The organism is Kitasatospora sp. SC0581, from assembly GCF_048159585.1.
Lineage (GTDB): Bacteria > Actinomycetota > Actinomycetes > Streptomycetales > Streptomycetaceae > Kitasatospora.
Genome location: NZ_JBLRWA010000001.1, coordinates 57,135 through 172,477 on the forward strand (window position 1 = coordinate 57,135; position 115,343 = coordinate 172,477).

The window sequence follows — 115,343 nt, forward strand, 5'->3', positions numbered from 1 at the left end:
GTCGCCCACCTTGCGGGCGTTCTCCACCACCTGCTCGTCGCCCATCACCTCCAGGGTCGCCAGCCCGGCCGCCATGGCCTGGGCGTTGGACCCGAAGCTGGCCGAGTGCACCAGCACCCGGTCCATCGAGGAGTACACCTTCTCGAAGATCCAGCCCTTGCCGAGCGTCGCCCCGACCGGCACGTACCCGCCGGACAGCGCCTTGGCGGCGCAGACCAGGTCCGGCAGCACGCCGTCCTCGTGCTGGTAGGCGAAGAACTCGCCGGTGCGGCCGATGCCGGTCTGCACCTCGTCGCAGATCAGCAGCGCCCGGTGCTCGTGGAGCAGCGCCTGGGCGGCCCGCAGCCAGCCGGGCGGCGGCGCCTGGACGCCCTTGCCCTGGATCGGCTCGACGATCAGCCCCGCGACGTCGCCGCGCTTCAACTCCTTGGCCAGCGCGCCGAGATCGCCGAGCGGGACGGCGGTGTCCGGCAGCAGCGGGTCGAAGCCCTTGCGGAAGCCGCTCTCCCCGTTGACGGAGAGCGAGCCGGTGGTCAGCCCGTGGAAGGCGTGGTCGGCGTACAGGATCCGCTTCCGTCCGGTGGCGTACCGGGCGAACTTGAGCGCCGTCTCCACCGCTTCGGTGCCGCTGTTGCCGAAGAACACCCGGTCCAGTCCGGGCGCGTACGACAGCAGCCGCTCGGCCAGCAGCCCGGGCAGCGGTGAGCAGTCGAAGCGGACCAGGTCCGGCAGGTCGAGGTCCATCACCTGCTGGACCGCCGAGCGCACCACCGGGTGGTGGCGGCCGAGCGCGAAGATGCCGAAGCCGGCCAGCATGTCGAGGTACTCGTTGCCCTCGGCGTCGTAGAAGTACTGGCCCCGGGCGCGCTCGTAGTACCTGTCGAAGCCGATGGTGCGCAGCATCCGCGGCAGCTGCGGGTTGAGGTAGCGGCCGTGCAACTCGTAGCGCTCGCCGCCGCGTTCGGCGATCAGCGCGGCGAGGTCGAAGGCGGGGCGGTCTGGTTCAGCCGGCATGGCGCGGGTTCGCTCCTCGGGTCGTTAGCAGGTTCTTGGCGAAGACGGCGGTCTGGGCGGCGACCCCGGTCCCGGTCAGCCCCGCCTCCTCCAGGATCTCCCCGCGCGAGGCGTGGCCGAGGAACTCCTGGGGCAGGCCGAGCACCCGCACCGGCACGTCCACGTCGGCGTCGCGCAGCGCCTGGGCGACGGCCGAACCGACGCCTCCGGTACGGCCGTTGTCCTCGACGGTGACCACCAGCCGGTGGGCTGCGGCGAGTTCGGGCAGCACCGGGTCGACCGGCTTGACCCAGCGCGGGTCGACCACGGTCGCGGTGAAGCCCTCGGCGAGCAGCAGCCGGGCCGCGTCCAGGCAGGCGGAGGCGGTGGTGCCGACGGCGACCAGCAGGATCTCGGGCGCCCGCCCGGTGCGCAGCAGCACGTCCACCCCGCCGGTCCGCTCGACGGCCGGCACCGCGGGCCCGACGTTCCCCTTCGGGAAGCGGACGACGGTCGGGACGTCGCCGACCTCGACGGCCTCGCGCAGCTGGGCGCGCAGCTGTTCCGCGTCGCGCGGCGCGGCGAGCCGCAGGCCGGGGACGACCTGGAGGATCGACATGTCCCACATGCCGTTGTGCGAGGCGCCGTCCGGCCCGGTCACCCCGGAGCGGTCGAGCACGAAGGTGACGCCCAGCCGGTGCAGGGCGACGTCCATCAGCACCTGGTCGAAGGCCCGGTTGAGGAAGGTCGCGTAGACCGCGACCACCGGGTGCAGTCCGCCGGTGGCCAGCCCCGCCGCGCTGGTGACGGCGTGCTGCTCGGCGATCCCGACGTCGAAGGTCCGCTCCGGGTAGGCCTTGGCGAACGGGGCCAGGCCCACCGGCTGGAGCATGGCCGCGGTGATCGCCACGAGGTCCGGCCGCTCGGCTCCGAGGGTGAGCAGCTCGTCCCCGAACACCGAGGTCCAGGAGACGCCGCCGCTGGGCGAGATCGGCAGGCAGGTGTACGGGTCGATCGGGTTGACGGCGTGGAAGCGGTCGGCCTCGTCCTGCTCGGCCGGCCGGTAGCCGCGGCCCTTGACGGTCAGGCAGTGCACGATGACCGGTCCGCCGAAGTTGCGGGCCTGGCGCAGCGCCTGTTCGACCGCGCCCAGGTCGTGGCCGTCGATCGGCCCGAGGTACTTGAGGCCGAGGTCCTCGAACATGCCCTGCGGGGCGAAGGCGTCCTTGAACCCCTTCTTGGCGCCGTGCAGCGCGTCGAAGATCGGCTGGCCGACCAGCGGGGTGCGCTGGAGGGCCTCCTTGCCCAGGGCGAGGAAGCGCTCGTAGCCCTGGGTGGTGCGCAGGGTGGCCAGGTGGTTGGCGAGGCCGCCGATGGTCCTGGCGTAGGAGCGCTCGTTGTCGTTGACGACGATGACCAGCGGCCGGTCGCGCGCCTCGGCGATGTTGTTGAGCGCCTCCCAGGCGAGGCCGCCGGTGAGGGCGCCGTCGCCGATCACCGCGACGGTGTGCCGGTCGTGCTGGCCGAGCAGCCGGGCCGCCTTGGCCAGGCCGTCGGCGTAGGAGAGCGCCGTGGAGGCGTGCGAGTTCTCGACCAGGTCGTGCTCGGACTCGCCCCGCGCGGGGTACCCGGAGAGTCCGCCGCGCATCCGCAGCCGGCTGAAGTCCTGGCGGCCGGTGAGCAGTTTGTGGACGTAGCTCTGGTGGCCGGTGTCGAAGACGATCCGGTCGTACGGCGAGTCGAAGACCCGGTGCAGCGCGATGGTCAGCTCCACCACGCCGAGGTTGGGCCCGAGGTGGCCGCCGGTGCGGGTGACGGCCTCGATCAGGAAGTCGCGGATCTCGTCGGCGAGCAGGGGCAGTTCGACGGCCGGGAGCTTGCGCAGCTCGGCCGGGGACGTGACGCGGGAGAGCAGTGACATGGGTTCACCTCACGACTCGGAGCGGTGCGGTGGTGCCTCCACCCGGCCCGGGCGCGGGCCGGCCTGGCTGCGGGGGCGGAGCCGGCCCCGGGCGCGGGGCCCGGGGCCGGGGCGCCGACCCGGAGGTCGGCTCCTGGCTCAGCGGCCCTTGTTGCCGTTGACGGTCTCGGTGATGGCGCGCAGCGACTGCTGCAGCGAGCCCATCGTCGCGAGGACGGCGGTCGGCTCGTAGCCGCAGTGGGCCATGCAGTTCTCGCAGCGCGGGTCCTTGCCGCGGCCGTACTTGCTCCAGTCGGTCTTCTCGACCAGCTCGCGGTAGGTCGGCACGTAGCCGTCGGCCATCAGGTAACAGGGCCGCTGCCAGCCGAACAGCGAGTAGTTGGGGATGCCCCAGGGGGTGCACTCGAAGTCGGCCTTGCCCTCCAGGAAGTCCAGGAAGAGCGGGCTGTGGTTGAGGCGCCAGCGCTTGCGGTTGCCGTCGGCGAAGGCCGCGCGGAAGAGCGCCCTGGTCTGCTCGACGCCGAGGAAGTGCTCCTGGTCGGGGGCCTTCTCGTAGGCGTAGGCGGGCGAGATCATCATCTCGTCCACCTTGAGCTCGTCGTTGAGGTAGTCCAGCACCTCGATGACGGTCTGCGGGGTGTCGGTGTTGAAGAAGGTGCTGTTGGTGGTGACCCGGAAGCCGCGCCGCTTGGCCTCCTTGATCGCGGCCACGGCCTCGTCGAAGGTGCCCTCCTTGGCCACCGACTCGTCGTGCCGCTCGCGCATGCCGTCGATGTGCACCGCGAAGGTGAAGTACGGCGAGGGCGTGAACTTGTCCATCTTCTTGCGCATCAGCAGCGCGTTGGTGCAGAGGAACACGTACTTGCGGCGCTCGACGAGCTGCCGGACGATCTCGTCGATCTGCGGGTGCATCAGCGGCTCGCCGCCGGCGATCGAGACCATCGGGGCACCCGACTCCAGGACCGCGCCGACCGCCTGGGCGACGGGCATCCGCTGCTTCAGGACGCCCGCCGGGTGCTGGATCTTGCCGCAGCCCTCACAGGCGAGGTTGCAGGCGAAGAGCGGTTCCAGCTCCACGATCAGCGGGAACTTGTCCCGGCGCTTGAGCAGCTTCTGCTGCATGAGGTAGGTGCCGACCCGCACGGTCTGGCGCAACGGCATGGCCATGGCTAGCTCGCCTCCTGGGGGAGCGTCGAGGATGTGGGGTGGTTCAGGTCTACGGAGCCGGGCGCGCGCTCCTGCCGGTACCAGTCGACGAGGGCGGGTACCGTCGCCCGCAGGGTCCGCCAGGCGCGCACCCCGGCCGGGAGGGTGCCGGGCCGCAGCAGCTCGTGCTCGGGCGTGTCCACCACCACCCGCAGGACGGCCGCCGGCAGCACGGGCCGGACCTCGCGCAGCGCGGCCAGGACGGCGGCGGCCTCCATGTCGACGGCGAGCGCGCCCTGGAGGTGCAGCGCCCGCCGTTCGATGCCGCGCACCACGTGGTCGGCGGTGTGGTGCACGCCGGTGTGCACGGTCAGGCCGCGCTCCTTCAGCGCCCGGGTCAGCTCCGCGCCGGAGTCGAGCGGGTACAGGTGGCCCTCGGCGTCGCGCACGCCGTCGGCGGCGACCACGTCGCCGGGCAGGACGCCCGGGCCGAGCGCGGCGCCGAAGCCGGCCACCACCACGGCGCCGTAGCCGCTGGGGGCGGAGCCGAGCAGGCGCCGGACGGCCAGCCCGGCGCGGCGCCGGCCGACCCCGGTGCGCACCAGCACCGGGGACCCTCCGGTCGCACCGCGCCAGTCGCCGCCGCGCAGGGCCCAGACCTCGGGGCCCAGGGCGCAGAGCACCAGCAGGGGCGCGGTGGTCACCGCGCCGTCCCGATCGCCGGGGTTCCGTCGGCCCGGATCGTGCCCGGGGCGCCGTTGAGGTAGCGGCCGAGCGCGGTGACCGGGAAGACCAGCCGGTACAGGTGGTAGTTGATGGAGAAGTCCCACGGGAAGCCGGTGCCGGTGAACTGCGGCTCGTCCCAGGTGCCCTCGGGCAGCTGGGTGCGCACCAGCCACTCCGCGCCGCGCTCCACCGCCGGGTTGGCCCGGTCCTTGGGCCCCTCACCGGCCGCGAGCAGCGCCATCAGCGCCCACGCGGTCTGCGAGGCGGTGGAGTCGCCGCGCCCGGCCCAGCGCGCCGGGTCGTCGTAGGAGCGCATGTCCTCGCCCCAGCCGCCGTCGGCGTTCTGCCGGTCCTCCAGCCAGCGCACCGCCCGGCGGATCGCCGGGTGCTCGTCGGGAACGCCGGCCGCCACCAGGGCGGGCAGCACCGAGCCGGTGCCGTAGATGTAGTTGGTGCCCCAGCGGCCGAACCAGGAGCCGTCCGCCTCCTGGTTGCGCAGCAGCCACTCGATGCCGCGCCTGGTCCGGGGGTCGCGGGAGCGGCCGGTCTCGGCGAGCATCTCCACCACGTGCGCGGTGACGTCGGCGGACGGCGGGTCGACCACCTCGCCGAAGTCGCAGAACGGCAGCTTGTTGGGCAGCGTGCTGGTGTTGTCCACGTCGAAGGCGCCCCAGGCGCCGTTCTTGGACTGCATGCCGAGGTTCCAGAGCACGCCCCGGTCCACCGCGCCGTCGACCTTGGCCGGGTCGGGGTGGGCGACCCGGCGCAGCGCGAGCACCACCTCGGCGGTGTCGTCGATGTCGGGGTAGGTGTCGTTCTCGAACTCGAAGGCCCAGCCGCCGGGGGCGAGCCCGGGCCGCTTCACGGTCCAGTCGCCGGGCTTGCGGATCTCCTCGCCGAGCATCCAGTCGACGGCGGAGACCAGCGCCGGGTGGTCGGCCGGCACCCCGGCGTCGACCAGGGCGATGGTGGCCAGGCAGGTGTCCCAGACCGGGGACTGGCAGGCCTCCAGCCAGCGCTTGCCGTCCTCGGTGTGCACGGTGAAGCGGTCGAAGGAGGAGAGTCCGGCCTTCATCACCGGGTGCTCCAGCTCGTAGCCCTCCAGGTGCAGGGCGATCAGCGAGTAGACGGCGGGGGGCTGGATGCCGCCCCAGCAGCCGTCGGCCTCCTGGCGTTCGACGATCCAGCGGCAGGCCTGCGAGAGGGCCAGTCGGCGCAGCGGGCGGAAGGCCCGGCGGTGGTAGGCGTGCAGCGCCTTGTCGAGGCGTTCGAACAGGCCGTCCCAGGTGGTGGCGGGGGCGAGCGGCCGGTGGGGGTACGGGTCGTTCGGGTCGGTGTGCAGCTCGGTGAGCGGGAAGGGCGCCGGACGGACCGGGCGGTGGGAGGAGACGACCGTCAGCGGGACGATGGTCTGGCGGGCCCAGCAGCCGAAGGCGTAGATGTTCAGCGGCAGCCACCTGGGCAGGAAGATGATCTCGGGCGGCATCTCGGGCAGCCGTTCCCAGGGCCACCAGCCGAACAGGGCGAGCCAGATCCGGGTGAACACCCGGGCGGCCGCGATGCCCCCGGCGGAGCGGACGTAGCGGGCGGCGGCCAGCATGTGCGGGGCTTCCGGGTCGTCCCCGGCAAGTTTGAGGGCGACGTACGCCTCGACGGTGGTGGACAGCTCGGGCGGCCCGCCGTGGAAGGTGGACCAGGTGCCGTCCTCGCGCTGCTGGGAGCGGATCCATTCGGCGGTGGCGCGGGTCTGCTCCTCGGTGCGGATTCCCAGGAACTGGCGGAGCAGTAAGTCCTCGGCGTCCATGGTGACGTTGGTCTCCAGGTCGCCCTTCCACCAGCCCTCGGACGACTGCAGGGAGAGCAGGTGGGTGGTGGCGCGGGCCAGGGCCTCCCGCGCGTCGGCCGGTCCGTGGTCCGTCTCACCGGCCGGCCGCGGCTGGTCGGTGTCCTCGGGCTGCCACCGCCCCGTGCCCAGCAGGGCCGGGGGGCGGTCGCCCACCGCGACCGGCTCGGAATCGTACTCAGGGTCGAGCCGGCCGTCCGCGGTTGCTGTCAACGTAACGTCACCTCTCTCGTACCACCACGAATTCGGCGAGTGCGACGAAGTGCTCCCGCACCTCGTCGGTCATGGGCACCTCGTCCAGGGCGGCGAGGGCAGTCGTGTGCTGGCGGCGGGCCTCCTCCCGGGTCCAGGCGCGGCCGCCGGCCTCCTCGATCAGCGCGGCGCGGGCGGCGAGCTCGGGCTCGCTCTCCTCCCCGCGTCCCTTCGGGTCGGCCAGCTCTTCGGCGAGCCGGCGCGAGGCCGCTCCGCCCTCGGCCAGGGCGGCGGCGACCGGAAGGGACTTCTTGCGCTGGCGCAGGTCCCCCCAGTGCGGCTTGCCGGTGACCTCGGTGGCGCCCCAGATGCCGAGCAGGTCGTCCACCGCCTGGAAGGCGAGGCCCAGGTGGTGGCCGTAGCGCTGGAGCGAGTCGGAGACCTTGTCGTCGGCGCCGGCCAGGACGGCACCGATCGCCGAGGCGGCGGCCAGCAGTGCCGCCGTCTTGCCGCCCTCCATCTCCAGGCACTCGGCGACCGTGACGCTGTCGCGCTGTTCGAAGGCGACGTCCATGGCCTGGCCGTCGATCAGCCGGCGGGTCGCCGTGGTGAGCAGCCGGACGGCGCGCGCGGCGTCGGTGGCGCTCGCCCCGCCGGTCACGGCGGCGTCGAGCAGCACCTCGGTGCCGAGCGTCGCCAGGGCGTCGCCGACCAGGATCGCCTGGGCCGGCCCGAAGACCGTCCAGGCGGTGGCCCGGTGCCGTCGGGTCTCGTCACCGTCCATCAGATCATCATGGAGGAGGGAGAAGTTGTGCACCAGTTCAACCGCGACCCCACCGGGCACGCCGACCTCGGCCGCCGCGCCGGTGGCCCGGGCGGACAGCAGCGCCAGCGCCGGGCGCACGGCCTTGCCGCCGTCCCCCGTCACCGGGGTGCCGTCCCGGTCGATCCAGCCGAAGTGGTAGGCGGCGACGGTGTCCATGGGTGCGGCCAGTCGGGCGACGGCGGCCCGTAGCGGCGGGGTGCAGAGCGTACGGCTGCGGGCGAGCAGCTCCGGCACCGAGACCGGTTCGGCGTGCGCCGTGCCTCCGACGGCGTAGCCGGTGCGTGACTCCACGTGCGTTCCCTCTTCCTCGTGGTGCCGGGCCGCACGGGGCGGCCGGGCGCTGTCGGTGCGGCTGGTGTCGAATCGAGTGCCGGTGCCGATGGTTCCAGCAGCGCCGGTGGTGCCGGTACGGCCGGCCGGGCCGCTCCCGGTGGATGCGCCGGTGCGCTCGACGGTACGCCCGTCGGCTCTGGCGGGCTCTCCGGCGGCGGGGCCCGCCGTCACCTGGGCCACCTCCCGTCGCCGCGGTCCACCGGCGTCCGGGTGCCGGCCGCGGCGAGCGCGGCGTCGGCCGCGGCGTGGCCGCTGCGCACGGCGCCCTCCATGGTCGCGGGCCAGCCGGTGGCCGTCCACGAGCCGGCCAGCAGCAGGCCGGGGACCTCGGTGCGGGCCGAGGGGCGCAGTGCCCCGTTGCCCGGCGCCGGGTCGAAGGTCGCGGTGCGCTCCCGGGTGACGAAGAAGTCCAGCACCTCGGCCTGGGCCGCGGCCGGCAGCAGCCGGCCCAGCTCGGGCAGGTAGCGGCCGCGCAGCTCGGCCACCGGCAGGTCGATCTCGTCCTGCGCGGCGGACTGCGACAGTGCCAGGTACTGGGCGCCCGGGTGGGCCCGGCCCGTCGGGGTGGCGGCCAGGCCGGAGTGCGCGGTGCGGTCGAAGACCCACTGGACCGGGGAGCCGAGCGCGGCGAAGAACGGCCGGCGCAGCACCTTGCGGTCGTAGACCACGTGCACGTTGAGGATCGGCGCGGTGCCGAAGCCGGCCAGCCGCTCCTGCCCGGGGACCGCGTTCGGCGGCAGCAGCGCGGCCGCGCTGTCCTGGGCGCCGGCCAGCACCACGGTGTCGGCGGTGAGCAGTTCCCCGCCCTCCAGCCGGACGGCGTGCTGCGGCGCGGCCGGCTTCAGCTCGGCCACCCGGGACCGCAGCAGCACCCGGACGCCGGCCCGCTCCAGTTCGGTGAGCGCCCGGTCGTGGTGGATCACGCCGAGCGGGACGGCGGCGGTGCCGATGTCCGAGGCGCCCGGGTCGGAGAGCAGGCCGGTCTTGAACACCATCCCGGCGAGCGCCAGCGAGACCTGGTCGGCCCGGGCGTTCAGGGTGGCGACGCCGACCAGGTCCCACAGGGCGGCCTGGGTGGCGGCGTTCTGCCCGTTGCGGCGCAGCCAGTCGCCGAAGGAGACCTCGTCCAGGGCCGGGTCCGCGAGGTCCAGGCCCCGCAGGGCGAGCGCGCCGCGGACCACCCGGGCGCGGTCGGCCGGGGACAGGTGCGGGTAGCGGGCCAGGCTGCCGGCCAGGTGCAGCGGGACGGGCAGGCCGGCCCGGCGCAGTCGGCCCAGGGTGCGCACCGGGGCCTCCGGCGGCCCGGTGACGGAGAGCACCGGGATGTCGAGGCGGTCCTGGAGGTGGACCAGCCGGGAGGCGCCGAGGCGCTCCAGCAGGCCGCGGTAGGCGGTGCAGCAGCGCAGGTAGACGTGCTGGCCGTTGTCGACGGTGAGCTCGCCGCGCTGGAAGGAGAAGGCCAGGCCCCCGAGCCGGGGCCGCCCCTCCGCGAGGGTGACCCGGTGGCCCGCCTCGGCGAGGCGCAGCGCGGCGGTGATCCCGGCGAGGCCGCCGCCGACCACCACGGCGGCCGGGCGCGCGGCATCGGCTCGCCCGGTCATCGGCCCTCCCCCTCGCAGTCGGTGGACCGCCCGCGGGCGGTCCCTGAAGAAGATCCTCGTTTGTTCAACACGGAACTACCCGCACGTGATTCCCAGCTGACACAGCGTGACAGAACTGTTGCGAGAATCAAGAACGCCCCCCGGCGAGCCCGGAAAGCGCCACGTACGCCTTCTCCCAGCCCGGCAGCGAGACCCGGCCGCGCAGGACCGACTCCGGTTCGGCGGCGATCCGGCCGAGCAGCCGGTGGTAGATCCCGGCCATCGCGGCGGTGCAGGCGCGGCTGCGGCGGTCGAGCATCGGCAGCAGCCGCAGGCCCTCCTCGAAGGCGGCCTGGGCACGGGCGGCCTCGAAGGCCACCAGGCCGGTGAAGTCCGCGCCGACCGGCGGCTCGGGCAGGGCGAAGCCCTGCTCGCAGCCGAACCGGACCAGGTCCTCGGCGGGCAGGTAGGTGCGGCCGGTCAGGGCGTCCTCGCGCAGGTCGCGCAGGATGTTGGTGAGCTGCAGCGCCAGGCCCAGGGTGTCCGCGTAGCGCGCCCCGAGCTCCGGGTCGTCGCAGCCGTAGACGCCCAACGAGAGCCGGCCGATCGCGCCGGCCACGCAGCGGCAGTAGACCTTCAGCTCGTCGTACGTCTGGTACTCGGCGCCCTTGAGGTCCATCTCGACGCCGTCGATCAGCTCGTCGAAACCGCCGAGCGGGATCGGGAAGCGCCGGGCCGCGTCGGCCAGGGCGACCTTGATCGGGTCGGTGTCGTCGTCGGCGACCACCCCGGAGCGGACCTCGTCCACCAGCTCCCGGGTGCGCACCAGCGCCTCGGCCTTGCGGTCGTCCGGGAGGTCGCCGTCGCCGATGTCGTCCACCCGGCGGGCCAGGGCGTACAGGGCCGACATGGCCAACCGCTTGGGTTCTGGCAGCAACCGGATGCCGTAGCTGAAGTTGCGCGCCTGCAGTCCGGTGACTGCCTCGCAGTACCGGTACGCCGCCATGACCTGGGCCGACGCCAGTGGTGATGCCGCCACGCGGGCGTTCACCTTCCCTTCGCGAAGATGGCCGCCGCCTTCGCTGCGAGGCGGCGCTTGTCCGGCTTCGCCTGCTGGGCGAGCACGTCGTACCCGGCGTCCTCGACGGCCGCCAGGGCCGCATAGCCGCCTGCGGTGAATCCCGCCAGGAGCAGTCGAAGCCTCCCCCGAACCGTACCTACCAATGGTGCGCCGCGGTCGAGCAGGGTGCGGGCCCGCTCGACCTCGAAGGCGATCAGCTCGCGCACCGCGCCGTCGGCGGAGGGCGCGGCCAGGTCGGCCTCGGTAACGCCGAAGCGGGCCAGGTCCTCCGCGGGCAGGTAGATCCGGCCGTGGGCCAGGTCCTCGGCCACGTCCTGGATGTGCTCGACCACCTGGAGTCCGCTGCAGACGGCGTCGGAGAGTTCGGTCCGCTCGGGGGTGGAGACGCCCGCGATGGCCAGCACGAGGCGGCCGACCGGGTCGGCGGAGAGGGTGCAGTAGCCGATCAGGTCGTCGAAGGTGGCGTAGCGGGAGGTGGTCTGGTCCACCCGGTTGGCCTCGATCAGACGGCGGAACGGTTCGGGGGTGAGGCCGTGCCGGTCGACCAGCGGGACGAGCGCGCTCATCAGCGGGTGGCGGGGGCGGTCCGCGCCGGCCGCTCCGGAGCCGCCGGCGGTGCGCAGGGCCGTCTCGAAGACCCGGTCGAGGTCCTGCTCCAGTCCGTCGAGCAGGGCGAGCCGGAAGGCGGTCTCCTGCGGAGCCGGCGGGCCGGACTGGTCCGAAGGGGTGGCGGGGGGCGTCTGCTCGACCCCGAGCAGCCGGGCGGTGGCGGCCGGGTCGGCCAGGTCGCCGTCGCCGGCGTCGTCGACCAGGCGGGCGAAGCCGTACACCGCCATCAGGTCGTCGCGCCAGGCCGCGGGCAGGAAGAACGGGGCGACGGGGAAGTTCTCCGCGCCCGCCTTGTCCAGGGTCTGTCCTGCGGAACCGTTCACCGGCGTATCTCTGGGCTGGGCCGAAGCCGACACTGCTGTCACTCCCCCGTTCTACACCGCTTGGCACGACCGGTCCGACTCGGACACGCGTCCGAGCGCGGGCGTCACGCACGGCACACCGCCCCCGCGACCACCAGGCTGACACGCCCGGGCGCGCCGGAGAAGAGCGCCCCGCCGGGGCACCGGGCGCTCGCCTCCGCGCCGGGCGGCGGGAAAGGCGCGGGGCCGGCTCCGGAAGCTCCGGAACCGGCCCCGCGGGAGTGTGACGGGGACTACGGTCGCTCGCCGCGCTCGTAGCGGCTCACGACCTCCTCGGTGGGTCCGTCCATGACCAGCTCGCCGGCCTCGATCCATATGGTCCGCTCGCAGACCTCGCGGATCGAGTTGTTGTCGTGGCTGACCAGGAAGACCGTACCGGCGGACTTGCGCAGCTCGTCGATCCGCCGCTTGCTGCGCTGCTGGAAGGCCTGGTCGCCGGTTGCGAGGGCCTCGTCGATCAGCAGCACGTCGTGGGTCTTCGCGGCCGCGATCGAGAAGCGCAGCCGGGCGCCCATGCCGGAGGAGTAGGTGCGCATCGGCAGGGAGATGAAGTCGCCCTTGTCGTTGATGCCGGAGAACTCGACGATGTCCTGGTAGCGGGCCCTCACCTGGGCCGGGGTCATGCCCATGGCCAGGCAGCCGAGGACGACGTTGCGCTCACCGGTGAGCTCGTTCATCAGCGCGGCGTTGACGCCCAGCAGCGAGGGCTGGCCGTTGGTGTAGATGCCGCCCTTCTCGGTCGGCAGCAGGCCGGCGATGGCGGCCAGCATGGTCGACTTGCCGGAGCCGTTGGAGCCGATCAGGCCGATCGCCTCGCCCTTGTACGCGGTGAAGCTGATGCCCTTGACCGCGTGCACCTCGCGCACGCCGGAGGCGCGCTTGCGGCTGATGATGCGGCTCAGCGCCGAGGTGGCGCTGCCCTTGCCGGAGCCGGCGCCGTGCACCTTGTAGACGATGTGCACGTCGTCGACGACGACGGTGGGCTCGCGGGCGACGTCCGCGTCCGTGACGGTGTCGTTGTTGCTCAGGTCGATGTCAGCCACGGCCGTACTCCTCCTCGGCCTTCCAGAAGAAGACGTATCCGACGACGAACATGCCCACGCCCCAGGCCAGGCCGTACGCCCACTGGTGCGGCGGGAGGGTCTGGTGCACCGGCTGGTGCGGGTTGTAGATGACCGGCGCGAAGGCGTGCCGCAGCAGGTCCATGTAGATCGACGCCGGGTTGAGCGACATCAGCGTCTGGATGTAGTGCGGCCAGTGCGTGATCTTGTCCTGGATGCTGAACATCACACCGGACAGGAACATCCAGGCGCGCATCACGAACGGGATCAGCTGGGAGATGTCGCTGGTCCGGGAGCCGAGCCGGGCCATCACCAGGGAGATGCCGGTGTTGAAGAGCGTCTGCAGGAGCAGCGCCGGGATGATCAGCAGCCAGGTCCGGCCCGGGGTGATGCCGGCGGCGAGCACGGTGACGACCAGGACGACCATCGAGATCAGCAGCTGCTGGAGCTGGATCACGGTGAAGGCGATCGGGAGGCTGGCCCGGGGGAAGTGCAGCGCCCGGATCAGCCCGAGGTTGTCGGAGATCGCCCGGGTGCCGGCCTGCACCGCGTTCTGGGTGAACTGGAAGACGAAGACGCCGATGCACAGCCAGGCGATGTAGGTGTTGTCCGGGAAGCCCTGCTTGCTCGCCAGGATCACGCCGAAGACCAGGTAGAACACCGCGCAGTTGAGCAGCGGGGTCACCACCTGCCACAGCTGGCCGAGCTTGGCGTTGGTGTACTGGGCCACCAGGCGGGCGGTGGCGAAGGCCCAGATGAAGTGGCGCCGGGCCCAGAGCTGCTTGGAGTAGGCGAACAGGCCGGGACGGGCGCCGCTCACCGCCAGACCGTACTTGTCCGCAAGCTGCTTGGGGGTCAGGCCCGCGTCCGCCCCCCTGGGGGCCGAGAGGCTGACGGGTTCACTCACTGTCGACACATTCGTCCTTCACGCGGGATCGGTCGGGGCGGCCGGTCGGCGGGGTCCGCCGGTCGTGCGCCGATGGGGATCCACTGGGATCTCGGGGGAGCCGGCCGGTGTGTGGGCACCGGCCGCAGCGATCGATCATCCGATGCGGATGCCATCAGATGTGATCAGATGATCGGAGGTCGGCCCAGCCTGGTCAGTCGCCAGACGGTACGCCACCGCATGGGCCGCCGCGCACCGCAGGGTTCGCGCCAGCCCGCCCGGAACCCGCCCCACCAGGCCTTCAGCGCCTCCGGGGAGGGGCGGCGGGCCAGGGTCAGCAGGAACCAGGTTCCCAGATAGAGAGGCACCAACAGGGCCGGAAGGTTCCGCCTCGCGAGCCAGACCCGGTTGCGGGCCACGTTGTGGAAGTAGCTCGCGTGGCGGGCGGGCGAGGTCGTGGGGTGGTGCAGCACCACGTCCGCCCGGTAGTCGATGGCCCACCCGGCGTCCAGCGCGCGCCACGCGAGGTCGGTCTCCTCGTGGGCGTAGAAGAACTCGGCGGGCAGCTGCCCGGCCTGCTCGAACACCTTGCAGCGCACCGCGCTCGCGCCGCCCAGGAAGGTCGTCACCCGGGACGAGCGCAGCGGGTCACTGGCGCGCAGCCGGGGGACGTGCCGGCGCTGGGTGACACCGGTGTCCGGGTCGGCGATCCGGAAGGAGACGATGCCCAGCTCCGGGTCGGCGGTGAAGGCCTCGCGCAGCAGGCGGGCCGAGTCGGTGCGCGGCAGGTTGCCGTCGTCGTCCAGGAAGAGGACGGCGTCGACCTCCGCGCCGTCCCGGCCGAACAGCTCGATGCCGACGTTGCGCCCGCCCGGGATGCCCAGGTTCTCCGGCAGCTCGACGGTGCGCACGCCCTCCGGCAGCGGGGGCAGCTCCACGCCCTGGCCGACCACGGCCAGCTCGACCGCCGGGCCCTCCTGGGCGCGGACGGCCTCGATCAGGGCGTTGAGCTCGGCGGGCCGGTTGCCCATGGTGATGATCACGGCACCGAGGCGGAAGTCCTCCGCCGTGCCCGGCGCGCTCATCGCAGCCTGCTGGAGAGGACGATGCTCAGCAGGTGCAGCACGGTCTGGAGCATCGCGATCGCGGCCAGGACGACCACCGCGAGCCGGGTGAAGAGCAGCCCGCCGTGCACCGCGTCGGCGACGCCGGCGGCCAGGATGAGCAGCGAGGCCTCGACCGCGCCGACCAGGCGGTGGAACTTCAGGAAGGAGGCCGCCCGACGGGCCTTGGCGACGGAGGCCGAACGCGGCACCGAGGCGCTGTCCTCGACGGCCGTCAGGCCGCTGCGGGCGCGGGCCACGTCCACCAGGTCGGTCTCGGACTTGATCAGGATCGCGCCGAGCGCGGCCAGGGTGCCGAGGAAGGCCCACTCCCAGTGCGACCCGGTGCCCTCGCGGTGCAGCAGGTCGGTGGCGCGCAGGCCGAGGCCGGTCAGCAGCGCCGCCTCGGACATGTAGTGGCCGACCCGGTCCAGGTAGACGCCGGTGAGCGAGGTCTGCCGCCGCCAGCGGGCCACCTCGCCGTCCACGCAGTCCAGCAGCAGGTAGACCTGGATCAGCAGGGCGCCCAGGACGGCGCCCGCGATGCCCGGCAGGACCAGCGCGGCACCGGCCAGGATGCCGGTGACCATCATCAGGTACGTCAGACCGTTGGGCGTGATCGCCGTCACGGTGGAGAGCACCCGGGTGATCCGCAGCGAGATCTTCCGCATGTACAGGCGACCGGCCCAGTGCTCGGCACTGCGGCGCTGGAGCATGCCCTCCGGGTGGATCACCGCGCGCAGCTCCTCGATCGAGGGCCGGCGGGTCAGGTCCACCGGGGGCCGTTCGGCGCCCGCGGTGGAGGGGTCAGCTGTTGACGGCTTGGACATAGTCGGCGTACGCGTCCCTGATTGCGGAAGGGGAGAGGTCGAGGTGTTCGAGGATGGTGAAGCGCCCCGGTCGGGTGTTCGGAGCGTAGTGCACCGCTTCGGTGAACTCCGCCTCGGTGAAGCCGATCTGAGCCGCGGTCACCGGCAGTCCGTGGCTCGCCAGGCGCTCCACGATCAGGCCGGTCAGCTCGCGCTCGCCCCGCAGGAAGCTGGCGAAGGCGGCGCCGAGGCCGACCTGCTCGCCGTGCTGGGCGGACCGCTTGGGATACAGCACGTCCAGGGCATGCGAGATCTCGTGGCAGGCACCCGACGAGGGCCGGGTGCTGCCCGCGATGTTCATCGCGATGCCGGACAGTACCAGGGCCTCGGCGAGCGCCGTCAGGAGGTCCTGGTCCTGGGTGCTCCCCGGGTGCCGCAGCAGGTTCTCGCCCGCCGAGCGGGCCATCGCCACGGCCAGACCATCCACCGGCTCGCCGGTCACCGCGTGCGACAGCTCCCAGTCCGCGCACGCGGAGATGTTGGAGACGACGTCGCCCACACCGGCCGCCACGAAGCGCTGCGGGGCCTGCCGGATCACGTCCAGGTCGACCACGATGCCGATCGGGCTGGGCACCCCGTAGGAGCCGCGGCCGGCGTCGTTGTCCAGGGTGGAGACCGGCGAGCAGATGCCGTCGTGGGCCAGGTTGGTGGCGACCGCGACCAGCGGCAGGCCGACCCGGGCCGCGGCGTACTTGGCGGCGTCGATGATCTTGCCGCCGCCGAGGCCGACCATCGCGTCGTAGTGGCCGCCGCGCATCGCCTCGGCCAGCCGCACCGCGCTGTCCAGGCTGCCGTCGTCCACGTTGTACCAGTCGGCGCCGGGCAGGGCCGGCTCCAGGCGGCGGCGCATGGCCGAGCCGGAGCCGTTGCTGATCGCGACCGCGATCCGGCCCGAGGCCGACAGCCGCTGGTCCGCGAGGATGCCGCCGAGCGCGTCCAGCGCGCCCGGGCGGATCTCGACGAACAGCGGCGACGGGACCAGTCGGGTCAGTACCGGCACGCGATCTCCCGCGCCTTCGCCAGGTCGTCGTGGTTGTCGACCTCGACCCAGGAGACCTCGCCGATCGGCTGGACGTCGATCCGCAGGCCGCGGTTCACCATCTCCTGGTAGCCGTCCTCGTAGTACAGCTGCGGGTCGCGCTCGTAGGTGGCGCGCAGCGCGTCGGTCAGGTCGGCGGCGGCGGACGGGTTGATCACCGTGAGGCCGATGTACTCACCGCTCGCCTCGGCCGGCTCCATCAGCTTGGTGATCCGGCGCATGCCGGTGGCCGGGTCTACGACGACCTTCATCTCCTCGTCGGCGAGCTTCTTCACCGTGTCGAGGGCGAGCAGGATGCCGGGGGCGGCGCCGGCGTCGGTCAGGCGCCGGTTGCCCTCCAGCATGGTGCGCTGGACGGAGGCCGGGTGGACGGTGTCGCCGTTGGCGAGCAGCAGGCCCTCGGCGAACAGGTCGCGGGCGCACCAGAGCGAGTAGGCGTTGTTCCACTCCTCGGCCTTGTCGTTCTCGACGAGGTGGAGCTTGACGCCGTACTTGCTCTCCAGGGCGTCCTTGCGGTCGTACACCGCCTCCTTGCGGTAGCCGACGACGATCGCGGCATCGCGCAGACCGACCTCGGCGAAGTTGCCGAGCGTGAGGTCCAGGACGGTCCGTTCCCCGTCGACCGGCACCAGCGCCTTGGGCAGGGTGTCGGTGTACGGGCGCAGCCGGCGGCCGGCGCCGGCTGCCAGAACGAGGCCGATCATGCGGGTCTCCTGATCCGTCGTGCTGTGCGCGGGGCCGTGCCGGGGGCGGCGGCGCCACCGGGACCCCCGGTCCGGTGTTCGACCGGGCCGGGCGGCGGCGCGCCGGTGCCGGCACAGATCCGGGCACCGTGTCGTATGTGATGGTAGGCGACCGGGGCCACCGGCCAGAACGCGCCCGCCCTGCCCAGGGGCGGCGGCGGGGCGGCGGACGGGCGGCCGCCGAGGGCCCGTCGAACGGCCGTCGGGCCGCCCGGGGGCCGCACCGGATCCGCCCGGGCGCCGCCTGCGGGACGGTGCGGGGAGGCCGCGAGGAGGCGCCGGGCCGGTCGAACGGGCTCCGAACGCACGCCGAACGGTTCTGCGAATTCTGTGACTCTTACGAGGGCATCCCGGACCCTTCTCTGGACGGTTTCCGACTCCTCCGGGTCATGATCCGCCCGGTTGTGCGTGGGACCCCTGCCGACCGCCACCCATACGGCAGACTGGATGCCGACGCCGGCGCCGGTGCCCCCGCTGTGTCCGCCGCACTCCGCCCGGTGTGTCGGAGACACCCGATGCTCCCGTTGCTCCCGCTCCCGAAAGAGGCCCCATGCCCCAGAGTCTTCCGACCGATCCCACGCACTTCGCGGCCGAGATCGACACCGGTCTCGATGTGGAGACCGATGTGACGGTCGACCCCCGGGCCACCGGGTCCGCCCCCGTCGGAACCGAGATCCTGCTGGAACTGGTCGACGACGCGGGCGTCACGATCGGCACCGGCGAGAAGCTCTGGGCCCACCAGCAGCCGGGCCGGCTGCACCGGGCCTTCTCGGTCTTCCTGTTCGACCGCCAGGGCCGGCTGCTGCTCCAGCGCCGGGCCCTCGGCAAGTACCACTCCCCCGGCGTCTGGTCGAACACCTGCTGCGGCCACCCGTACCCGGACGAGCCGCCGTTCGTCGCCGCCGCCCGGCGCACCGCCGAGGAGCTGGGTGTCGCACCGGCGCTGCTGTGCGAGGCGGGCACCGTCCGCTACGACCTGCCGGACGAGGCGTCCGGGCTGATCGAGCGGGAGTGGAACCACCTGTTCGTGGGACTGGTCACCGCGCCGGTCGAGCCCGCCCCGGAGGAGGTGGACGACTTCGCCTTCGTGACCGCGCAGGAGCTGCGCGAGCTGCGGGCGGAGCGGCCGTTCTCGGTCTGGTTCGAGACGGTCTTCGAGGCCGCGCTGCCGGGCATCCGGGAGATCGCCGGGCGGGACTGGTAGTCCGCCCGCCCCGGCCGGTGGTCCGGCCGTCCCGACCGGCGGTCCGGAGGTGTCGGCCGTCGGTCCGGCGTCCGGCCCGGCCGGTCAGTGGTCGGGCCCCGGGGGAACGGGCAGCGAGGCCCAGATGACCTTGCCGCCCTCCCCCGTGTCTTCGACGTCGCACACCCCACCGGCCTGCAGGGTGACGCTCTTCACCAGCAGCAGGCCGCGCCCGCCGGTGCGTCCGGTGTCGTTCTCCAGCGCCTTCGGCCGGTACGGGTCCCCGTCCTCGACCGACACCCGCACCCAGGCCCGGCGCAGCGACAGCTCGGTGACCACCTCGGGCGACAGCTCGGCGGCGTGCGTCACCGCGTTGCTCACCAGCTCCGAGACGATCAGCAGCAGGTCGTCCACCAGCTCCTGGTAGCGCACCCCGGTCATGCCCTGGGCCAGCAGGCGGTCGCGCACCGCGTGCCGGGTGAGCGGCACCGAGGCCTCGGTGGCGGGCACCGGGAAGCGCCACACGCCCTCGGTGGGGCCCGCGGAGGCCGTGGCCCCGACCGGGCCCTCCCCCCGCCTGCCGCGTCTCGGTTCGGCCTTCGCCGCTCCGCTGATCTGCTCCACGTCCAGCCGCCCTTCGTCCGCGACCCGGGAATCAGGCGATCCGCTTCATGGCGCCCTCGGTCCACAGAGGCTAGGAGAGCCGTCGCGGCGGGTGCGGCACCGTCGACAAGTTGCCCGTGTCGGACCGGTTCCGGCCGCAACCGACCGCGGGCGGTGCGGGAGTCGACCGGTTCCTTCGCGGACCCCACCGGTTCGGGCCGGATTCGAGCGCGTTCACAGGCCGTACCAACCTGTGCGGGCGGTGCGCCGCGGCCCCGTGCCCCCGGAGCGGCCCGACCAGGATGTCGGTCGGCGCGGCCCCGAGGAAGCGCAGGTGAGAAGCACTCCAGAACCCTGGTAATGTTCTCTCTGTCGCCGAGGGGGCGAGGAAAAAGCCCCCGAAGCACACACCCAGTCCGGGTGGCGGAATGGCAGACGCGCTAGCTTGAGGTGCTAGTGCCCTTTATCGGGCGTGGGGGTTCAAGTCCCCCCTCGGACACAGCCGAAATTCCCCGTGGAGGCCGAAAGGCCTCCACGGGGAATTTCGTTTTTCGGGCCGCCCCTTTCCCCCGGGCCGGCCCCGGTCGCCGTCCCTGGCCACCGCCCTCCCTGGCGCTGTGGCGTCCGTCTCCTCGCCGGTCCGCATCGGCCCGGACGCCGGACACGAGATGGCAACAATCGGATGGTTTGAGCTTCCTCTGAGGTTTTCGCCCCTTTTTGGACCTTAGGCTGCTCTCCGTTTGTCCGAAATACCGACGCAAAATCGCAAAAACACCGACACCACCCGATGAACCACGAGCGAGAGGACCGATACGTTGAGTGAGCCCGAATCGTCGACGGCATCACACCAGAACTACCGCCGATCGCTCGGAACGATCAGCCTGACCGCGGTCGGGCTGGGGTCGATCATCGGCTCCGGGTGGCTGTTCGGTGCCGAGCGGGCCGCCAAGCTCGCCGGACCCGCCTCGATCCTCGCCTGGGTGATCGGTGCCGCGGTGGCGCTGACCATCGCGCTCACCTACAGCGAGCTGGGCTCGATGTTCCCCAAGGCCGGCGGCATGGTCCGGTACGGCCAGTACTCGCACGGCTCGCTGGCCGGCTACCTGGCGGCCTGGGCCAACTGGATCGCCATCGTCTCGGTCATCCCGGGTGAGGCCACCGCCTCCGTGCAGTACATGAGCTCCTGGCACTTCGGCTGGGCGCAAGGGTTGTACGACGGCAAGGAGCTGACCCTCAGCGGCGTGGCGCTGGCCAGCGTGCTGCTGCTCGTCTACTTCGCCCTCAACTGGTTCGCGATCACGCTGTTCGCCAAGACCAACACCGCGATCACCGTCTTCAAGGTCGTCGTCCCGACGGTGACCGCCGGTGCGCTGCTCTTCGCGCACTTCGACTCGGCGCACTTCACCGACCACGGCGGCTTCGCGCCGAACGGCTGGAGCTCGGTGTTCACCGCCGTCGCGGTCTCCGGCATCGTCTGGGCCTTCAACGGCTTCCAGTCCCCGCTGAACCTGGCCGGCGAGGCCAAGAACCCCGGCAAGTCGCTGCCGAAGGCCGTCATCGGCTCGATCCTGATCGCCCTGGTGATCTACGTCGCGCTCCAGATCGCCTTCCTCGGCGCCATCCCGGGCGGCGACCTGGCGAACGGCTGGAGCAACCTCTCCTACACCTCGCCGCTGGCCGACCTGGCCATCGCCTGGGGCCTCAACTGGCTCGCGATCACGCTCTACGCGGACGCCTTCATCTCCCCCTCCGGCACCGGCATGATCTACGCCGCCACCACCTCGCGCATGATCCACGGCGTGCAGGAGAACGGCCACCTGCCGAAGATCTTCGGCAGGGTCGACGCCAAGACCGGCATCCCGCGCCCGGCGCTGGTGCTCAACCTGGTGGTCGCGTTCATGTTCCTCGCGGTCTTCCGCGGCTGGGGCTCGCTGGCCGAGATCGTCTCGGTGGCCACCGTGATCTCGTACATCACCGGCCCGGTCGCCGTGATGGCGCTGCGCCGCCTGGCCCCCGAGCTGCCGCGGCCGGTCCGGCTGCGCGCCATGCCGGTGATCGCCCCGATCGCGATGATCTTCGGCTCGCTGGTGCTCTACTGGGCCCGCTGGCCGCTCACCGGCAAGGTCATCCTGCTGATGGCCGCCGGTCTGCCGATCTGGGCCTGGTACGAGCTGCGCAAGCCGTTCGCCGTGCTGAAGCCGCACCTGAAGGCGGGCGCCTGGATGGTCGCGTACCTGTTCGTGATGGCCGGCGTCTCCTGGGCGGGCAGCGCCGACTTCGGCGGGCACGGCTACCTGCCGGAGGGCTGGGACCTGCTGATCGTCGCCGCGATCGGGCTGGCGTTCTACTACTGGGGCGTCGCCAGCGCCTGGGCCAACCCCTCGCTGGCCGCGGTCCGCGAGGAGATGCTGGAGGCCGAGGGCGCCGAGGCGGCGGAGCCGTCCCGGGTCTGATCCTCGTCACACGGTGAAGGGCCGGTCGGATTCCTCCGACCGGCCCTTCGGCGTCTCTCGCGGGAGTGTGCGTTCCGTCGCCGTGTGCGTGGAGCGCTCCGTTGGCGCGTGCGCGGTGCGCCTCGTTCCCGTCTGCGCGGTGCGCTTCGTTCCCGCGTGCGCGGTGCGCCTCGTTCCCGGTGTGCATCCATTCTGCCGTGGGCGGCACCCCCGGGTCACCGTCTTCGGGGATGATCTTCGTCGCGTTCTCCGCGCCTAGCGTGGTGGCGGGCGGTCCTCGGCAGGAGGGCCCGGCTACAGGGAGCGTCGTCGACGTGACGGAAGCACAGCGGTACGGTCAGGATCCGGCCCTCGCGCGGGAGCTGGTCGGGATGATGGCCGAGGACGGCGCGGCCGCCCGGCTGGCGAACAGCCCCGACCTGGCCGAGCAGGCGGCCTGGCGGCGGCTGACCGCCCGGCACGGGGACCGGCTCGCGGAGATCATGGCGGCGCACGGCTGGCCGACCGAGCGCGCCGTCGGCCCCGAGGCCGCCCGGGCGGCGTGGCTGGTGGCGCAGCACGCGGACCGGCAGCTCGACGTCCAGCGGCGGGCGGCGGCACTGATGGGCGAGGCCGCCGCCCGGGGTGAGGCGAGCGCCCGCGACCTGGCCTTCCTCCAGGACCGGCTGGCGGTCAACGAGGGCCGGGAGCAGCGCTACGGGACGCAGATCGGCGCGGTGGCGGACGGCCGTCCGGTGCCGTGGCCGTGCGAGGAGCCGGAGCGGCTGGACGAGCGGCGCGCGGAGGTGGGCATCGAGCCGTTCGACGAGTACACCGCGCGGTTCGCTCCGAAGTAACCGTCAGGTCCGCCGGTCGGGATTGACTCTTGCGCGCGGCCGCCCGGGCCGCATTGACTGACCTTCGGCTAGCGCTGCTAGTTGAAGGGCGGACGAGAGGACGATCGGTGCGGCAGTACGCGGAGTACAGCGACCAGTACATCGACGGCGAGTGGCGGCCCTCCGGGGACGCCGGGTCGATCACCGTACTGAATCCGGCGACCGAACAGGTGCTGGCCACCGTGCCGGCCGGCGGCACGACCGACGTCGACACGGCGGTGACGGCGGCCCGCCGGGCGGCCCGCGCCTGGGGCACGACCACCCCCGAGGAGCGGCTGGCGCTGCTGACCCGGCTGCGGGACGGGATCGCCGCCGCGCAGAACGAGATCACCGAGACGGTCGTCGCCGAGCTGGGCTCTCCGGTCGGCTTCGCCGGTGCCGTGCACGCCGGGCTGCCGCTCGCTGTGGCGACCTCCTACCTGACCCTCCTTGCCGAGCACCCCTTCGAGGAGCGGATCGGCAACTCGGTGGTGCACGCCGAGCCGGCCGGGGTGGTCGCGGCGATCACGCCGTGGAACTACCCGCTGCACCAGATCGTCGCCAAGACCGTCCCGGCCCTGGCGGCCGGCTGCCCGGTGGTCCTCAAGCCGGCCGAGGACACCCCGCTGGTGGCCCGGCTGTTCGCCCGGCTGGTGCACGCGGCCGGGTTCCCGGCGGGCGTCTTCAACCTGGTGACCGGCACCGGGGCGGTGGCGGGCGCGGCGCTCGTCGGGCACCGGGACGTGGACCTGGTCTCGTTCACCGGTTCCACCGCCGTCGGCCGGCAGGTCGCCGAGACGGCCGGCCGGGGGCTGAAGCGGGTCTCCCTGGAGCTGGGCGGCAAGTCGGCCAACGTGGTGCTGCCCGGCGCCGACCTGGCCCGGGCGGTCAAGGCGAACGTCGCCAACGTCTTCGCCAACTCGGGCCAGACCTGCAACGCGCTGACCCGCCTGCTGGTGCACGAGGACCAGTACGAGGAGGCGGTCGCCCGGGCCGAGGAGGTCGCCGCCCAGTACCGGCCGGGCGACCCGACCGACCCGCAGACCCGGATCGGCCCGCTGGTCAACGCCAGGCAGCTGGCCCAGGTGCGCGGCTACATCGACGGCGCGCTGGCCGAGGGCGCCCGGCTGGTCGTCGGCGGCTCCGAGCCGGTCACCGAACCCGCCACCGGCTACTACGTCCGCCCGACCGTGCTCGCCGACGTGACCCCGGAGATGACGGTGGCCCAGGAGGAGGTCTTCGGCCCGGTCCTGGCGATCCTCCGCTACCGCGACGAGGACCACGCCGCCGAACTCGCCAACGGCACCCCGTACGGTCTGGCCGGCGGCGTCTGGGCCCGCGACACCGACACCGCCGCCGCCTTCGCCCGCCGCCTCGACACCGGCCAGGTGGACCTCAACGGCGGCCGTTTCAACCCGCTCGCGCCCTTCGGCGGCTACAAGAGCTCCGGCCTCGGCCGGGAGCTGGGCCGGCACGGGCTGGAGGAGTTCCTGCAGTACAAGTCCCTGCAGTACTAGCGGACCCGGTGCACGGGGCGGCGCGGGGCGGGGCCGACGAACGGCTGACGGCTGACGGCTGACAACTTTCAGCGAACAGATGACAGATAACAGATTTCGAAATCTGTCATCTGTTCGCCGTTCGCCGTCAGACCAGGTCGACGCCCGGGTAGAGCGGGTACGGGGCGAGCAGGTCGGCGGCGCGCTTGGCGGTGGCGTCGCGGAGGGCTGCGTCCAGGGTGTACGCGGCCTTGGACGGGGAGCCCTTGGCCGTGGTGGCGGGGGCGGTGGCGCGCAGGACGGTGTGGATCAGGTCGGCGATCTCGTCCATCTCGGCGGTGCCGAGGCCGCGGGTGGTGAGGGCCGGGGTGCCGAGGCGGACGCCCGAGGTGTACCAAGCGCCGTTCGGGTCCTGCGGGACGGAGTTGCGGTTGGTGACGATGCCCGAGTCGAGCAGCGCCGCCTCGGCCTGGCGGCCGGTCAGGCCGTAGCCGGAGACGTCGGCGAGGACCAGGTGGTTGTCGGTGCCGCCGGTGACCAGCTTTCCGCCGCGGCGCAGCAGGCCCTCGGCGAGCGCCTGGGCGTTGGCGACGACGGCGCGGGCGTAGGCCTGGAACTCGGGGCGGCGGGCCTCGGCGAGGGCGACCGCCTTGGCGGCCATCACGTGGGAGAGCGGGCCGCCGAGCACCAGCGGGCAGCCGCGGTCGACGTGCTCGGCCAGTTCGGACTGGCACAGCACCATGCCGCCGCGCGGGCCGCGCAGGGACTTGTGGGTGGTCGTGGTGACGATGTGGGCGTGCGGGACCGGGTCGTGGTCGCCGGTCAGCACCTTGCCCGCGACCAGGCCGGCGAAGTGCGCCATGTCGACCATGAGGGTCGCGCCGACCTCGTCCGCGATCTCGCGCATCCGGCGGAAGTCCACCAGCCGCGGGTAGGCGGAGTAGCCGGCCACGATGATCAGCGGGCGGAACTCGCGGGCGGTCTCGCGCAGCGCGTCGTAGTCGATCAGGCCGGTGGCCGGGTCGGTGCCGTAGCTGCGCTGTTCGAACATCTTGCCCGAGATGTTGGGCCGGAAGCCGTGGGTGAGGTGGCCGCCGGTGTCCAGGGACATGCCGAGCATCCGCTGGTTGCCGAGCTCCTGGCGCAGCCGCGCCCAGTCCTCCTCGGTGAGGTCGTTGACGTTGCGCACCGCGGCGCGCTCCAGCGCCGGGCTCTCGACCCGCTGGGAGAGGACGGCCCAGAAGGCGGTGAGGTTGGCGTCGATGCCGGAGTGCGGCTGGACGTAGGCGTGGTCGGCGCCGAACAGCTCGCGGGCGTGCTCGGCGGCGATGCCCTCGACGGTGTCGACGTTGCGGCAGCCCGCGTAGAAGCGGCGGCCGACGGTGCCCTCGGCGTACTTGTCGCTGAGCCAGTTGCCCATCGTGAGCAGGACGGCCGGGGAGGCGTAGTTCTCGCTGGCGATGAGCTTGAGCGAGCCGCGCTGGTCCGCCAGCTCCTGTCCGATCGCGGCGGCGATCCGCGGTTCGACGCCGGCGACCACGTCGAGGGCGCTGCGGAAGGCGGTGTCGGCCGCGGCGGAGGCGGCGGTGTGGGGCTGCTGGGCCATGGCGGTCTCCTGGTGGGGATGCGGGGGCCCAGGCGCTCGGCAAGTTCACGTGAGGATTCACGGGGCCGCTTCCCGATGGTTGATTCCATCCCTACGCGCCAGTTGCGGCCCACCGGGATCGTACCAACACCGGAGGGACTGTGGCGGAGGTCTCAGAATGCGGAACGGGCAGTCCGTTTCAGCATGGTATGTCCGTTCTTTTGCAACGCGAGTGTTTCAGCGAAATGAAGCCGCCACATTTCCCGAAACAGTTCGAAAGGAATGACCCGAACGTCCGCCAAAGGTGATTTGCGGAACCTCGGACGCATCCGATCAAATGGCGCTCGAACAGCCGCCGGGAAACCCCCGGAGGCCGTACCGGAAATACACACCAGCGCACCCTCACCCATGGGGCGGCGGAGAATTCGGGGGTTACGCCTCATGGCAGTGGTCGACACCGTCCCAGGCACCGCGGCCGGGCCCGTGCCCGCCGCCGACCCCGGCCCGCTCCGCCGGATCCTGCGGGACCGGGTCGGCGCCTCCGCCCTGGCGGTGGTGGTGCTGTTCCTGCTGCTCGCCCTCGGCGCCCCGCTGGTCGCCGCGCTGTACGGGAAGAACCCGGTCGACCACTACGGCCAGAACGCTCCGGGCCTGCTCAGCGACAGCGGCCTGCCGATGCTGCCGAACGGCGGCATCTCCGGGGACTTCTGGTTCGGCCTGGAGCCCGGCCTCGGCCGGGACGTGTTCACCCAGCTGCTGTACGGCATCCGCACCTCGCTGCTGATCGCCTTCGCGGCCGCCGTGGTGACCACCACGCTGGGCGTGCTGGTCGGCGTCGCGGTCGGCTACCTCGGCGGGATCACCGACCGGTTGTTCGGATTCCTCGCCAATGTGCTGCTGGCCTTTCCCACCCTGCTCCTGCTGCTCGCGCTCAGCCCGGTGATCCAGTCCCGGCTGGTCGACCCGGGCACCGCGGAACCGGAGTGGATGCAGTTCCTGGTGCTGATCCTGGTTTTCTCGGCGTTCGGCTGGATTCCGCTCGCGCTTTCCCTGCGGGCCACCGTCCGCTCGCTCCGGGAAAGGGATTTCGTGCAGTCCGCGCGGGCCCAGGGCGCGAGCCGATTCCATGTCGTCGTCCACGAACTCCTGCCGAATGTGCGCTCGCAGCTGCTGGTGCACGCCACCATGGCGGTGCCGACCTTCGTCGCCTCCGAGGCCGCGCTGTCCTTCCTCGGCGTCGGCGTCACCGAGCCGGTCCCGGACTGGGGGCGGATGATCGCGCGCGGCTCCGAGGTCTTCCAGGCCGACCCCACCTACATGGTGTTCCCCGGTGTGGCGCTGCTGCTGTTCGTCATCGCCTTCAACCTGCTCGGCGACGCCGTCCGGGACGCGCTGGACCCGCGCGCCGGCACCGCCCGCTGAGGCCCCTCCGGCCCTCCCGAGGCCGTTTCTTCTCGCCGCTCCCAAGACCCTTCACCCCTCCCCACCATCACCCGAGCCCGTCCCGGCACGACCGCCGGGGCAAGGAGAGATTCGCCATGCGCTGGACCAGACCGTCCCTCGCCGTCATCGCCACCGCCCTGCTGGCGACCTCCTGCTCGGCCGGCGCGGGCAGCACCACCGGCTCCGGCGGCGCCGGGGCCTCCGCCAAGGAGACCTCCCCGCTGACCGCCGTGCTCGGCAGCGAGCAGGAGAGCGCCGGCCCCGCCCCGGCCGTCCCTGGCGCCCGTGCGGGCGGCACCGTGAACGTGTACAACAGCGTCGAGTTCCGCCACCTCGACCCGCAGAAGGTCTACGCGGGCGCCACCTACAACGCCTCGCTGCTCTGGGGCCGCCAGCTGACCCAGTACCAGGTCGTGGACGGCAAGGCCAAGCTGGTCGGCGACCTGGCCACCGACACCGGCACCCCGGCCGACGGCGGGCGCACCTGGACGTACAAGCTCAAGCAGGGCGTCGCCTGGGAGGACGGGCAGCCGATCACCGCCCAGGACGTCAAGTACGGCATCGAGCGCACCTTCGGCAAGGGCTACGAGGTCGGCCCGCCGTACTGGCCGCAGTGGCTCACGGGCGAGGCCAGCTACGAGGCGGCGCGCACCAAGTACGCGGGCCCGCAGGCCGGCGACCTCGACGCGATCGAGACGCCGGACGAGCGCACCATCGTCTTCCACTTCCCGCAGCCGCAGGCCGACGTCCCGTACATGGCCGCGCAGTCCTCCTCCTCCCCGGTGCGCCGGGACAAGGACACCGGGACGGACTACGACCGCCTGCCGTTCGCGACCGGCCCGTACAAGATCGTCGAGCACGTCCAGAACACCCGCATGGTGCTGGAGCGCAACCCGGCCTGGAAGCCCGAGACGGACCCGATCCGCAGCCAGTACCCGGAGAAGTTCGTCTTCACGTACAGCAAGGAGGCGCTCAACCTCAACCAGGAGATCCTCTCCGGGCGGGACGGCGGCGCCAACGCCACCACCGCGGCCGACACCCTCTCCGCCGAGCTGTACCAGACCACCGACACCGACCCGAAGGCCAAGGAGCTGGTGGTCTCCGGCCGGCAGGGCGCCTTCGTCACCCAGCTGATGATCAACAACCAGCGGGTGTCGGACGTCGAGGTCCGCAAGGCGCTGCACCTGGCCTACCCGCGCCAGCAGGCCCGCCAGGTCCAGGGCGGCGCCCGGACCGGCGAACTGGCCACCACGCTCAGCTCGCCCGCGCTGATCGACTGGCAGAAGTACGACCTCTACCCGGTCAAGCCCGAGGGCGACCCGGAGGCCGCCAAGGCGCAGCTCGCCAAGGCCAAGCAGGCGCCCGGCAGCCTGACCTACGCGTACCGGAACACCCCGACCGGGCAGCGCGTCGCCCAGGTGCTGGTCGAGGGCTTCGGCAAGGCGGGCATCACCGTCGTGCCCAAGCCGATCGACCCCAAGGCCTTCCTGGACGAGGTGCACCACGACGGCGCCCCGTACGACCTGTTCGAGGAGACCAGCTCGGTCGACTGGCCGACCCCGTCCACCCTGATCCCGTTCTCCTTCGACGGCCGGGCCGGCAGCGACATCAACTCCGCGCTCTACCGCAACCCGGAGGTCGACAAGGAGATCGACCGGATCAACCAGATCGGCGAGCCGCGCGCCAAGGCCAAGGAGCTGTACGCGCTGGAGCAGACCGTGATGAAGGACGTGCCGGTGCTGCCGTTCGCCTACCCGACGGTCAACCAGCTGCGCGGCAGCAACGTCGGCGGGGCGTTCATCCACCCGATCTACGGGACCGTCTCGCTGGCCTGGCTGTACCTGAAGTCCTGAGCCGACCGGGGCCCGCTCCCGCCGCCCGTGCGCGGTGGCGGGGGCGGGCCCCGGTTCCGCCACCGGTTCCGGTTCCGGCTCCCGGTCCTGTCTCTCCGGCTCCGGCCCCCGGTTCCGCCTCAGTCCCGCACACGTCCGTTTCGCACGCCTCCCCCGTCACGTCGACCCCGGATCGGCCATGCTCTCCTTCGTCCTGCGGCGGACCGCCCAGGCCCTCGCGGTCCTGGTCGCGGTCTCCGCCGCCGCCTTCGCCCTCTTCTACGCCGCGCCCGCCGACCCGGCCCGCGCCGCCTGCGGCCCGCGCTGCGACAGCGGGCAGGTCGCGGCGGTGCGCCAGAGCATGGGCCTGGACCAGCCGCTGCTCACCCAGTACACCGACTACCTGGCCGGGGTCGTCGCCGGGCGGGACATCGGCGACGTGGACGGCTCGACCATCCACTGCGACGCCCCCTGCCTCGGCTACTCCTACCGGCTGCACCAGCCGGTCAGCGAGGCCCTCGCCGACCACCTGCCGGTCACCCTCTCGCTGACCGCCGGGGCGCTCGCCGTCCTGCTGGTGTTCGGCCTCGGCACCGGGTTCGTCTCCGCGCTGCGGCACGGGCGGCGGACCGACCGGCTGCTGTCCGGCTTCACCCTGGTCGGCGCCAGCCTGCAGATCTACTTCCTCGGGTACGTCGCGCAGTGGCTGCTGGTCTACTCCACCGGGCTGCTGCCGCTGCCCTCCTACACCCCGCCGGCCGACGACCTGGCCGCCTGGGCGGGCGGGATGCTGCTCCCCTGGTTCGTCCTCGGCTTCGTCAACTCCGCGGTGTTCGCCCGGCTTTCGCGCTCGCAGCTGCTGGAGACGATGAACGAGGAGTACGTCCGCACGGCCCGCGGCAAGGGCCTGGGACGGCTGCGCGCCCACCTCAAGTACACCTCGCGCGGCGCCGCCGGACCGCTGGTGCAGCTGATCGGGCTGGAGGCCGGGGTGCTGCTCGGCGGAGCCGTGATCACCGAGACGGTGTTCGGGCTGAACGGGGTCGGGCGGTTCGCCGCCGAGGCCGTCGCCGGGCAGGACCTGCCCGCCGTGGTCGGCGCGGTGCTGCTGGCCGCCTGCTTCATGGTGCTGTTCGTCGCGCTGGCCGACCTCGCGGTCGCCTGGCTCGACCCGCGTGTCCGGCTGAACTGATGGGGAGCCCTTCGATGAATTCCACTGTTCCGGGGGCCGGCGTGCGGACCGCAGAGGTGGAGAGCACGGCGGCGGAGACCGTCGAGCCGGTGCTGAGCGTCCGCGATCTGACCGTCTCCTTCGCCGACCCGCGCGGCGGTGCGCCGGTGACCGCCGTCCAGGGCCTCTCCTTCGACCTCGCCCCGGGTGAAGTCCTGGGCCTGGTCGGCGAGTCCGGCTCCGGCAAGTCGACCGTCGGGCTCGCCGTCCTCGGCCTGCACGACCCGCGCACCACCACCGTCACCGGCTCGATCCGGCTCGACGGGCAGGAGGTCGTCGGCACCGAGGAGTCCGCGCTGCGCGGGGTGCGGGGCGGAAAGGCGGCGCTGGTCTTCCAGGACGCGCTCACCTCGCTCAGCCCCTTCCACGGCGTGGGCGCCCAGCTCGCCGAGATGTACCGGCTGCACCACCCGGGCACGGGCCGGGCCGAGGCGGGCCGGCGGGCGGCCGAGATGCTCGACCGGGTCGGCATCCCGACGGCCCGGACGCGCGACTACCCGCACCAGTTCTCCGGCGGCATGCGCCAGCGCGTGATGATCGCGATGGCGCTGATGAACGACCCCCGGCTGCTCATCGCGGACGAGCCGACCACCGCCCTGGACGCCCGCGTCCAGCGGCAGGTCCTCGACCTGCTCGGCGAGTTGCAGCGCGAGCACGGGACGGCGATGCTGCTGGTCAGCCACGACCTGGGCGTGGTCGCCGGGACGACGGACCGCACGCTGGTGCTGCGCGGCGGGGTCGAGGTCGAGTCCGCGCCGACCGCCGAACTGCTGGCCGCACCGCGCGAGCCGTACACCCGGGCGCTGGTGGGCGCGGCGCTCCGGCTGGACTCGGTGCCGGGCACCGCCCTGCCGACGGTCGACGAGCCGGCCCCGTCGCGGACGTTCCGGCCGCGGACCGTCGAGCGCCCCGAGCGGTGGCTGGTCGAGGTGGACGACCTGTCCGTGCGCTTCCCCGGACGCCGGCGCTTCCCCGGCCTGCGGGCCGAACCGGTCCGGGCGGTCGAGGGCGTCGGTCTGCGGATCGCGCCCGGCGAGACGCTCGGGCTGGTCGGCGAGTCCGGCTCCGGCAAGTCCACCACCTCACGGGTCCTGGCCGGGCTGCAACGCCCCACCGGCGGCAGGGTGCTGTACGACGGCCAGGACGTCACCCGACCGGACCGGGAGCTGCGGAAGCGGCTCAGCCGGGAGATCCAGCTGGTCTTCCAGGACCCGTACGCCTCGCTCAACCCGCGCCGGACCGTCGCCCAGACCCTGGACACCCCGCTGCGCCTGCACACCCCACTGGACCGGGCCGAACGGCGGGAGCGCTCCGCCGAGTTGCTGGAGCAGGTCGGCCTGGAGGCCCGGCACCTGGACCGCTACCCGCACGAGTTCTCCGGCGGGCAGCGCCAGCGGATCGGCATCGCCCGCGCGCTGGCCCCGCAGCCGCGCCTGATCATCGCCGACGAGCCGGTCTCCGCGCTCGACGTGTCGGTGCAGGCCCAGGTGCTCAACCTGCTGATGGAGCTGCGCGAACGGCTCGGTGTCGCCTTCCTGTTCGTCTCCCACGACCTCGCGGTGGTCCGGCACTTCTGCGATCGGGTGGCGGTGATGCACCGGGGCCGACTGGTCGAGTCCACCGACCGGGACCAGCTGTTCGCGGCGCCGCACACCGAGTACACGAGGGAACTGCTGGCCGCGGTGCACTGAGATGACCGATGATCATCGAGGCCCGGCGGGTGAAGCAGCAGGTCGTTCGGCTGCGCCGGTCCGGTTCGAGGCGCTAGCGTGCAGGCGATGTGACGTAGGAGACCCGGGCAAGGAATCACCAATCGAGGGGGCACTTTTGTCGGACGACCTGCTCATCGCAAAGATCAATCACGGCTTCGATCACCTCGACGCCGACGGCGACGGGCTGCTCACCGAGCGGGACCACGTCCTGATGGGCCTCTCGGTGGCCCGCTCGCTCGGCCACCAGGAGGGCTCCGAGGCGGAGGCCGTGATAGTCCGGGCCTACCTGACGACCTGGCACGACCTGCACCTCGCCCGGCTGCCCGCCGGCACCGAGGCGATCACCCGGCAGCAGTTCGTCGCCTCGACCGGCTCGCTCGCCGACGACCCGGAGGCCGCCCAGGAGATCCTCGGCGCGCTCGCCGGGGCCTTCCTCTCCGTCGCCGACGCCGACCGCAGCGGGACGGTGGACGCCGGCGAGTTCTTCGTCTTCCAGCGCGGCCACTTCGCCGGCCTGTCCCGCGACGACGCCGACGAGGCCTTCCGCCACCTCGACACCGACGGCGACGGCGTGCTCTCCGCGGCCGAGTTCACCAACGCGATCGTCGAGTTCTGGACCAGCCGCGACCCGGACGCGCCCGGCAACTGGTGGACGGGCAAACCGCCGTACGCCTTCTGAGCCGTACGTCTTCGGTGGTCCGCCCCCGCGCTTCCGGCTCGCGGGGGCGGACCACCGAAGACGTCCTCGAACGTGCGGACGTCGTGCTCAGCTGCGGGCGGACGGCCCCTTCACCGACCGGGACGGATCGACCGGATCGGCCGTTTCCGCTGGACGGGCTCGGCTCCCGGCGCTCGATGAGCGGCCCGGACGCCGGCTGACGCTCACCACCAGGCAGACGCCCGCCACCACGATCGCGCCGCCCGCGAGGGTCGGGCCGGTCAGCGGCTCGGCCAGGATCAGCCAGCCCAGCAGCACCGCGACCACCGGGTTCACGTACGCGTACGTGGCCACCAGGGTCAGCGGGGCGGAGCGCAGCAGCCAGGCGTACGCGGTGAAGGCGAGCAGCGAGCCGAATACCACCAGGTAGGCGAGGGCCAGCCAGGACCGGCCGGAGACCGCCCCGAGGTCCACTCCGTGCTGCTCGCCGCGGCCCACTCCGACCAGCAGGTCGCCGAGGCCGCCGGCCAGCATCTGGTAGGCGCTCGCGGCGAGCACGTTGCCCGGCATCGGGATCTTCTTGCTCACGAAGGAGCCGGTCGCCCAGAGCAGGGTGGCGCCGATGATCAGGATCACGCCGCCCGGCTCGATCGACCCGCCGATCGCGGGGGCCGACAGGACTCCGAGGCCGACCAGTCCGAGCAGCACCCCGGCCAGCTCGGCGGGCTTCGGGCGATCGCCGCCGAACGCCGTCAGCACCACCATCCACAGCGGGACCGCGGCCACCAGCAGGGCCGCCAGGCCGGAGGGGACGGAGGTCTCGCCCAGGACCACCAGCCCGTTGCCGCCGGTCAGCAGCAGCAGCCCGACCAGGGCGGAGGAGGCCAGCTGGCGCCGGGTCACCTTCAGGCCGGCCGGGCCCTGGCGCACCAGGAGGTAGCCGGCCAGCAGCAGGCCGGCGGTGAGGAAGCGGGCGCTGGCGGAGAGGAAGGAGGGCATCGTCTCGACCGCGACCCGGATCGCCAGGTAGGTCGATCCCCAGACGATGTAGACCACGAGGAGGGCCAGCCAGACCGCGCCGCCGAGGCGGGGGACGGGGCTCGCCCCGGCCTTGGCCCCGGCTTCGGTCCTGGCTTCGGTCCTGGCTTCGGCTCCGGCCTTGGTGGTGGCGGGGGTGTCGGGGGCTGAGCCGGGGGTCGCGGCCGGTTGGGAGGGTGAAGCGGGCGGTGTCATGTGTGTCCCCCTTGGACGGTACTGGCCGAACATCCGACATGACAGCGCATGGACGGCCCGGTGCGCCAGTCGGTATCAGGAATCGGACCGCGGGACGTACCGTGAACGCTCCCCAGCGAGGAGGTCGAACCCGTGTCCGCATCCGAGGAGGCCCTGCCGTTCTTCGTGTACGGCACCCTGCGCAGCGGCGGCCGCAATCATGCCGTCCACCTGGCCGGGCGCTGCGCCGACGTCCGCCCGGCCGTACTGGAGGGCGCCGCACTGCACGAGGGCCCCGGCTTCCCGTACGCGGTGCCGGACCCGGCGCCCGGACGTCGGATCGTGGGTGAGCTCGTCACCGTACGCCCTGGCGCGTACGCCGGAGCCCTGGAGGCCCTGGACCGGCTGGAGGAGTGCCGGGCCGACGGGACCGGGCTGTACGTCCGGCGGCGGATGACGGTGCGGACCGCGACGGGCGAGCCGCGGGCGGCCTGGGTCTACCTCGCCGGGCCGAGGGCCGAGGCGCGCTTGCGGGAGCGGCCGGCGCTGATCGAGTCGGGGGACTGGGGAGCCGGTGGGGGACAGACCGCCAGGTAGGCTGCCCCGGCCAGTCAGATTTCCCACTCATTGGCCCATTCGAACGACGAGGAGCCACCCGGTGCCCGAGCTGCCACCCCCGATCACCGTCGTCGGGATCGGGGCCGACGGCTGGCCCGGCCTCGCCGTCGGCTCCCGGGCCGTGCTGCGGGAGGCCGAGGTCGTCGTCGGCGGCCCCCGCCAGCTGGACCTGCTCCCCCGCGACGAGGTCGCCGCCGAGCGCGTCCCCTGGCCGTCCCCGCTGCGCCCCGCCGTCCCCGGGCTGCTCGCCGCCCACGCCGGCCACCGCACCGCCGTCCTGGCCAGCGGCGACCCGATGTTCTACGGCATCGGCCGCACCCTCGCCGAGACCGTCGGCGCCGAGCGCCTGCGCGTCCTGCCGCACCCCTCCTCCGTCTCCTACGCCTGCGCCCGGCTCGGCTGGCCGCTGGAGGCCACCGAGGTCGTCAGCCTGGTCGGTCGACCGCTGGACACCCTCTCGCTCGCCCTCCACCCCGGCCGCCGCCTGCTGGTGCTCAGTGCCGACTCCGCCACCCCGGCCGCCGTCGCCGGACTGCTCACCGCCCGCGGCTACGGCACCGCCCGCCTGCGGGTCCTCGAACAGCTCGGCGCCCCGGCCGAACGCCACCTGGACGGCCCCGCCGACGGCTGGCCGCACCCGCCCGGCGACCCGCTGAACGTCATCGCCGTCGACCTCGGCGACGGCCCCCGCACCTCCCTCGTCCCCGGCCTGCCCGACGCCGCTTACGAGAGCGACGGCCAGCTCACCAAGCGCCACGTCCGCGCCGCGACCCTCGCCACGCTCGCCCCCTCCCCCGGCGAACTGCTCTGGGACGTCGGCGGCGGCTCCGGCTCGATCGCCATCGAGTGGCTGCGCGCCCACCGCGACTGCCGGGCCGTCAGCGTCGAACGCGACCCGGTGCGGGCCGAGCGGATCGCCCGCAACGCCGCCGCGCTCGGCGTGCCCCGGCTCCGGGTGGCGACCGGACCCGCCCCCGCCGCGCTCGCCGGACTCCCCGCCCCCGACGCCGTGTTCATCGGCGGCGGCCTCACCGCGCCCGGCCTGCTGGAGAGTTGCTGGGCCGCGCTGCGCCCCGGCGGCCGGATCGTCGCCAACACCGTGACGCTGGAGTCCGAGGCGCTGCTCACCGAGTGGTACCGGCGCCACGGCGGGGAGCTCGTCAAGCTCGCCGTCGCCCACGCCGTCCCCGTGGGCGGCTTCACCGGCTGGCGGCAGGCCATGCCGGTCACCCAGTGGTCCGCCGTCAAGCCCGACGCCCATGCCGCCGAGGACCGCACCACCGAAGCCCGCGCCGCCGAAGCCCGCACGTCCGACAACCCCCTTCAGGAGAAAGCCTCGTGACCGTCCACTTCATCGGAGCCGGCCCGGGCGCCGCCGACCTGATCACCCTGCGCGGCCAGCGCATCCTGGCCCGCGCCGAGGTCTGCCTGTACGCGGGCAGCCTCGTCCCGCGCGAGCTGCTGGACGAGTGCCCGCCCGGCGCCCGGCTGATCGACACCGCGCAGCTCAACCTGGACCAGATCACCGCCGAGCTGGTCGCCGCACACGAGGCCGGCCAGGACGTGGCCCGGCTGCACTCCGGCGACCCGTCCGTCTTCTCCGCTGTCGCCGAGCAGATGCGCCGCCTGGACGCGGCCGGCGTGCCCTACGAGGTGGTCCCCGGCGTGCCCGCCTTCGCCGCCGCCGCGGCCGCGCTGAAGCGGGAGCTGACCGTCCCGACCGTCGGCCAGACCGTCATCCTCACCCGGATCGCCAAGCGCGCCACCCCGATGCCCGAGGGCGAGGACCTCGCCACCCTCGGCCGCAGCGGCGCCCTGCTGGTGCTGCACCTGGCCGCCGGGTACGTGGACGACGTGGTCGAGCAGCTGCTCCCGCACTACGGCGCCGACTGCCCGGTCGCCGTCGTCGCGATGGCCAGCCGCCCCGACGAGCTGGTGCTGCGCGGCACCGTCGGCGACATCGCCGAGCAGGTCAAGGCCGCGGGCGTGGTCCGCACCGCCGTCATCATCGTCGGCCGCACCCTGGCCGCCGAGCAGTTCCGCGACAGCCACCTCTACTCGGCGGACCGCGAGCGCCCGCACGAGCCCTGCGGGGCGTGATGCGACACGTCCTGGTCCTCGGCGGGACCACCGAGGGGCGGACGCTGGCCGCCGAACTCGCCCCCACCGCCCTCCGGGTCACCAGCTCGCTGGCCGGCCGGGTCGCCCGACCCCGGCTGCCCGCCGGGGAGGTGCGGATCGGCGGCTTCGGCGGACCGGAGGGCCTGGCCGACTGGCTGCGCACGGAACGCGTGGACGCGGTGGTGGACGCCACCCACCCGTTCGCCGCCGGCATCTCGCACAACGCCGCCCTCGCGGCCGCCGCCACCGGCGTCCCCCTGCTGGTGCTGCGCCGCCCCGGCTTCACCCGCGTCGACGGGGACCACTGGCTCCCCGCCCCCTCGCTCGCCGCGGCCGCCGAACTGCTGCCCCGGCGCGGGGAACGGGTCTTCCTCACCATCGGCCGGCAGGGCGTCGCCGCCTTCGCCCACCTCGACGGCGTCCACTTCCTCGCCCGCTCGGTGGACCCGCCCGAGCCCCCGCTGCCGCCCTCGTTCGAAGTCCTGCTGGAGCGCGGCCCGTTCACGATCGAGGGCGAGGAGGCGCTGCTGCGCAGGCACGACATCGACGTCCTGGTCACCAAGGACAGCGGCGGCGCCGCGACCGCCCCCAAGCTGACCGCCGCCCGCGGGCTGGGCCTGCCCGTCATCATCGTGGAGCGCCCGCCCGTACCGGAAGGCGTCCCCGTCGCACCCGACGTCCCGGGCGCACTGCGCTGGCTGGAGCACCTGGGCTAGGAACGGGGAAATTGGGCGGCGGGCCCGTCGGATGGCGGGCAGGATGGCCCGATGACCGATGATCAGCGTAGCCAGACCCCCCGCACCGCCGACGAACGCGCCACACTGGCAGGCTTCCTGGACTACCAGCGCGACACCCTCGCGATGAAGTGCGAGGGCCTCAGCACGGAGCAGCTCCGCGCCCGCGTACTGGAGCCGTCCGGGCTCTCCCTGCTCGGGCTGGTCCGCCACCTCGCCGAGGTGGAGCGCAGCTGGTTCCGCAACGTCCTCAACAAGGAGGACGCGCGCGGCTTCTGGGCGCACCCCGACGGCTCCTTCGCCGAGTTCGACGCCGAGACCGCCGACCCCGACGAGGCCTTCGCGATCTGGCGCCGCGAGTGCGACCACGCCAGGGAACTCGTGGCCGCCGCGGAGTCGTTGGACGTCCTGGGCCACTACGGCGAGGAGGTCTTCTCGCTGCGCTGGATCCTCACCCACATGATCGAGGAGTACGCCCGCCACAACGGCCACGCCGACCTCCTCCGCGAACACCTCGACGGCACCACCGGCGAGTAGCACCGCAGGGCACCGGACAGCGCCGGGCACTCGGAGGGAACACGTCGTCCGGGCACTGGACAACCCGGTGTTCGTGGAGTACCTGAACACCGGGTTGGAGGTTTCCGTGCTGCTGGCCGGGCTCAACGGGTGAGGCCGGCCAGCAGCGTGACGGTCGGTCAGATGTCGCGGAAGGTCTCGATCCGGGCGCCGATGGAGTTGAGGCGCTCGGCGAGGTCCTCGTAGCCGCGGTTGATGACGTAGACGTTGCGCAGGACGGAGGTGCCCTGGGCGGCGAGCATGGCGAGCAGGATGACCACGGCGGGGCGCAGGGCCGGCGGGCACATCATCTCGGCGGCGCGCCAGCGGGTGGGGCCCTGGACCAGTACGCGGTGCGGGTCGAGGAGCTTGACGTCGGCGCCGAGGCGGGTCAGCTCGGTCAGGTAGATCGCGCGGTTGTCGTACACCCAGTCGTGGATCATCGTGGTGCCGTGCGCGGCCGCGGCGATGGCGGCGAAGAACGGCACGTTGTCGATGTTGATGCCGGGGAACGGCATCGGGTGGATGGTGTCGATCGGCGCGGTGAGCTTGGAGGGGCGCACGGTGAGGTCGACCAGTCGGGTCTGACCGTTGTGGGCCCGGTACTCGGGGGTGCGGTCGTAGTCGAGGCCCATGCCCTCCAGCACCGCGAGCTCGATCTCCAGGAACTCGATCGGCACCCGGCGGATGGTCAGCTCGGAGGAGGTGACGACGGCGGCGGCCAGCAGGCTCATCGCCTCCACCGGGTCCTCGGCCGGGGTGTAGTCGACGTCGCAGGTGATCTCCGGGACGCCGTGCACGGTGAGGGTGGTGGTGCCGATGCCCTCGATCCGCACGCCCAGCTTCTCCAGGAAGAAGCAGAGGTCCTGGACCATGTAGTTGGGCGAGGCGTTGCGGATGACGCTGACGCCGTCGTGCCGGGCGGCGGCCAGCAGGGCGTTCTCGGTGACGGTGTCCCCGCGCTCGGTCAGGACGATCGGGCGGTCCTGCGGGGTGCCCGGCTCGACCGAGGCGTGGTAGGCACCGCCGGTGGTGGCGACCTCCAGGCCGAAGCGGCGCAGCGCGGTCAGGTGCGGCTGCACGGTGCGGGTGCCGAGGTCGCAGCCGCCGGCGTACGGGATGGCGAAGCGCTGGGCGCGGTGCATCAGCGGGCCGAGGAACATCAGCACGCTGCGGGTGCGGCGGGCCGCCTCGACGTCCATCGCCGCGAGGTCGAGCTCGGCGGGCGGGGTGAGTTCGAGGTCGCGGCCCTCGTTGATCCAGCGGCTCTTGACGCCGATGCTGGTGAGCACCTCGAGGATGCGGTAGACCTCTTCGATCCGGGCGACGCTGCGGATCGTGGTGCGGCCGGTGGTCAGCAGCGAGGCGCAGAGGATCGCCACGCAGGCGTTCTTGCTGCTGCGGACGTCGATCGCGCCGGAGAGCCGGGTGCCGCCGGCGACGCGCAGGTGCATCGGGCCGGAGTAGCCGAGGGAGACGATCTCGCTGTCGAGGGCTTCGCCGATGCGGGCGATCATCTCAAGGCTGACGTTCTGCTTGCCCTGTTCGATGCGGTTGACCGCGCTCTGGCTGGTTCCGAGGGCTTCGCCGAGCTGCGCCTGGGACCAGCCGCGGTGCTGGCGCGCGGTACGGATGAGGGTGCCGATACGGGTGAGGTAGTCGCCTGTCACTCGCCAGACGATATCTCATGGTTGAGATGGCGACAGAACCGGGGGGCCGCCCTGCTGCTCCATTTGTCCGATTCTTGCCCTGTTTGGGCGTCAGTTCTTCACGTCACCGGGCGATGTTGTCGCGCCGTCGTGACACCCGTGACATTGTCACGGCCCGAGCGGCTCCGCCCGGCCGACGACGGTGCCCGCGCGGTCGATGCAGATGACGTCCACCGCGACCGGCGAGCCCACCAGCACGCCGAGCGCCGTCGCCCGGGCCGCCTCGGCGACCAGGTCCCCGAGCGGCACCCCGGCCGCACGGCACAACTGCACGGCCTCCAGCGCGGTATTGGCGCCCGCGACCGCCTCGGCCAGCGCCTCGTCCGCGCCGCCCCGGCGGGCCAGTCCGGCCAGGTAGCCCTTGTCGACCTGGGAGCGCGCCGAGTGCAGGTCGAGGTGGCCGGCCGCGAGCTTGGACAGCTTGGCGAAGCCGCCCGCGATGGTCAGCCGGGGCACCGGGTGGCGCTTGAGGTACTTGAGCACCGCACCGGCGAAGTCGCCCATGTCCAGCAGCGCGTCCTCGGGCAGCCCGTGCTCCGCGACCGCGACCTTCTCCGAGGTCGAGCCGGTGCAGCCGGCCACGTGGGTGCGCCCCGCCGCGCGGGCCACGTCCACGCCGCGGCGGATCGAGTCGATCCAGGCCGAGCAGGAGTAGGGGACGACCACCCCGGTCGTACCGAGGATGGACAGGCCGCCGAGGATGCCGAGCCGGGGGTTCCAGGTGGAGCGGGCGATCTCCTCGCCGTGGTCGACCGCGATCTCGACCACCACGTCCCCGCTGCCGCCGTGCGCGGCGGCCACCTCGGCGACGGCGTCCCGGATCATCTGCCGGGGCACCGGGTTGATCGCGGGCTCGCCGACCGGCAGCGGCAGGCCGGCCTTGGTGACCGTCCCCACCCCGGGGCCGGCCCGGAACACCACCCCGGTGCCGGGCTCGCCGGACCGTACGGTCGAGCGGATCAGCGCGCCGTGGGTGACGTCGGGGTCGTCGCCCGCGTCCTTGACCACCCCGGCCATGGCGGTGATCCGCCCTCCGGGGCCGGTCGGCTGCTCGGCTGCGGTGAGTTCCTCGGCCGTGGTCGGCTGCTCGGCGACGGTCAGCTGCTCGGCCGCGAGGGCGAAGGCGGGCTGCTGCCCCTTGGGGAGGGTGATGACCACCGGGTCCGGGAACTCGCCGGTGAGCAGCGCGGTGTACGCGGCCCTGGTGGCGGCGGTGGCACAGGCGCCCGTCGTCCAGCCGGGCCGCAGGCCGCTGCTCTTCAGCTGGCCGGCCCGGCCGCCCGCTCCGGCGCCGACCCCGGCTCCCGCCTCGGATCCCGCTGCGGCCACCTGCGCCCCGTTTCCGACGGCGCCCGCGCCGTCCTGCTCCGCTCCGGCGGCCGCACCGGACGCCGTCGCCGATTTTCCCCCACCGGCCCTGGTGGGGCCCGACCGGGGTGGCGGCGGCGCCGCGCCCCGCTCGATGGAACCCCTCGTGCACGAGTTGCGGAGGGTCGCGCCGTCCCGCGTTCCCGAAGAGTTCTCCGCACGGGCCTCGCCCGCCGCGGCTACCAGTGAGTAATCTGGCGGTCCGCCAGAAGCGGGTTCATGACAGACGTGGGCCCGGCCGGGGTCGACTGCCCCGCCGGGCCACCAGCATGTGGGGGTTTTTGTGGCAGGGATGAGTCGGCGTACGTTCCTCACCGGTACGTCGGTGGCCGCCGCCTGGTCGGCCTTGTCGTTGGGCGGCGCGCAGTTCGCCTCGGCCGCGGCGCGCGACCAGGCCCTGGCGACGACGGCCGCGCGGGCGGTCAGGGTCACCGGGACCACGCTGGAGCAGGTGGCCACGCCGGTCGGCACCGGCGGCTACAAGCGGTTGACGGCCGGGCCGGGCTGGCCGCTGGTGGTGCGCGGCGACCTGGCGTCGGCGACCACCGGGCGGGACGACCGCCGGACCGGGCTGGCCAGCTTCGTCCAGTTCAGCGACCTGCACCTGGTGGACACCGAGTCCCCGGTGCGCTTCGAGTACCTGGCCAAGCTCAACGGCAGCGCGTACCGGCCGCAGGAGGCCCTGAACGCCCGCGGTGTCTCGGCCCTCGTCGAGCGGGTCAACTCGCTCGCCGGCGGCCCCTACACCGGGATGCCGTTCAGCATGGTGATGGCCACCGGCGACAACACCGACAACCACGAGCTCGCCGAACTCGACTGGTACCTCAAGGTCATGGGCGGTGGACGGCTGGCCCAGAACACCGGTGACCTCAGCCGCTACGAGGGTGTGCAGAACTCCGGCAACGCCGCCTACTGGAACCCCGAACTCTCCTACAACGACGGCTACAAGGCGAAGGGCTTCCCGCAGATAGCCGGCTTCCTGTCCACCGCCGGCCGCCCCTTCGACGCGCCGGGCCTGCGCACGCCCTGGTACACCACGGTCGGCAACCACGACGACAGCATCGAGGGCTCGCTGCCGGACCTCGGACTGCTGAACGACCTGTACACCGGCCAGTACAAGCTGGAGGGCTGCGACGACGCCACGGCCGCCCAGCTGACGGACTCGCTGCGCCGCGACCCGGCGGGCGCCGTGCTGCTGCTGGCGAAGCTGATCGCCAGCGGCGACCTGGTCCGCAAGGTCACCCCGGACGAGCGCCGCCGACCGTTCACGCTCAAGGAATTCGCCAAGGCCCACCTGAACCCGGCGATCACCGGCGCCGGCCCGTACGGGCACGGCTTCACCTCGGACATGGCGAACAGCGGCAAGCTCTACTACACCTTCCGCATCTCGGAGAAGGTGGTCGGCATCAGCCTGGACACCACCAACCAGGCCGGGTTCGCCGACGGTTCGCTGGGCACCGCGCAACTGCGCTGGCTGGAGCAGCAGTTGCAGGCGCACAGCGGGCACTGGTACGACGCCGACGGGCGCAAGGTGACCGGCGGGAGCACGGACGAGCTGATCCTGCTCTTCAGCCACCACACCAGCGGCACGATGGGCAACCTGCTGCCGGACCCGCGCAACATCTTCGAGGGACGGCACGACGGCAACGAGCTGGTGGCACTGCTCCAGCGCTACCCGAACGTGGTCGCGTGGGTGAACGGGCACACCCACATGAACAAGATCACGCCACACGGCCACGCGGTGCCGGAGCGGGCGTTCTGGGAGATCAACACCGCCTCGCACATCGACTACCCGCAGCACGGGCGGATCATCGAGATCGCGGACAACGGGGACGGCACGCTCTCGCTGTTCACCACTCTGATCGAGTCCTCCGCGCCGTACGGGACGGACTTCGGCGGCACCTCGGACGCCAACCTCGCGGCGCTCTACCGCGAGCTGTCGTACAACGACCCGAACGGCCGCCCGGCGGCGCTGCTGGGCGCGGGCGGGGACCACAACACGGAGCTGCTGCTCACCAAGCCGACCCGGTAGCGGTCCGGCAGGCGGAGAACAGGGAACAGATAACAGAGAACAGATGACAGCGAACAGATGATGAAATCTGTTCGCTGTCATCTGTCACCCGTCACTCCTCCGGGTACCTCCGCGGCGTCCAGACGACCTCCACGCCGCCGCCCCGCTCGACCGCCCGGGTCTGCGAGGAGCCGATCAGCAGGATGGTCCGCATGTCGACCAGCGCCGGGTCCAGCTCGCCCAGCCGGACGATCCGCACCCGCTCGGTCGGGCCGCCGACGTCGCGGGCCATCACCACCGGGGTCTCCGGCGCCCGGTACTCCAGCAGCAGGTCCCGGGCGAGCCCGACCTGGGTGGTCCGGGACTTCGAGCCCGGGTTGTACAGGGCGAGCACCAGGTCCGCCTCGGCCGCGGCCCGCAGCCGCTTCGCCACCACGTCCCACGGCTTGAGCCGGTCCGAGAGCGACACCGTCGCGTAGTCGTGCCCGAGCGGGGCGCCGGCCCGGGAGGCGGCCGCGTGGGCGGCGGTCATCCCGGGGAGCACCCGCACCGGGACGTCCCGGTAGGCCTCCTCGCAGGCGACCTCCAGCACGGCGGTGGCCATCGCGAACACCCCCGGGTCACCCGAGGACACCACCGCGACGCGGTGCCCGCGCCGGGCGAGCTCCAGGGCGAACTCGGCCCGCTCCGACTCCACCTTGTTGTCCGAGCCGTGCCGCCGCTGCCCCGGCCGCTCCGGCACCCGGTCCAGGTAGGTGGTGTAGCCGACCAGGTCGGTGGCCTCGGAGAGCGCGCCGCGCGCCTCGGCGGTCAGCCAGAGCGGCCCGGCCGGCCCGGTGCCGACCACGGTCACGCTGCCGACGCCGTCCGACAGCCGGACCTCCGGCTCCAGCGGCGCGACCTTGCTCGGCAGCACCGCGACCGAGAAGTACGGCACCGTGTCGCCGTCGACCTCGGCGAGCGGCGCGATCCGCTCCCCCGCCATGAAGGCCCGCTCCACGTACTGCGCGTCCGCCAGCCGCCCGGCCCGCGCCAGGGCCCGGCGGACGGTCGGGAAGGTGCGCCCCAGCTTCATGATCACGGCCGAGTCGGCGGCCGCGATCCGCGCCGTCAGCTCCTCCTCGGGCAGCGTGCCAGGGATGACGGTGAGCGTCTCCTCGGCCTCGGTCAGCGGCTGCCCGAGCCGGGCCGCGGCCGCGCTGAGCGAGGTCACGCCCGGCACCACCTCGGTCGGGTAGCGGTGCGCGAGCCGCTTGTGCATGTGCTGGTAGGAGCCGTAGAAGAGCGGGTCGCCCTCGGCGAGGACGACCACGTCGCGCCCGGCGTCCAGGTGGGCGGCCAGCCGGGCCGCGGCCTCCTCGTAGAAGTCGTCCAACGCGCCGCGGTAGCCGCCCGGGTGGTCGGTGGTCTCGACGGTGAGCGGGTAGACCAGCTTCTCCTCGATCTGACCGTCCGTCAGATACCGTTCGGCGATCGACCGTGCGATGGACCGGCCATGCCGGGCGCTGTGGTAGGCCACCACGTCGGCCTTGCCGATGAGTTCGGCGGCGCGGACGGTCACCAGCGACGGGTCGCCCGGGCCGAGCCCGACGCCGTACAGCCGACCCGTGGTGCTCTGACGGTCCGTCACTCTTCTTCGCTCGCAATCGCGTTGATGGCGGCGGCGGCCATCGCACTGCCGCCGCGCCGACCGCGCACCACCAGGTGCTCCAGGCCGGACGGGTGCTCGGCCAGGGCCTGCTTGGACTCGGCGGCGCCGATGAAGCCGACCGGGACGCCGATCACCGCGGCCGGTCGCGGTGCGCCCGCCTCGATCATCTCCAGCAGCCGGAACAGCGAGGTCGGGGCGTTGCCGACGGCGACCACCGCGCCCTCCAGCCGGGGCAGCCACAGCTCCATGGCCGCGGCGCTGCGGGTGTTGCCCATCGTGCGGGCGAGTTCGGGCACCGAGGGGTCGGTGAGGGTGCAGATCACCTCGTTGTCGGCCGGCAGCCGCCGACGGGTGACGCCGCTCGCGACCATGTTGACGTCGCAGAGGATGGGCGCACCCGCGTGCAGCGCGGCGCGCGCGGAGGCGACCACACCGGGCGAGTACACCAGGTCCTCGACCAGGTCGACCATCCCGCAGGCGTGGATCATCCGCACCGCGACCTGGGAGACGTCCGCCGGGAGGGCGGCCAGATCGGCCTCCGCGCGGATGGTGGCAAAGGACTGGCGGTAGATGGACGCGCCGTCCTTCTCGTACTCGATCACTTCGTGGTCCTCCTGGCCTCGGCGACCGCCTCGGCCATCTCCTCGTTCGTCACAACGGCGTTCGTCACAACGGCGTTCATCTCATGGGCCTTCGCCGCATCGGGCTCCGGCACGTCGGCGTTCGCCCCGTTCACCGTCACCCGGTAGCCGCGCCCCGTGGCGAGCACGTCCACCCACCGCCCGGCCGGGTGGCCGCAGCGCCGTTCACAGCCCGACCAGTGGACGGGCAGCAGACCATCGGGGCCGGCATCGGTCCTCACGACGGCACCGGCCCTCACCGTGGCACCAGCCCTCACGGCGGCACCGGAGTCCAGCGCCCGGGCCGCGTCCGTACGAACGTCGGCCAACGACTTGGCGCAGCCCGGCAGCCCGGTGCAGGCGGTGGCCCGCTCCCAGGCCGAGCCGGGCTCGGTGCGGAAACCGGCCGCGGCGAGCCCGGGCAGCCGGTCGGCCGGGGCGCCGGGCAGCACCGCCCCGCGCCAGGGGGTCAGCCGCAGCTCACCAGCCGAGGCGGCGACCAGCGTCCGCCACTGCCCGGCGCTCGCCCGGCCGAACCGCAGCCCCACCGAGAGCCCGCCGCGCAGCGCGCCGACGGCGGGCGCGCTGCCGGCGAAGGCGGGCAGCGGCACCGTGCCGGCCGGCAGCAGTTCGGGGACCTCGCGCAGGTGCCAGGCCTTGCGCCCGTGCGTCCGCAGCGCCGCCAGGAAGGAGCGGGCCGCGTCCAGCACGGCCGTGACCTCCCGCCCGGCCTCGACCGGGTGTCCGCGTCCGTCGCGTCCGAGGCGCAGCAACCGCGTGCCGTCCGGGCCTGCGACCAATGTCACATCGGCGTCGAGCGCGGCGACGTCGCCCCGCCCGTCGTCCAGCGCGAACAGGAACTTGCCGGACAGCCCGGCGGCCCAGTCAGCGGCGCACAGCCGCGCGTCCAACTCCCGTACCCAGGACTGCACATCGGCGTTGCCGGCGGCTCCCTCGGCGGCGGTGTCCAGTCCGGCCGTCGGCGAGGCGACGATGTTGCGGACCCGCTCGTGGGTGTCCGAGGGCAGCAGCCCGACGGCGCGCAGCCGGTCGGCGAGCTCGGCCGCGCAGTGCGGGGCCAGGCCGCGCAGCTGGACGTTGCCGCGCGAGGTGGTCTCCAATTCGCCGTCGCCGAGGGCCTCGGCGGCCTCGGCCAGCGCGAGGGCCTGACGGTCCGTCAGCAGGCCGCCGGGCAGGCGGATCCGGGCGAGGGCGCCGTCGTCGGCCGTATGCAGACGAAGTGCTCCGGGACAGGCGTCCGCACGCCCCCGGTCGGGCACCTCCCGGTCGGGTCCTGCGGCGCCCGGCGCGGTGGCGTCGGGTGTCGGTGGCATGGCGGCGAGCATACAGATGATCCGATCGCTTGCCTCCGTCCGCTGCATCACACCCCGGCCCCGCCCCCGCCGCACCTGCCGGACACCCCGAGCCCCCGTCCGCCGGACATCCGAGCCCCGTCGGCCGGACGTCCGAAAGCTCACCCTCCCCCAGGTCAGCCGCACCCCGTACGATGCTGGCGGGCGGTCCCTCACGGACCGTCCGCACGCCAGCGACGGCGCAGGGGAGGAAACCGGTGCGAACCCGGTGCGGTCCCGCCACTGTGACCGCGGTTCACCGGTAGACCGGTCGGCCGCGGGAGCCAGGAACTCCTGCCGTCCTCCACCGGCCCGGGGCGCGGACCCCGAGGAAGGCAGAAATGTTCCAGCGCTGTCGCATGCCCGCGCCCGCGTCCCCGGCCGCCACCACGGCCGTCCCGACCGCCACCACGGCTGTCCCGACCGCCGTCATGCCCGTTCCGGCCGCCGCCACGACCACCCCGGTCGACCGTGCGACCGCCCCGGCCCGCGCCGCGACCACCCCGGTCGACCGCGCGGCCGTCCGTGCCACCCCAGCGGCCGCCCCGGCCCAGATCCCGGCCACCCCGGCCACCGACGAGGCCGGGAGGGCCTTCACATGATCCTGCTGCTGTCGACGTCCGACACCGACCTGCTCAGCGCCCGCGCCTCCGAGGGACCGGTGCGCTACCGCCTCGGCAACCCGGCCCGGCTCACCCCCGAGGACCTGCCCGCACTGCTGGAGGGCACCGAGCTCGTCGTGGTCCGCCTGCTCGGCGGGCGCCGCGCCTGGCAGGAGGGCCTGGACGCGCTGCTGGCCGGCCCCCGCCCGGTGGTGGTGCTGACGGGTGAGCAGGCCCCCGACGCCCAGCTGATGGAGCTGTCCACCGTCCCGGCCGGCATCGCCGCCGAGGCGCACGCCTACCTGGCCCACGGCGGCGCCGCCAACCTGGCCGAGCTGGGCGCCTTCCTCTCCGACACCGTGCTGCTGACCGGCCACGGCTTCGCCCCGCCCGCCTCCGCCCCGGCCTGGGGCCCGCTGGAGCGCGAGGCCCGTACGTCCGAGGGTCCGACGGTGGCGGTGCTCTACTACCGCGCCCACCACATGAGCGGCAACACCGCCTTCGTGGAGACGCTCTGCCGGGCCGTCGAGGACCAGGGCGCCCGGGCCAGGGCCTACTACTGCGCCTCGCTGCGCGGCGCCGAGCCCGAGCTGCTGGCCGCGCTCGGCGAGGCGGACGCGATCGTCACCACCGTGCTCGCCGCCGGCGGCACCCGCCCGGCCGACGCCCAGGCCGGCGGGGACGAGGAGGCCTGGGACGCGGGCGCGCTGGCCGCGCTCGACCGCCCGATCCTCCAGGCGCTCTGCCTCACCTGGTCGCGCGCCCAGTGGGAGGCCAGCGACGACGGCCTGTCCCCGTTGGACACCGCCACCCAGATCGCCGTCCCGGAGTTCGACGGCCGCCTGATCACCGTCCCGTTCTCCTTCAAGGAGCTGGACGAGGACGGCCTGACCGTCTACGCCGCCGACCCGGAGCGCGCCGCCCGCGTCGCCGGCACCGCCGTCAAGCACGCCCGGCTGCGGCACGTCCCGGCCGCCGAGCGCCGCCTCGCCCTGGTGCTGTCCGCGTACCCGACCAAGCACGCCCGGGTCGGCAACGCCGTCGGCCTGGACACCCCGGCCAGCGCGGTGCGGCTGCTGGAGCGGCTGCGCGCGGAGGGCATGGACCTCGGGGACGACCTCCCCGCGTTCGACGACGGCGAGGGCGGCCACGAGGGCGACCCGCTGATCCACGCCCTGATCGCGGCCGGCGGCTACGACCAGGACTGGCTCACCGAGGAGCAGCTGGCCCGCAACCCGGTCCGCATCCCCGCCGCCGACTACCGCCGCTGGTACGCCACCCTCCCGCAGGGCCTGCGCGAGCAGGTCGAGGAGCACTGGGGCCCGGCCCCCGGCGAGCTGTACGTCGACCGCTCGCAGAACCCGGATGGCGACATCGTGCTGGCCGCGATCCGCTCCGGGAACCTGCTCGTGCTGATCCAGCCGCCGCGCGGCTTCGGCGAGAACCCGGTCGCCATCTACCACGACCCCGACCTGCCGCCGAGCCACCACTACCTGGCCGCCTACCGCTGGATCCAGGCCGCCCAGGAGGACGGCGGCTTCGGCGCCCACGCGGTGATCCACCTCGGCAAGCACGGCAACCTGGAGTGGCTGCCGGGCAAGACCGCCGCGCTGTCCGCGGAGTGCGGCCCGGACGCCGTCCTCGGCGACCTGCCGCTGGTCTACCCCTTCCTGGTCAACGACCCGGGCGAGGGCACCCAGGCCAAGCGCCGCGCCCACGCCACGCTCGTCGACCACCTCGTCCCGCCGATGGCCCGCGCCGACTCCTACGGCGACATCGCGCGCCTGGAGCAGCTGCTGGACGAGCACTCCAACATCGCCGCGATGGACCCGGCCAAGCTGCCGGCGATCCGCGCCCAGATCTGGACCCTGATCCAGGCCGCCCGGCTCGACCACGACCTCGGCCTGGACGAGCGCCCCGAGGACGACGGCTTCGACGACTTCCTGCTGCACGTCGACGGCTGGCTCTGCGAGGTCAAGGACGCCCAGATCCGTGACGGTCTGCACGTCCTCGGCCAGGCGCCGACCGGCACCGACCGGGTCAACATCGTGCTCGCCATCCTGCGCGCCCGGCAGATCTGGGGCGGCGTCAGCGCCCTGCCCGGCCTGCGCGAGGCGCTCGGCCTGGACGAGGCGGCGCTGACCCTGGGCGCCACCGACGCGGCCGAGGCCCGGGCCCGCGCCCTGGTCGAGGCGATGGAGGCGGAGGACTGGGCGCCCGAGGCGGTCGAGAAGGTGACCGCCGAACTGCCGGAGGCCGTCCAGGAGGCCGTCCGTGCGGTGCTGGACTTCGCCGCCGCCCAGGTGGTGCCGCGGCTCGCGGCCACCACCGACGAGCTGGACGCCGTGCTGCACGCGCTCCAGGGCGGCTTCGTCCCGGCCGGCCCGTCCGGCTCGCCGCTGCGCGGCCTGGTCAACGTGCTGCCCACCGGCCGCAACTTCTACTCCGTCGACCCGAAGGCCGTCCCCAGCAAGCTCGCCTGGGAGACCGGCCAGGCACTCGCCTCCTCCCTGGTCGAGCGCTACCGCTCGGACAACGACGGCGCCTACCCGCCCTCGGTCGGGCTCTCGCTCTGGGGCACCAGCGCGATGCGCACCGCCGGCGACGACATCGCCGAGGCCTTCGCCCTGCTCGGCGTCCGCCCGGTCTGGGACGACGCCTCGCGCCGGGTCACCGGCCTGGAGCCGATCCCGCTGGACGAGCTGGGCCGCCCGCGCATCGACGTCACGCTGCGCATCTCCGGCTTCTTCCGGGACGCCTTCCCGCACGTGGTCGCCCTGCTGGACGACGCGGTGCGCCTGGCCGCCGCCCAGGAGGAGGCCCCGGAGTCGAACTACGTGCGCGCCCACGTCCAGGCCGACCTCGCCGTGCACGGCGACGAGCGCAAGGCCACCGTCCGCGTCTTCGGCTCCCGCCCGGGCACCTACGGCGCGGGCCTGCTCCAGCTGATCGACAGCCGGGACTGGCGCACCGACGCCGACCTGGCCGAGGTGTACACGGTCTGGGGCGGCTACGCGTACGGCCGCGGGCTGGACGGCCGCCCGGCCCGCGAGGAGATGGAGACCGCGTACAAGCGGATCACCGTCGCCGCGAAGAACACCGACACCCGCGAGCACGACATCGCCGACTCGGACGACTACTTCCAGTACCACGGCGGCATGGTGGCCACCGTACGGGCCCTCACCGGCAAGGCGCCGACCGCCTACATCGGCGACTCGACCCGGCCGGAGACGGTCCGCACCCGCACCCTGACCGAGGAGGCCGCCCGGGTCTTCCGCGCCCGGGTGGTCAACCCGCGCTGGATCGAGGCGATGCGCCGCCACGGCTACAAGGGCGCCTTCGAGATGGCCGCGACGGTGGACTACCTGTTCGGCTACGACGCCACCACGGGCGTGGTCGCGGACTGGATGTACGAGAAGCTGACCCAGGAGTACGTCCTCGACCCGGTCAACCGGGAGTTCCTCGCGGGCGCCAACCCGTGGGCGCTGCACGGGATCAGCGAGCGGCTGCTGGAGGCGGCGAGCCGCGGGCTGTGGGAGCAGCCGGACCCGGAGCTGATCGAGCAGCTGCAGGCCGCGTTCCTGGAGACCGAGGGGGATCTGGAGGGCGGCGAGGAGTAGGGCCGCGCACGGTGATCGGAGGGGCGGGCCCCCTCGGGGCCGCCCTCCTCGGGGCCGCCCTCCTCGGGGCCGCTCCTCCGATCGCCCGTTCTGGCAAGGCCACCGGTACGGCCGGGACCACTGGTTCCGAACATGGGCCTCTTGTCACCCGTTCAGCCGAACGGCGTACTGGTGGTGTACGCCCGTCAAGCGGACAATACGGGTCATGTCGCGTCGCTCCGCTCCCGCCAGCCCGACCCTGAGCACGACCGCCACCGAGGAACGGGAGCCGCACGCGCCGCACCGGTACCGCGCGCGGACCGGTGCGCTGGCGGCCGGAGCGGTTCCGGTGCTCGCCTTCCCCGCGCCCGGGCAGGCCTGGCTGGCCTGGGTCGCGCTCGTCCCCGGACTGCTGCTGATGCAGCGGGCGCCGTCGGGCCGGGAGGCGGCGGTGCGCGGCTGGTGGTTCGGCGCGGGGTTCATCCTGACCGCGATGTACTGGCTGGTCCCGTCCGTCGGGCCGGGGCTGCCGGTGATCGCGGTGCTGTTCGGGGCGCTCCAGAGCGCCGTCGGGTACACCGTGCACCGGCTGCTGCACCCCCGGCTGACCGCCCGTCGGGCCCTGCTCGCACTGCTGGTCGTACCGGCCGTCTGGGTGACGACCGAGTACGCGCGGTCCTGGCCCGCGCTCGGCGGGCCGTGGGCACTGCTCGGCGCCACCCAGTGGCAGCACCCGGCGGTCCTCGGGCTGGCCTCGGCCGGCGGGATCTGGCTGGTCAGCGCGGCGGTGGCGGCGGTGAACACCGGGGCGCTGATCGCGCTGACCGCGGTGCACCGGCGGCCGCGGGCCGTCGCGGCCGGGACCGTCGTGCTGGTCCTGGCCTCCGGTCCGCTGCTGTTCGCGCTGCGCGAGGCACCCACCGCGGACGGGGCCGTGACCGTGGCACTGGTCCAGCCCGGCATCGTGGAGGACCCCCAGGCCCGCTTCGAGGCGAGCGCGCGGATCACGGCCGGACTGGTCGGACAGCCGGTGGACCTGGTCGTGTGGGGCGAGAGCAGCACCACCGCCGACCTGGACCGCGACCCGGCCGCGCTGGACACCCTGCGCCGACTCGCCGCGACCACCGGCGCCGAGGTCGTCGCCGGGGAGGACGCGCGCAAGGCGGACGGGCGGATCTCCAAGGACGCGGTGCTGGTCTCCCCCACCGGCGTGGTGGACCGCTACCGCAAGATCCGGCTGGTGCCGTTCGGCGAGTACATCCCGCTGCGGCCGGTGCTCGGCTGGATCGCCGGGGTCAGCCGGGCCGCGGGCGAGAACCGGGCGCCCGGAACGGCCTTCCACGTCCTGCCCGCCACCGACCGGGCGGGCGCGCCGCTGCCGGTCGGGGCGCTGATCTGCTTCGAGTCGGCCTTCCCCGACATGGCCCGCACCGCCGCCCGGGACGGCGCCCGGGTGCTGGTCTACCAGTCCTCGACCTCGACCTTCCAGCGCACCTGGGCGCCCGAGCAGCACGTCTCGCTGGCCGCGATCCGGGCCGCCGAGACCGGCCGACCGGCCGTCCAGGCCTCGCTGACCGGGGTCTCGGCCGCCTTCGACGCCCAGGGCCGGGAGCTCGCCCGGCTCGGCACCGACGGCACCGGCGTGCTGACCGTCCGACTGCCGCTCACCGCGCCCGGGACGCTGACCTGGTACGACCGGATCGGCGACGTGGTGCCGCTCGGGGCGCTGCTGGTCACGGCGGGGGCGGCGGGCGCGGGCGTCGCCGGGTGGCGGCGCTCGCGCGCCCTGCGGCGTGCCGGTCAGCCCTCGGTGCCGGCGGTGTAGACGCCGAACGCGGCGCCCTGGGGGTCGCGCAGCACGGCGATCCGCCGGCCGCCCGGCATGCCGGTGGCGGGCGTCAGCACGTCCCCGCCGAGCGCCACCGCCCGGCCGACGGTGCCGTCCACGTCGGCGGCCGCGAAGTACGGCAGCCAGTGCGGCGGCGCCTCGGGCGGGAAGCGGTCGTCCATCGTCAGCATGCCGCCGAAGTCCCGTCCGTCCAGGCCCCACTGGGGGTAGTGCTCGGACGGGGCGACGGACCAGCCGAACACCTCCGGGTAGAAGGCGAGCGCGCCGGACGGGTCTCGGGTGAGCAGTTCCACCCAGCCGAGCGCACCGGGCTCGTTGAACACCCCGGCGCCCCGGAAGGCGCGGGCCTGCCAGAGGATGAACACCGCGCCGGACGGGTCGGCGGCCACCGAGAACCGGCCGAAGTCGAAGACGTCGCCGGGGTCCTTCCGGACCAGGCCGCCGCACTCCTTGATCCTCGCGGCGGTGGCGTCGGCGTCGGCGACCGCGATGCAGACCGTCCAGGCGATCGGCTGCTGCGGGGCGTAGCGCGGGGTGATGGCGGCGGCCGGGACGCCCCGGACCAGCATCTGGGTGTAGTCGCCCTCCCCGGGGCGGGCCGTGTCGTCCGCCTGCCAGCCGAAGAGCTCGGTGTAGAAGGCCCGGGCGGCGGCCGGATCGGAGGTGCCCAGCTCGGTCCAGCAGGGGGCGTTGGTGGTCACGGAGGTCTGCTTCATGGCGTCTGTCCTCGCAGCTTGCTCGGGAACTCCCGGGTTTTCGGCGCCTCGGCCCCCGCACCTCCAGGCCCAGCATGCGGGGCGGGGCGGAGCTTGGCGGGCGGGGTGGGCCGAACGGGCGGCGAGGCGGGCGGGCGAACACATGACAGATGACAGCTGACAGATTTCGAAATCTGTCAGCTGTCATCTGTTCGCTGTTATCCGTTAGCTGTTATCCGTTAGCTGTCGGCTGTCAGCCTTCGCCCGTCAGCCGCGCACGGCCCTCGCCACCGGGATCCACAGCTCCGCCTCGGCGTCGGCCGTGCCCGGGACCGGGCTGACCCGCAGGATCTCCGGACCCGGCCGGGCCTCGTACGGGTTGGACGGGAACCACTGGCCGGCCACGTCCGCCCACATCTCCTGCAGGGCCTGCGGGAACGGCCCGGTGTTGGTGAACACCGCCCAGGTGCCGGCCGGGACGTCGAGCACGTCCAGGTCCGCCGGGACGGCGACCCCCTCGCGCGCCACCACCGCGTGCCAGTAGTCGAGTTCGGACCCTTCCTCGCGGTTCGGCGAGAAGTCGTCGCTCACCGACAGGATCCCGGCCGGGTCGTCCCCGGACAGCGCCGCGATCCGTTCGACCGTCTCCTTGCCGAGGCCCTTGATGAACTCGGCGATCCCCGGGTTGATCCCCAGGTAGATCAGGGTGACCCGGGCCTTCCTGCCGACGATCCGGAAGTCCGGCTTCTCGACGATCCGGTATTCCATACTGCTGCTTCCCTCCACGATGAGTCGGAAGGACATCCGGGGCTGGGAGACGAGCACCGCGCCGTCGCGCCGGGCCTCGCCCGGCCCGACTCCGTGCATGGCCCGGAACGCCCGGGCGAACGCCTCCCCCGAGGAGTACCCGTACCGGACCGCGATGTCGAGCAACGTCCGCTCGCCGTCCAGGACTTCGGCCCCGGCGACGGTCAGCCGCCGACGCCGGACGTACTCCGACAGCGGCATCCCGGCGAGCATCGAGAACAGCCGCCGGAAGTGGTACTCCGACGTCATCGCGATCCGCGCCAGCTCGGCCACGTCGACCTCGCGGTCCAGGTCGTGTTCGATCCGGTCCATCGCCCGGTTCAGGTGCTCCAGCACGCCAACCCCGTCCTTCCCTTACTGACCTTCACCGTAGGAAGGACCCACCCTGCCGCACCCGACAATCGGTGCCCGCTCCGGTCGGGCACCGATCACCAGGTGCCTGGCGCCGGGCGCCGATCGCCGGGTGACGGCCGTCAGCGGCTCAGATCAGGCCCTGGGCCAGCATCGCGTCCGCGACCAGCTCGAAGCCGGCGATGTTCGCGCCGACCACGTAGTTGCCCGGGTGGCCGTAGCGCTCGGCGGTGGTGAAGCAGGAGTCGTGGACGTGCTTCATGATCCCGGCCAGCCGCTCCTCGGTGTGCTCGAAGGTCCAGGAGTCGCGCGAGGCGTTCTGCTGCATCTCCAGGGCGCTGGTCGCGACGCCGCCCGCGTTCGCCGCCTTGCCCGGACCGAAGGCCACCCCTGCCTCCTGGAACACCCGCACCGCCTCCGGGGTGGTGGGCATGTTCGCGCCCTCGGCGACGGCCAGCACCCCGTTGCGCACCAGCGCCAGCGCGTCGGCCTCGACCAGCTCGTTCTGGGTGGCGCAGGGCAGCGCGACGTCACAGGGCACGCCCCACACGCCCGGGCCCTCGACGAACCGGACGTGGCCGCCGCGCAGTCGGGCGTAGTCGGAGACCCGGCCGCGCCGGACCTCCTTGACCTCCTTGAGCAGGTCGAGGTCGATGCCCTTCTCGTCCACCACGTAGCCGGAGGAGTCGGAGCAGGTGAGCACGGTCGCGCCGAGCTGCTGCGCCTTCTCGATGGCGTAGACGGCGACGTTGCCGGACCCGGAGACGACCACCCGGCGCCCGTCCAGGCTCTCGCCGCGGCTGTGCAGCATCTCGGAGGTGAACATGACGCAGCCGTAGCCGGTGGCCTCGGTACGGACCTGCGCGCCGCCCCAGCCGAGGCCCTTCCCGGTGAGCACGCCGCTCTCGTACCGGTTGGTGATCCGCTTGTACTGGCCGAAGAGGTAGCCGATCTCCCGGCCGCCGACGCCGATGTCCCCGGCCGGCACGTCCGTGTACTCGCCGAGGTGGCGGTACAGCTCGGTCATGAAGGACTGACAGAACCGCATGATCTCGGCGTCCGAACGGCCCTTGGGGTCGAAGTCGGAGCCGCCCTTGCCGCCGCCGATGGGCAGGCCGGTGAGCGCGTTCTTGAAGATCTGCTCGAAACCGAGGAACTTGACGATCCCGAGGTTCACCGAGGGGTGGAAGCGCAGCCCGCCCTTGTACGGGCCGAGGGCGCTGCTGAACTCCACCCGGAAGCCGCGGTTGACGTGGATGTCACCGGAGTCGTCCGTCCACGGCACCCGGAACATGAGCTGCCGCTCGGGCTCGCAGATCCGCTCGATGATCCGGGCGTCGAGGAGTTCGGGGCGGTGGGCGAGCACCGGCGCCAGGGTCTCCAGCACCTCGTGGACGGCCTGGTGGAACTCGTCCTCGCCCCGGTTGCGGCGGACCACGTCCGCGTAGAGCGCCTCTATCGCGCGCTGCTCGGCTTCGAAGGAGCCGGGGGCGGAGGTGTGGGGGGTGGCAGGGGTCGTCGACATCTTCAGGACCCTTCCGTGGTCGTCGATGGGCGTGCGCAGTGTCCCGACGGGCCTGAGGGACGTGCCCAGGAAACGGCGCCAGTCTCGCAGTGTCCACACCGCGGGTCCCGCACCATCCACATGCTGGAAGCCCTGGTGGGAACAGCCGGGGCTGATGGGGTGTTGTGCGCCCCGGTGGTCGAGCCGGGCCCCGGTGGCCCCTAGTTGTTCAAATTGGAACTACCTAGTACGGTCGACCTCCGACGCACCACGACCCGTCCGGGTCCGACCGCGTCCGCCCCGGTCCGCGCCGAACCGGCCCGGCCCACCCCCGATCCACGGAGGCCCACCCATGCCGCAGCCCGGCGCCGCCACGGTGCGCTCGCGTGTGCGCATCCCGCTGACCTTCCCCGACGGCTACCTCGCCGACGCGGAGGTCTCCACCTTCCACGGCCTCACCGACGGCGCCGAGCACCTGGCGCTCGCGCTCGGCACGGTCTCCGAAGGCGGCACGCCCCTGGTGCGACTGCACTCCGAGTGCCTGACCGGCGACGTCTTCGGCTCGGACCGCTGCGACTGCGGGCCGCAGCTGCGCGAGTCGGTGGAGCGGATCAGCGAGGCCGGCGGGTACCTGCTCTACCTGCGGCAGGAGGGCCGCGGCATCGGGCTCTACAACAAGCTGGACGCCTACGCCCTCCAGGACTCCGGCCTGGACACGTACGACGCCAACACCGCGCTCGGCCTGCCCGAGGACGGCCGCGACTACACCGCGGCCGCCCAGATGCTCGCCGCGCTCGACGCCACGGGCATCGACCTGCTGAGCAACAACCCGGACAAGGCGGCGCAGCTGGCCGACCTGGGGATCGTCGTGCGGCACCGGGTGCCGACGGGGGTGCACCTGTCGGCCAGCAACGTCCGCTACCTGCGGGCGAAGGTGGAGCGGACGGGGCACTCGATCGAGCTGTCCCGGCTGGTCGGCTGAGCTGCCGCACGGGCGGCTGGTGACAGATGACGGCTGACAGATTTCAAAATCTGTCAGCCGTCATCTGTTATCTGTTCGCTGTCATCTGTTCGCTGTTATCTGTTCGCCGTGATCTGTCAGCTGTCAACCGTTCGCTGTCACCCGCGCCCCGCGCGTCCCCGGACCGTCCGCAGCACCCCGTACGCCGCCAGCGGCAGCGCCACCAGCAGCGCGGCCCAGAAGGCCCCGTGCCCCCACAGCCCGGCGATCGCCCGGAACAGCCCCTCGAACACCGGGATCCGCAGCGCCTCGACCGGGCCCAGCGGCCCCGGCCAGGCGCCCAGGAACAGCGTGGCCGGGACCCAGAGCACGAACAGCCCCTTGGCGGTGGCCGGCGTCCCGAGGGTGCTGACCAGCGACACCACCGCCAGCAGCAGGACGAACCCGGCCTGGTAGTCCGCACCACCCTGCCCCGTCCCCCAGGAGTCGGGCGTCGGGTGCGCCCCGGTGGCCGCCAGCCGGACCTCGACCGCCGCCCACAGCAGCAGCACCAGCACCGCCGTCGTCCCGAGCGCGAACCGCACCCGGTCGCGCGCACCGGCGCCGCCCGTCCGCCACCGCCCGGACGGCGCGCTCCCCGCCCGCTCGGCGGTGCCGGCCCCGGACGACCCCGCGCCCCGCACGCCCCGCACGCCCCGCTCCCGCCAGGCCTCCCGGGCCTGCCTTCGGGCCTCCTGAGCCGGCTTCAGCAGCCGGTTGGCGGCCCGCTCGATCAGGACGAGCGAGACGACGGTCGCCACCACCGCCGCGATGCCGGCCCAACTCCCCATCCCGCCCTCGAACACCACGACCCGGTCGGCCACCGACGGCGGCGTCTCCAGCACCGTCATCGGCGGTCCGAGCCGCAGGTAGCCGATGGCGAGGGCTCCGGCGCCGGTCAGCAGCGCCGTGCCGATGCCGACCCGGGCGGGGAAGAAGGCGATCACGGCGGCCGCGACGAGCCCCGCGCCGAGTTGTCCGGCCACCTGCCGGGCCGCGTGTTCGCCGGCGTTCCGCAGGGGGCCGCCGAAGGCGCCGGCGGGCGAGAGGTCGAGCTTCTCCCCCGCCTCGACCGGGTAGCGGAGCACCGCACCCGCCCACAGCAGCAGCCCGAAGGCAAGGAGCAGCAGCAGGACCGCCCCGGCCCGGCGCGGCAGCGCGGTGCGGGCGTGCGGCCACCAGGCCGCCAGCTGCTCCCGCCGCTCCTCCCAGCCCGTCGGCGGCCGGCGGCGCCGGTTGAGCCAGAGCCGGGCCACCCGTCCCTCCTGTCGCACCCCGGCCTCCGGTTCGGGCCGCTCGGGCCGTCCCCGGCCGCGCCGCCGCAGTGCCTCCGCCGCGACCAGGGCCGCCCGGCCGGCCGGCTGCGCCGGGTCGGCGCTCACCGCCCGTCGGCGCAGCGCGGACCAGTGGCGCCGCACCACGTCCCGGGGAGTGGCCGCCGCCGGATCGGGCGCCGGCTTGCGGGCCACGGTCCGTACGGCGGTACGGGCGCCCGCGCCCATGGCCAGCGCGCCGTCCACCACCGAGGCGGCCACCGCGGCGGCGAGCTCCGACACCCGCCCGGGCAGCGGCAGTCGGTGCAGTGCGGCGGGCAGCGGCGAGAGCCGGCCGAGCAGCCGCGCGCGCTCCTCGGGCCGGATGCTCAGCCAGACCGCCTGCCGGTGCGCCTCCTCGCGTTCCTCCGGGCTGAGCCCGTCGCCGCCGCGCCGGCCGCCGCCGACGGTGCGGGCCAGCCGGTCCACCTCGGCCAGCACCTCCGGCAGTGCGGCCAGCGCTAGCAGCCGCGAGCAGTGCTCGCCGGCGCACTCGGGGTGGAAGCAGTCGTAGCGGGCGACCACGGCCGGCAGCCCGCCCCGGACGAGTTCGTCGATCAGCTCGGCGCCGTCCGGTGCGGTGACGACGCGTTCCAGCCCGGTGGTGTCGATCGGACGGTCGCGGTAGTGGGGGACGGCGCCCGGGACGAAGGCGGCCCCCAGGGCGAGCACCGCCACCGCGGCCACGGACTCGCGCCGGGAGCCGGGCGCCTTGGCCACGTCGGAGAGGTAGTGCAGGTCGAAGACGGTGTCCTCGACCTCGTCCCGCAGCCAGTCGCGCACCCGTTCCGCTCCCCCGGTGGCCAGCCAGCGGGCCGCCGCGCCGGAGTTCTTGAGCAGCGCCTCGGTGAGCCGGACCGGGTCGGTGAACGGGTTGCCGAGGAAGGTGACCGGCCGGTGGGCCCTGGCCTGCGCCTGCGGTCGGCGGCGGATCACCTCGGGGGTACCGCCGGCCAGCCAGCTGCGGACCTGCGGGGCGGTCCAACGGTCCTCCGGCATCTTCGTGAACAGCCCCTGGAGGAGCAGCAGTTGGCGCGGGTCGCGGACGGCGCTGAGGTCGACCTCCTCGCCCATGACCAGTTCCAGCTCCAGCTCCTGGTCGTCCGGGCGCTCGCCGTCCGCGCCGACGAAGCGGGGGCGGCCGACGAACAGTTCGTACAGCACGTTGCCGAGCCCCCACCAGGGCCCGGCCTGGTGGTTCTTGCCGGCCAGCTGCTCGGGGGCCATGTAGGCGACGGTGACCATCATCGCGGAGGTGAACCGGCGGCTGTCGGTGAGCCGGTCGACGCCGCCGAAGTCGGCGATCACGAACTCCCCGGACCCGCTGCCGGGGCGCACCAGGATGTTGGCGGGCTTGAAGTCCAGCGGGTTGCGCTGGATCCGCTGCTGCCAGAAGTCGAGCAGGGCGACCAGCTCGTAGACGATCTGCTCGGTGGTCCGCCGGTCGCCGTGCCCGCCCGACCGCCACAGCCCGGCGACGTGGGCGGCGAGGGTGACCGGCAGGTACTCCATGGCCACCCAGTCGACCTGGGCGCCGTGGTGGCGGACCCGGCCGAAGTCGATCAGCTGCGGGACGTGCCGGCGGAAGCCGTCGTGGCCCAGGTGGGAGAGCAGGTCGTGGTCCATCGGCTGGCCCGCGACGGCCACCTTGACGGCCGCGTCACCGCCGCCGTCGGTGCGCCGGACGTACCAGACGGTGCCCTCGGAACCGGCTCCGGCCCGACCCAGCGGGATGAAGCGGCTCCGCAGGGCGTCCGGGAAGACGCCCTCGAACGGACCGCCGGTGTCCGGGGCCCCGCCGAACCCGTCCTCGGGGCCGGCCGGACTCCCGCCCGGACTCCCGGCACCGACTCCCCCGGCCGGGGCGGGGCCGCCGGGCCCGATGCCGTCCTGCCAGGAGGACGAGCCGGCCCCCGAGCCCGACCGGGGCCGGACGACCTCGGTCACCGCCTCCGAATCGGCACCCGGCGAACGTCCCGAGTGCCCCGAGTCCCCCGAACTGCCCGAGCCCCCCGGCCGGTTCGGCCGGAGCTCGGTCGGAGCGTGCGGGTCGAACCTCGGCCCGGTGTCCGGCCTGCGGCGGGTGGCCGCCTCCGGGTCGTACCGCGGCTCGTTGCCGGACACCCGACGCGTCGCGGCCTCCGGATCGAAGCGCGGCGGGGCGGCGGGCACCCGACGGGTCGCGGCCTGCGGGTCCACCCGGGCCCGCGGGGTCGCGCCGAGCCGGGACGACCGGTCCGGGGCGTCCTCGGAGGCACGCCAGCGCCCCCGCGACCACCGCTCCACCCTGCTCCCCGGCGGATTCCCCGGCTCGGCTCCGGCGGCCGACCGGGGCCTCGGCCCGCGCCGACCGCCCTCGGCCGGGTCCGCGTCCTCCGTCGTGCCCATGCGACGCTCCCCTCCCCCGCAGCCCGGACCGGCGCGGGGCCGTGACCATGGGCGCACCGGTTCCGGGGTGGATTGTGACGCGTCATCATCCCTCATGGCGGGCGCGGGTGTCGGCCGCTTTCGCGGATCAGGACCGACCCATCGCAGGACCGGTACGCAAGCGCGATCCCCGACGGGGAACCGGCCGCCGTCGACGCCTCGGCCGGCACTGCCCGTACGGCGGTCGGGCCGGCGCCGCGACCGCCGGAGCGGAGCAGGACCGGGCGGGAACGGACCGGCCCCGAGCGGAACTCGAGCCGGCGTCCAGCCGGCCCGCCTCAGCGCTCCTCGACCGGGCGCCCCAGCGGTTCCTCCACGATCCGCCGGGCGATCTCCTCGGGCCGCACCGGGCGTCCGAAGTGCCAGCCCTGCGCCCAGTCGCAGCCCATGGTCCGCAGCCGTTCGGCGTCCCGGTGGGTCTCCACGCCCTCGGCGGTGACGTTCAGCCCGAGCGCGTGCGCCATCGACACCAGTCCGCTGACGATCCGCCACCCGGTGGACTCGTCCTTCCCCGGTTCGTGCAGGTCGCCGACGAAGGAGCCGGCGATCTTCAGCCCGGAGACCGGCAGGTCGCGCAGGTAGGCGAGGTTGGACCAGCCGGTGCCGAAGTCGTCCACGGCCAGCGACACCCCGAGGTCGACCAGCCCGTGCAGGGTGCGCAGCGCCTCGTCCTCGGGCCCGACCACGGTCGACTCGGTGATCTCCAGCTGCAACCGGGCCGGGTCCAGGCCGGTGCTGTCGAGGATCCGGGCGAGGTCGGTGACCAGGGCGGCACTGCGGGCCTGCCGGACCGCCAGGTTGACGTTGAGCTGCGGGGCGGCGTCGCCGTACCGCTTGATCCAGTCCGCGGCCTGGCCGCAGGCCTGCTCCAGCACCCAGCGGCCGAGCGGCATGATCAGCCCGGTCTCCTCGGCGGTGGTGACGAACTCGTCCGGGCCGAGCACGCCGAGCTGCGGGTGGCGCCAGCGCACCAGCGCCTCCACGGCGGCCAGCCGGCCGTCCGCGAGGCGGTAGAGCGGCTGGTAGTCGATGAAGAACTCGCCGCGGTCGAGGGCCGCCGGCATCCGCACCGACACCGCGTAGCGGCTGACCGCGCGGGCGTTCTCCTTGGGGTCGAAGAGCGTCCAGCGGCCGCGGCCGGCCTCCTTGGCGCGGTACAGCGTGAGGTCGGCGGCCCGGACGGCGGCGCCCGGGGTGGTGGTGGACACCCGCCGCTCCAGCACGCCGACGCTGGCGCCGACGGCGAGCTTGTGGTCGCCGATCAGCACCGGCCCGGCCAGCGCCCTGAGCACGGTCTTCGCGGCGGCCACCGCCTCCTGCTCGCCCCGGCACTTCTCCAGCAGGACGACGAACTCGTCGCCGCCGAGCCGGGCCACCAGGTGGCCGAGCGGGGTGAGGGCGGCCTTCAGCCGGGCGGCGACCGCGGCCAGCAGCTGGTCGCCCATGTCGTGGCCGAGGCTGTCGTTGACCACCTTGAAACCGTCGAGGTCGACGTAGCAGAGGCCGAAGCGGGCGCCCGGCTCGGGCTCCTCGAACAGCTTCTCCAGCCGCTCGAAGAAGGCCGCGCGGTTGGGCAGGCCGGTCAGCGGGTCGTGGGTGGCCTGGTGGCGCAGCCGCTCCTGGAGCCGGTAGCGGTCGGTGACGTCCTCCAGCATCGCGACCTGGTACTGCGGGATGCCGTCGTCGTCGCGGATCAGCGAGACGGTCAGGTGGGTCCAGATCACCTCGCCGTCCTGGCGGTAGTACGGCTTGTCGAACTGGAAGTAGTCCCGCTTGCCGCTGATCAGCTCCTCGTACGCCTCCCACACGCCGGGGGTGTCCTCGGGGTGCACCAGGTCGCCGACCCGGCGGCCGATCATGTCCTCGGGGCCCGCGCCGAACAGCTCCTGGAGGGCCTTGTTGACCGCCATGATGTTGCCGTCGGTGTCACCGATGCCGATGCCGATGGCGGCGCTCTCGAACAGCGCCCGGAACCGGGCCTCGGAGGCGCGCAGCGCCCGCTCGGCCTCCTTGCGGGCGCTGTCGGCGGCGGTGCGGATCGCCTCCTGCTCGGTCAGCGTGCGCTCGCGCAGGGCGGCCGCCCAGCCGGCCGCGAAGGCGCCGGTCAGGGCCGGGCCGCGGTCGTCCTGGACGGGCTGCGCCTGGAGCAGCTCGACCGCCCGGGCCAGCAGCACCGGGTCCGTGAAGTGCGCGTCGACCAGGTCGGCGCCGGCCTGCGCGGCCAGCCGCGGCTCGAACGGCTCGTCCTCCTGGGCGCGGTGCAGCAGCGCGGCGGTGCGCGCGACCAGCCGGCCGAGCAGGCCGGGGTGGACGGCGGTGCCGTGGTCGGCGGAGAGCAGCCGGGCCCACTCCTCGTGGAACCGCTCCGCGTTGCCGCGCACCGGGGTGGTACTCATCTGCTGAACCTGGTTCCTCTGGTGTACGCGCCGGTTCCGGCGGGCCCGGCAGGCCTTGCGGGCCGAGCGGGCCGGGCAGGCCTCGCGACGGCCGCCGCGCGGGGCGTGCGGCCGTCGGTGCCTCGTCCGTCGCGTCCGCTCAAGGGCGGATCCCCACGCCCGCCACCCCGGCGATCCGCTCGGGGTGCTCACCGACCGTACCCGGCTGGTCCGGACGCCACAGCGGCAGGTGCACCACACCCGGCTCGACCAGCTCGAAGCCGGAGAACATCGCGGTGATCTGCTCGTGGGTGCGCATGGTCAGCGGGGTCGGCGTCCGCTGGTAGAGCTTCTGGTGGTCCTCGGCCTGGTCGGGGCGGCTCTCCAGGGCGGCGTGCGAGAGCACCAGCGCGCTGCCGGGCGGGAGGGCGTCGCGGATCGTTCCGATCAGCCGCCACGGGTCGTCCTCGTCGCCGACGAAGTGCGCGACGGCGACCAGCAGCACGGCCACGGGCTCGCCGGCCGCCAGCAGCTCGGTGACCTCGGGGCGGGCCAGCAGGTCGTCGACGTCGCGCAGGTCGGCCTGGGCGACGGCGCAGTCGTGGTCGTCCTCCAGCAGCAGGCGGCTGTGCGCGACGGCGACCGGGTCGCGGTCCACGTAGACCACCTTGGCCTCGGGGCGGATCGCCCGGGCGATCTCGTGCACGGCGCCGAAGGTCGGGATGCCGGAGCCGATGTCCAGGAAGCGGGTGACGCCCTGCTCGGCGAGGAAGGTCACGGCGCGGCGCAGGAAGGCGCGGTTGGAGCGCATGATCTGCGGCAGCTCCGGCCACATGGCGATCGCCTTGCGGGCCATCTCCCGGTCGACCTCGAAGTTGTGCGAGCCCCCCAGGTAGTAGTCGTAGACCCGCGCGGCGTTCGGTTTGTCCAGGTCCGTACCCTCCGGTACCCAGCTCGGTCGCCGCATGCCTGTGACTCCTTCACTCCGGTTTCTGGGGTCGCAGCGCCCAGGGGATGCTGCCGTGACTGATGAGACTACAAGCACAGAAGATCCTCCCCCGCACCCCGAACGGGTGCAAGCGGAGTGCTTCCTTCCTCCCGGACGGGCGCTTCCGGAAGATTCACCTCCGGTTGCTGGCCGTGCCACGGACCAACTCGGCAACGGTCCAACGGCGTTCACCCCTCGGAGCGACCGGCCCGGACTAGGGTGGGGCCGTGGACCCCAACCACTACCGATTCCGGGGCGTCTGGCGGCTCGCGGCTCCGGCGACCGCCGTGTACGCGGCCCTCGAGGACGTGCGGAGCTATCCGCTGTGGTGGCCGGAGATCCGCGAGGTCCGACCGACCGGCGAGGACTCCGGGGACGTGGTGGTGCGCGCGCTGCTGCCGTACCGGTTGGTGATCGGGCTGGCGGCGAAGCGGCGCGACCCGGCCGCCGGGGTGCTCGAGGTGGCCATGCGGGGCGACCTTGCCGGGTGGTCGCGGTTCACGGTGACGCCGGACCTGGCGGGCGGGGCCGGCGAGGCGGGTGGACCGAGCGGGGCCCGCGGGCCGGGCGGTCCGGGCAGCCGGGTGCTGTTCGAGGAGGAGACCCGGCCCGGCAAGCCCCTGCTGCGCCGGCTCGCCCTGCCGCTGCACCCGCTGTTCCGGGCCAACCACGCGGTGATGATGCGCCGGGGGCGGCGGGGGCTCGCGGCGTACCTGGCGGGGGCGGCGGCGGGGTGACGGGCGTCGAGCGGCGTGACGGGCGTCGGAGGACGGATGGCGGCGAACAGATGACAGACGACAACTTTCAGCGAACAGATGACAGCTTTCGAAATCTGTCATCTGTTCGCGACACCCCCGGCCCCGCACCCACCGACGTCCCCGCCCCCGGCTTCGGCTTCGACGCCCCCTTCGACCGCACCGGCACCGGCAGCAGCAAGTGGGCCCGCGCGGACGCCCCGGGGACGATCGCGATGGGCCTCGCCGACATGGACCTGCCCGGACCGCCCGCCGTCGCCGAGGCACTGGAGCGGCGCGCCCGGCACCGCGCGTACGGCTACACGGTCTGCGACCCGGCCGGCCGCGCGCTGGTGGCCGACTGGTACCGCACCCGGCACGGCGCCGCGGTCGACCCGGACTGGGTCCTGCTGCTGCCCTGCGGCCCGCGCACCGCGCTGCGCGTCCTCCTGGAGACCGTACGGCCGCAGGCCCCCGTCCTCTTCCCCACCCCCGAGTGGGGCGGCTTCGCCCAGCTCTGCCGCGCAGCCGGCCTCCCGTACCGCGAGCTGCCGCTGCACCCGGCGCACCCGCCGCAAGTACTGCACCCGGGCCCGAGCGGCTACCGGCTCCCGTCGGGCCCGCTCCCCCGCCCCGTCGGCGCCGTACTGCTGAGCAACCCGCACAACCCCTCCGGCACGGTGTGGCCGGCCGACGCCGTGCGCGCGCTCGCCGCCCGGGCGGCCGAGAGCGGTGCGCTGCTGGTCTCGGACGAGGTGCACGGCGACCTCACCCACCCCGGCCGTGCCCACCCCGTCGCCGTCACCACCGCCGACCCGGCGCACCGGCCCCTCGTCGTCACCCTCAACTCCGTCGGCAAGACCTTCAACTGCTCCGGCATCCCCAGCAGTTTCGCCCTCGTCCCCGACCCCGGGCTGCGTGCCCGGTTCACCGAGGCGCTGGCCGGCTACGGCCTCTGGGAGGGCGGCCTGCTGGAGCAGACCGTGCAGCAGGCGGCGCTGCGCGAGGGCGGGCCCTGGCTGGACGCGCTGCTCGCCCACCTGGTCGCCGCCCGCACCCGGCTGACCGACCGGCTCGGGCCCGCCCTCCGCGCCACCCCGCGGGCCTCCTACCTGCTCTGGCTGGACGCCGCCGCGCTCGGCCTGCCGCCCGCCGACGCCCGCCGGGCGCTGCTGGAGCGCTGCGGTCTGGAGGCCTCCGACGGCGCCGACTTCGGGCCCGGCGGCCGGGGTTCGCTGCGCCTGAACTACGCCCTGCCGTGGCCGGTGCTGGCGACCGTCCTGGAGCGGCTGGAGCGCTTGTGACCCCGGCACGTGCCCCGGCCGGGTGCGGACCGCTCCCTGCCCGCCGATCGGCCTGACAGCCCCGAACTCACCCGTTCGCCACAGCTCTGACCTGCGAAAAAGAACGTTCACACGATTTTTGCGGGGCATCCCCGCATGCTCCGTAGCAGACTGGGCAAGGTAGACCGGGCCGCAATCGTGATCCCGAGGATGGTGAGTCCGGTGATACCGGTATCCCGCACCACTCCGCCCGACCGGCAGAGCACGCCAACACCCCCGCCGGGGGTGACCCCGTTGACCGAATCGGGGGCGCGCAGCCACGTGTCGGGCGTCTGCTTCAAGATCGGACCGCCCCGTCTGGTGGGGGTGGAGGTCGAATGGTTCGTCCATGACGATCGATGTCCGTCCCGCCCCGTACGGCCGGAACTGCTCCACGCCGCACTGGAGTCGCTGCCACTCGGCGGACCGGACGGCGTCTCCCTCCCCTCCGGTTCGCGCCTCACGCTCGAACCCGGCGGACAGGTCGAGCTCAGCTCCCCGCCCGCCACCGGCCTCCTGGCCTGCGTCGAGGACACCCGACGCGATCTGACCGCCCTGCGGGCCGCCTTCGCGGCACAGGGCCTGCGACTCACCGGCACCGGGACGGACCCGTACGCCCGCCCCCGACGGATGGTGCTGGACCACCCCCGCTACCTCGCGATGGAGCGCTTCTTCGACTCCGCCGGGCCCTGGGGCCGCATCATGATGACCGGCACCGCGTCGGTGCAGGTCTGCCTGGACGCCGGCGAGGCGGGCGGGCCGCACGCGGTGGAGCGCCGCTGGCGACTGGCCCACCGGCTGGGCCCGGTGCTGGTCGCCGCCTTCGCCAACTCCCCGACACTGGACGGTAGTTCGACCGGCCATCGGTCCACCCGGCAGGCCGTCTGGTCCCGGATGGACCCGACCCGAACGCTCGCCCCGGAGCCGGACCACGGCGACCCGCGCGAGGCCTGGGCACAGTACGTGCTGGATGCCCAAGTCCTGTGCGTGCGAAGGCCCGAGGGCCTGCCCTGGACGGCCCCGACCGGCCTGACCTTCCGCGACTGGATCCGCGGCGCGGGCGAACGTCCGCCCACGCTCGACGACTTGGACTACCACCGCACCACCCTCTTCCCACCGGTGCGCCCGCGCGGCCACCTGGAGCTGCGGATGATCGACGCCCAGCCCGGGGACGGCTGGGTGGTGGTCGCCGCGCTGGTCACCGCGCTGCTGGACGACCCGGTGGCCGCCGATGCCGCGCTGGCCGCGCTGGAGCCGCTGGAACGCACCGACGGCCCGCGCCCGCCGCGCAGCGAGGTCTGGCGCCGGGCCGCCACCCTGGCCATGGCCGACCCGGAGCTGCGCCGGGCCACCCTCACCTGCTTCGCCGCCGCCGACGCCGCACTGGGCCGCCTGCCCGGCGCCGGTCAACTGCGCACCGTCGTCGCCGAGTTCGCCGAGCGCTACCCCGCGCGCGGCCGCTGCCCGGCCGACGACCAGCTGGACGCCCTGCGCTCCGGCACCCGACCCGCTCCCCCGGAGGAGGCCGCACCATGACCGACGTCCGACCCCACGGGGGCACCGAGGCGGCCGGCGCGGACCGCAGCACCGGCCCGACCGCCGCCACCGCCACCCCCGACGCCGCCGCCATCGGCACCGAGGCGCTGCGCGAGAGCATCGCCACCGAGCTGCTGGCCGCCCGCGCCCGCACCGCCGCGCTGACCGACTGCGTCGGGGACGGCGACCTCACCGCCCAGCACTCCCCGCTGATGTCCCCGCTGGTCTGGGACCTCGCGCACATCGGCAACCAGGAGGAGCTCTGGCTGCTGCGCAACGTCGGCGGCCGCGACCCGATGCACCCCGAGATCGATCCGCTCTACGACGCCTTCCAGCACCCCCGCGCCGAGCGCCCCAGCCTGCCGCTGCTGCCGCCCGCCGAGGCCCGCGCCTACGCCCACGAGGTGCGCGGCCGGGTGCTGGACCTGCTGGCGGCGAGCCCGCTGGAGGGCGCGCCGCTGCTGGACGCCGGGTTCGCGTTCGGGATGATCGCCCAGCACGAGCAGCAGCACGACGAGACGATGCTGATCACCCACCAGCTCCGCCAGGGCGAGCCGGCCCTGGCCGCCCCACCGCCACCGCCCGCGCCCGCCGACGCGGCCACCCTGCCCGCCGAAGTCCTGATCCCCGCGGGCCCGTTCACCATGGGGACGGACACCGAGCCGTGGGCGCTGGACAACGAGCGCCCGGCGCACACCGTCGACCTGCCGGCCTTCCTGCTGGACACCACCCCGGTCACCAACGCCGCCTACCAGCGGTTCATCGCGGACGGCGGCTACGACGACCCGCGCTGGTGGACGCCGGAGGGCTGGGAGCACCGCCGCCGCGCCGACCTGACCGCCCCGCTGTTCTGGCGCCACCAGGACGGCCAGTGGCTCCGCCGGCGCTTCGGCACGGTGGCGCCGGTCGAGCCGGACGAGCCCGTCCTGCACGTCAGTTGGTACGAGGCGGACGCGTACGCCCGGTGGGCCGGCCGGCGGCTGCCGACCGAGGCCGAGTGGGAGAAGGCGGCCCGGCACGACCCGGCCACCGGCCGCTCCCGCCGCTACCCCTGGGGCGACGGCCCGCCCGGCCCCGAGCACGCCAACCTCGGCCAGCGCCACCTGCGCCCGGCCGGGGCAGGCAGCTACCCGAAGGGCCGGTCCCCGTACGGGGTGGGCCAGTTGATCGGCGACGTGTGGGAGTGGACGGCCAGCGACTTCCGCCCCTACCCGGGCTTCCGGGCCTGGCCGTACCGGGAGTACTCGGAGGTGTTCTTCGGCCCCGAGCACAAGGTGCTGCGCGGCGGCTGCTTCGCGGTGGCGCCGGTCGCCTGCCGGGGCACCTTCCGCAACTGGGACTACCCGGTCCGGCGGCAGATCTTCGCCGGGTTCCGCACCGCCCGCGACCTGGAGGCGGACTGATGTGCCGTCACATCGCCTACCTGGGCGAGCCGGTGGCGCCCCGGGAGCTGCTGGTGCACCCGCCGTACGGGCTGCACCGGCAGTCCTGGGCGCCCCGGGTCCAGCAGTACGGCACGGTCAACGCGGACGGCTTCGGCCTCGGCTGGTACGCGGACGGCGACGAGGTGCCCGCCCGCTACCGCCGGACCGGGCCGATCTGGGCGGACGAGGCCTTCGCCGACCTCGCCCGGGTGGTCCGCACCCGGGCGCTGCTGGCCGCCGTCCGGTCCGCCACCGAGGGCTGCGCGCCGGGCGAGGGCGCGGCCGCGCCGTTCGCCGCCGAGCGCTGGCTGTTCAGCCACAACGGCGCGGTGGCCGGCTGGCCCGGCAAGCTGGACGCGCTGGCCGCCCTGCTGCCCCCGGCCGAACTGCTGGACCTGGAGGCGCGCACCGACTCGGCGCTGCTGTGGGCGCTCACCCTGCACCGGCTGCGGGACGGCGCCGGGCCGGGCGAGGCCCTGGCGGGCACCGTCGCGGACGTCACCGCGCACACCACCGGGCGGCTCAACCTGCTGCTCACCGACGGCGCCTCGATCGCCGCGACCACCTGGGGCGACACCCTGTACCACCGCACCCTGCCGGGCCTCGGCACGGTGGTGGCCTCCGAACCGTACGACGACGCGCCGGGCTGGACGTCCGTCCCCGACGGTTCGCTGCTGCTGGCGGACTCGCGCGGCGTCACCGTACGCCGCCTCCCCGGCCGCGACTGATCCCCACTCTTCCTTCACCTTCTGAACAGAGGAACCACCCTGTCATGGACACCTTCGAACTCACCCGACTGCTGCCCGCCGACCACTTCAGCACCGCGCTGCGCCACGACGTGCAGCACGGACTGACCGCGCGGCCCAAGTGGCTGCCGCCGAAGTGGTTCTACGACGCGCGGGGCAGCGAGCTGTTCGAGGAGATCACCCGGCTGCCCGAGTACTACCCGACCCGGGCGGAGCGGGCCATCCTGACCGCCCGGGCCGGCGAGATCGCCGCCGCCACCGAGGCCCGCACCCTGGTGGAGCTGGGCTCCGGCTCCTCCGAGAAGACCCGGCTGCTGCTGGACGCCCTGCGCGCGCTCGGCACCCTGGAGACGTACGTCCCGGTGGACGTCAGCGAGAGCGCGCTGACCGCGGCCGGCGCCGCCATCTCCGCCGAGTACCCCGGGCTCGCGGTGCACGGCGTGCTCGCCGACTTCACCGCCGGGCTCGGCCTGCCCCCGGAGGGCGGCCCGCGCCTGGTCGCCTTCCTCGGCGGCACCCTCGGCAACCTGCTGCCCCTGGAGCGCGCGGCCTTCCTGCACGGCCTGCGCGCCGCCCTCGACCCGGGCGACTTCCTGCTGCTCGGCACCGACCTGGTCAAGGACCCGGCGGTGCTGGTCGCCGCCTACGACGACTCCGCCGGGGTGACCGCCGAGTTCAACCGGAACGTGCTCAACGTGCTCAACCGCGAGCTGGGCGCCGACTTCGACCCGGACGCCTTCGAGCACGTCGCGCTCTGGGACGCCGAGCAGGAGTGGATCGAGATGCGGCTGCGCTCGCTGCGCGCGCAGTCCGTGAAGATCCCGGCCCTGGACCTGCCGGTGCACTTCGCCCGGGGCGAGGAGCTGCGCACCGAGGTGTCGGCGAAGTTCCGCCGGGAGCGGGTGGCCGGGGAACTGGCGGCGGCCGGGCTGCGGCTGAGCCACTGGTGGACCGACCCGGAGGGCCGGTTCGGGCTCTCGCTCGCCTCGCCGGCCTGACCGCCTTGCCCGGACGGCCCAATTTGCTTGTTCACCTTACGAATTCTCAGAGCGAAACTTGAGGTTCCCGGTGTACAAGACTTAAACGAATAGGGGTTACGATCTCGGCTACCGAGCTCAGCGTTGAGTACCAGGAGTCAGATCGTGAGCGTCACCCAGAAGCCCTCCGGGGCGGTCGAGGCCCCCGCGCCCGGCCGCCTCGGCTTCGTCGTCTTCATCACCGCGGCAGCGGCCCTCGGCGGCTTCCTGTTCGGCTACGACAGCTCCGTGATCAACGGCGCCGTCTCCGGCATCCAGGAGAAGTTCGGCGTCGGCAGCGGCGTGACCGGTCTGATCGTCTCCTCGGCCCTGCTGGGCTCGGCGGTCGGCGCCGCGGTCGCCGGACGGTTCGCCGACCGGTACGGCCGCATCAAGGTCATGAAGGCGGGCGCCCTGCTGTTCGCGATCAGCGCGGTCGGCTCGATGCTGCCGTTCTCCGCCTGGGACCTCGCCCTCTGGCGCGTCCTCGGCGGCGCGGCCATCGGCATCGCCTCGGTGATCGCCCCGACCTACATCGCCGAGGTCGCGCCGACCAAGTACCGGGGCCGGCTGGCCTCCTTCCAGCAGGCCGCGATCGTGCTCGGCATCGCGATATCCCAGCTGGTCAACTGGGTGCTGGCGCAGGCGGCCGGCGGCGACACCCGCGGCCAGCTGCTCGGCCTGGAGGCCTGGCAGTGGATGCTCGGCATCTGCGTCGTCCCGGCCGCGGTCTACTTCGTGCTCGCCTCGGTGATCCCCGAGTCCCCGCGCTACCTGATCCAGGCCGAGCGCCTGGACGACGCCCGCAAGGTGCTCGCCGAGGTCGAGGGCGAGGGCGTGGACACCGACGCCCGGATCGCCGAGGTCCAGGCGCTGATCGCCTCCGACCGCCGCCCGCGCTTCCGCGACCTGCTCGGCGGCCGCTTCGGCCTGCTCCCGATCGTCTGGGTCGGCATCGGCCTGTCGGTCTTCCAGCAGCTGGTCGGCATCAACGTGATCTTCTACTACTCGTCGATCCTGTGGCAGTCGGTCGGCATCGACCAGGGCAACTCGCTGCTGATCAGCTTCGTCGGCTCGGTGATCAACATCCTCGGCACCGTGATCGCGATCGTGCTGGTCGACCGGGTCGGCCGCAAGCCGCTCGCCCTGATCGGCTCGGCCGGCATGGCGGTCGCGCTCGGCACCGCCGGCTGGGCCTTCTCCTCGGCCACCGGCAGCGGGGACAACCTCACCCTGCCCGACTTCCAGGGCACCGTCGCGCTGGTCGCCGCCAACGCCTTCGTGCTGTTCTTCGCGATGTCCTGGGGCGTCGTCGTCTGGGTGATGCTCGGCGAGATGTTCCCGAACCGGATCCGCGCCGCCGCGCTCTCCGTCGCCGCCTCCGCGCAGTGGATCGCGAACTGGGTGATCACCGTCTCGTTCCCGTCCATGTCGCGCTGGAACCTGTCGGCGACCTACCTGATCTACGCCGCCTTCGCGGCGCTCTCCATCCTCTTCGTGGCGAAGTTCATGAAGGAGACCAAGGGCGTCCGGCTGGAGGACATGGGCTGATCCGCCCGTCGGCCCGCCGACCTCTCGGCCCCCGTACCCCCGGCGCGATCAGCGCGGGGTGCGGGGGCCGAATCGTTTCCGCTCGACCGGGCCCCTCCGGCCTCGTCTCAGGGCCGCTCGGCGAGCCGGGCGTAGCGCAGGGCGAGCCCGTCGAGCAGCGCCTCCAGCCCGGTCTCGAAGGCGCCCTCGTCCACCGTCCCGCGGTGCCCGGCCAGCCGGTGCGCCTCGCCGAGGTGCGGGTAGTCGGCCGCGTCGTAGACCTCGGCGTCGGCGGGGAAGCCGGCCGCGAAGGAGGCGAGCGCCGAGCCGGTGACGAAGTAGCGCATCAACGCGCCGATCCTGGTCGCCTGGCCGCGCGGCCACCCGGACTCGACCAGGTGGCCGAAGACGGCGTCGGCCAGCCGCAGGGCGTTCGGCCGGCGCCCGGGGCCCTGGGCGAGCACCGGGACGATGTTGGGGTGGGCGGCCAGCGCGGCACGGTAGGAGCGGGCCCAGTCGCGCAGCGCCTCCGGCCAGGAACCCCTACCGGCCCCGGCAGCCCCGGTGGTGCCGAACATCGACAGGTCGACCTCGCCGATGACGCTGTCCACCACCGCGTCCAGCAGCTCGTCCTTGGTGGCGAAGTGGTTGTAGAGCGAGGGCCCGCTGACCGACAGCTCGGTGGCGAGTCGGCGGGTGGAGAGGGCGTCCAGCCCCTCGTCGTCGATCAGCCGCAGCGCGGCGGCGACGATGCGCTCGCGGCTGAGCAGCGGGGTGCGTGGACGGGCCATCGCGGCGGGTGCCTCCGGTTCCTCCGGTCGGGTGTGCTGGGGACCGATTCTGGCAGGTGCCCCTTCCCAGCGCGGGCGGGGCGGGGCTACAGTCCCCCCATAAAACTTGCAGCGCTAGTTTAATGGGTCCGGCCCTGGGGTCGGGGCCCTGGACACCGGATTCGGGAGCCGCCGTGAACCTGGAGTTGTCCGAGGAGCAGAGCGCCGTCCGGGACCTCGCCGCCTCCTTCACCGACCGCGAGGTCGTGCCGCACGCCGCCGAGTGGGACCGCGCCGAGTCCGTCGACCGCGCGATCATCGGCAAGCTGGCGAAGGTCGGCTTCCTCGGGCTGACCATCCCGGAGGAGTACGGCGGCAGCGGCGGCGACCACCTGGCGTACTGCCTGGTCCTGGAGGAACTCGGGCGCGGCGACTCGGCCGTGCGCGGGATCGTCTCGGTCTCGCTCGGCCTGGTCGGCAAGTCGGTCAACGCCTTCGGCACCGAGGAGCAGAAGCGGCACTGGCTGCCCCGGCTCACCTCGGGCGAGGCGCTCGCCTGCTTCGCGCTCACCGAGCCGGGCACCGGATCGGACGCCGCCAACCTCACCACCCGCGCCGTCCGGGACGGCGGGGACTGGCTGATCAGCGGCGCCAAGACCTTCATCACCAACGGCACCTGGGCCGACGTCGCCCTGGTCTTCGCCCGCACCGGCGGCGACGCGCCCGAACAGCGGGGCCACCGGGGCATCACCGCCTTCCTGGTCCCCACCGACCTGCCCGGCTTCACCCGCACCGAGATCCACGGCAAGCTCGGCCTGCGCGGCCAGGCCACCGCCGGCCTCTCCTTCGAGGACGTCCGGGTGCCGGACAGCGCCCGGCTCGGCGAGGTCGGCAAGGGGTTCACGGTGGCGATGGCCGCGCTGGCCAAGGGCCGGATGTCGGTGGCGGCCGGCTGCGTCGGCATCGCCCGGGCCTGCCTGGAGACCGCCGTCCGCTACGCGGGCGAGCGCGAACAGTTCGGCAAACCGATCGCCTCGCACCAGCTCGTCCAGGAACTGCTGGCCGGCATCGCCGTCGACGTCGAGGCGGCCCGGCTGCTCACCTGGAAGGTCGCCGACCACATCGACCGCGGCCTGCCGTTCGCCACCGAGTCCTCCGTCGCCAAGCTGTACGCCAGCGAGGCCGCCGTCCGGGCCGCCAACAACGCGCTCCAGGTCTTCGGCGGCTACGGGTTCATCGACGAGTACCCCGTCGGCAAGTACCTGCGCGACGCGCGGGTGATGACGCTCTACGAGGGCACCAGCCAGATCCACCAGCTGCTCATCGGACGCGCCCTGACCGGCGTCAACGCCTTCTGACGCCGACCCGCCGCCTGCCCCGCTCCCGTCCCGACCCCCGCCACCCGCTTCCCGAGAAGGAGCCCGACGACGTGCGTCCCGTCTACTTCGCCGCCGCCCGCCGCACACCCATCGGCCGACTGCGCGGCGCGCTCGCCACGGTCCGCCCGGACGACCTCTCGGCCACCGTGCTGCGCGCCCTGCTCGCCGACGTCCCCGCACTCGACCCGGCCCGGATCGACGACGTCTACTGGGGCGCCGCCAACCAGGCCGGCGAGGACAACCGCAACGCCGCCCGGATGGCCGTGCTGCTGGCCGGCCTGCCGGAGACCGTCCCCGGAGCCACCGTCAACCGGCTCTGCGCCTCCGGCCTGGAGGCCGTCACCCTCGCCGCCCGGGCCATCGGCTCCGGCGAGGCGGACGTGGTGCTGGCCGGCGGCTGCGAGTCGATGACCCGCGCCCCCTTCGTCCTCCCCCGCCCCGACGAGGCGCTGCCGCACCGGATGGAGACCTTCGACACCCGGCTCGGCTGGCGGCTCACCAACCCGCGGATGGCCGAACTGCACGGCGTGCTCAGCATGGGCGAGACCGCCGAGGAGGTGGCCACCCGGTACGGCATCGGCCGGGAGCGCCAGGACGCCTTCGCGCTGCGCAGCCACCAGCGGGCCGGCGCCGCCCGCGAGGACGGGCACTTCGACGCGGAACTCGTCCCGGTCGAGCGGCCGGACGGGGTGACGGTGGGCCGCGACGAGGGCATCCGCGAGGACACCAGCCTGGCGAAGCTCGCCGGCCTCAAGCCGGTGTTCCGACCCGGGGGCACGGTCACCGCCGGGAACGCCTCGCCGATGAACGACGGCGCGGCCGGGCTGCTCCTGGTCGGCGAGGAGGCGCTGCACGACCTCGGGCTGCGGCCGCTCGGCCGGTACGTGGCCGGCGCCTCGGCCGGGGTGCACCCGGACGTCATGGGCATCGGCCCGGTCCCGGCCACGGCGAAGGTGCTCGCGCGGGCCGGCTGGTCGCTCGCCGACCTGGACACCGCCGAGCTGAACGAGGCCTTCGCGGCCCAGGCGCTCGCCTCCGCCGACGGCATCGGGTTCAGCCCGGAGCGGGCCGAGGAGGTGGTCAACCCCAGCGGCGGCGCGATCGCGCTCGGCCACCCCCTGGGCGGCTCCGGCGCCCGCATCCTCACCACCCTGCTGCACCGGATGCGCCGTACCGGTGCCCGGCGCGGTCTGGCCACCATGTGCGTGGGCGTGGGGCAGGGTACGGCCGTGCTCGTCGAGAACGTCTGACGACCGGCGCTCCCCGTCCGTCGATCCACACCTCTGTCGATCCACAACTCTGTTGGTCCACACCTCTGTTGATCCACACCTCCGTCGGTCCGAGCCTCCAGGGCCCGGACCGACCTTCAACCCTCCAGACTTCCGAGGAGTTCACATGACGCGGTTCGCGGGGAAGGTCGCCGTGGTGACCGGCGCGGCCCAAGGCATCGGGGCGGCCACCGCCCGCCTGCTGGCGGAGGAGGGCGCGGCGGTCGCCGTCGTCGACCTCACCGCCGAGCGGGCGGCCGGGACGGTCGCCGAGATCACCGCCAAGGGCGGCACCGCCCGGGCGTACGGCTGCGACGTGGCCGACTACGACGCCGTGGAGGCGGTGTTCGCGCAGGTCGCGGCGGACCTCGGCGGGGTGCACATCCTGGTCAACAACGCCGGGATCACCCGGGACAACCTGTTCTTCAAGATGCCGAAGGCCGACTGGGACGCGGTGCTGACGGTCAACCTGACCAGCGCGTACAACTGCAGCCACGTCGCGCAGAAGTACATGGTGGCGCAGAAGTACGGGAAGATCGTCTCGCTCAGCTCGCGCTCCGCCCTCGGCAACCGGGGCCAGGCCAACTACGCAGCCGCCAAGGCCGGCATCCAGGGCCTCACCGCGACCCTGGCGATCGAGCTCGGGCCGTTCAACGTCAACGTCAACGCCGTCGCGCCCGGGTACATCGCCACCGCGATGACCGCGGCCACCGCCGAGCGGGTCGGCAGCAGCGCCGAGGAGCACCAGACCGAGGTCGCCGCCCGGACGCCGCTGCGCCGGGTCGGGCAGCCGGAGGAGGTCGCCTCGGTCGTCGCCTTCCTGGCCAGCGAGGAGGCCTCCTACGTCAGCGGGCAGACGCTGTACGTCAACGGCGGAGCACGCTAGCGGTCGTCTGACGTGTCGTCATATCGCCCTCCCGGGTGGGAGGTTACTTTCCCCTGGGACGGCCTTTACCTTTTCGCGTGGCCGAGTATGACCATGCCCTTGATCACATGGCCCCACCAAATGACTATGGCATGATCATGCAGCTCTCGATGGGATGGCCGCACCGACCCGACCGAACCAGGTCGGGCCCTGCGCCCCAAGGAGTCCCATGGGCAGCCCCGCCACCCTCCGCCGCGCCCTGGCCCTGCTCGCCGTGGGGGCCACCGCCCTCACGGCCGGTACCGTCGCCGTACCGGCCGCCGGCACCGCGATCGCCGCCCCCGCGCACGATCTCACGGGCGTCCACGTCCGCCCCGCCTCCTTCGGGCACCACAACGCCCAGGGCCGCCCCGCCCCGCTGAGCACCACCCAGTGCGTCAGCCAGGTCGGTATCCACTGCTACTCGCCGCTGCAGTACCGGACCGCCTACAACCTGGACCCGCTGTACCAGGAGGGCATCACCGGCAAGGGCCGCACCATCGTCATCGTCGACTCCTTCGGCTCGCCGACCATCCAGCACGACCTGGAGGTCTTCGACAAGCAGTGGGGCATCCCGGACACCAACGTCGAGGTGGTCAAGTGGGGCAACGTCCCCACCTGGGACCCGAAGAACCCCGACCACACCGGCTGGGCCGGCGAGACCACCCTGGACGTCGAGTACGCCCACGCGATCGCCCCCGACGCGCACATCATCCTGGTCGAGACCGGCGTCGCCGAGACCGAGGGCACCACCGGCCTGCCCGAGATGATGGACGCCGAGAAGGCCCTCATCAAGGCCGGCCGCGCCGACGTCATCTCGCAGAGCTTCGGCGCCACCGAGAACACCTTCCCGGGGTACGACAAGGGCGACTTCAAGTCGCTCACCGACCTGCGCTACGCCTTCCAGGCCGCGGCCGACCACAACGTGACGGTGCTCGCCGCCTCCGGCGACAACGGCGCCACCGACGCCCAGGAGAACGGCACCGACCTGTACCCGTACAAGGTCAACTCCTGGCCGTCCTCGGACCCGCTGGTCACCTCCATCGGCGGCACCCAGCTCACCCTGGACGACAAGGGCAACCGCACCGCGCCCGACAAGGTGTGGCACGACAAGTCCGGCGCCGGCGGCGGTGGCGTCTCGGGCATCTTCGAGCGCCCGTGGTACCAGGCCGGCGTCGCCAACGTCACCGGCAACCACCGCGGCACCCCGGACATCAGCATGAGCGCGGCCGTGGACGGCGCCGCCTGGACCTACGAGTCCTACGACCCGACCTCGGTCGGCTGGCACCTCACCGGCGGCACCAGCGAGGCCACCCCGCTCTTCTCGGGCGTCGTCGCGCTCGCCGACCAGCTCGCCGGCCACCGCCTCGGCCAGCTCAACTGGCGCCTGTACGGCATGAACCTGCTGCCGAGCAAGTGGAGCGGCATCGTGGACGTGAAGCAGGGCGACAACGGCTGGAACGGCGTCACCGGCTACAACGCGACCGAGGGCTACGACCTCGCCAGCGGCCTGGGCACCATCGACGGCGCGAAGTTCGTGCACGCGGTCGCCGGTCGGTGAACCGGCGGGTCACCGGGTGACGGGTGACAGGTAACAGACGACAGCGGACAGATTTTGAAATCTGTCCGCTGTTCGCTGTTTTCCGTCTGCTGTTATCCGTCAGCTGTCGCCCGCCGACCGCCGGTTGTCAGCCGGTCGCGGCCAGCTGGGCGAGGTAGCGCTCGGCGGCGCGGAGCTTGCGGCCGTCGGGGCCCGGGAGGTAGGCGCGCAGCTCGATGATCTCCGGAGCGATCCGGATGGCCTCCGCACGGTCGGCGATCGCGCGCCAGCAGGCCTCGGCGTTGGTGGCCGCCCGCTGGGTCTCCACGTGGTCCGGGCCCTGCGAGCGGAGCAGGGTCAGCGCCACCTCGCGGTAGATGTCCGCGGCCTCGGCCGACCGGCCCGCGAGCCGGCAGACGTGTGCCCGGACCTGCCGGACCTGCAGCACCGGCTCGGAGACGGCGCCGTGCTCGGCGATCGCCTCCAGTTCGAGGGCGAAGGCCAGGTCGGTGGCGGCGGCGTGGTCCCCGGCCTCGGCGCTACGGACGATCCGTCCGATGACCTCGCGGTAGTCCGCGCGGGGCGTAGCGGCCGCAGCGGCCTCATCGGCTTCGTCGGCCGGTGCGTCGGCAGGGACGTCACTCGGGGCGGGCGGCGCGTCGGCGGGAGCGTCCTCGGCCGGCGCTTCGCCCTGCGGCACGGCGTCGGCCGGCACCTCGTCAGAAGGTGTCCCGTCCACCGGAACGACGTCGGCGGGCGCCTGCTCGGCGGACTCCTGCTCGGCGGGCGCCTCGTCCGTCGGCACGGACTCCACCGGGACGGCGTCCCTGGGCTCCTCCGCGGTCTCGGGTGCCTCCTCGCTCGTCTCCTCCGCCGTTTCCTCCGCTGCCTCCTCGGCCACCGGCTCGGCCACGGTCCCGACCGCCTCCGCCGCGGCTTCGGCGGCCACCGCGGCTTCCTCCTGCGGGAGTTCGGGCTCGGCGACGGCACCGTCCACCGGCTCCGGCCGGGACTTGAGGAGCGTGACGCCCGCCGGGGACGCGCTCTCCTCGGGCACGGTGTCGGCCGGGGCGGGCTTGCGCAGGGTCACGCCCGGTGCCTCGACGCTCCCGCCCGCCTTCTGCAGGCTGACCGGGCGGGCCGGCCGCGGCGGGGTGGGCGGTACGCCCGGCTTGACCAGGCTGACCGGACCGCCCGCGGCCACCGGAGACCCGGCGAACGCAGCGGACCCGACCGACCCCGCCGACCCGGCCGACGACGCGGGCGCCCCGGCCGGGGCCGCTACCGGCCACTCGGGGGCGGCGTCCCGGGGCTCCGCCGGACGCGGCAGCGGCGCCGTCGGCGCCACCGGGGGCGGCGGCGCGTCGGAGGGCGCCGTACCGGCGGTCGGCAGCGGCACCACCTCGGCCGGCAGGCCCTCGCCGCGACGGGCGGTGTTGCGGAAGAACGGCCGGTCCGGGGCGTGCGTGGCCAGGATGACCACGTCCGGCCGCAGCACCGAGTACACCTGCTGACGCAGCTGCTCCGGCGCGAGCACCTCGCCCGCGCCGGGCCGCCCGCCGTGCAGCGCCTCGATCAGGGCGCGGGTGAAGGTGCCGATCTGTTCCGGGTCCGGGCTGACCACCGCCCAGAGCGGGATCCCCTCGCTGAGCGGCGAGACGGTGCCCTGGAGGTACGGCCAGGCGTTCTGGTCGGCGCTCAGGTCGGCGATGACGAGGGTCTGCCACTCGGCCGGACGGTGGCTCAGCTCGGCGGCGACAGCCTGCCAGGGGAGGCCGTCCTGCTTGGCGTCGCGCAGGGTCAGCTGGAGCTGCCCGCCGCGCTTGTCGGCGACGACGTGGCCGCCCAGGTGGATCAGCAGCGGTCCGGGGTGCCGGGAGGCCGCGCGCAGGTGGGCGAGGACGGTGTGCGGGTCCCCGGCGCCGGGGAGGTGGACGGCGTCCACCGCGTCCGCGGCGAGCAGCACCTGCGGCGAGACGGCGGCGAGCATCGCCGAGAGCACGGGTGCCTGGGTCGGTCCGCCGCGGCCCCAGGTGCGGCGGCCGGACGTTCCGTACCCGCCCTCGATGACCAGGATCCGTCCGCGCGGCGCGGCACCGAGCCCGCCCGCGCCGACGGCGGCGGCGCTCGGCGCCGCGCTCTGGACCGGGAACGGCGGCGGGGTCGCCGTGGACGCGGCCCCGGCGGCGGGCAGCCCGGTGAGGGTCCATCCGGTGGGCGGGACGGGCGGTGCGGGCGGCGGCGCGACCGGTGGTGCGGCCGGGGGCGCCGGCGGCGGCTCGTACAGCGCGGCGGGGCCGGGCGGGTGCTCCTCGGCCGGGAGGCGCGGGGGCGGCGGTACGGCGTCCCAGGGACCCGAGCCCCCGGCCGGGTCGGGACCTCCGGAAACCGCTGTCGTCTCCGCCATCTCCTGGTCACCGCCCCGCCCCGCCGCTCCCGCGGCGTCTGATGCCCTCGACTGTGTGGTGCCTGCCACCACACTCCGTGCGCGCCACCCTACGAGATCCCGGCTCGCCCGTTCCAGGCCGGGTGGCCGATCGGCGCGCCACACCGCCCGCGCCGCCCGCTAAGGTGCCGTCATGATCGATACCGATCGCCCGTTGCTCTTCCTCGACGTGGACGGTCCGCTGATCCCCTTCGGGGGCCCGCCGCCGGGCGGCTACCCCGTCCACCGCAGCCCGCACGTCCCGGCCGGTACGACGCCGGGCGGGAACCCGCTGATCTCCCGCGTGGACCCGGAGTTGGGCCCTCGGCTGCTCCGCCTGCCGGCCGAGCCGGTGTGGGCCACCACCTGGCTGGAGGACGCCAACGAGTGCCTCGCACCCTGGCTCGGCCTGCCCCGACTGCCCGTCGTGGACTGGCCGGTGGACGACTCCGACGACGCGGAGGACACGGACACCGCGGACGCCACGCACCCGCCGCAGGGCCTGCACTGGAAGACCCGCACGCTGGTCGCCTGGGCGGGCGGACGGCCGTTCGCCTGGGTGGACGACGAGATCACCGGGGCCGACCGCCGCTGGGTCGCCGCCCACTCCCCCGCCCGCGCCCTGCTCCACCGGGTCGATCCCCGACGCGGGCTCACCGACGCGGACTTCGCCGCGCTGGACGCCTGGCTGCGGACGGCCTGACTACACTGCCCCGCCATGGAACCCGTCGCCGGAACACCGTCCCACTGGCATCTGGCCCTGCACGGCGGGGCGTTGGTCGAGCTGTGGGCGGACGGGTACGGCGTCGAGGGCGGGACGTACGTGTTCAGCTCGCTCGTCCGGGCGACGGCGGAGGAGCAGGAGCAGGTCGAGGTGGTCGCGCGGACCCCGGCGGACGACCGGCGGGTCCTGGTGGCCGTGGCACGGGTTCCGGAGGCCGTCGTCCAGGACGTCCACTCGGCCGCCGAACCGGCGCGCGACGGCACCTGTGCCTGCCGGCCCTTCTCCTGGGAGGAGTGACCGCTCCCGGAAACCCGTCCGGCCACCCCTGGAACAGGAGTGGCCGGACGGGCGGTCACGGCGTCAGGAGCCCGCGAGCAGGTCCCGCAGCAGGGCGACGGTGTCGGCGTCCAGGTCCCGGCCGGTCCGGCGGCTGAGGGCGTCCAACCGGTTGACGGCGCGCAGGAGTTGGTCCCGGGCGCCGGCCGAGGCGTAGGCGTAGAAGAGGTCCCGGTGCAGCAGTTCGACGTCCGGGGCGACGGCGAGGCCGCGGAAGACGGCGGCCTCGGCGCTGCGGTGGTCGCCGTACTGCAGGCGGCGGGCGGCCAGTTCGTGGGCCGTGTCGACGATCGCCGCGATCATGTCCTGCCGCTCGGCCTCGGCCCAGCCGTACGAGGCCGGCGGGGCCTCGGCGAACGGCGCGCCGCGGACCAGGGCCAGGGCGTGGGCGAGGGCCGCGTCGGCGGTGGCGCTGGTGCTGCGCATGCCGCGCCGGTAGAGGCCGCGGAACTCGTCCCAGTCGCAGGTGACCGCCGGGGCGAAGGAGTAGCCCTCGGTGCCCTCGGTGGGCAGGAAGACGCGGCCCTCCGGCGAGGTGCCGAACCAGGCCGCCAGGTCGGCGAGTTTGGCCGGCAGCGGGCTCTCGGAGCCGGCCGCGGTGGGGTGCGGGTCGAGGTGCGCCGCGCCGGGGTGCAGGTCGTGGTCGAGCGCGTGGCGGTCGGAGCCGGGGCGCAGCGCCAGGTAGACGGCCAGTTCGGTGAGCCGGGGCAGCGCGCCGGGTGCGGCGGCGCCGAGGACTCCCGCGACGTCCACCGGGCCGAGCAGCCGGATCCGGGGGGCGTTGCGGGGGGCGTGCGCCTCCGGGGAGCGGAGGATGGCGAGCAGGTCGTCGCTGTCGCTGCGGCCGGGCGTCGTCCGGGCGACCGGGGCGACGGCGGCGGGGCCGGGCTGCTCCGCACCGACGGCCTCGGCGGCTTCGACGGCCTCCGCGGTCTCCGCGGTCCCGGCCGGTCCGGTCCCGAGGGCGACGGCGGCCTCGGGAGCGGCAGCGGCAGCGGCAACGGCAGCGGGAACGGGAACGGGCTCGGTCGACGGCACAAGGCCCTCGGCCGTCTTCGACGCGGTCGGCTCCGCCACGACGGGCTGCGGCACGACCGGCTGGACGGCGAGCACGACCGTCGCCGTGGACTCCGAGCCGGTGTCCCCCGGCCCGGCCGTCCCCTCGTCCTCCGCCAGGCCCGGCCGCCGCAGGTCGCGGGTGGTCTCGTCGGTCGCCGCCTGCCGTCCCTGCCCGTTGACGGCGAACCGCGCGGGGCCGGCCGGGGCAGGCGCCGGAGCCGGAGCCGGACTCGACGCCGCGGGCGGCAGCGCGGCAGGGGTCGGAGCGGGCGCCACCGGATCGGTGCCCGCGAACGGGCTGGCACCGGTGCCGATGACCCGGGCGAGCAGCCGGGGACCGGCGGCCGCGCCCTCCTCCGCCCCGCCTGCCGAAGCCCCGCCTGCCGAAGCCCCGCCGACGGAAGTCCTGCCGGCGGAAGCCCCACCGACGGAGGCCCCGCCGGTCGAAGCCCCACCGACCGGAGCCGCGGCAGCCGGACCTCCGATGGCCGGGACCGCCACGGCGGCCGAGGCCCCGACGGCGGCCAGCACCGGTACGGCGGCGGGCAGTTCGGTGGTGTCGGTGTCGTCCTCCGGCCCGTCCAGCGTCCAGGCCGGGGCCGGGTGCTGGGTGGTGTCGTCGGCGACCCTGAGCAGCTCAGCGACCTGGTCGTACTGCCGGTCGCTGAGCCGCTGCAGCTCGACCGTGAGGTGCAGGCCCGGGATCGCGGCCTGGCCGGAGGCCGGCAGGGTCCAGCGGGCGACCGGGCCGGTGCCGCGCTCGGGGGCGCGGGTGATGACGGCGACACAGGTGCGAGGGCGGGCGTCGAGCAGGCGTCCGAGCTCGGCCGGGACGTCCCCGCCGGGCTGGTGGGCGCAGAGCACGATCTCGGGCGTCCAGGACTCGTCGGCCTGGCCCCGACTGCGGGCCTCGCGCGGGCTGGTGGCCTCGGCGGCGACGAGGGTGGCGCGGGCCTTGGCGGTGCGCGGGCCGAGGGCGGCGAGCGCGGCCTCCAGGGTGGGGTGGCGGTGCACGCGTTCGGCGGCCGGGCCGCTGATCGGCACCTCCTCGGCGAGGTCCACCAGGTGCAGGTGGAGCCGGTCGGCGAGCGGGCTGTGGGCCAGTTCGACGGCGAGGGTGCGCAGCACGTCGCGGGCGTCGTCCGGGTGGCCGGACAGGTGGAGCAGCCGGACGGCCTCCAGGTCGGCGAGGACCACCGAGCCGTCCGGCGAGGTGCCGAGGGTGACCAGCGCGGGGTAGGGCGCGGCGGTCTTCCGGGCCTGGCCGGGGCTGAGCAGGTCGCCCGAGTCGGCGCTGCACCACCACACGTTGGCGGCGTGCGCGGCGCGGAACGGCGCGATCGGGGTGGCCGGTCCGGACAGGTGCAGTTCGATGGTCCGGCCCGGGGTGATCCGGGCGGCGACGATGGCGGGCAGCCGCTTGCCGCCGCGCACGGTGTTGCGGGCCAGGGTGCGCAGGGAGCGGTCCAGCAGGTCCAGTCCGGCCTGGTCCTGCCGGGCCATCAGCTCGTTCTCGAAGGCGGCGGCCTCGGCCTCGGGCATCGCGATGCGGTGCCGGGGGCGGCGGGCGCGCTGCTGGGTGCCGCGCTTGTGGGCGACGGCGCCGACCATGACGGCCGCGAGCAGGACGCCGACGGTGGAGGCCGAGAGGGCGACGGTGTAGTCGTCGCTGGGGGCCGGGTCGGCGTGCGCGGCGGGGGCGGGCGCGTGGGCCGGCGTGTGCGTGGGCGCGGGCGCCGGGGCCGACTGCGGCGCGCCCGGCGCGGGAGCACCCGGCGCCGGAGCCTGGTCGGCGGGGGCCGGCGCGGGGGCCGGGGCCTGGTCGGCCGGAGTCTGATCGGCGGGAGCCGGTGCGGGCGCCGGTGCGGCACCCCCCGCCCCCGGGACGGTGAGCACCATCCCCGGCACCACCACGTCCGGGTCGGTCAGCTGCGTCCCGTCCGGGGCCTGCGCCCCCTTGTTCGCTTCGAACAGCTTCGGCCACTGCTCGCCGTCCCCCAGCTCCCGCTGGGCGATGGCCGACAGGCTCTCCCCGGTCTGGACGGTGACGGTCCGCTGGCCGCCGGAGCCGGCCGCGCCGCCCGCGCCACCGGGCCCGCCGGCCTCCGTCCCGGACTGCGGAGCGCTCTGCGGCGTCTCCTGCGGCGCGCCCTGCGCCGGGTCACCCGAGGGGGCCGGGGCGGGCGGCGCCGGCGTCCTCGCCTCGTCCGGCTTGGCGTCCGCCGGCATCAGCAGCTCCCAGCCGGGCTGGATCGGCCGGTCGGCGTCGAAGCGGATGCCCGAATCGCCCATCATCCGGCCGTCGTTGAGCTTGGCGATCTCCACCCAGCGTTCCCCCGAGCCCAGTTGGCGCTCGGCGATGGACCACAGGCTGTCGGCCGGCCGGGCGTCCCGGACGGTGTACGTGCTCTGCTGCTCGGCGGCCGGGGTCAGGGCCGGCGCGGCCTGCGCGGCGGGCAGTGCGGCGCGCTGCACGCCCGGCGTCAACTGCGCCTGGACGACCGGGCTGTGGTTCGGCTCGGGGACGGCCGCGAAGGCCGAGCCGGCCACCGGGAGCAGGGCGAGCACCGAGCCGACCAGCCCGGCGGCGAGCCGCTGGCTCCAGCCGAAGGCCGGGATGCGGCGGGCGATCCGGCCGCGCAGCTGGGCCGGGATCTCCAGCAGGACGGAGAGCGCGAAGCAGGCCCAGGCGATCCAGCCGACCACCACCAGCGCCCAGAGGAACAGGCTTCCGTCGTCCGGACTGGTGAGCGCCTCGCCCACCCCGCCCGAGGCGACCTCGCCCATCCCGGCGACCGCGTCGGTGCCGTACAGCAGCAGCGCGGGGACGCCGAACAGCAGCGCGAGCAGGGCGACCAGCGCGCCGAGCGCGGTGATCACGGCGCGGCCGCGGCCGCGGGGTGGTCGGGGCGCCGGGGCGGCGGGCCTTCGGGCACCGCCGGCCCGATGGGACGTCCCGGCTCGGCCGTTGGGGGCCTGGCCGTTTCGGGCCTGGGCGGTACGGGCCTGGTCCTTGGCACGTGGCGCGGCCATCAGTCGGTCTCCGCTTTCTCTACTCCGTGGACGAGGGTCGCACTGCCCTTGCCCGTAACCTTCCGCTCCCCGAGGGCGCCCAGCAGGACCGGGCGGTAGTCGGCCTGCACGGTGACGGTGACGACCCTGCCGTCACCGGAGAACTCGATGCCGCCCGCCCGCAGGCCGTACAGGCCCAGGTAGGCGTCGGCGGCGTCCCGCACGTACTTCTCCTGGACCTTGAAGCCCTTGCCCTGGAGGACGGCCGCCCGGTCGAGCTGCTGGCCGCCGACCCGCGCGGCCTCCAGGGCGTAGGCGTCGGTCCGCTCGGCGACCCGCAGCCGGCCGCCGGCGTCGATCACCAGGGCGATGACGAGCACGACGTAGGCCGCGCAGATCGCCACGAAGAGGGCCACCGCGCCCCGGTCGGACCGGCGCGCCGACAGCCGTCGCCGCAGACGGCTCACCACTTCCGTCCCCTCCCCCCACTTCGCACGACGCTCTCCCCACCGGCCCCCACCGGGCGCCGCTCGGTACCGTTCCGCCATCCCCCGAGCGCTCTCCGCTTGCGTCTCCCCCGCACGGGCCGTCTCCAATCCCCTGTCTTCCCGGTGACGGCGCCGCGCGCTGTCATGTGCCCCGGTAACGGTCCACCACCGAGGTGAACTCGCCGACGAGGTGCTTCGTCACGGGTATCCCGGACGGTCCGCCGAGCAGGTCGGCCAGCTCCACGTCGCAGACCACCGTGACGGTGACGGTCGTGACCGGTCCGCCGGGCAGGTTCAGCTCCCCCTTGCCGACCCGCACGTCCCCGTCGCGGCACCACACGCCCTGCTGGCGCAGCGTCGCGAGGGCGGAGTCCCTGGCCGGCTGGTCCATCCCGTCCACGCTGCGCTGCAGGGAGGCGGTCCGGGCCCCGGCCCGCGCGGCGGCCTCCACGGTGCCGGCCGTGGTCTGCACCCGTCCGGCGGCGACGGCCAGCAGGACCAGCCCGACCACCCCCGGCACGACGATCGCCGCCTCGATCGCGATCCCGCCCCGGTCCGGCCTGCGCGGTCGCGACCGGAGCCCCGACCACCGCCGCCGTGGGCCCGGTGTCCGCAGCGCGTCCGTCACGGTGTCACCGCCGGTGGTACGAAGCGCTCGCGGGGCGCCTCGGCGAACTGGGTGATGTCGGGCGCCTTGAGCCCGGGTATCAGCAGCGGCGGGGTCAGCCGCACGGTGACCCGGATGGTCTGCGCCGTGCTGCCGTCGGTCCGCACCGTGTACCCGTGCACGCCCTGCCGGTCGAGGAAGTCGCGGGCCTGCCGCTGGGCCGCCTCGTTCTTCTCGCCGTCCGTCGCGCTGCCCTGCACCCGTCCGGCGTCCACGCCCTCGCGGGCGGCCGTGAGCGCGACCTGCCGGTCGTACCACCACAGCGCGGCCTGGACGACGAGCAGGACGAGCAGCAGGACGACCGGGAAGACGATGGCGAGGCTCACGCTCATCGACCCCCGGTCGCCCCTGCGGCGGAGAGCGGCACGCATCACGGGGTGGCGCCGCCCGCGCCGCCCGCTCCGCCCGCACCCGGCATGTTCGGGTCCTGCTCGACCTTCTTGACGACCTTGTCCTTCAGCAGGTAGAGCGCGGTCGCCACGGCACCCGCGACGAAGACCAACGCGATGATGGCGAGGGCGAGTTCGATGCTGATCGCACCGCGGTCGCCGCGCGCGCGGGCGGCCCGCAGCCGGCCGAGCCGCAGGGTGAACAGCAGGAGTGCGAACTGGACCGGTAGCAGGACGGGGCGCAGCACCCGGTCTGCCAGTTGGACGAGTCGTACGGTCATCGGGTCTCTCCGGAGGGACGTGGCGGTGTGGTGTGGTGTCGACTGCTCTGGGACGGCTGTCAGTTGAGCATCTGGTGCAGCGCGGGGAAGACGATCAGGACGGTCATCAGCAGGGTCAGGGCGGCCCCGGGCGCGACCATCCGCTCGCTGTCGGCGTTCGCGCGGGCGAGGTCCTCGGCGAGCAGTTCCCCGCGCAGGCCCTTGGCCCGGGCCCGCAGGGTGTCGTACACGGCGGCGCCGTCGTTGCCGGACAGCCGCATGATGTCGGCCACGTCCTGGAGCGGGCTGAGCCCCAACTCCTCGGCCAGCGCGTCGAGTCCGGCCCACGGCGGGAGCCGGTCGGTGGCCGCGCGCTCCAGCGCGTCGCGGATCCGCCGGAACACCGCGCCCCGCCCGACCGCGGCGGCCCGGCGCAGCGCCTCGGCGGGGCCGCAGTCGGCGGCCCGCTCCATCGCGACGAGCTCCAGGTAGGCGGCGATGCCGTGCAGGTACTCGGTGCGCGCCTCCTTGGCCTCGCCGCGCACGACGGCGTCCGGGACGAACCAGAGCAGTCCGGCCAGCAGCGGCCCGGCGACCAGCGGCAGGGCGAACGGCAGGCCGACGCCCATCAGCACGGCCATCGCGCCCAGGTAGGCGGGCAGCAGCAGGCCGAGCGCGGAGAACAGCAGCTTGTGCACCATGAACCGGGCCGGGGTGCGGCCGATCAGGGCGAGCTCGCGGCGCGGGACGGAGACCCCGCGCAGGTGGACGGACCGCTCGCCGATCCGGTCGTACCAGCGGGGCCGCTCGTCCGGGTCCTGCTCGCGGTCGGCGGGGGTGGCGTGCAGCCGGTCCAGCGCCTGGCGCAGGTCCGGTGGCGCCGGCCGCAGTTCGGCGACCAGGAGGGCGAGGCCGCCGGCCGCGGCGGCGCCGGCCAGCACGGACCAGGGGGAGATCATCGGACCTCCCCGAGCTGCTCGACCGGCTCCGGCCCGGTCGGCGCGGCGGTGGTCCGCCGTCCGCTCCTGCTGCGCCGGTCGGGCGTCAGCAGCCGGGGCACCGGCGGGTGGGAGGCCAGCGCCCGCATCCAGGCGATGATCGCCACGAACAGGGCGGCGACCACGGCGAGCACCACCTGGCCGAGGAAGGTCCCGTACGGCCGGGTGTACTCGGTGTTGAAGGAGCCGACGGTGACGACCAGCACGATGATGCCGACCAGCCAGCGGATGGTGGTCCGGTGCTTGGCCCGGTCGGCCTCGATGGCGCGGCGCTGGCGGACCTCCTCGCGCACCGAGTCGGCCATGTCGGAGAGCGTTCGGGCCAGGCCGGGGCCGCTGTCCCCGGCCCGCAGCACGAGCGCGGCGAGCACCTTGTCGGCGGTGGCGTCGGCGAGGCTGTCGGCGAAGGCGCGCAGCGCCTCCTCGGGCCGCCAGCGGGCCTGCAGCCGGGCGGCCAGCTCGCCGATCTCGTCCTCCAGGGCGGCCGGGGCGGTGCGCCGGCTGGTGACGATGGCCTGGTTGAGGCCGACCCCGAGCAGCAGCACGTCGGCGATCCGCTGGGTCCACTCGGAGAGCGCCTCCAGCCGCTCGATCCGGTGGGTGTCCGGGCGGGTGGTGTCGAACAGCCAGGGCAGGCCGAAGACGGCCAGCGGCACCAGCAGCGCGGTCAGCGGGATGCCGGTGAACAGCCAGGCCAGCGGCGCGCCGGCGAGCGCCAGCGGCAGCTGGACGCGGCGCAGCCGCACCATCCGGTGCCCGGCCGTCCCGGGCGCGCCGTACCAGAACACGTGGAGCCGGCCGGCCAGCGGGTTGACCGCCCGCTCGGCCTCGTCCTCGTCGCCGGGCTCGCTGCCGCGGGCCCAGAGCGCCAGGGCGACCATGCCACCCGCGACCGCCAGCCCGCACAGGGCGAAGAGCAGCATCACCGGGTGCCACCGCCGATCCGCAGCTGCAGCGGGGTGGCCCAACTCCCGTACCGGGAGCCGAGCAGCGAGGCGTCGAAGCCGGCCCGGCGCAGGTCGTCCAGGCACTGCGGCGGGGTGTGCGGGACGGCCCGCGGCTCGCCGAGGTCCGGCCGGGGGCCGAAGACGGTGTTCAGCGCGGGCCGGCCGCTCTCCCCGAGGCCGGTGACCTCCAGGACGTGGGAGACGAAGCGGTGCCGGCGGCCGCCGACGGCGGTCTCGTCGACCATGGTGACGTGCACGATGAGGTCCAGGGCGTTGGCGGTGAGCCGGTAGGCGAGTGAGTCGGTCATGTGCGAGCCGTACTCCAGGCAGAGTTCGGCGATGCGGTCGACGACCATGTGCGGGCCGCGGGCGTGCAGGGTGCACATCGAGCCGCCCTCGCCGTTGGTCATCACCCGCAGCATCGGGACGACCTCGCCGGAGCGGACCTCCCCGACGATGATCCGGGAGAGCGTCATCCGCAGCGCGGCCGGGATGAGGTCGCCGAGGGTCAACTCCCCGGCCAGGCGCCCCTCGACGCGCTCGCCGTTGCCCTCGCGGGCCTCCATCGGGACGACCTGGCGCAGGTGGCCGAGGGTGTGCAGCCAGAGTTCGAACTCCGACTCCAGGGTGCCGATCCGCTCGTCCGGCGGGATCTCGGCGGCCATCGCGCGCAGCAGGCTGGTCTTGCCGACGCCCTGGGTGCCGGTGATCATCACGTTCTTCCGGGCCCGGATCGCGGCGGCCAGGAAGGCGGCCAAGGTGGCGTCCAGGGTGCCGAGTTCGACCATCTCGGGGAGCGTCGCGGAGGCCACCCGGTGGCGCCGGATCGCCACGTACGGGCGGGGCGTCACCTCGGTGAGCGCCTGGAGGCGCATGCCGCCCTCCAGGCGCAGCGCGAGGGTCGGGCTGGCGGTGGACAGGCTGCGCTCGCCGCCGCCGTGCTGGCGGGCCAGGTCCTGGAGCAGTTCGACGAGTTCGGCGTCGCTGTCGGCCACCGGCGGTACCTGGCGCAGGGGTTGGTGCACCTTGGAGACCCAGACGTCGTCGCAGCCGTTGATCAGGATGTTCTCGATCTCCGGGTCGTCCAGATAGGGCTGGAGCCGGCCGGCCCGGAACAGCAGGTCGAAGACGGCCTCGGCGAGGGCGCGGTCCTGATCCCGGGTGGGCGGGATGCCGTGGGTCTGGGCGTACGCGTCGGACCACCGGGCGACGGCCTCCTCGATCAGCGCCCGGCCGCGCTGGCGGCGGGTGGCGCGGTCCGGCTCGGAGCCGGAGGAGAGCGTCAACCGGGTGATCTGCTGGTGCAGTTCGGCCGCGACCTGGCGCTTGAGCTCGCGGGCGACCTGCGGGTCCACGACGGGCCGGGTGGCGGAGCCGCGCAGGTCCAGCGAGGGCAGCTGGGAGGGCACGGCGGTGGGCCCGGCGGCCGCACCGGGCGGGACGGGCTGCGGCGCGACGGGCTGCGCCGTACCGGGCTGCGGCGCGACCGGGCCGGGCTGGTACCCGTGCGCCGGGGCGACCGGACCGGTCACCGGCGCGGGCCCGGGCACCGGCCCCGCCCAGGGCAGCGCGGCCGGATCGGCGGTGGGACGCTGGTGCAGGGGGCTACCGCGCACGGAGCACCTCCCCGGGGTCGTGCGGGTACGGCCCGTTCACGTTTTCCTGACTGTCTGTCACAAATGGCTGCTGGAGCGGGTACTGGTCGTCCTGATCGCCGTACGGGGCGGACTGGACGTGCGCCGGGAACGGCGCCGGTGCGGCCGGCTGCGGCGCCAGGCCGGCCAGCGGCGCCACCGGTCCGGTGGTGATCACCGGCGGGACGGGCTGCGGCGGGGCGTACGAGGGCTGCTCGCCCTCGGCCGTCCCGTAGCCGGAGCGGCCGGGCCCGGAGCGGCCGTGGGCCGCCGCACCGTACGGGCCCGGCGGGTACGGTCCCTGCCCATGCGGGGTCTGCGGGTACGGGCCCTGCGCCTGCGGGCCCGGCGCGTACGGGGTCTGGCCGTGACCGCCCTGCCCGTACCCCGGCCGGCCGCCCGGACCGTACGCCGACTGCCCGTACGGGCCCGGCGCGGGCGCGGGCATCGACGGCTGCGGCGCCATCGGCACGGGCGGGGTCGGTATCGGCGGTGCCGGGGCCTGGGCCGCCGGCATCGGAGCGGCCGGGACCGGCGGCGTCGGCACCGCCGCCGCGACCGGGCCCGCGACCGGGCCGCCCGCCGTCAGCTGGGCGGGCGCCGCGCCCGGCGCGAGCCGTTGGCGCCGGCGGCGGACCAGCAGCTGCACCTCGTCCGCCGCCGAGCGCGCCGTGCGCATCAGCTCCGAGCGGATGAACCGCCGGTCGGTGGTGTCCCCGCCGTCGGAGAGCACCTTCGCCGTCCGGGGGGCGTGCGGCAGCACCCCGAGCACCGGCAGCCCGAGCTCCCGGGTCACCTCCGCCCGGGCGTACGGCCCCTCGGCGACCAGCAGCAGCCCGAGCGCGTCCGCGCCGGTGCCGGCGGCGGCCAGGTCCTCGGTCAGGGCGGCGAGTCGGGGCCGGACCGCGCTCAGCCCGCGCAGCGTGGTGCGCACCGTCGCCACCACCGCGTCGGCGCGGCGGGCCAGCACCGCGCTGTGGCCGGTGGCGCCGGAGCGGCCGAGGTCCACGATGACGTCGTAGCCCTGCTGTTCCACGCCGTGCAGCAGTTCGGCGAGCGGCTCCCAGGTGTAGGCGAGGCCGGGCGCCTGGGTGGGGTCGGTCAGCCCGGGCAGCAGCAGCCGTTCGGCGTTGCCCTCGGGCGAGAGGTCGATCAGCTGCTCCCAGATGGTCTGCGCGAGCAGCCCGCGCCGGTCGGCGACGGCCAGGTTGCGCAACCCGTACACCGCCTCGACCCGGCCCTCCAGGGCGCCGGCGAGCACCGCGCCGCCGTCCGGGTCGGCCTCGACCAGCAGGATCCGCCGACCGGGCGGCAGCGGCCAGGACAGCAGCAGTGCCAGGGCGGTGGTGGTGGCTCCCGGTGCGCCCGGGCCGCCGACCACCGCGATCACGGCCATCAGGCGCCGCCCGTCGCGGCCGGTCCCCCGGACGTGGCGGCACCCGGCGTGGTCGCCCCGGGGGTAGGAGCGGCGGGGGCGGGGGCAGCCGAGGGCGCACCGCTCGGCGCCGGGTTCGGCGCGGCGCCGCCCGCCGCCCCGCCGCGCGGCGCGAGCAGCACCTGGATCCGCCCGCTCGCCACCCACTGCGCCAGCCGGGGCCCGTCCGCGGTGCCGACCGCCACGTCGATCACCTGGCTGCCGTCGGTGTCCACCCGGCCGACGGTGATCACCGTGGCGGGCAGCGAGTCGGCCCGGCCGTTGTCGGGGGTGAAGACGACGACCAGCTGCACGCCGGGCTGGAGCCGGCTGGCGGGCAGCTGGCTGCGCTTGGCCGACACCCCGACCACGATCTGCCCGGGCTGCACCGACAGTCCCTGCGCGAGGTCGGCCCCGGTGAGCATCGCGCCGCGCTTGAGGTCGGTGGCGGCCCGCATGCCGACCGCCTTCGTCCGGTCCTGGGCCGCCAGCGGGTGCAGCGCCGGGTCCCCCGCGATCCGGGCGACCACCAGGTCGTCCTCGGTGATCACCTGCCCCCACGGCACGTCCCGGGCCAGCGCCAGCACCGCGACCCGCTGGCCGGTGCTGTTGTAGAGGACGGCCCCGCCCAGCCCGCCGGCCGCGATCAGCGCGACCGCCATCGCCAGCACCGCCGGGCGCCGCCGCCGCGCCCGCATGGTCCGCCCGGGCGCGTGCGGCAGCCCCCGGCCCTTGCCCGGGCCGCCCTGCTCCGGCTGCTCCGGGAGTGCCACGGACGCCGCCGCGCCCGCGGAGGTGCCGGATCCCGGCGTCGCGAACGTACGGTTCTCCACCGGGTTCCGCCCTTCCCTCGTTCGTCTCTGGCTCGTCCGGCTCGTCCGGCCGGTCTGGCTCTTCTGGCTGGTCAGTGCGCGGATCGCCGCGCCGGAGCGCTCAGTTGAGCACCTGCATCTCGGCGACCTTGAGCTCGAAGGGCTTGCTGCTCTGGTTGATGCCCGGGATGGTGAACTTCCGCGGGTTCGGCCCGCCGGTGACCACCACGGCGGCCTCCCAGTGCATCGTCACCGTGGCGCTGAAGACGCCGTTCTTCTCACGGGCCGAGCTGGTCCTGAACTCGTAGCCGCAGTCCGGGGACTTCGCGTCGCCGTACGCGGGGACGTACGGCGTGCCGGGCGTGGTGCAGGAGGTCTGGAGGTGGTCGCCGAAGCTCCAGTCCGCCTTCACCAGCCGGGGCGTGACGGTGACCGAGATGCCCGCGACCGACGCGTTGCCCGGTGCGGGCAGCGCGGCGTCGTCCGCCCAGAGCCAGACCGGGGCGTTGACCACCGCCGTTTTCTGGGGCGCGGCCCGGCCCACCGGGGGCCGGAAGCGGACCCGGTCGTAGGCGGTCTGGATGGCCGTGGCCTCCGCGTTGACGTTCTGCCCGTCCGGCGAGGTGGGCTCGAATACGACCTCGGCGCCGCCCAGGCCCCCGTCGGTCTGCGGGCAGACCTTCGTGTAGAGCGAGCCGTCCTTCGGGTCGTGGCCGCCCCAGGCCGGGTCGCCGGCGGCCGGCGGGTTGTCCAGCGGGCGGAAGTAGCAGCCCTTGTCGCTGCTGAACCAGCCCAGCTGGGGGTCGTGGCAGGCCCAGGGGACGTCGTGGTAGCTGCACAGCTGCGGGCCGGTGCCCGAACCGCCGCCACCGCCGGGCTTCGATCCGCCGGGCGTCGTGGTCGTCCCCCCGGAATTGACGTCCACGCAGATCACGTTCGGGTAGCACTGCTCGGCCCCGCCGCTCGGCGGTTCGTCCGCGGTCGCACCCACCGCCGAGGACAGCAGCAACCCGGCCGACATCGACGCGACGACCGAGATTCGCCGGGCCGGTTTCCGCGCGTTCAGCATGTCCGATCCACCTCCCGTTTGAAGTCGTAGATCAACCAATGTGCTTGGAACCAGCGCAGCGAAGCGGTTCCGACGTACCGGTTCAGGCGTGCTCCGGGATCCTTGGCGGCCCCGGTGACGGCATCGACGCGGTGCCAGCCGGACAGGTCGACGCAGTCCTCGATCACGGCGGTCTGCGGATCGGCTTTCAGGTCGACGGTCTTGACCACCGCGGAATTGCGCGGCGTTCCGGTCATCACCACTTTGGCGTCGCGCAGTTGCCGGAGGCTGACCAGGCTGTCGGACAGCGCCCGACCGGAGGAGTACTGCTCCAGTCCGTAACCGTCCGAATCCGACCGCCCGAACGTCTCGGCCTGGGCCTGCCACCAGTCCTGATACGCCTTCAGGGCCAGCCGTGCCATGGCCCCTTCCGGACCGCTGGTCGGCGCGATCGAATCGTTTGCCGAACCACTCGAAGGAGTTAGCGGGTTCACTCCCGCGACGGTGGGCGCGGCCGACCCGATGCGATCGACGGAACCGCCCGCACCACCGCCCGCACAAGCACCGAGCAGCAACACCAGAACCGCCCCACCGACCCCAACCGCCCCAGGGCGCAACACATTTCCGCGCTGCCGCATGGCCCCACCTCATTGCGACCGACCTGATCCGTGATCCACGGCCGCCAGGAGAATTCCGCCGTCCCACCGGTGTTTCCGCTGGGGATCGATTCTTCGCCAACCCACCCCATCACGGCAACACCTCAGGCCCCCTGACCTTACGCGGAAGGCGGTTCCGTCGGGGCACTTTCCCGCCACAGAACGGCCAACAGTTCTTCGGAAAGCGACAATCCGGCCAATGCGCCCCGAACCGCGGCCCGATTGCGCATCAGGAGCCGCCCGGCGTGCGGCGGAACGAGCAGGCGCGCGCCAGGCGCACCCGAACTACCGGCCGGTTCCCCGCCGTCCGTCAGCGCGGCCACGGCCGGCTGGAGATCGAGCGGGGAGACGGCCGCGGGGGCACCCGGGACGCCCTCGCGCAGGACGGTGGTCAGGGCCCGGCTGAACGAGCCCTCCCCGCCCGGCAGGACGGCGTCCCGGCCTCGTCTGCCCGGGGCGTAGCGGCTGCCCGGGCTGTAGCGGCCGATCCGGCCCCACAGCGGGACCCGCGAGTAGCTCAGCAGTTCGCCCGCGCCGTCCTCGCCGCGCTCCAGCGCCGCCCAGGCGTCCCGGTCGACCGCCGCGTCGACCAGCAGCAGCGCCTCCTCCTGGTCCCCGTGCACCATCGCGCTGACCACCCAGTCCCAGGCCAGGCCCCGGCGGTAGGCGTTGTCGGCGGTGCTGCCGGCGGTGACCAGGGCGAGCCGGCGGCCCCGCGGATCGGCCACCAGCTGGCCGACCAGGCAGACCAGCAGCCAGCGGCCGGGGTGCAGGGCGGCGTCCCGGACGGCGGTGAGCATCGCGTTGGCGTCCGCGTCCGGCGGCACCGTGGTGACCCGGCAGCCGGCCGCGCCGGTGTCGAAGCACATCCCGGGCAGCACCTCGGCGAGCAGCCGGGCACCGTCCGGCGCGAGCGCCGCACCCCCGAAGGCCCGGTCGGGCCCGCCGTCCGCCCCGATCACCACCAGATCGACCCCGCCCGCCATCCGGCCGTCCCCCTCCTGCACCATTTCTCCACCCGCCGGGCAGGCTACCGCCCCGGACGGCCGCCGACGGGGCTCCCGGCCCGTCCGCTCAGGGACCATGGGCCCTATCGATGCGGGCACCGACCGAGGACGATCGGACGCATGGAGCGTGAGGACCGTGTGGAGACCCTGAGCGAGGCCGAGTGCCTGCGGCTGCTCAGCACCGTGCCCGTCGGGCGCGTGGTGTACACCGAGCACGCGCTGCCGGCCGTCCTGCCGGTCTCCTTCGAGGTCCTGGACGGGCGGCTGGTGCTCGCCGTACGCCGGGGAAGTGCCACCGCGCGCGGGCTGGACGGCACGGTGGTGGCCTTCCAGGCTGATCTGCTGGACCCGGTCACCCGCACCGGGTGGAGCGTACTGGTGCACGGGCGGGCCGACGTGGTGAGCGACCCCGAGCAGGTCAGGCGGGTGCTGCGCTCCGGCCTGCGGCCGTGGGTGGGCGATCCGGAGCCGCTGTTCGTGGCGCTGGTGCCGGAGCTGGTGAGCGGCCGCCGGCTGTTCCCGACCGGACCGGGCACCCCGGGGCGCCAGACACGACGGCCGACGAGCGCGGGGCCCGTGAGGACCGGCCCCGTGAACACCGGTTTCCCGCTCGGCTCCTGACAGATACCGATGGGTAGGCATACGCTTCCGGCGTCCTGATCCCTCCCCGGGTCCGTCCCCCACCAGGAGCGCACCGTGACGACCTTCGCCTCCCTCGCCGAGCTGACCGCCGCCGTCGGCACCGAGCTGGGCACCAGCCAGTGGCACACCATCGAGCAGCGGCAGATCGACCTGTTCGCCGAGGCGACCGGTGACCACCAGTGGATCCACGTGGACCCGGAGCGGGCCAAGGAGAGCCAGTTCGGCTCGACCATCGCGCACGGCTACCTGACCCAGTCGATGATCCCGGTGCTGGCGAAGGAGTGCTACGCCGTCGAAGGCGTGCGGATGGCGCTGAACTACGGCTCCGACAAGGTGCGCTTCCCCACGCCGGTGCCGGTGGGCACGGCGGTCCGGGCCACCGCCGAGCTGCTCTCGGCGACCGAGGTGCCGGGCGGGGTCCAGGCGGTGGTGCGGTTCACCGTGACCAGTGAGCGGAGCGCCAAGCCGCACTGCGTCGCGGAGACGATCACCCGCTTCTACGCCTGACGGAGGGCGGACCGACGGGCGCTCGGACCCGCGCTCCACTCGGCGCGGGCCCGCGCCGGGCCGAACCCGGGCACCGGCCCGGGCCGCCCTCCCCGGGTACGCCGATTGGACCGCGCGGGGCTCTCCACCAGGTCCGGACGGCCCACGGCGAGTAATCTCCGACGAGATGGTTGTCGTATCGCAGCAGCCCCACCCGCCGCTGTGCTGCGCGCCCCGGCACGCCCGGTAGCCGTGACCGTCCCTGGAGGAGCCGTGCCCCGCCCCGCCCCGTGGTTCTCCCGCCTCGCCGGTCTGACGTCGCAGCTCGCCCCGCCGTCCGCCGGCCCCGCGGCCGAGCGCGCCGTCCCCGGGCTGGCCGGACTGCCCCGGTCCGCCTGGCACCGGATCCGGACCGACGCCTTCGGCGCCGAGCCCCGGGGCGAACGGCTGGCCCGCATCCGCCGCTCCCCGCACTTCGCCGACGGCGCCTTCCGCAACCCGGTGCCGACCCGCCGCCTGGTGTACGAGCGCAGCCCGCTGGAGATCCCCCGGGCCCAGCTGACCGGGGACAAGACCCGCCGGACGCCGACCGCCGCCGTCCCGGTGCACCGGCTGCTCCCTGTCGACCTGGCCGCGCCGCCCCGGTCCGGGCTGCGGCTGACCTGGCTGGGGCACGCCACGGTCCTGGCCGAGATCGACGGACGGCGGGTGCTGCTCGACCCGGTCTGGGGAGAGCGCTGCTCCCCCTTCTCCTGGACCGGCCCCAAGCGGCTGCACCCGGTGCCGCTGCCGCTGTCCGAACTCGGGCCGGTGGACGTGGTCGTGATCTCCCACGACCACTACGACCACCTCGACATGGGCACCGTCCGGGCGCTGATCGGGACGGGCGCGGCGTTCGCCGTCCCGCTCGGGGTCGGGGCGCACCTGGAGCACTGGGGCGTACCGGCCGAGCGGATCGTCGAACTGGACTGGTGGGAGTCGGCCGAGGTCGCCGGGCTGACCCTGACCGCCACTCCGGCCCGCCACTACTGCAGCCGCGGGCCGCGCACCAGCACGCTGTTCCTGTGGGCGTCCTGGGTGGTGGCCGGCGGCGGACGGCGGATCTTCCACAGCGGGGACACCGGCTACTTCCCCGGCTTCGCCGAGATCGGCCGCCGGCTCGGCCCGTTCGACGCGACGATGATGCAGGTCGGCGCGTACAGCGACTTCTGGCCCGAGGTGCACATGACCCCCGAGGAGGGCGTGCGGGCGCACCTGGACCTGGGCGGCGAGCTGCTGCTGCCGATCCACTGGTGCACCTTCAACCTCGCACCGCACCCCTGGGAGGAGCCCGCCGAGCGGGTGGTCGCCGCCGCCCAGACGCTCGGCGCCCGGCTCGCGGTGCCCCGCCCCGGCAAGCCCTTCGAACCGGCCGCCCCGCCCGCTCTGCGGCTGTGGTGGCGCGCCGTCGCCGCCGGCCCGCACGGCGTCCCGCCGCTGGTCGGCGAGCGGCCGGAGGAGGCGGTGGCCGAAGCCGGGGCAACCGGGGCGCGCGAACAGACGACGACTTTCAGCGAACAGATTTCAAAATCTGTTCGCTGAAAGTCGTCTTCTGAAAGCTGTTCGCCGAAAACCGTCGACTGAGAGCTGTCAGCCGCAAGCCGCCACCCGGCCCGCGCCGCCCCCTCAGCCCGCGAGGACGTCCCGCAGCGCCCGGGCCTCCTTGACCACCCGGCCCGAGCCTCCGCGTTCGGCCGCCGCCGTCACCTCGGCGACCGGCCCGCGGGCCCCGGTGCGCCGGGCGCAGTCAGCGGCCAGCGCGACCAGGTCGCCCAGCCCGCGCGCCGACTGGTCGGCCTCACCCAGCAGGCCCGGCAGGGCCGCCCCGAGCACCGACCAGACCGTCGCCCGGGCACCAGTCTCCGCCGCCGTGGTGAGCGCCGCCCCCAGCCGGCCGGCCATCACCGTGCCGCAGGCCACCAGGGCGCCGAGCTCGCGGCCGAGCAGCGCGCCGTCCAGCTCGCCGCGCGCGGCGAGCACCAGCAGGGCGTCCACCGCCGCCGTCCGGTCCTCGGCGTGCCGGGAGCCCAGGCCGTACGCCAGCGCGAGGTGCAGCGCGAGCCCGGCCGGGCCGCCGGCCTCGGCGAGCAGCGGGAGGTAGCGGGCGGCGCCGCGCTCGTCCTGGTCGGCGCCCCCGGCGAAGGGGTCGAGCCAGCGCGCGGCCAGCTCCTCCCGGTGCCAGGGGAGCATCGCGAACCAGTGCGCGACGGGCCGCCACGTCCAGCCGTACACCGTGCGGGCCCGGGCGACGCTGGGCTCGGTGCCGTCCAACAGGGCCCGCGGCTCGGCCGGGAGCCGCTCGCCGCCCGGCCCCTTCGGTCCGGCGCCGATGCCCGGCTGGGCGACGGCGATCCGCTCGACCTCCTCCCACCAGCGGTCCCCGTGCACGTTGGTGTGCCGCACCCCCTTGCCGGGCGCGAACACCACCCGCTCGGAGGGCTGCCCGGGCAGGCCGCCGGTGCGCAGCCAGTGCGCCAGCCACCGCCCGGCCGGGGAGGTGAGCGCCTCGGCGGCCTTCAGCACCGCCTCCTGGGCCCGCACGTCGACCCGCAGCAGGGCCTGGGACAGGTCGGCCTTCCCCGGTTTGACGCCCGCCGCCTCGTACCCGGCGAGCCGCTCGACCAGTTCGGCCGCGTCCAGTGCGCCGGTGGCGTCGGTCGGGGTGGCGAGCAGGTACGGCAGCCCGGCGTGGTGGACCTGCCAGGCGGCCTCCTCCAGGCGGGCGGCGAGGACGGCCCCGTGCACGGTGGTGTGCGCTCCGCGCAGCACGGAGCGGCCCTTGCGGCCGAGGTAGTCCCAGACCTTCCACGGCGGCGTCTCCCCGGCCACCGCGGCCACCGCGGCCACCACGTAGAGGATCTCCCGGGGCGTGCAGTCGCCCACGCTGTTGGTGCCGCGCCACGGGTGCACCCGGCGGACCGGCTCCACCGCCTCGGCCAGCGCCCTCCGGTCCAGGCGGGTGAGCCGGACCAGCCCGTCCAGCACCCGCTCGAAGTCCGCCACGGCGGGCTCCTCCGAGGCGAGCAGGGCGGACAGCTCCTCCGCGAGTTCCACCGCCGAGCCGATCGGGGCGCCGAGCGGGCGCGGTTCGGGGGCCGGCGGGAGGAAGGCGTTCCACCCGGTGTCCGGGTCGTCCCCGTCGCCGCCGACCGGCGCGCCGAGCAGTTCGCCCGCGCGCAGGTGGTGGGCCGGGTTCAGCCCCTCGGCGGCGGTCCGCAGCTCCGCCACCACCGCCTCCCCCGCCGCCTTGAGGTGCCGGGCCACCACGTTCAGCGCCCGTTCCTGGAGGGCCGCGTCGGGGTGCCCGAAGGCCTCGGCCGCGGCCAGTACCACCGGGCCGGAGCGCCCGGGCGCGCGCCGGGCGGCCTTGTCCAGCCAGGCCAGCTGGGCGCGGACCAGCTTCTTCTCCGTCCGGAACAGCACCACCGCCGAGGCCTCGGCGAGCACCTCGGGCTCGATCAGGCCGGCCTCGTCCAGCCCGGCGAGCACCTCCTGGGCGTGCCCGGCGAGCACCGACTGGCCGTCCAGCAGCGCCACCAGGTCGCGCACCCGGGCCGCGTACTCGGCCGGTGTCGGGCCGAGCGCCCGCAGCACCTCCAGGAGGGCCCGCTGGTCGGCCGGCTTGCCGCCGCGCAGCAGCCGGGCCAGGCAGCGGTCGAGCAGCTCGGCCCGGTCGACCAGGCCGGCCGCGGCCAGTTCGCCGATCGCCTCGGTCCAGACGTCGCCGGGGCGCGGGCTGTGCCGGTGCGTCAGCTGCCAGCCGACGTCCGCGAGTTCGAGCAGCTCGGGCAGCAGCACCGGGGTGAAGGCGTCCTGGCGCAGCTTCTCGGCCAGCGTCGGACGCGCGCCGCGGCTGCCGAAGTCGCTCACGCGGTCCGTCCAGCCCCGGACGAAGGTCTCGCCGCGCGGCACCTCGCAGCCGGTGCGCCGGACCACGGCCTCCATCACCGGGTACATCGACCAGCCCTGGTTGCGCACCGGCCGGACGGCGAGCCGGGTGACCACCTCGACCTGCCACTCCACCGGCTGCGCCTCGACGACCTGGTGCAGCACGGAGTTCCGGGCCCAGTCGCGGACGCCGAAGTCGCTGCCGGCCAGCCAGGTGGCGGCGGCGGCCGGGCCGGAGTGGCAGCCGGCCCCGGCCACCAGCAGGCGTCCCCTGGTCTCGGTCGCCTCCCGGGACCACTCCTGGCGCAGCTCCTTGCGCAGCGCCTTGAGCGCGGTCAGGGCGGCCCGCCGCTGGGCCGCGTCCAGCCCGGCCAGCAGCTCCGGTATCCGTGCCAGCCGCCCGGACCGGACGGTCGTCAGCAGCTCGTCGACCGGCCCCTGCCGGTCGGCCCCCTCCACCGTGCTCACGCTCCGGCCCCCTTCGTCCCCGCCGCCCCGGCGGCCGTCTCCCGCACCATGCCGACCGCGAGCGCGTGCTTGCACGGCCCGCGTCCGCCCCGGTACTTGCCCCACCACAGGCAGGTGCAGCTCAGCCGCCCCGACTCGTCCGTCCGCACCCGCTGGATGTGCTCGTCCACCGTGACGACGGCCGTCGCCCCGCCCTCCTCCAGCCGCACGGCGCCCGCCTCGACCAGTGCCCGGGCGGCCCGCAGCCGGGGGTTGGCCGCCTCGGCCCGCCCGGCGTCGTACGGGAGCTGCCGGTGGAAGTACGCGGCCTCGGCGGTGTCGTAGCCGATCTGCCCGGCGGTGCCCAGCCGGGTGAGCGCGGCGCGGACCCGCTCGGGGCTCAGCCCGGACTGGGCGGCGAGGTCCCCGACCTCGATCCGGGGCTCCCAGGCGAGCAGCACCGCGATCAGTTCGGCGTCCCGTTCGGCCGTGCCGGTGGCGAGCGCGTCGAGCACCCCGCCCTCGCCGGAGAAGCCCCGGGCGGCGTCGGGCGACAGCGTCAGGGTCAGCCGCATGCCGGGCAGCACCGCCTCCCAGGCGGAGGCGGTCGGCTCCCCGGCCGCGACCGGCCCGTAGACCCGCAGGGCGAGCGCGTGCCGCAGCACCCGCTGGAGCGCCACCAGCCGGTCGGGCCCGGGCAGGCAGACCGCGCCGGGCACCGGCCGGGTGGTCGGCCGCAGCGTCCTCCCGGCCGGGACGACCCAGCCGACGCCGGCCCGCCCGCCGCGCGGCAGCGAGCGCAGGAACCGTACCGCCTCGGCGGCGGGCAGCTCGGCGCGCGGTTCGAAACCGGCGGCGACCACCTGGGTCTCGGCGAAGCCGCGCAGCCAGCGCTCCGGCAGCGGCACCTTCTTCTCGACCAGCGGGCCGTCGAAGGTGGTGACCTCCAGCGCGTCCGGCCCGACCGCGAGGTGCAGCGGGTCGGCCGGGCCGATCCTGGTCAGCGCCTCGCGCAGCGGGTTGTTGACGTCCACGTTGGTGGTGCCGTGGCCGATCTCGTCCCCGTCGAGCCCGGCCCCGAGCACGTCCAGCCGGGCGTAGACGCCGCAGCAGCCCGAGAAGGACTCGAAGCGCAGCCGGTCCCCGTTCGCGGTGACCACCGGGTCGAGCGAGGCACGCAGCCGCGGCTGGTAGTAGCGCGCGGCGGCGACGTCCGCGACCGCGAGCAGCGCGGCGGCGGCCGGCGCCGGATCGGCCAGGAAGCCCGCGAAGAAGCGCGGGTTGGCGGCGGCGCCGAGCGGGGTGGCGCCGCCGGAGGTGGCCAGGTCGAGGTGCCGGCCGTCGGCGCCGTCCAGGACGGCCGACGGGCGCAGATAGGCGTACGCGTGTGCGGATTGCGTCATGTCGAGCACGCTAGGTGAGGGCACTGACAATCCGTCGGGACGACCGCGGGGCGGCCCCGCCCCGGCCGGGCGCGGGGCCGGAACCGGGGATCGGACTGGAACGTGTTCTATGTCATCAGGCGAGCCCGCGGACGGCGTTACCCAGGTCACACCACCACACGGTTGGCTTCTGCCACTATGGCCTCGTGACCGACCTCACCGAACCGCACGTCCGGGCCGAACGGCGCGCCGTGCCGACCGCCCCGTTCGCCGAGCTGCTGGAGATCGAGCGGCTGGACGAGAACACGTTCCGGGGCTGCTGCCACGCCGGCGCCCCGATGCGCGCCTTCGGCGGCCATGTCGCCGCGCAGGCGCTCGTCGCCGCCGGGCGCACCTGCGAGGACGAGCGCCCGGTGCACTCGCTGCACGGCTACTTCCTGCTGCCGGGCACCCCGGGCCACCCGATCGACTACCTGGTCGAGCGGGTCCGCGAGGGCCTGTCCTACACCACCCGCCGGGTGACGGCGCTCCAGCGGGGGAACGAGATCTTCACCCTCTCCGTCTCCTTCAAGCACCCCGAGCCGGCCGCCGACCGCCAGCGCCGGATCCCGCCGCTGCCGCACCCGGAGTCGCTGCCGAACGCCGTCGCCCTCCTGCCCGAGGAGGTCCGCCGGGGCTTCGCCGCGTCCGGCGGCTTCCGCGACCTCGACCTGCGGTTCGTCCCGGCGGACACCCCGGGGCTGCCGCCGGCCGTCCCCGGGCTGCTCCAGCAGTTCGTCTGGATGCGCACCGCCTCCCCGCTGCCGGACGGCGACCCGCTGCTGCACGCCGGCGCGCTCGCCTACCTGTCCGACCTCACCCTGGCCTCCACCGTCGGGCTGGACGTGCAGTCGAACTTCTTCCAGCGCACCGAGCCGCCCCGGCTGCTGATGGCCTCGCTGGACCACGCGATGTGGTTCCACCGCCCCTTCCGGGCCGACGAGTGGCTGCTGTTCGCCCAGCGCAGCCCGTCCTCCTCGGACGGCCGGGGCCTGGCGCTCGGCGAGTTCTACAACCTGGACGGCCGGCTGGTCGCCTCCGCCGTCCAGGAGGCGCTGGTCCGCGACCCGTCGTGACGCCCGAGGGCCCCTCGTCACACCTCCGGCACCCCGGTGACCGCCGGACGAACGGAAGGGGGCCGGACGGCGTCATACTCCTGAGCGGCCCCGGCCCGTATCATGGTGCGGGTGACCAAGGTTGACCTGTCACCACGGCCGGTGGAGGCGATGTCTCCGCGTCAGCTCGAACGCCGCGAAAGCCTGATCGCGGCCGCGCTCGCCCTGGTGAACGAGATCGGCGTCGAGCGTATGCAGATGAAACAAGTCTGCGAGCGGTCCGGAGTCGCCCTGGGGACGGCGTACCGCTACTTCTCCTCCAAGGACCACCTCCTGGCTGCGGCGATCGCCGAATGGCACCGCCTGCTGCTGGCCGACCTGGTGGCCGAGCTGCGCGGACCGAGGGCCGGGCTCGGGGCCACCGACCGGGCCGTCCGGTTCGTCCGGGGCGGGATGCGGGCCTACCAGCGGCAGCCCGAACTCGCCCGGCTACGGGTGGCCGTGGCCGCCTCCACCGACCCCTTCGCCAGCGAGGCCCTGCAGGGCATGGCCCGGGCCGACAGCACCGCTCTGCAAGCGGTGACGGCCGAGGTGCCGGCCGCCGCGAGCGACCTGGTGCGGCACATCGTGGCCCACGCCTGGCAGGGCGAGCTGACCGCCTGGGTGACCGGCCGCACCACCCTCGGGGACGCCCGGCGGCGCCTGGAGGACGTGGTGCGGCTGGTGCTGACCCCGTACGAGACGCGCTACCCGGCCCCGTACGAGGTCCAGTCCACCGGCTGAGCCGCGCCACGCCACGAGCCCCGGCGGCGGGGTCCGTGGCGGGGCTCGGACCGGCGCTCGGCTCAGACCACCGTCACCGGGTGGGCCACCACGGCACCGAACAGGTAGCCCTCCCGGTTGAACAGCGCCCGCTCGGGCTGGGTGTTCCCCCGGCGGTCCGTCGCGCGGGCGCGCAGCTCGTACGGGCCGGGCCGCCCGGGGCGCCAGTCGAAGCTCCAGCGCGTCCAGCCGTCAGCCCGCGGCTCGTCGCGCAGCTCGGCGCGCCGCCAGGTCCGGCCGCCGTCCGTGCTGACCTCGACCCGGCGCACCGCCGCCACGCCGGACCACGAGCGCCCGTGCAGCCGGTGCTCGCGGTCCGCCGCCAGCCGCGCTCCCGCGGCCAGCTCGAAGGCGCTCTTGACCACCTGGACGGTGAGCGGGTCGCCCCCGCCGGGCGGGTAGTCCGGGCCGAACATCCGGTAGAAGTCGGTGTTCCACGGCGAGTACAGCGGGTGGTCGGCGACCTCCACGCTGCCCACCCACTTGATCGAGGCGATGCCCACCCAGCCGGGCACCACCAGCCGGGCCGGGGCGCCGTGGTCCGGGGTCAGCGGCTCGCCGTTCATCTCGTACGCGAGCAGCACGTCGTCCAGCGCCTTGGCGATCGGCAGCGGGCGGCGCACCGGGCCGTAGTTGGTGCCGCCCGCGACGAAGTCCGGGTCCAGGCCGGTGGGCAGCACGTCCACCGCCGCCCCGGTCAGCCCGGCGGCCCGCAGCACCTCGGCCAGCCGGACGCCCCGCCAGCTCGCCGAGCCGACGCCGCCGAGCGTCCACGGCGTGCCCGGGACGGGCTGGCCCTGCTGGCCGGAGTAGTAGCTGCGGCCGTTGCCGGCGCACTCGATCAGCGCGCTGATCCGGGTGGACGGCAGCTCCCGCAGGTCGTCCAGGCCGAACTCGACCGGGCGCCCGGCCGTCGGGGCGCCGCGCAGGCCGCTGCCGAAGAGCCTGAGGCTCCAGGTGTCCGGGTCGATCAGCGGGGTGCTGGTGTGGTTGCGGACGAAGAACCGCTCCACCGGCACGTGGCGGCCGATGGCGGCGCCGCCGTCGGCGCCGCGGAAGGTGTCCCAGCGCGTCTCCGCGTTGGTGCCGTGCGGCACGAACCACTCGGCGGGCAGCGGTTTGACGATCCCGGGCACGGGCCCGGACGAGGTCCCGGACACCGCCCCGGACACCGCCCCGGGTGCCCCCTCGGCGGCCGCCCGGCCCGCGGTGACCAGGGGCGCGGCCGGGACCGGCGCGGCGAGCGCCCCGGCGGCGGAGGCCGCCCGCAGCAGCGTCCGGCGGTCCACGCCGTCGGCACGCGCGCCGTCCCGGGCGGCCCGCGTCGGCTCGGCCCGCCTCCGGTCGGCCCGGCTCCGATCGGTCTGCCTCCGGTCGGTCTGCCTCCGGTCGGCGGGCGTCGGATCGGCCGGTGTCGGGACTGCTTCGTTCGGGGTGCGGACCTCGTCGTCCATGAACGGCGTTCCTTCCGTTTCAGCGTGGTCGGTTTCGGCGCCGCGCGCGACCGCGGCCGCCGCTGGGGCCCACGGGCCGTCCTGGACGGGCTTCCGCTCCCCGGTCTGACCTACTCACCGGTGTGGACTCCTACCGTTCCCATTGTGTCGGCGAAACCCCGCCCCGCAGCGGAGCACCCCATGTCAGCCACCCCGCCCGCCCGGATCGTCCGGGGTCCCGGCCCGGAACCGCCGCTCGCCCACGGGGCCGGGGCCGGCGCCCGGACACCTTCGATCTGGCCGGATACCCGCTCGGCGCCGCCGTCGCCGTCCGGATCGCCACCCGCCGCCCCGGGCGGGTCCGCTCACTGCCACTGCTCGCCGGCGTGGCCGGGGCCCGGCCCGGTTGCGGACGCTCTCCGAGCTGTTCATCGACCTGGCCGACCGGCCGGACGAGCTCGCCCCGCTGCGGGAACATCCCAAGTCCCTGGTACCGGACGGCTTCCGGCAGCGGTTCCGGCCCGCCGCCCGGACCGACGTCCGCGCCGAACCGGCCGCGACAGCCGTCCCCGCCCTGGTCGCCGGCCGGGCTGATCCCCGGCGCGCGCCTGGCCGAACTCACCTGCGGGCACCAGCCGGTGGCCGGGGCGCCGCCCGAACTGCGCGACGTACTGCCGGAGTTCCTCACGAGCCGAGCCCCCCGGGGGAACACCCCGGCAGGCGGCGGCGTTCGCCCGGTCATGCGCATCGGAGAACTCGCCCGCCTGACCGGGGTGTCCACCCGCCTGCTCCGCTACTACGAGGAACAGGGCCTGCTCCGGCCGGACCGCACGGCGGCCGGGTACCGCGAGTACGGCGAGGAGGACACCGTCCGGGTGTGGCAGGTCCGCAGCCTGCTCGCGGCCGGTCTGAGCACCCGGGTGATCGCCGAGCTGCTGCCCTGCGCCACCGGTCCGGTCCCCGTCCTGGAGGCCTGCCCGGAGCTGCTCGCCATCCTGCGCGGCGAACTCGCCGACCTGGACTCCCGGATCGAGGACCTCAGCCGCAGCCGCCGGGCGCTCTCCCACTACCTCGCCACCGCGCGCGACTCCGGGCCCGACCACGGACGGCAGCACGGGCCCGGGCACCGGCACGACGACGGGCACGACTACGGCGAGGAGCAGGCGGCCTGACGGGACGTAGGTCCCGACCCCGCGCTTCCCCGGCGCGCCGTCCCTCCGCTCACGGAGCGGACTGGACATAGTGCGACATACAGCTTGAATCCGAGCGTGCCGACGCACGCCGAGTATGTCGAGGGGTCCATCCGATGAGCAGCCAGCCGCCCCAGTCCGACCAGCCCGTGGAGGAGCCCGACGAACCCGCCGCGACCCTTCCGGCCGACCGGGCGGTGTTCGGCATCGGCGCCGTCCTGGTCCTGGCGGTGGTCGCCTGGGGCGTCTTCGCCGAGGACTCGCTCGGCCGCACCTCCGACACCGCGCTCGGCTGGGTGCTGCACAACTTCGGTTGGCTGTTCGTGGTGGCCGCCGACGTCTTCCTGGCGCTCAGCGTGCTGCTCGCGTTCAGCCGCTTCGGCCGGATCCGGCTCGGCCGCGACGACGACGAGCCCGAGTTCTCCACCCTCGCCTGGATCGCCATGATGTTCAGCGCCGGGATGGGCATCGGCCTGATGTTCTACGGCGTCGGCGAGCCGCTCCAGCTCTTCGCCACCCCGCAGCCGGGCTCCGGCCTGGAGCCGCAGAGCGCGGCCGCCGCCCAGCAGGCCCTGGAGTTCTCGCTCTTCCACTGGACCCTGCACCCGTGGGCGATCTACGCGGTCGGCGGCCTGGCCCTCGCCTACACCACCTTCCGCAAGGGCCGGGGCAACCGGGTCTCCGCCGCCTTCGTCCCGCTGATCGGCCAGCGCGGCGCGGACGGCTGGGCCGGGCGGACGATCGACCTGCTGGCCGTGTTCGCCACCGTCTTCGGCTCCGCGACCAGCCTCGGCCTCGGCGCGCTCCAGGTCGCCGACGGGCTCGGCTACATCACCTCCGTCCGCAACACCCAGAACGCCCAGCTGATCATCATCGGCTCGCTGACCGCCGCGTTCGTGGTCTCCGCGTTCTCCGGGGTGCACAAGGGCGTGAAGTGGCTCTCCACGGCGAACGTCGTGCTGGCCTCGCTGATCATGGTCTTCGTCTTCGTGGTCGGCCCGACGGTGTTCGCCCTGGACGCGATCCCCTCCTCGGTCGGCGGCTACCTCTCCGACCTGCTCGGGATGTCCACCCAGACCGGCGCCTTCACCGACGAGAGCTGGCTCGGCTCCTGGACGATCTTCTACTGGGCCTGGTGGCTCTCCTGGGCGCCCTTCGTCGGCACCTTCATCGCGCGGATCTCGCGCGGCCGCACCATCCGGCAGTTCCTGCTCGGCGTGCTGCTGGTGCCCAGCGGGGCCACGGTCATCTGGTTCTGCGTGATGGGCGGCACCGCGATCCGGCTGTCCACCACCGGCGCGGCCGACCTGGTCGCGACCATCCCGCAGGGCCCGGAGGCCTCGCTGTTCGAGATGCTGCGCGCGCTGCCGCTCGGCTCGGTGACCAGCGTGGTCGCGGTGCTGCTGGTGATGACCTTCTTCATCACCAGCGCCGACTCGGCCTCGCTGGTGCTGGGCTCGCTCTCCAGCCGGGGCTCGCTGCACCCGCGCACCTGGCTGGTGGTGGTCTGGGGCGTGCTGATGGGCGGGGTCGCGGCGGCCCTGCTGCTGGCCGGCGGGCTCACCGCGCTCCAGAACGCGACGATCCTGGTCGCGCTGCCGTTCGTGGTCGTGATGCTGCTGCTGTGCGTCTCGCTGGTGAAGGAGCTCCGCGAGGACCCAGCCGCCGCCCCCGCCCGCTTCCACCCTCCGCACGGCCTGCGGGACGCCGTCCGGGAGGTCGTCGGCGAGTCGGGCACACGCCGCTGACCTGCGCGGACGCCCTGCCCGGTGACGGGTGGGGCGTACGCGGCCAACCGACGCCCAACCCCCGTCCGGACTTCACCCGCACGTACCGACCGTTCACGCCGCCCTGGAAACCTCCCTGTCATGAACGCCAGCCCTCAGGCGCCCTACCAGGAACCGCGCTTCCCCCTGCCCCAACGGCACCGCCGGCTGCTCGCCGTCACCGCCGTACTCACCTCCATCGCCCTCGGCACCCTGGGCGTCGGCGCCACCGTGGAAACCGTCGAACACGGCCCCCTCGCGAGCGCCTCCGCCAGCAAGTAGCCCCTGCTCCACCCAGCACCGCGGTCCCGTTCCGGGCCCGGTGCTTCTTGCTTTCCGCTCCCCGGCGGCGGAGCCGGGGCGGCACGGTGGGCGCCGCCGCCACGGCGGCGGTCCGCTACGCCGGCTGTCCGGGGCGGGAGTGGCGGCCGGTGCCGGGCGTGGGGTGGAGGTCGGGGGCCGGGGCGTAGCGCGCGGCCGGGGGGCGCAGGCGCCAGGCCGGGGGGCGGGTGGGGTGGGGGGTGGGGGTGATCAGGGCGAGGCGGTGGAGCACGTCGAGGGCGTCCCGCCGCAGGGCGGTGCGGTCGGCGAGGTAGCGGGCGGGGAGGCCGAACTCGTCCGCGATGTCGCCGAGGACGCCGTCTATCAGCGCGTCCGGGATCGGGACGTCGCCGGCCACCGGCTCGTCGGGCAGCGGGCGGACCTCCTCGACCAGGCGCTCGACCAGCAGCAGGGCGGCCTGGGTGAGGGTGCCCCCGCCGGGGAGGGCGAGGTCGGTGAGCTCGGCGGCCGGGTCGAGCAGCGCGACGCCCTCGGCCCGCAGTTCGGCCTCCAGTCCGAGGAACTCGGCGAGCGCCGCCGGTCCGCTGAGCCGGTGCTCGTCCAGCCAGGCGCGGTGGTCCTCGGGGAGGTCGGCGGCCAGGACGGCGGGCGTCTCGGCGAGCAGGCGGCGGACGGCGGTGGCGGGCTCGGCCTCGGCGGCGCGGCGGATCAGGTCGGCGGCGTCGTCGGCGAGGGCGGGCGGGCCGGCCGGGACGGCCCGGGCGAGTTCGCGGTCCACGGTCAGCACGAAGGAGTCGTCGGCCGGGCCCTCGGCCGGCAGCTCGCCGAGCACCTGCCAGCCGGCCAGCGCGGCCAGCGCCATGGCGAGGTCGGTCGGTTCGGCGGTGAGTTCGGGGGCGGCGGCGTTCATCGCGTCGAGCAGCCGCCGGTAGCCGAGCTCCTCCGGGGCGTCGACCAACAGGGCGAGCGCGAGGGCGAGTTGGGCGTACCCGGCCGGGGTGAACGGAGTGCCGGTGGCGGGGTGTTCGAGGCGGCGCGCGGCGCCGGGGCCCAGGCCGGCCTTGCAGAGCCGGGCGTGCCAGGGGCCGACCACGAGGCGGTAGCCGAGCAGGGTGTCGAAGCGCTCGGCGAGCCAGTCGCGGTGACGGCGGATCAGCGGGAAGCCGTCGGCGTGCGGGCCGGAGGCGGTGACCAGCGGGTGGGCGAGCAACAGCCGGGCGGCGATCCGGCGTTCGGCCGCCGGGAGCTCCTCGCCGGAACGATCCTGCGCCACGACGGTGGGCGGTGCCACCCGCGTGCGTTCGGGCCTGCGGTGCCGGCCCGGCCGGCCCGTCTTGGCCCCCGACCGGACGACGGGCAGGGCGGCGTCGTCGCGCCGGGCGCGGCGCAGTCCGCCCTCGGTGCGGTCCTCGCGGGGGCGTACGGGCGTGGCCAAGTGCGCGGTGGGGCCGTGCCACCAGCTGACGCCGGGATCGGCGGCGGGCTCGGCGGCGGTGCCGAGGTGGCGGGCGGGGTAGAGGCCGAAGGAGGCGGTGCAGAGGTCGTCGGCGGCGCCAGGGGTGGCGGCGGCGAACCAGTGGGCCAGGCGCAGCAGCCCCGGGTCGGGCGAGAGCGTCGTGTCGACGGCCGGAGCGGCCGACGCCTGCGGGCCGTCAGCACCGCTCCCCATGGCCGCCCCCGGCGTCCTGTCAGCAGGACCGGAGGAGCGGCCCGCGTCGGAACCAGAGGCACCACCGGCGTCGGGACCAGCCTCGGGACCGGCTTCGCGTACGGCGAGGACGGCGGCGGCGGTTCCCCGCCCTGCCCCGCCCGTGCGTCCGTCCGGCCTGCCGGCGGCCACCCGGGTGGCGCCGACCGCGTAGTCCTGCTGATCCATGTCGGGGTCCAGACTAGACGGTGCCCGGGCCACCCGACCGCAGCAACCGCCCTCCTGAGGAACTCTCCGCAAGAGCCCTCGAAGCGGCCGACCGCGCTCCGCTCACCGGCCACCCCGTCATCCGCCGCACCCCGCCCGGGTTACGCACCGGTAACCGACCCTTCCGCCGCCGGTCCGGCTCCTCTAGGGTCGGTCCGAAGCAGCGGATCACCGAGAGGCGCACGCATGACCGTCCGTACCACCACCCGCGTCGGCCTCGGGGCGCGCCTGCGCTCGGCCACCGGCCTGCTGGGCGGCTTCGCGGCCACCTCGGCGGCGCACCTGGGCGCGATCGCCTCCGGCGCCTCGGTGCTCCAGAACGCCACCAAGCCGGCCCTGATGCCGCTGCTGGCCGCGCACAGCGTGGCGGCGGCCGCGAAGGCCGGACGGGAGGCGCCGAAGCTGCTGGCGCCGGCGCTGCTGCTGAGCGCGGGCGGCGACGTGCTGCTCCAGCTGAAGAACGACCCCGCGTTCCTCGCGGGCATGGGCTCGTTCGCGGCGGCGCACGTCTGCTACGTGACGATGTTCGTCCAGGGCGGCGCGCTCACCGACCGCCGCCGGGCCCTGGTGGTCGCGGCCGCGTACGCGACGGCCTGGGTGGCCCTGGTCGGGCAGCTCTGGCCGGACCTCGGGGACCTGCGCGTCCCGGTGGCCGGCTACAGCCTGCTGCTCGCGTCGACGGCCGTCACCTCGGCCGGGCTGGGCTGGCGGACCGGGCTGGGCGGGGCGCTGTTCCTGCTCTCCGACACGCTGATCGCCACCCAGCTGGCGAAGTGGCGGGAGCTGCCGGGCCATCAGTTCTGGATCATGGCGACCTATGTGCTGGCCCAGTACCTGCTGGCCGACGGCACCCTCCGCCACCAGGACCGGCTGCACCGCGAGGACGCCGAACCGCGGACCGCCTGACGCACCGGCGCTCCGGAGAACCGGCACGCCGTCCCGACACGCCGCCGCGCCGCCGATCCCGTCGGGATCCAGCGGCGCGGCGCAGGGGCACAGTGGGGCGCGAGGCCTTCAGGCACCGCGCCTCCGCAGCAGCCAGAAGCCGCCGACCCCGCCCGCGACCAGCGCGAGGCCGCCGGCCAGCTCCCCCGGGTTCGCCGCGACCGAACCGCCGAGGCCGGTCTGCACGGCGCCGTGCGGGGCGACCTGCTGGTTGCCGGCGCCGGACTGCCCGAGCGAACCGGCCCACTCCCCCGCGGCCTCGCCCCACTCGCCGAGACCCGGGTTCTTCTGGGGGTTCTTGTCGCCGCCCTTGTCACCGCCCCTGTCGGGCACGGCCACGGTGGTGACCGTGACGCTGGTGGCGAAGGCCCCGCCGTCCGGGCAGGTGCCGTCGACCTTGCTGTCCCCGGCGTGCTGGCCGGCCAGCCGGGCGGAGCCGCTGTGCTTGCCGTCGGGGCCCAGGGTGAGGGTCGCCGGCCCTCCCTCGAAGGCGGCGGAGCGGGCGGTGATGGTCTTGGCGTCGGGCTTGTCCGACTTCTCGCAGGAGACCGTGACCGTCACGGTCTGGCCCGGTGCGGCCTGGGACGGGCTGACCGACGCGGAACCGTCCCTGGCGGATGCGAGGGGGGCCGTCAGGCCGGTCAGCGCCGTCGCGCCGATCAGGGCGGCGGCGGCCGTACGCATGGGGCGCATACCGGAACCTCCGGGATTCTCGGGCGCAGCCGGGGACTCCCATGTCCACGTGGTCGAGCAACTGCACCCGGTCATTCACCGACGGTAGGGACGCGCCCCACGCTCGGCCAGCGCTCACGACCGTTCGGGTTACGACCCGTGACCCGTCGTGACGCCCGCGGCGGGGCTCAGCCGTGGCGCTCACCCGGAGTGGCGCTCACGCGGTGCGGCTCAGAGGTCGAGGTCCACCACGACCGGCGCGTGGTCCGAGGTGCCCTTGCCCTTGCGGGCCTCGCGGTCCACGTAGCTGTCGGTGACGGCCTCGACGAAGGGCTTGTTGGCGTAGGTGAGGTCGATCCGCATGCCCCGGTTCTTGGGGAAGGCCAGCTGACGGTAGTCCCAGTAGGTGTACGGGTGGTCGTACTTGAGCGGGCGGGGCAGCACGTCCTGGAGGCCGATCCCGTCGAGGGCCGCCAGTGCGGCGCGCTCGACCGGGGTGACGTGGGTGAGGCCCTCGAAGGCGGCGGCGTCGAAGACGTCGTCGTCGGTCGGGGCGATGTTGAAGTCCCCGAGGACGGCGAACGGGCGGGGGCCGGCGGCGTCCTCGGTGGCGGCCTTGCGCAGCGCCTCCAGCCACTCCAGCTTGTACTGGTAGTGCGCGTGGCCGACCTCGCGGCCGTTCGGCACGTAGACCGACCAGACCCGGACCGGGCCGCAGGTGGCGGCGATGGCGCGCGGCTCGACCTCGGGCAGCAGGGCCCCGTCGGCGAAGTAGCCGGGCTGGTCGGGGAGGCCGCGCACGACGTCGTCCAGGCCGATCCGGGAGACGATCGCGACGCCGTTCCAGCGGCCGTTGCCGTGCGCGGCCGTCTCGTAGCCGAGCTCGCGGACCGCCTCGTACGGGAAGGCGTCGGCCGCGCACTTGAGCTCCTGGAGGCAGAGCACGTCGGGCTTGGCGCTCTCCAGCCACTCCAGGAGCTTGGGCAGCCGCGCGGTGACGGAGTTGATGTTCCAGGTGGCGATGCGGACGGTCACGGCGGGCGGCCTTCCCGGTGGTTCGGTGCGGACGGACATGCAGTCGGGCATACGGACGGGGTGGGCCGCCCCTCGTGCGGGAGGCCCACCCCGAACATACCGCCCGGCACCGACAGGCCGGCCCGGTCAGCCCGCGGGCCGGACCACCGCGGCCGAGCCGCCGCCGCGCCGCACCGGCTCGGCGGCGGCCACCCAGCGGCCGTCCGGCAGCCGTTCCACGCCGGTGGCGGCACCGATCTCGCCGCCGTTGACGAAACTGTGTCCGAGGCCCTCCAGCGCGGCCCGCTCGGGCAGCGCCAGGAAGGCGGGCTCGGCCTGGGTGGTGGCGCTGTTGCGCTGGCTGGCGCGCGGGGCGGCGATGGCCTGCTCCAGGCTCAGGCCCCGGTCGAGCCGACCGAGCAGCACCTGGAGGGTGGTGGTGATGATGGTCGCGCCGCCGGGGCTGCCGGTGGCCAGCAGCGGCTCGCCGTCGCGCAGCACGACCGTCGGGGACATCGAGGAGCGCGGCCGCTTGCCCGGGCCCGGCAGGTTGGGGTCGGGGACGCCCGGGGCGAGCGGGGTGAAGTCGAAGTCGGTCAGCTCGTTGTTGAGCAGGAAGCCCCGGCCGGGGACGGTGATGCCGCTGCCGCCGGTCTGCTCGATGGTGAGCGTGTAGGAGACGATGTTGCCCCAGCGGTCGGCGACCGTCAGGTGGGTGGTGTTGGGGCCCTCGTACGGCTCGGGGACGGCCTGGCCGGTGTCGGCGCAGGGGGCCGGGTGGCGCGGGTCGCCGGGGGCGAGCGGGCTGGTCAGCGCGTGGTCCGGGCTGACCAGGCAGGCCCGGGAGGCGGCGTAGCGCTCGGAGAGCAGTTCCCTGGTGGGGACGTCGCTGAAGGCCGGGTCGCCGACCCAGCGGTTGCGGTCGGCGAAGGAGATCCGGGAGGCCTCCAGGAAGTGGTGGTAGTACTGGGTGCCGCTGTACGTGGAGACGTCGCCGCCGTCCTCCAGGATGTTGAGCGCCTCGCCGACGGTGGTGCCGCCGGAGCTGGAGGGGGCCATCGCGTAGACGTCGTAGGCGCCGTGGGAGACGTGGGTGGGCGCCTGGTCGCGGACCCGGTAGTCGGCGAGGTCGGTGGTGTCGACCTTGCCGGGGCGGGCGTTGCGGCCGGACGCCGGGTCGACCGGCGGGTGCTGCACGGTGTTGGCGATGTCCTTGGCCAACTCGCCCTGGTAGAAGGCCTTGACGCCGTCCTTGGCGAGCAGCCGGTAGGTGGCGGCGAGGTCGGGGTTGCGCAGCACGCTGCCGGTCTCGGGGGGCTTGCCGTTCGGCAGGTAGAGCGCGGCGGTGGCCGGGAAGTCCTTGAACCGGGCGTAGTTGTCGGCGGTCTGGCCGCGGAAGGTGTCGTCGACGACGAAGCCGTGGTCGGCGATCCGCTCGGCCGGTTCGAGGTTCTGGG

General features: G+C 74.3%; 92 protein-coding genes, 1 tRNA gene and 2 riboswitches (2 of these 95 cut by a window edge). Of the genes, 42 read left to right on the plus strand and 51 right to left on the minus strand.

Annotation, left to right across the window (positions count from 1 at the left end; genetic code table 11):
• From ACLWS4_RS00260 to ACLWS4_RS00330, 15 genes are all read right to left on the minus strand, one after another.
• On the minus strand, window positions 1–1,014 hold the 5' portion of the coding sequence (locus ACLWS4_RS00260; protein WP_416873002.1) for an aspartate aminotransferase family protein. Its footprint begins 387 nt before the window's first position; 1,014 of the gene's 1,401 nt are visible here — the first part of the coding sequence; its start codon is at window positions 1,012–1,014; the stop codon falls past the left edge of the window.
• On the minus strand, window positions 1,004–2,914 hold the full coding sequence (gene dxs, locus ACLWS4_RS00265; protein WP_416873003.1) for a 1-deoxy-D-xylulose-5-phosphate synthase: 1,911 nt from the start codon (window positions 2,912–2,914) through the stop codon (window positions 1,004–1,006). Before dxs ends, ACLWS4_RS00260 begins: the two co-directional genes overlap by 11 nt.
• Window positions 2,915–3,052: 138 nt before the next feature.
• Entirely contained in the window at window positions 3,053–4,081 is a 1,029-nt protein-coding gene (hpnH, locus tag ACLWS4_RS00270; protein WP_049649487.1) for an adenosyl-hopene transferase HpnH, read from the minus strand.
• A gap of 2 nt (window positions 4,082–4,083) precedes the next feature.
• On the minus strand, window positions 4,084–4,764 hold the full coding sequence (locus ACLWS4_RS00275) for a hypothetical protein (protein ID WP_074004365.1): 681 nt from the start codon (window positions 4,762–4,764) through the stop codon (window positions 4,084–4,086).
• On the minus strand, window positions 4,761–6,785 hold the full coding sequence (gene shc, locus ACLWS4_RS00280) for a squalene--hopene cyclase (protein WP_049659813.1): 2,025 nt from the start codon (window positions 6,783–6,785) through the stop codon (window positions 4,761–4,763). The genes ACLWS4_RS00275 and shc overlap by 4 nt, the downstream gene beginning before the upstream one ends.
• A gap of 64 nt (window positions 6,786–6,849) precedes the next feature.
• Complete coding sequence (locus ACLWS4_RS00285; protein ID WP_117492733.1) at window positions 6,850–7,938, minus strand: polyprenyl synthetase family protein; 1,089 nt, start codon at window positions 7,936–7,938, stop codon at window positions 6,850–6,852.
• 209 nt (window positions 7,939–8,147) lie between these two features.
• Window positions 8,148–9,581, minus strand: a complete 1,434-nt coding sequence (gene hpnE, locus ACLWS4_RS00290) for a hydroxysqualene dehydroxylase HpnE (protein ID WP_074004364.1) — start codon at window positions 9,579–9,581, stop codon at window positions 8,148–8,150.
• A gap of 127 nt (window positions 9,582–9,708) precedes the next feature.
• Window positions 9,709–10,566, minus strand: a complete 858-nt coding sequence (gene hpnD, locus ACLWS4_RS00295) for a presqualene diphosphate synthase HpnD (RefSeq protein WP_375876312.1) — start codon at window positions 10,564–10,566, stop codon at window positions 9,709–9,711.
• Window positions 10,567–10,607: 41 nt separating this feature from the next.
• Window positions 10,608–11,573 carry a squalene synthase HpnC gene (gene hpnC, locus ACLWS4_RS00300; protein WP_117492544.1) on the minus strand — a complete coding sequence of 322 codons (966 nt, stop codon included), beginning with the start codon at window positions 11,571–11,573 and terminating at the stop codon, window positions 10,608–10,610.
• 272 nt (window positions 11,574–11,845) lie between these two features.
• Complete coding sequence (locus ACLWS4_RS00305) at window positions 11,846–12,655, minus strand: ABC transporter ATP-binding protein (protein ID WP_234348229.1); 810 nt, start codon at window positions 12,653–12,655, stop codon at window positions 11,846–11,848.
• Window positions 12,648–13,589 (minus strand): ABC transporter permease, encoded by a 942-nt coding sequence (locus tag ACLWS4_RS00310; RefSeq protein ID WP_049649806.1) that lies wholly within the window; start codon window positions 13,587–13,589, stop codon window positions 12,648–12,650. Before ACLWS4_RS00310 ends, ACLWS4_RS00305 begins: the two co-directional genes overlap by 8 nt.
• A gap of 155 nt (window positions 13,590–13,744) precedes the next feature.
• Window positions 13,745–14,644, minus strand: coding sequence for a glycosyltransferase family 2 protein (locus tag ACLWS4_RS00315; protein WP_049649807.1), 900 nt, complete (start codon window positions 14,642–14,644; stop codon window positions 13,745–13,747).
• Window positions 14,641–15,378 (minus strand): CDP-alcohol phosphatidyltransferase family protein, encoded by a 738-nt coding sequence (locus tag ACLWS4_RS00320; protein WP_049649827.1) that lies wholly within the window; start codon window positions 15,376–15,378, stop codon window positions 14,641–14,643. Before ACLWS4_RS00320 ends, ACLWS4_RS00315 begins: the two co-directional genes overlap by 4 nt.
• A gap of 91 nt (window positions 15,379–15,469) precedes the next feature.
• Window positions 15,470–16,531, minus strand: coding sequence for an iron-containing alcohol dehydrogenase family protein (locus ACLWS4_RS00325; protein WP_049649808.1), 1,062 nt, complete (start codon window positions 16,529–16,531; stop codon window positions 15,470–15,472).
• Window positions 16,519–17,274 (minus strand): sugar phosphate nucleotidyltransferase, encoded by a 756-nt coding sequence (locus ACLWS4_RS00330; RefSeq protein ID WP_049649809.1) that lies wholly within the window; start codon window positions 17,272–17,274, stop codon window positions 16,519–16,521. Before ACLWS4_RS00330 ends, ACLWS4_RS00325 begins: the two co-directional genes overlap by 13 nt.
• 589 nt (window positions 17,275–17,863) lie before the next feature.
• On the opposite strand from ACLWS4_RS00330, the gene idi reads away from it, so the two are divergent.
• Entirely contained in the window at window positions 17,864–18,517 is a 654-nt protein-coding gene (gene idi, locus ACLWS4_RS00335) for an isopentenyl-diphosphate Delta-isomerase (RefSeq protein WP_079272473.1), read from the plus strand.
• Window positions 18,518–18,601: 84 nt separating this feature from the next.
• Here the strand turns inward: idi and ACLWS4_RS00340 are convergent, their stop codons facing one another.
• Window positions 18,602–19,120: an ATP-binding protein gene (locus ACLWS4_RS00340; protein WP_369808266.1), complete on the minus strand. Its 519-nt coding sequence runs from the start codon at window positions 19,118–19,120 to the stop codon at window positions 18,602–18,604.
• A 393-nt stretch (window positions 19,121–19,513) separates the two neighbouring features.
• Between ACLWS4_RS00340 and ACLWS4_RS00345 the strand changes: the two genes are divergently transcribed.
• From ACLWS4_RS00345 to ACLWS4_RS00360, 4 genes are all read left to right on the plus strand, one after another.
• Window positions 19,514–19,598 (plus strand) — tRNA-Leu (locus ACLWS4_RS00345).
• Between the two features lie 316 nt (window positions 19,599–19,914).
• Entirely contained in the window at window positions 19,915–21,552 is a 1,638-nt protein-coding gene (locus ACLWS4_RS00350) for an APC family permease (RefSeq protein WP_074004361.1), read from the plus strand.
• 371 nt (window positions 21,553–21,923) lie between these two features.
• A complete protein-coding gene (locus tag ACLWS4_RS00355) occupies window positions 21,924–22,388 on the plus strand; it encodes a DUF6624 domain-containing protein (RefSeq protein WP_380738018.1) in 465 nt (154 codons plus the stop codon).
• Between the two features lie 107 nt (window positions 22,389–22,495).
• Window positions 22,496–23,923 (plus strand): aldehyde dehydrogenase family protein, encoded by a 1,428-nt coding sequence (locus tag ACLWS4_RS00360; RefSeq protein ID WP_375876306.1) that lies wholly within the window; start codon window positions 22,496–22,498, stop codon window positions 23,921–23,923.
• 127 nt (window positions 23,924–24,050) lie between these two features.
• Here ACLWS4_RS00360 and ACLWS4_RS00365 read toward each other — a convergent pair whose 3' ends face one another.
• Window positions 24,051–25,508 (minus strand): glycine hydroxymethyltransferase, encoded by a 1,458-nt coding sequence (locus ACLWS4_RS00365; RefSeq protein ID WP_375876307.1) that lies wholly within the window; start codon window positions 25,506–25,508, stop codon window positions 24,051–24,053.
• A 19-nt stretch (window positions 25,509–25,527) separates the two neighbouring features.
• Window positions 25,528–25,624, minus strand: a riboswitch (ZMP/ZTP riboswitch).
• A gap of 304 nt (window positions 25,625–25,928) precedes the next feature.
• On the opposite strand from ACLWS4_RS00365, the gene ACLWS4_RS00370 reads away from it, so the two are divergent.
• From ACLWS4_RS00370 to ACLWS4_RS00390, 5 genes are all read left to right on the plus strand, one after another.
• Window positions 25,929–26,909 (plus strand): ABC transporter permease, encoded by a 981-nt coding sequence (locus ACLWS4_RS00370; protein ID WP_049649813.1) that lies wholly within the window; start codon window positions 25,929–25,931, stop codon window positions 26,907–26,909.
• 116 nt (window positions 26,910–27,025) lie between these two features.
• Complete coding sequence (locus tag ACLWS4_RS00375) at window positions 27,026–28,783, plus strand: ABC transporter substrate-binding protein (RefSeq protein WP_416873004.1); 1,758 nt, start codon at window positions 27,026–27,028, stop codon at window positions 28,781–28,783.
• A gap of 178 nt (window positions 28,784–28,961) precedes the next feature.
• Window positions 28,962–29,954 carry an ABC transporter permease gene (locus ACLWS4_RS00380; RefSeq protein WP_049649815.1) on the plus strand — a complete coding sequence of 331 codons (993 nt, stop codon included), beginning with the start codon at window positions 28,962–28,964 and terminating at the stop codon, window positions 29,952–29,954.
• Window positions 29,955–29,968: 14 nt separating this feature from the next.
• A complete protein-coding gene (locus ACLWS4_RS00385) occupies window positions 29,969–31,684 on the plus strand; it encodes a dipeptide ABC transporter ATP-binding protein (protein ID WP_416873005.1) in 1,716 nt (571 codons plus the stop codon).
• A 136-nt stretch (window positions 31,685–31,820) separates the two neighbouring features.
• Entirely contained in the window at window positions 31,821–32,384 is a 564-nt protein-coding gene (locus ACLWS4_RS00390) for an EF-hand domain-containing protein (RefSeq protein WP_049649817.1), read from the plus strand.
• 87 nt (window positions 32,385–32,471) lie between these two features.
• On the opposite strand, the gene ACLWS4_RS00395 is transcribed toward ACLWS4_RS00390, so the two are convergent.
• On the minus strand, window positions 32,472–33,596 hold the full coding sequence (locus ACLWS4_RS00395; protein ID WP_063780054.1) for an EamA family transporter: 1,125 nt from the start codon (window positions 33,594–33,596) through the stop codon (window positions 32,472–32,474).
• A gap of 132 nt (window positions 33,597–33,728) precedes the next feature.
• Here ACLWS4_RS00395 and ACLWS4_RS00400 point away from each other — a divergent pair, with 132 nt between their 5' ends.
• The 5 genes from ACLWS4_RS00400 to ACLWS4_RS00420 all read left to right on the plus strand — a co-directional run bounded on the left by ACLWS4_RS00400 (window position 33,729) and on the right by ACLWS4_RS00420 (window position 37,585).
• Window positions 33,729–34,172 carry a gamma-glutamylcyclotransferase family protein gene (locus ACLWS4_RS00400; protein ID WP_079272471.1) on the plus strand — a complete coding sequence of 148 codons (444 nt, stop codon included), beginning with the start codon at window positions 33,729–33,731 and terminating at the stop codon, window positions 34,170–34,172.
• Between the two features lie 61 nt (window positions 34,173–34,233).
• Entirely contained in the window at window positions 34,234–35,535 is a 1,302-nt protein-coding gene (gene cbiE, locus ACLWS4_RS00405; protein ID WP_416873006.1) for a precorrin-6y C5,15-methyltransferase (decarboxylating) subunit CbiE, read from the plus strand.
• Complete coding sequence (gene cobM, locus ACLWS4_RS00410; RefSeq protein WP_074004354.1) at window positions 35,532–36,293, plus strand: precorrin-4 C(11)-methyltransferase; 762 nt, start codon at window positions 35,532–35,534, stop codon at window positions 36,291–36,293. The genes cbiE and cobM overlap by 4 nt, the downstream gene beginning before the upstream one ends.
• Complete coding sequence (locus tag ACLWS4_RS00415) at window positions 36,293–37,030, plus strand: cobalt-precorrin-6A reductase (protein ID WP_416873285.1); 738 nt, start codon at window positions 36,293–36,295, stop codon at window positions 37,028–37,030. Before cobM ends, ACLWS4_RS00415 begins: the two co-directional genes overlap by 1 nt.
• Window positions 37,031–37,081: 51 nt before the next feature.
• On the plus strand, window positions 37,082–37,585 hold the full coding sequence (locus ACLWS4_RS00420; RefSeq protein ID WP_416873007.1) for a DinB family protein: 504 nt from the start codon (window positions 37,082–37,084) through the stop codon (window positions 37,583–37,585).
• Between the two features lie 158 nt (window positions 37,586–37,743).
• Here ACLWS4_RS00420 and ACLWS4_RS00425 read toward each other — a convergent pair whose 3' ends face one another.
• Window positions 37,744–39,273: a UDP-N-acetylglucosamine 1-carboxyvinyltransferase gene (locus ACLWS4_RS00425; RefSeq protein ID WP_049649821.1), complete on the minus strand. Its 1,530-nt coding sequence runs from the start codon at window positions 39,271–39,273 to the stop codon at window positions 37,744–37,746.
• 147 nt (window positions 39,274–39,420) lie between these two features.
• Window positions 39,421–40,641, minus strand: coding sequence for a cobalt-precorrin-5B (C(1))-methyltransferase (locus tag ACLWS4_RS00430; RefSeq protein WP_380738652.1), 1,221 nt, complete (start codon window positions 40,639–40,641; stop codon window positions 39,421–39,423).
• A 331-nt stretch (window positions 40,642–40,972) separates the two neighbouring features.
• On the opposite strand from ACLWS4_RS00430, the gene ACLWS4_RS00435 reads away from it, so the two are divergent.
• Entirely contained in the window at window positions 40,973–42,712 is a 1,740-nt protein-coding gene (locus tag ACLWS4_RS00435) for a TIGR03767 family metallophosphoesterase (protein WP_416873008.1), read from the plus strand.
• A gap of 91 nt (window positions 42,713–42,803) precedes the next feature.
• Here the strand turns inward: ACLWS4_RS00435 and ACLWS4_RS00440 are convergent, their stop codons facing one another.
• The 3 genes from ACLWS4_RS00440 to ACLWS4_RS00450 are packed head-to-tail and all read right to left on the minus strand — an operon-like array spanning window position 42,804 to window position 46,296.
• A complete protein-coding gene (locus ACLWS4_RS00440) occupies window positions 42,804–44,321 on the minus strand; it encodes a precorrin-2 C(20)-methyltransferase (protein ID WP_416873009.1) in 1,518 nt (505 codons plus the stop codon).
• Window positions 44,318–44,944 carry a precorrin-8X methylmutase gene (locus ACLWS4_RS00445; protein ID WP_049649824.1) on the minus strand — a complete coding sequence of 209 codons (627 nt, stop codon included), beginning with the start codon at window positions 44,942–44,944 and terminating at the stop codon, window positions 44,318–44,320. The genes ACLWS4_RS00440 and ACLWS4_RS00445 overlap by 4 nt, the downstream gene beginning before the upstream one ends.
• Window positions 44,941–46,296 carry a cobalamin biosynthesis protein CobG gene (locus ACLWS4_RS00450; protein WP_416873010.1) on the minus strand — a complete coding sequence of 452 codons (1,356 nt, stop codon included), beginning with the start codon at window positions 46,294–46,296 and terminating at the stop codon, window positions 44,941–44,943. The genes ACLWS4_RS00445 and ACLWS4_RS00450 overlap by 4 nt, the downstream gene beginning before the upstream one ends.
• Before the next feature lie 226 nt (window positions 46,297–46,522).
• Window positions 46,523–46,608, plus strand: a riboswitch (cobalamin riboswitch).
• A 47-nt stretch (window positions 46,609–46,655) separates the two neighbouring features.
• Between ACLWS4_RS00450 and ACLWS4_RS00455 the strand changes: the two genes are divergently transcribed.
• From ACLWS4_RS00455 to lnt, 3 genes are all read left to right on the plus strand, one after another.
• Window positions 46,656–46,916, plus strand: coding sequence for a hypothetical protein (locus tag ACLWS4_RS00455; protein ID WP_143204639.1), 261 nt, complete (start codon window positions 46,656–46,658; stop codon window positions 46,914–46,916).
• Entirely contained in the window at window positions 46,913–50,536 is a 3,624-nt protein-coding gene (gene cobN, locus ACLWS4_RS00460; RefSeq protein WP_049657984.1) for a cobaltochelatase subunit CobN, read from the plus strand. Before ACLWS4_RS00455 ends, cobN begins: the two co-directional genes overlap by 4 nt.
• A 205-nt stretch (window positions 50,537–50,741) precedes the next feature.
• Window positions 50,742–52,340 (plus strand): apolipoprotein N-acyltransferase, encoded by a 1,599-nt coding sequence (lnt, locus tag ACLWS4_RS00465; RefSeq protein WP_416873011.1) that lies wholly within the window; start codon window positions 50,742–50,744, stop codon window positions 52,338–52,340.
• On the opposite strand, the gene ACLWS4_RS00470 is transcribed toward lnt, so the two are convergent.
• From ACLWS4_RS00470 to gdhA, 3 genes are all read right to left on the minus strand, one after another.
• Window positions 52,316–53,080: a VOC family protein gene (locus tag ACLWS4_RS00470; RefSeq protein WP_375873484.1), complete on the minus strand. Its 765-nt coding sequence runs from the start codon at window positions 53,078–53,080 to the stop codon at window positions 52,316–52,318. The genes lnt and ACLWS4_RS00470 overlap by 25 nt on opposite strands.
• Window positions 53,081–53,326: 246 nt before the next feature.
• On the minus strand, window positions 53,327–54,202 hold the full coding sequence (locus ACLWS4_RS00475) for an AraC family transcriptional regulator (protein WP_416873012.1): 876 nt from the start codon (window positions 54,200–54,202) through the stop codon (window positions 53,327–53,329).
• A 145-nt stretch (window positions 54,203–54,347) separates the two neighbouring features.
• Window positions 54,348–55,742, minus strand: coding sequence for an NADP-specific glutamate dehydrogenase (gene gdhA / locus ACLWS4_RS00480; protein ID WP_049659022.1), 1,395 nt, complete (start codon window positions 55,740–55,742; stop codon window positions 54,348–54,350).
• Between the two features lie 331 nt (window positions 55,743–56,073).
• On the opposite strand from gdhA, the gene ACLWS4_RS00485 reads away from it, so the two are divergent.
• On the plus strand, window positions 56,074–56,703 hold the full coding sequence (locus ACLWS4_RS00485) for a GTP cyclohydrolase II (protein ID WP_416873013.1): 630 nt from the start codon (window positions 56,074–56,076) through the stop codon (window positions 56,701–56,703).
• Between the two features lie 137 nt (window positions 56,704–56,840).
• Here the strand turns inward: ACLWS4_RS00485 and ACLWS4_RS00490 are convergent, their stop codons facing one another.
• The 3 genes from ACLWS4_RS00490 to ACLWS4_RS00500 all read right to left on the minus strand — a co-directional run bounded on the left by ACLWS4_RS00490 (window position 56,841) and on the right by ACLWS4_RS00500 (window position 63,803).
• Window positions 56,841–60,422: a protein kinase domain-containing protein gene (locus tag ACLWS4_RS00490; RefSeq protein WP_416873014.1), complete on the minus strand. Its 3,582-nt coding sequence runs from the start codon at window positions 60,420–60,422 to the stop codon at window positions 56,841–56,843.
• Between the two features lie 317 nt (window positions 60,423–60,739).
• The gene (locus tag ACLWS4_RS00495) at window positions 60,740–62,857 is read right to left on the minus strand and encodes a putative bifunctional diguanylate cyclase/phosphodiesterase (RefSeq protein ID WP_388047920.1); all 2,118 of its coding nucleotides are present in this window, start codon (window positions 62,855–62,857) and stop codon (window positions 60,740–60,742) included.
• 139 nt (window positions 62,858–62,996) lie between these two features.
• Complete coding sequence (locus ACLWS4_RS00500; protein ID WP_074004343.1) at window positions 62,997–63,803, minus strand: SAM-dependent methyltransferase; 807 nt, start codon at window positions 63,801–63,803, stop codon at window positions 62,997–62,999.
• Between the two features lie 248 nt (window positions 63,804–64,051).
• On the opposite strand from ACLWS4_RS00500, the gene ACLWS4_RS00505 reads away from it, so the two are divergent.
• The 7 genes from ACLWS4_RS00505 to ACLWS4_RS00535 all read left to right on the plus strand — a co-directional run bounded on the left by ACLWS4_RS00505 (window position 64,052) and on the right by ACLWS4_RS00535 (window position 72,153).
• Window positions 64,052–64,561, plus strand: coding sequence for an SRPBCC family protein (locus ACLWS4_RS00505; RefSeq protein ID WP_416873015.1), 510 nt, complete (start codon window positions 64,052–64,054; stop codon window positions 64,559–64,561).
• 50 nt (window positions 64,562–64,611) lie between these two features.
• On the plus strand, window positions 64,612–65,862 hold the full coding sequence (locus ACLWS4_RS00510) for an aminotransferase class I/II-fold pyridoxal phosphate-dependent enzyme (RefSeq protein ID WP_416873016.1): 1,251 nt from the start codon (window positions 64,612–64,614) through the stop codon (window positions 65,860–65,862).
• Between the two features lie 273 nt (window positions 65,863–66,135).
• Entirely contained in the window at window positions 66,136–67,416 is a 1,281-nt protein-coding gene (gene egtA, locus ACLWS4_RS00515) for an ergothioneine biosynthesis glutamate--cysteine ligase EgtA (protein ID WP_416873017.1), read from the plus strand.
• Window positions 67,413–68,819 carry an ergothioneine biosynthesis protein EgtB gene (egtB, locus tag ACLWS4_RS00520; protein WP_375873479.1) on the plus strand — a complete coding sequence of 469 codons (1,407 nt, stop codon included), beginning with the start codon at window positions 67,413–67,415 and terminating at the stop codon, window positions 68,817–68,819. Before egtA ends, egtB begins: the two co-directional genes overlap by 4 nt.
• Window positions 68,819–69,568 (plus strand): ergothioneine biosynthesis protein EgtC, encoded by a 750-nt coding sequence (egtC, locus tag ACLWS4_RS00525; protein WP_416873018.1) that lies wholly within the window; start codon window positions 68,819–68,821, stop codon window positions 69,566–69,568. Before egtB ends, egtC begins: the two co-directional genes overlap by 1 nt.
• Before the next feature lie 44 nt (window positions 69,569–69,612).
• On the plus strand, window positions 69,613–70,584 hold the full coding sequence (gene egtD, locus ACLWS4_RS00530; RefSeq protein WP_416873019.1) for an L-histidine N(alpha)-methyltransferase: 972 nt from the start codon (window positions 69,613–69,615) through the stop codon (window positions 70,582–70,584).
• Window positions 70,585–70,728: 144 nt separating this feature from the next.
• Window positions 70,729–72,153: a sugar porter family MFS transporter gene (locus ACLWS4_RS00535; RefSeq protein ID WP_416873020.1), complete on the plus strand. Its 1,425-nt coding sequence runs from the start codon at window positions 70,729–70,731 to the stop codon at window positions 72,151–72,153.
• A gap of 107 nt (window positions 72,154–72,260) precedes the next feature.
• On the opposite strand, the gene ACLWS4_RS00540 is transcribed toward ACLWS4_RS00535, so the two are convergent.
• The gene (locus ACLWS4_RS00540; RefSeq protein ID WP_416873021.1) at window positions 72,261–72,923 is read right to left on the minus strand and encodes a TetR/AcrR family transcriptional regulator; all 663 of its coding nucleotides are present in this window, start codon (window positions 72,921–72,923) and stop codon (window positions 72,261–72,263) included.
• A 173-nt stretch (window positions 72,924–73,096) separates the two neighbouring features.
• Between ACLWS4_RS00540 and ACLWS4_RS00545 the strand changes: the two genes are divergently transcribed.
• The 4 genes from ACLWS4_RS00545 to ACLWS4_RS00560 all read left to right on the plus strand — a co-directional run bounded on the left by ACLWS4_RS00545 (window position 73,097) and on the right by ACLWS4_RS00560 (window position 78,014).
• Window positions 73,097–74,260, plus strand: a complete 1,164-nt coding sequence (locus ACLWS4_RS00545) for an acyl-CoA dehydrogenase family protein (RefSeq protein WP_117492588.1) — start codon at window positions 73,097–73,099, stop codon at window positions 74,258–74,260.
• 71 nt (window positions 74,261–74,331) lie between these two features.
• Entirely contained in the window at window positions 74,332–75,531 is a 1,200-nt protein-coding gene (locus ACLWS4_RS00550) for a thiolase family protein (RefSeq protein WP_049655525.1), read from the plus strand.
• 145 nt (window positions 75,532–75,676) lie between these two features.
• Window positions 75,677–76,435: a 3-oxoacyl-ACP reductase FabG gene (gene fabG, locus ACLWS4_RS00555; RefSeq protein WP_049655523.1), complete on the plus strand. Its 759-nt coding sequence runs from the start codon at window positions 75,677–75,679 to the stop codon at window positions 76,433–76,435.
• A 208-nt stretch (window positions 76,436–76,643) separates the two neighbouring features.
• Window positions 76,644–78,014 (plus strand): S53 family peptidase, encoded by a 1,371-nt coding sequence (locus tag ACLWS4_RS00560; RefSeq protein WP_049655521.1) that lies wholly within the window; start codon window positions 76,644–76,646, stop codon window positions 78,012–78,014.
• 127 nt (window positions 78,015–78,141) lie between these two features.
• On the opposite strand, the gene ACLWS4_RS00565 is transcribed toward ACLWS4_RS00560, so the two are convergent.
• On the minus strand, window positions 78,142–80,400 hold the full coding sequence (locus ACLWS4_RS00565; RefSeq protein WP_416873022.1) for a hypothetical protein: 2,259 nt from the start codon (window positions 80,398–80,400) through the stop codon (window positions 78,142–78,144).
• Between the two features lie 172 nt (window positions 80,401–80,572).
• Between ACLWS4_RS00565 and ACLWS4_RS00570 the strand changes: the two genes are divergently transcribed.
• Window positions 80,573–81,121, plus strand: a complete 549-nt coding sequence (locus ACLWS4_RS00570) for an HAD domain-containing protein (RefSeq protein ID WP_416873023.1) — start codon at window positions 80,573–80,575, stop codon at window positions 81,119–81,121.
• A 15-nt stretch (window positions 81,122–81,136) separates the two neighbouring features.
• Window positions 81,137–81,439 (plus strand): hypothetical protein, encoded by a 303-nt coding sequence (locus ACLWS4_RS00575; protein ID WP_416873024.1) that lies wholly within the window; start codon window positions 81,137–81,139, stop codon window positions 81,437–81,439.
• A 63-nt stretch (window positions 81,440–81,502) separates the two neighbouring features.
• On the opposite strand, the gene ACLWS4_RS00580 is transcribed toward ACLWS4_RS00575, so the two are convergent.
• The 13 genes from ACLWS4_RS00580 to ACLWS4_RS00640 form a co-directional block, all read right to left on the minus strand.
• On the minus strand, window positions 81,503–85,570 hold the full coding sequence (locus ACLWS4_RS00580) for a LysM peptidoglycan-binding domain-containing protein (protein ID WP_416873025.1): 4,068 nt from the start codon (window positions 85,568–85,570) through the stop codon (window positions 81,503–81,505).
• Complete coding sequence (locus ACLWS4_RS00585; protein WP_049658128.1) at window positions 85,570–86,019, minus strand: hypothetical protein; 450 nt, start codon at window positions 86,017–86,019, stop codon at window positions 85,570–85,572. Before ACLWS4_RS00585 ends, ACLWS4_RS00580 begins: the two co-directional genes overlap by 1 nt.
• Before the next feature lie 160 nt (window positions 86,020–86,179).
• Window positions 86,180–86,557 carry a pilus assembly protein gene (locus tag ACLWS4_RS00590; protein ID WP_143204636.1) on the minus strand — a complete coding sequence of 126 codons (378 nt, stop codon included), beginning with the start codon at window positions 86,555–86,557 and terminating at the stop codon, window positions 86,180–86,182.
• A 104-nt stretch (window positions 86,558–86,661) separates the two neighbouring features.
• Window positions 86,662–87,036, minus strand: coding sequence for a TadE/TadG family type IV pilus assembly protein (locus ACLWS4_RS00595; RefSeq protein ID WP_234348625.1), 375 nt, complete (start codon window positions 87,034–87,036; stop codon window positions 86,662–86,664).
• A gap of 38 nt (window positions 87,037–87,074) precedes the next feature.
• On the minus strand, window positions 87,075–87,374 hold the full coding sequence (locus ACLWS4_RS00600; RefSeq protein ID WP_049658132.1) for a hypothetical protein: 300 nt from the start codon (window positions 87,372–87,374) through the stop codon (window positions 87,075–87,077).
• Window positions 87,375–87,433: 59 nt separating this feature from the next.
• Window positions 87,434–88,312, minus strand: coding sequence for a type II secretion system F family protein (locus ACLWS4_RS00605; RefSeq protein ID WP_049658133.1), 879 nt, complete (start codon window positions 88,310–88,312; stop codon window positions 87,434–87,436).
• Complete coding sequence (locus ACLWS4_RS00610; protein ID WP_416873286.1) at window positions 88,309–89,274, minus strand: type II secretion system F family protein; 966 nt, start codon at window positions 89,272–89,274, stop codon at window positions 88,309–88,311. Before ACLWS4_RS00610 ends, ACLWS4_RS00605 begins: the two co-directional genes overlap by 4 nt.
• On the minus strand, window positions 89,274–90,914 hold the full coding sequence (locus ACLWS4_RS00615; RefSeq protein ID WP_388047906.1) for a CpaF family protein: 1,641 nt from the start codon (window positions 90,912–90,914) through the stop codon (window positions 89,274–89,276). The genes ACLWS4_RS00610 and ACLWS4_RS00615 overlap by 1 nt, the downstream gene beginning before the upstream one ends.
• Window positions 90,904–92,328, minus strand: a complete 1,425-nt coding sequence (locus ACLWS4_RS00620) for a hypothetical protein (RefSeq protein ID WP_416873026.1) — start codon at window positions 92,326–92,328, stop codon at window positions 90,904–90,906. The genes ACLWS4_RS00615 and ACLWS4_RS00620 overlap by 11 nt, the downstream gene beginning before the upstream one ends.
• On the minus strand, window positions 92,328–93,179 hold the full coding sequence (locus ACLWS4_RS00625) for an SAF domain-containing protein (RefSeq protein WP_117492594.1): 852 nt from the start codon (window positions 93,177–93,179) through the stop codon (window positions 92,328–92,330). Before ACLWS4_RS00625 ends, ACLWS4_RS00620 begins: the two co-directional genes overlap by 1 nt.
• A 100-nt stretch (window positions 93,180–93,279) precedes the next feature.
• Window positions 93,280–94,227, minus strand: a complete 948-nt coding sequence (locus ACLWS4_RS00630; protein ID WP_049658834.1) for a hypothetical protein — start codon at window positions 94,225–94,227, stop codon at window positions 93,280–93,282.
• Window positions 94,221–94,844: a hypothetical protein gene (locus ACLWS4_RS00635; protein ID WP_143204635.1), complete on the minus strand. Its 624-nt coding sequence runs from the start codon at window positions 94,842–94,844 to the stop codon at window positions 94,221–94,223. Before ACLWS4_RS00635 ends, ACLWS4_RS00630 begins: the two co-directional genes overlap by 7 nt.
• 137 nt (window positions 94,845–94,981) lie before the next feature.
• Window positions 94,982–95,872, minus strand: coding sequence for a hypothetical protein (locus ACLWS4_RS00640; RefSeq protein ID WP_049658838.1), 891 nt, complete (start codon window positions 95,870–95,872; stop codon window positions 94,982–94,984).
• 117 nt (window positions 95,873–95,989) lie between these two features.
• On the opposite strand from ACLWS4_RS00640, the gene ACLWS4_RS00645 reads away from it, so the two are divergent.
• From ACLWS4_RS00645 to ACLWS4_RS00655, 3 genes are all read left to right on the plus strand, one after another.
• On the plus strand, window positions 95,990–96,490 hold the full coding sequence (locus ACLWS4_RS00645; protein ID WP_416873027.1) for a pyridoxamine 5'-phosphate oxidase family protein: 501 nt from the start codon (window positions 95,990–95,992) through the stop codon (window positions 96,488–96,490).
• Window positions 96,491–96,565: 75 nt separating this feature from the next.
• Window positions 96,566–97,018 (plus strand): MaoC family dehydratase, encoded by a 453-nt coding sequence (locus ACLWS4_RS00650; RefSeq protein ID WP_416873028.1) that lies wholly within the window; start codon window positions 96,566–96,568, stop codon window positions 97,016–97,018.
• 351 nt (window positions 97,019–97,369) lie between these two features.
• On the plus strand, window positions 97,370–98,578 hold the full coding sequence (locus ACLWS4_RS00655; protein ID WP_416873287.1) for an MBL fold metallo-hydrolase: 1,209 nt from the start codon (window positions 97,370–97,372) through the stop codon (window positions 98,576–98,578).
• A gap of 84 nt (window positions 98,579–98,662) precedes the next feature.
• On the opposite strand, the gene ACLWS4_RS00660 is transcribed toward ACLWS4_RS00655, so the two are convergent.
• Both ACLWS4_RS00660 and ACLWS4_RS00665 read right to left on the minus strand, forming a co-directional pair.
• The gene (locus ACLWS4_RS00660; RefSeq protein ID WP_416873029.1) at window positions 98,663–101,392 is read right to left on the minus strand and encodes a DUF6493 family protein; all 2,730 of its coding nucleotides are present in this window, start codon (window positions 101,390–101,392) and stop codon (window positions 98,663–98,665) included.
• Window positions 101,389–102,774: an SWIM zinc finger family protein gene (locus tag ACLWS4_RS00665; RefSeq protein WP_416873030.1), complete on the minus strand. Its 1,386-nt coding sequence runs from the start codon at window positions 102,772–102,774 to the stop codon at window positions 101,389–101,391. The genes ACLWS4_RS00660 and ACLWS4_RS00665 overlap by 4 nt, the downstream gene beginning before the upstream one ends.
• Before the next feature lie 185 nt (window positions 102,775–102,959).
• On the opposite strand from ACLWS4_RS00665, the gene ACLWS4_RS00670 reads away from it, so the two are divergent.
• Window positions 102,960–103,868, plus strand: coding sequence for an acyl-CoA thioesterase (locus ACLWS4_RS00670; protein WP_416873031.1), 909 nt, complete (start codon window positions 102,960–102,962; stop codon window positions 103,866–103,868).
• Between the two features lie 111 nt (window positions 103,869–103,979).
• Window positions 103,980–104,630, plus strand: coding sequence for a TetR/AcrR family transcriptional regulator (locus tag ACLWS4_RS00675; protein WP_063780393.1), 651 nt, complete (start codon window positions 103,980–103,982; stop codon window positions 104,628–104,630).
• Window positions 104,631–104,692: 62 nt separating this feature from the next.
• Here the strand turns inward: ACLWS4_RS00675 and ACLWS4_RS00680 are convergent, their stop codons facing one another.
• Entirely contained in the window at window positions 104,693–106,123 is a 1,431-nt protein-coding gene (locus ACLWS4_RS00680; RefSeq protein ID WP_416873032.1) for a sulfite oxidase, read from the minus strand.
• Between the two features lie 719 nt (window positions 106,124–106,842).
• On the opposite strand from ACLWS4_RS00680, the gene ACLWS4_RS00685 reads away from it, so the two are divergent.
• From ACLWS4_RS00685 to ACLWS4_RS00695, 3 genes are all read left to right on the plus strand, one after another.
• Window positions 106,843–107,274 (plus strand): MerR family transcriptional regulator, encoded by a 432-nt coding sequence (locus tag ACLWS4_RS00685; protein WP_063780401.1) that lies wholly within the window; start codon window positions 106,843–106,845, stop codon window positions 107,272–107,274.
• A 134-nt stretch (window positions 107,275–107,408) separates the two neighbouring features.
• Complete coding sequence (locus tag ACLWS4_RS00690) at window positions 107,409–109,040, plus strand: BCCT family transporter (protein ID WP_049659793.1); 1,632 nt, start codon at window positions 107,409–107,411, stop codon at window positions 109,038–109,040.
• 120 nt (window positions 109,041–109,160) lie between these two features.
• On the plus strand, window positions 109,161–109,340 hold the full coding sequence (locus ACLWS4_RS00695; protein ID WP_049659792.1) for a hypothetical protein: 180 nt from the start codon (window positions 109,161–109,163) through the stop codon (window positions 109,338–109,340).
• A gap of 115 nt (window positions 109,341–109,455) precedes the next feature.
• Here the strand turns inward: ACLWS4_RS00695 and ACLWS4_RS00700 are convergent, their stop codons facing one another.
• Complete coding sequence (locus ACLWS4_RS00700; RefSeq protein WP_416873033.1) at window positions 109,456–111,009, minus strand: DUF2398 family protein; 1,554 nt, start codon at window positions 111,007–111,009, stop codon at window positions 109,456–109,458.
• Window positions 111,010–111,441: 432 nt separating this feature from the next.
• On the opposite strand from ACLWS4_RS00700, the gene ACLWS4_RS00705 reads away from it, so the two are divergent.
• Window positions 111,442–112,161 (plus strand): lysoplasmalogenase, encoded by a 720-nt coding sequence (locus tag ACLWS4_RS00705; RefSeq protein ID WP_416873034.1) that lies wholly within the window; start codon window positions 111,442–111,444, stop codon window positions 112,159–112,161.
• Window positions 112,162–112,269: 108 nt separating this feature from the next.
• On the opposite strand, the gene ACLWS4_RS00710 is transcribed toward ACLWS4_RS00705, so the two are convergent.
• From ACLWS4_RS00710 to ggt, 3 genes are all read right to left on the minus strand, one after another.
• Window positions 112,270–112,893, minus strand: coding sequence for a hypothetical protein (locus tag ACLWS4_RS00710; RefSeq protein WP_049654489.1), 624 nt, complete (start codon window positions 112,891–112,893; stop codon window positions 112,270–112,272).
• 210 nt (window positions 112,894–113,103) lie between these two features.
• Complete coding sequence (locus tag ACLWS4_RS00715) at window positions 113,104–113,946, minus strand: exodeoxyribonuclease III (protein ID WP_049654497.1); 843 nt, start codon at window positions 113,944–113,946, stop codon at window positions 113,104–113,106.
• A gap of 87 nt (window positions 113,947–114,033) precedes the next feature.
• On the minus strand, window positions 114,034–115,343 hold the 3' portion of the coding sequence (gene ggt, locus ACLWS4_RS00720) for a gamma-glutamyltransferase (RefSeq protein ID WP_416873035.1). 481 nt of this gene lie beyond the right edge of the window; only the last 1,310 of its 1,791 coding nucleotides appear in the window; the start codon falls outside the window, past its right edge — the gene reads right to left on this strand; it ends in the stop codon at window positions 114,034–114,036.

Excerpts from the sequence above, each read along its gene's own strand:
- ACLWS4_RS00450 (WP_416873010.1), bottom strand. The coding sequence starts at position 46,296 with ATGCCACCGACACCCGACGCCACCGCGCCGGGCGCCGCAGGACCCGAC.
- egtC (WP_416873018.1), top strand. The coding sequence starts at position 68,819 with ATGTGCCGTCACATCGCCTACCTGGGCGAGCCGGTGGCGCCCCGGGAG.
- ACLWS4_RS00640 (WP_049658838.1), bottom strand. The coding sequence starts at position 95,872 with ATGGTGCAGGAGGGGGACGGCCGGATGGCGGGCGGGGTCGATCTGGTG.
- ACLWS4_RS00700 (WP_416873033.1), bottom strand. The coding sequence starts at position 111,009 with ATGGGGAGCGGTGCTGACGGCCCGCAGGCGTCGGCCGCTCCGGCCGTC.
- ACLWS4_RS00595 (WP_234348625.1), bottom strand. The coding sequence starts at position 87,036 with ATGAGCGTGAGCCTCGCCATCGTCTTCCCGGTCGTCCTGCTGCTCGTC.
- ACLWS4_RS00320 (WP_049649827.1), bottom strand. The coding sequence starts at position 15,378 with ATGCTCCAGCGCCGCAGTGCCGAGCACTGGGCCGGTCGCCTGTACATG.
- ACLWS4_RS00420 (WP_416873007.1), top strand. The coding sequence starts at position 37,082 with ATGACCGATGATCAGCGTAGCCAGACCCCCCGCACCGCCGACGAACGC.
- ACLWS4_RS00490 (WP_416873014.1), bottom strand. The coding sequence starts at position 60,422 with ATGGGCACGACGGAGGACGCGGACCCGGCCGAGGGCGGTCGGCGCGGG.
- ACLWS4_RS00565 (WP_416873022.1), bottom strand. The coding sequence starts at position 80,400 with ATGGCGGAGACGACAGCGGTTTCCGGAGGTCCCGACCCGGCCGGGGGC.
- egtD (WP_416873019.1), top strand. The coding sequence starts at position 69,613 with ATGGACACCTTCGAACTCACCCGACTGCTGCCCGCCGACCACTTCAGC.
- ACLWS4_RS00540 (WP_416873021.1), bottom strand. The coding sequence starts at position 72,923 with ATGGCCCGTCCACGCACCCCGCTGCTCAGCCGCGAGCGCATCGTCGCC.
- ACLWS4_RS00495 (WP_388047920.1), bottom strand. The coding sequence starts at position 62,857 with ATGAGTACCACCCCGGTGCGCGGCAACGCGGAGCGGTTCCACGAGGAG.
- idi (WP_079272473.1), top strand. The coding sequence starts at position 17,864 with ATGCCCCAGAGTCTTCCGACCGATCCCACGCACTTCGCGGCCGAGATC.
- ACLWS4_RS00385 (WP_416873005.1), top strand. The coding sequence starts at position 29,969 with ATGAATTCCACTGTTCCGGGGGCCGGCGTGCGGACCGCAGAGGTGGAG.
- ACLWS4_RS00645 (WP_416873027.1), top strand. The coding sequence starts at position 95,990 with ATGGAGCGTGAGGACCGTGTGGAGACCCTGAGCGAGGCCGAGTGCCTG.
- ACLWS4_RS00600 (WP_049658132.1), bottom strand. The coding sequence starts at position 87,374 with ATGACCGTACGACTCGTCCAACTGGCAGACCGGGTGCTGCGCCCCGTC.
- ACLWS4_RS00365 (WP_375876307.1), bottom strand. The coding sequence starts at position 25,508 with ATGGCCCAGCAGCCCCACACCGCCGCCTCCGCCGCGGCCGACACCGCC.
- ACLWS4_RS00355 (WP_380738018.1), top strand. The coding sequence starts at position 21,924 with ATGATGGCCGAGGACGGCGCGGCCGCCCGGCTGGCGAACAGCCCCGAC.
- egtB (WP_375873479.1), top strand. The coding sequence starts at position 67,413 with ATGACCGACGTCCGACCCCACGGGGGCACCGAGGCGGCCGGCGCGGAC.
- ACLWS4_RS00690 (WP_049659793.1), top strand. The coding sequence starts at position 107,409 with ATGAGCAGCCAGCCGCCCCAGTCCGACCAGCCCGTGGAGGAGCCCGAC.
- ACLWS4_RS00705 (WP_416873034.1), top strand. The coding sequence starts at position 111,442 with ATGACCGTCCGTACCACCACCCGCGTCGGCCTCGGGGCGCGCCTGCGC.
- ACLWS4_RS00635 (WP_143204635.1), bottom strand. The coding sequence starts at position 94,844 with ATGCGGCAGCGCGGAAATGTGTTGCGCCCTGGGGCGGTTGGGGTCGGT.
- ACLWS4_RS00510 (WP_416873016.1), top strand. The coding sequence starts at position 64,612 with ATGACAGACGACAACTTTCAGCGAACAGATGACAGCTTTCGAAATCTG.
- ACLWS4_RS00380 (WP_049649815.1), top strand. The coding sequence starts at position 28,962 with ATGCTCTCCTTCGTCCTGCGGCGGACCGCCCAGGCCCTCGCGGTCCTG.
- fabG (WP_049655523.1), top strand. The coding sequence starts at position 75,677 with ATGACGCGGTTCGCGGGGAAGGTCGCCGTGGTGACCGGCGCGGCCCAA.
- hpnE (WP_074004364.1), bottom strand. The coding sequence starts at position 9,581 with ATGACCGGGCGAGCCGATGCCGCGCGCCCGGCCGCCGTGGTGGTCGGC.
- hpnH (WP_049649487.1), bottom strand. The coding sequence starts at position 4,081 with ATGGCCATGCCGTTGCGCCAGACCGTGCGGGTCGGCACCTACCTCATG.
- ACLWS4_RS00610 (WP_416873286.1), bottom strand. The coding sequence starts at position 89,274 with ATGCTGCTCTTCGCCCTGTGCGGGCTGGCGGTCGCGGGTGGCATGGTC.
- ACLWS4_RS00470 (WP_375873484.1), bottom strand. The coding sequence starts at position 53,080 with ATGAAGCAGACCTCCGTGACCACCAACGCCCCCTGCTGGACCGAGCTG.
- ACLWS4_RS00630 (WP_049658834.1), bottom strand. The coding sequence starts at position 94,227 with ATGCTGAACGCGCGGAAACCGGCCCGGCGAATCTCGGTCGTCGCGTCG.
- hpnD (WP_375876312.1), bottom strand. The coding sequence starts at position 10,566 with ATGGCGGCGTACCGGTACTGCGAGGCAGTCACCGGACTGCAGGCGCGC.
- ACLWS4_RS00715 (WP_049654497.1), bottom strand. The coding sequence starts at position 113,946 with ATGTCCGTCCGCACCGAACCACCGGGAAGGCCGCCCGCCGTGACCGTC.
- ACLWS4_RS00620 (WP_416873026.1), bottom strand. The coding sequence starts at position 92,328 with ATGGCCGTGATCGCGGTGGTCGGCGGCCCGGGCGCACCGGGAGCCACC.
- ACLWS4_RS00485 (WP_416873013.1), top strand. The coding sequence starts at position 56,074 with ATGCCGCAGCCCGGCGCCGCCACGGTGCGCTCGCGTGTGCGCATCCCG.
- ACLWS4_RS00370 (WP_049649813.1), top strand. The coding sequence starts at position 25,929 with ATGGCAGTGGTCGACACCGTCCCAGGCACCGCGGCCGGGCCCGTGCCC.
- ACLWS4_RS00435 (WP_416873008.1), top strand. The coding sequence starts at position 40,973 with ATGAGTCGGCGTACGTTCCTCACCGGTACGTCGGTGGCCGCCGCCTGG.
- dxs (WP_416873003.1), bottom strand. The coding sequence starts at position 2,914 with ATGTCACTGCTCTCCCGCGTCACGTCCCCGGCCGAGCTGCGCAAGCTC.
- ACLWS4_RS00680 (WP_416873032.1), bottom strand. The coding sequence starts at position 106,123 with ATGGACGACGAGGTCCGCACCCCGAACGAAGCAGTCCCGACACCGGCC.
- ACLWS4_RS00315 (WP_049649807.1), bottom strand. The coding sequence starts at position 14,644 with ATGAGCGCGCCGGGCACGGCGGAGGACTTCCGCCTCGGTGCCGTGATC.
- ACLWS4_RS00570 (WP_416873023.1), top strand. The coding sequence starts at position 80,573 with ATGATCGATACCGATCGCCCGTTGCTCTTCCTCGACGTGGACGGTCCG.
- ACLWS4_RS00330 (WP_049649809.1), bottom strand. The coding sequence starts at position 17,274 with ATGATCGGCCTCGTTCTGGCAGCCGGCGCCGGCCGCCGGCTGCGCCCG.
- ACLWS4_RS00560 (WP_049655521.1), top strand. The coding sequence starts at position 76,644 with ATGGGCAGCCCCGCCACCCTCCGCCGCGCCCTGGCCCTGCTCGCCGTG.
- ACLWS4_RS00395 (WP_063780054.1), bottom strand. The coding sequence starts at position 33,596 with ATGACACCGCCCGCTTCACCCTCCCAACCGGCCGCGACCCCCGGCTCA.
- lnt (WP_416873011.1), top strand. The coding sequence starts at position 50,742 with ATGTCGCGTCGCTCCGCTCCCGCCAGCCCGACCCTGAGCACGACCGCC.
- ACLWS4_RS00575 (WP_416873024.1), top strand. The coding sequence starts at position 81,137 with ATGGAACCCGTCGCCGGAACACCGTCCCACTGGCATCTGGCCCTGCAC.
- ACLWS4_RS00375 (WP_416873004.1), top strand. The coding sequence starts at position 27,026 with ATGCGCTGGACCAGACCGTCCCTCGCCGTCATCGCCACCGCCCTGCTG.
- ACLWS4_RS00580 (WP_416873025.1), bottom strand. The coding sequence starts at position 85,570 with ATGGCCGCGCCACGTGCCAAGGACCAGGCCCGTACCGCCCAGGCCCGA.
- ACLWS4_RS00695 (WP_049659792.1), top strand. The coding sequence starts at position 109,161 with ATGAACGCCAGCCCTCAGGCGCCCTACCAGGAACCGCGCTTCCCCCTG.
- gdhA (WP_049659022.1), bottom strand. The coding sequence starts at position 55,742 with ATGTCGACGACCCCTGCCACCCCCCACACCTCCGCCCCCGGCTCCTTC.
- ACLWS4_RS00710 (WP_049654489.1), bottom strand. The coding sequence starts at position 112,893 with ATGCGCCCCATGCGTACGGCCGCCGCCGCCCTGATCGGCGCGACGGCG.
- ACLWS4_RS00455 (WP_143204639.1), top strand. The coding sequence starts at position 46,656 with ATGTTCCAGCGCTGTCGCATGCCCGCGCCCGCGTCCCCGGCCGCCACC.
- cobN (WP_049657984.1), top strand. The coding sequence starts at position 46,913 with ATGATCCTGCTGCTGTCGACGTCCGACACCGACCTGCTCAGCGCCCGC.
- ACLWS4_RS00605 (WP_049658133.1), bottom strand. The coding sequence starts at position 88,312 with ATGATCTCCCCCTGGTCCGTGCTGGCCGGCGCCGCCGCGGCCGGCGGC.
- ACLWS4_RS00500 (WP_074004343.1), bottom strand. The coding sequence starts at position 63,803 with ATGCGGCGACCGAGCTGGGTACCGGAGGGTACGGACCTGGACAAACCG.
- ACLWS4_RS00685 (WP_063780401.1), top strand. The coding sequence starts at position 106,843 with ATGCGCATCGGAGAACTCGCCCGCCTGACCGGGGTGTCCACCCGCCTG.
- ACLWS4_RS00415 (WP_416873285.1), top strand. The coding sequence starts at position 36,293 with ATGCGACACGTCCTGGTCCTCGGCGGGACCACCGAGGGGCGGACGCTG.
- ACLWS4_RS00665 (WP_416873030.1), bottom strand. The coding sequence starts at position 102,774 with ATGACGCAATCCGCACACGCGTACGCCTATCTGCGCCCGTCGGCCGTC.